Source organism: Devosia sp. P2_G7 (assembly GCF_056403495.1).
In genome coordinates, this window is the sequence record NZ_JBFUFI010000002.1 from 168,258 (window position 1) to 277,729 (window position 109,472).

Annotated in this window: 114 protein-coding genes (2 of these 114 cut by a window edge); 63 read left to right on the forward strand and 51 right to left on the reverse strand. The window is 65.1% G+C overall.

Annotation, left to right across the window (positions count from 1 at the left end; translation table 11 throughout):
- Positions 1–374: the 5' portion of a hypothetical protein gene (locus tag AC1DWU_RS03940; RefSeq protein ID WP_477148664.1), read on the reverse strand. Its footprint begins 244 nt before the window's first position; the window shows 374 of its 618 coding nt (coding positions 1–374); the start codon lies at positions 372–374; its stop codon lies off the left edge, out of view.
- Between the two features lie 85 nt (positions 375–459).
- Between AC1DWU_RS03940 and AC1DWU_RS03945 the strand changes: the two genes are divergently transcribed.
- From AC1DWU_RS03945 to AC1DWU_RS03960, 4 genes are read left to right on the forward strand one after another with little or no spacing between them, the layout of a single operon-like run.
- Positions 460–906 carry a hypothetical protein gene (locus tag AC1DWU_RS03945; protein ID WP_477148665.1) on the forward strand — a complete coding sequence of 149 codons (447 nt, stop codon included), beginning with the start codon at positions 460–462 and terminating at the stop codon, positions 904–906.
- Positions 907–962: 56 nt separating this feature from the next.
- Complete coding sequence (locus tag AC1DWU_RS03950; RefSeq protein WP_477148666.1) at positions 963–1,580, forward strand: trimeric intracellular cation channel family protein; 618 nt, start codon at positions 963–965, stop codon at positions 1,578–1,580.
- 53 nt (positions 1,581–1,633) lie between these two features.
- On the forward strand, positions 1,634–1,975 hold the full coding sequence (locus AC1DWU_RS03955) for a DUF4326 domain-containing protein (RefSeq protein ID WP_477148667.1): 342 nt from the start codon (positions 1,634–1,636) through the stop codon (positions 1,973–1,975).
- A 5-nt stretch (positions 1,976–1,980) separates the two neighbouring features.
- The gene (locus AC1DWU_RS03960; RefSeq protein ID WP_477148668.1) at positions 1,981–3,108 is read left to right on the forward strand and encodes an iron-containing alcohol dehydrogenase; all 1,128 of its coding nucleotides are present in this window, start codon (positions 1,981–1,983) and stop codon (positions 3,106–3,108) included.
- A gap of 3 nt (positions 3,109–3,111) precedes the next feature.
- On the opposite strand, the gene AC1DWU_RS03965 is transcribed toward AC1DWU_RS03960, so the two are convergent.
- Positions 3,112–3,816: a GntR family transcriptional regulator gene (locus tag AC1DWU_RS03965; RefSeq protein WP_477148669.1), complete on the reverse strand. Its 705-nt coding sequence runs from the start codon at positions 3,814–3,816 to the stop codon at positions 3,112–3,114.
- Positions 3,817–3,882: 66 nt separating this feature from the next.
- Here AC1DWU_RS03965 and uxuA point away from each other — a divergent pair, with 66 nt between their 5' ends.
- Both uxuA and AC1DWU_RS03975 read left to right on the forward strand, forming a co-directional pair.
- Positions 3,883–5,100, forward strand: a complete 1,218-nt coding sequence (uxuA, locus tag AC1DWU_RS03970; protein WP_477148670.1) for a mannonate dehydratase — start codon at positions 3,883–3,885, stop codon at positions 5,098–5,100.
- Entirely contained in the window at positions 5,100–6,173 is a 1,074-nt protein-coding gene (locus tag AC1DWU_RS03975; RefSeq protein WP_477148671.1) for a Gfo/Idh/MocA family protein, read from the forward strand. Before uxuA ends, AC1DWU_RS03975 begins: the two co-directional genes overlap by 1 nt.
- Here the strand turns inward: AC1DWU_RS03975 and AC1DWU_RS03980 are convergent.
- From AC1DWU_RS03980 to AC1DWU_RS04005, 6 genes are all read right to left on the reverse strand, one after another.
- Complete coding sequence (locus AC1DWU_RS03980) at positions 6,170–6,682, reverse strand: hypothetical protein (protein WP_477148672.1); 513 nt, start codon at positions 6,680–6,682, stop codon at positions 6,170–6,172. The two genes, AC1DWU_RS03975 and AC1DWU_RS03980, sit on opposite strands and share 4 nt — an antisense overlap.
- 15 nt (positions 6,683–6,697) lie before the next feature.
- Positions 6,698–7,840: a succinylglutamate desuccinylase/aspartoacylase family protein gene (locus AC1DWU_RS03985; RefSeq protein WP_477148673.1), complete on the reverse strand. Its 1,143-nt coding sequence runs from the start codon at positions 7,838–7,840 to the stop codon at positions 6,698–6,700.
- 4 nt (positions 7,841–7,844) lie between these two features.
- Positions 7,845–8,597, reverse strand: a complete 753-nt coding sequence (locus AC1DWU_RS03990) for an ABC transporter permease subunit (RefSeq protein ID WP_477148674.1) — start codon at positions 8,595–8,597, stop codon at positions 7,845–7,847.
- Positions 8,594–9,403 (reverse strand): ABC transporter permease subunit, encoded by an 810-nt coding sequence (locus tag AC1DWU_RS03995; protein WP_477148675.1) that lies wholly within the window; start codon positions 9,401–9,403, stop codon positions 8,594–8,596. The genes AC1DWU_RS03990 and AC1DWU_RS03995 overlap by 4 nt, the downstream gene beginning before the upstream one ends.
- A gap of 50 nt (positions 9,404–9,453) precedes the next feature.
- Positions 9,454–10,209 (reverse strand): transporter substrate-binding domain-containing protein, encoded by a 756-nt coding sequence (locus AC1DWU_RS04000; RefSeq protein ID WP_477148676.1) that lies wholly within the window; start codon positions 10,207–10,209, stop codon positions 9,454–9,456.
- Positions 10,210–10,379: 170 nt separating this feature from the next.
- Positions 10,380–11,162: an ABC transporter ATP-binding protein gene (locus AC1DWU_RS04005; RefSeq protein ID WP_477148677.1), complete on the reverse strand. Its 783-nt coding sequence runs from the start codon at positions 11,160–11,162 to the stop codon at positions 10,380–10,382.
- A gap of 134 nt (positions 11,163–11,296) precedes the next feature.
- On the opposite strand from AC1DWU_RS04005, the gene AC1DWU_RS04010 reads away from it, so the two are divergent.
- Positions 11,297–11,497, forward strand: a complete 201-nt coding sequence (locus AC1DWU_RS04010; RefSeq protein ID WP_477148678.1) for a CsbD family protein — start codon at positions 11,297–11,299, stop codon at positions 11,495–11,497.
- Between the two features lie 174 nt (positions 11,498–11,671).
- On the opposite strand, the gene AC1DWU_RS04015 is transcribed toward AC1DWU_RS04010, so the two are convergent.
- Both AC1DWU_RS04015 and AC1DWU_RS04020 read right to left on the reverse strand, forming a co-directional pair.
- Positions 11,672–11,839, reverse strand: a complete 168-nt coding sequence (locus AC1DWU_RS04015; RefSeq protein WP_477148679.1) for a DUF1328 domain-containing protein — start codon at positions 11,837–11,839, stop codon at positions 11,672–11,674.
- 111 nt (positions 11,840–11,950) lie between these two features.
- The gene (locus AC1DWU_RS04020; RefSeq protein WP_477148680.1) at positions 11,951–12,745 is read right to left on the reverse strand and encodes a response regulator; all 795 of its coding nucleotides are present in this window, start codon (positions 12,743–12,745) and stop codon (positions 11,951–11,953) included.
- Positions 12,746–12,938: 193 nt separating this feature from the next.
- On the opposite strand from AC1DWU_RS04020, the gene AC1DWU_RS04025 reads away from it, so the two are divergent.
- Together AC1DWU_RS04025 and AC1DWU_RS04030 are read left to right on the forward strand one after the other, a co-directional pair.
- Entirely contained in the window at positions 12,939–13,112 is a 174-nt protein-coding gene (locus AC1DWU_RS04025) for a NepR family anti-sigma factor (protein ID WP_477148681.1), read from the forward strand.
- 3 nt (positions 13,113–13,115) lie between these two features.
- The gene (locus tag AC1DWU_RS04030) at positions 13,116–13,670 is read left to right on the forward strand and encodes an RNA polymerase sigma factor (RefSeq protein WP_477148682.1); all 555 of its coding nucleotides are present in this window, start codon (positions 13,116–13,118) and stop codon (positions 13,668–13,670) included.
- Here AC1DWU_RS04030 and AC1DWU_RS04035 read toward each other — a convergent pair.
- The gene (locus AC1DWU_RS04035; RefSeq protein ID WP_477148683.1) at positions 13,663–14,025 is read right to left on the reverse strand and encodes a hypothetical protein; all 363 of its coding nucleotides are present in this window, start codon (positions 14,023–14,025) and stop codon (positions 13,663–13,665) included. The two genes, AC1DWU_RS04030 and AC1DWU_RS04035, sit on opposite strands and share 8 nt — an antisense overlap.
- Before the next feature lie 158 nt (positions 14,026–14,183).
- Here AC1DWU_RS04035 and AC1DWU_RS04040 point away from each other — a divergent pair, with 158 nt between their 5' ends.
- From AC1DWU_RS04040 to AC1DWU_RS04050, 3 genes are all read left to right on the forward strand, one after another.
- Positions 14,184–14,939: a Crp/Fnr family transcriptional regulator gene (locus AC1DWU_RS04040; RefSeq protein ID WP_477149054.1), complete on the forward strand. Its 756-nt coding sequence runs from the start codon at positions 14,184–14,186 to the stop codon at positions 14,937–14,939.
- Positions 14,940–15,056: 117 nt separating this feature from the next.
- Positions 15,057–16,451 carry a sensor histidine kinase gene (locus tag AC1DWU_RS04045; RefSeq protein ID WP_477148684.1) on the forward strand — a complete coding sequence of 465 codons (1,395 nt, stop codon included), beginning with the start codon at positions 15,057–15,059 and terminating at the stop codon, positions 16,449–16,451.
- A gap of 46 nt (positions 16,452–16,497) precedes the next feature.
- Positions 16,498–17,439 carry a diacylglycerol/lipid kinase family protein gene (locus AC1DWU_RS04050; protein ID WP_477148685.1) on the forward strand — a complete coding sequence of 314 codons (942 nt, stop codon included), beginning with the start codon at positions 16,498–16,500 and terminating at the stop codon, positions 17,437–17,439.
- A 60-nt stretch (positions 17,440–17,499) separates the two neighbouring features.
- On the opposite strand, the gene AC1DWU_RS04055 is transcribed toward AC1DWU_RS04050, so the two are convergent.
- The 8 genes from AC1DWU_RS04055 to AC1DWU_RS04090 form a co-directional block, all read right to left on the reverse strand.
- Positions 17,500–17,733, reverse strand: coding sequence for a hypothetical protein (locus tag AC1DWU_RS04055; RefSeq protein ID WP_477148686.1), 234 nt, complete (start codon positions 17,731–17,733; stop codon positions 17,500–17,502).
- Positions 17,734–17,842: 109 nt separating this feature from the next.
- Entirely contained in the window at positions 17,843–18,313 is a 471-nt protein-coding gene (locus AC1DWU_RS04060) for a hypothetical protein (RefSeq protein ID WP_477148687.1), read from the reverse strand.
- Positions 18,314–18,317: 4 nt separating this feature from the next.
- Positions 18,318–18,701 carry an ElaB/YgaM/YqjD family protein gene (locus AC1DWU_RS04065; RefSeq protein WP_477148688.1) on the reverse strand — a complete coding sequence of 128 codons (384 nt, stop codon included), beginning with the start codon at positions 18,699–18,701 and terminating at the stop codon, positions 18,318–18,320.
- 169 nt (positions 18,702–18,870) lie between these two features.
- Positions 18,871–19,029 carry a DUF3309 family protein gene (locus AC1DWU_RS04070; RefSeq protein WP_299643463.1) on the reverse strand — a complete coding sequence of 53 codons (159 nt, stop codon included), beginning with the start codon at positions 19,027–19,029 and terminating at the stop codon, positions 18,871–18,873.
- Between the two features lie 9 nt (positions 19,030–19,038).
- Positions 19,039–19,206, reverse strand: coding sequence for a hypothetical protein (locus AC1DWU_RS04075; RefSeq protein WP_477148689.1), 168 nt, complete (start codon positions 19,204–19,206; stop codon positions 19,039–19,041).
- A 123-nt stretch (positions 19,207–19,329) separates the two neighbouring features.
- Complete coding sequence (locus AC1DWU_RS04080; protein ID WP_477148690.1) at positions 19,330–20,208, reverse strand: transglutaminase family protein; 879 nt, start codon at positions 20,206–20,208, stop codon at positions 19,330–19,332.
- An 11-nt stretch (positions 20,209–20,219) separates the two neighbouring features.
- Positions 20,220–22,628, reverse strand: a complete 2,409-nt coding sequence (locus AC1DWU_RS04085; protein ID WP_477148691.1) for a circularly permuted type 2 ATP-grasp protein — start codon at positions 22,626–22,628, stop codon at positions 20,220–20,222.
- Positions 22,629–22,728: 100 nt separating this feature from the next.
- A complete protein-coding gene (locus AC1DWU_RS04090) occupies positions 22,729–26,070 on the reverse strand; it encodes a transglutaminase family protein (protein WP_477148692.1) in 3,342 nt (1,113 codons plus the stop codon).
- A 96-nt stretch (positions 26,071–26,166) separates the two neighbouring features.
- Between AC1DWU_RS04090 and AC1DWU_RS04095 the strand changes: the two genes are divergently transcribed.
- On the forward strand, positions 26,167–26,697 hold the full coding sequence (locus AC1DWU_RS04095) for a hypothetical protein (protein ID WP_477148693.1): 531 nt from the start codon (positions 26,167–26,169) through the stop codon (positions 26,695–26,697).
- Here the strand turns inward: AC1DWU_RS04095 and AC1DWU_RS04100 are convergent.
- A complete protein-coding gene (locus AC1DWU_RS04100; protein ID WP_477148694.1) occupies positions 26,694–26,963 on the reverse strand; it encodes a hypothetical protein in 270 nt (89 codons plus the stop codon). The two genes, AC1DWU_RS04095 and AC1DWU_RS04100, sit on opposite strands and share 4 nt — an antisense overlap.
- A gap of 107 nt (positions 26,964–27,070) precedes the next feature.
- On the opposite strand from AC1DWU_RS04100, the gene AC1DWU_RS04105 reads away from it, so the two are divergent.
- From AC1DWU_RS04105 to AC1DWU_RS04130, 6 genes are all read left to right on the forward strand, one after another.
- A complete protein-coding gene (locus AC1DWU_RS04105) occupies positions 27,071–27,994 on the forward strand; it encodes a LysR family transcriptional regulator (RefSeq protein WP_477148695.1) in 924 nt (307 codons plus the stop codon).
- A gap of 198 nt (positions 27,995–28,192) precedes the next feature.
- A complete protein-coding gene (locus tag AC1DWU_RS04110; protein WP_477148696.1) occupies positions 28,193–29,350 on the forward strand; it encodes an ABC transporter substrate-binding protein in 1,158 nt (385 codons plus the stop codon).
- Between the two features lie 156 nt (positions 29,351–29,506).
- Complete coding sequence (locus tag AC1DWU_RS04115) at positions 29,507–30,508, forward strand: ABC transporter ATP-binding protein (RefSeq protein ID WP_477148697.1); 1,002 nt, start codon at positions 29,507–29,509, stop codon at positions 30,506–30,508.
- Complete coding sequence (locus AC1DWU_RS04120) at positions 30,505–31,464, forward strand: ABC transporter permease (protein ID WP_477148698.1); 960 nt, start codon at positions 30,505–30,507, stop codon at positions 31,462–31,464. The genes AC1DWU_RS04115 and AC1DWU_RS04120 overlap by 4 nt, the downstream gene beginning before the upstream one ends.
- Positions 31,454–32,269 carry an ABC transporter permease gene (locus tag AC1DWU_RS04125; protein ID WP_477148699.1) on the forward strand — a complete coding sequence of 272 codons (816 nt, stop codon included), beginning with the start codon at positions 31,454–31,456 and terminating at the stop codon, positions 32,267–32,269. Before AC1DWU_RS04120 ends, AC1DWU_RS04125 begins: the two co-directional genes overlap by 11 nt.
- Positions 32,270–32,294: 25 nt before the next feature.
- On the forward strand, positions 32,295–33,722 hold the full coding sequence (locus AC1DWU_RS04130) for a gamma-aminobutyraldehyde dehydrogenase (protein WP_477148700.1): 1,428 nt from the start codon (positions 32,295–32,297) through the stop codon (positions 33,720–33,722).
- Between the two features lie 11 nt (positions 33,723–33,733).
- Here the strand turns inward: AC1DWU_RS04130 and AC1DWU_RS04135 are convergent, their stop codons facing one another.
- On the reverse strand, positions 33,734–34,510 hold the full coding sequence (locus tag AC1DWU_RS04135; RefSeq protein WP_477148701.1) for a FadR/GntR family transcriptional regulator: 777 nt from the start codon (positions 34,508–34,510) through the stop codon (positions 33,734–33,736).
- 392 nt (positions 34,511–34,902) lie between these two features.
- On the opposite strand from AC1DWU_RS04135, the gene chvE reads away from it, so the two are divergent.
- The 5 genes from chvE (at position 34,903) to AC1DWU_RS04160 (ending at position 39,897) form a co-directional block, all read left to right on the forward strand.
- Positions 34,903–35,952: a multiple monosaccharide ABC transporter substrate-binding protein gene (gene chvE, locus AC1DWU_RS04140; RefSeq protein ID WP_477149055.1), complete on the forward strand. Its 1,050-nt coding sequence runs from the start codon at positions 34,903–34,905 to the stop codon at positions 35,950–35,952.
- Positions 35,953–36,074: 122 nt separating this feature from the next.
- The gene (gene mmsA, locus AC1DWU_RS04145) at positions 36,075–37,610 is read left to right on the forward strand and encodes a multiple monosaccharide ABC transporter ATP-binding protein (protein ID WP_477148702.1); all 1,536 of its coding nucleotides are present in this window, start codon (positions 36,075–36,077) and stop codon (positions 37,608–37,610) included.
- Complete coding sequence (gene mmsB, locus AC1DWU_RS04150) at positions 37,607–38,887, forward strand: multiple monosaccharide ABC transporter permease (protein WP_477148703.1); 1,281 nt, start codon at positions 37,607–37,609, stop codon at positions 38,885–38,887. Before mmsA ends, mmsB begins: the two co-directional genes overlap by 4 nt.
- A 229-nt stretch (positions 38,888–39,116) precedes the next feature.
- Positions 39,117–39,368: a GlsB/YeaQ/YmgE family stress response membrane protein gene (locus AC1DWU_RS04155; RefSeq protein ID WP_477148704.1), complete on the forward strand. Its 252-nt coding sequence runs from the start codon at positions 39,117–39,119 to the stop codon at positions 39,366–39,368.
- Positions 39,369–39,372: 4 nt separating this feature from the next.
- Positions 39,373–39,897 (forward strand): GNAT family N-acetyltransferase, encoded by a 525-nt coding sequence (locus AC1DWU_RS04160; RefSeq protein WP_477148705.1) that lies wholly within the window; start codon positions 39,373–39,375, stop codon positions 39,895–39,897.
- A gap of 43 nt (positions 39,898–39,940) precedes the next feature.
- Here the strand turns inward: AC1DWU_RS04160 and AC1DWU_RS04165 are convergent, their stop codons facing one another.
- Positions 39,941–41,734, reverse strand: a complete 1,794-nt coding sequence (locus AC1DWU_RS04165; protein ID WP_477148706.1) for a bifunctional metallophosphatase/5'-nucleotidase — start codon at positions 41,732–41,734, stop codon at positions 39,941–39,943.
- 227 nt (positions 41,735–41,961) lie between these two features.
- Between AC1DWU_RS04165 and AC1DWU_RS04170 the strand changes: the two genes are divergently transcribed.
- Positions 41,962–42,615: a ThuA domain-containing protein gene (locus tag AC1DWU_RS04170; protein ID WP_477148707.1), complete on the forward strand. Its 654-nt coding sequence runs from the start codon at positions 41,962–41,964 to the stop codon at positions 42,613–42,615.
- A 3-nt stretch (positions 42,616–42,618) separates the two neighbouring features.
- Here the strand turns inward: AC1DWU_RS04170 and AC1DWU_RS04175 are convergent, their stop codons facing one another.
- Positions 42,619–43,257, reverse strand: coding sequence for an NrsF family protein (locus AC1DWU_RS04175; protein ID WP_477148708.1), 639 nt, complete (start codon positions 43,255–43,257; stop codon positions 42,619–42,621).
- Positions 43,250–43,807 (reverse strand): sigma-70 family RNA polymerase sigma factor, encoded by a 558-nt coding sequence (locus AC1DWU_RS04180; protein ID WP_477148709.1) that lies wholly within the window; start codon positions 43,805–43,807, stop codon positions 43,250–43,252. The genes AC1DWU_RS04175 and AC1DWU_RS04180 overlap by 8 nt, the downstream gene beginning before the upstream one ends.
- Before the next feature lie 152 nt (positions 43,808–43,959).
- On the opposite strand from AC1DWU_RS04180, the gene AC1DWU_RS04185 reads away from it, so the two are divergent.
- The 4 genes from AC1DWU_RS04185 (at position 43,960) to AC1DWU_RS04200 (ending at position 48,095) form a co-directional block, all read left to right on the forward strand.
- Entirely contained in the window at positions 43,960–44,301 is a 342-nt protein-coding gene (locus AC1DWU_RS04185; RefSeq protein ID WP_477148710.1) for a pentapeptide MXKDX repeat protein, read from the forward strand.
- Positions 44,302–44,390: 89 nt separating this feature from the next.
- A complete protein-coding gene (locus AC1DWU_RS04190; RefSeq protein WP_477148711.1) occupies positions 44,391–45,272 on the forward strand; it encodes a cytochrome b/b6 domain-containing protein in 882 nt (293 codons plus the stop codon).
- Positions 45,265–46,062 (forward strand): molybdopterin-dependent oxidoreductase, encoded by a 798-nt coding sequence (locus tag AC1DWU_RS04195; RefSeq protein WP_477148712.1) that lies wholly within the window; start codon positions 45,265–45,267, stop codon positions 46,060–46,062. The genes AC1DWU_RS04190 and AC1DWU_RS04195 overlap by 8 nt, the downstream gene beginning before the upstream one ends.
- A gap of 497 nt (positions 46,063–46,559) precedes the next feature.
- Positions 46,560–48,095 carry a DEAD/DEAH box helicase gene (locus AC1DWU_RS04200; protein ID WP_477148713.1) on the forward strand — a complete coding sequence of 512 codons (1,536 nt, stop codon included), beginning with the start codon at positions 46,560–46,562 and terminating at the stop codon, positions 48,093–48,095.
- 56 nt (positions 48,096–48,151) lie between these two features.
- Here AC1DWU_RS04200 and AC1DWU_RS04205 read toward each other — a convergent pair whose 3' ends face one another.
- Complete coding sequence (locus tag AC1DWU_RS04205; protein WP_477148714.1) at positions 48,152–49,018, reverse strand: intradiol ring-cleavage dioxygenase; 867 nt, start codon at positions 49,016–49,018, stop codon at positions 48,152–48,154.
- A gap of 344 nt (positions 49,019–49,362) precedes the next feature.
- On the opposite strand from AC1DWU_RS04205, the gene AC1DWU_RS04210 reads away from it, so the two are divergent.
- Positions 49,363–49,497, forward strand: a complete 135-nt coding sequence (locus tag AC1DWU_RS04210) for a hypothetical protein (protein ID WP_477148715.1) — start codon at positions 49,363–49,365, stop codon at positions 49,495–49,497.
- Positions 49,498–49,520: 23 nt separating this feature from the next.
- On the opposite strand, the gene AC1DWU_RS04215 is transcribed toward AC1DWU_RS04210, so the two are convergent.
- The 5 genes from AC1DWU_RS04215 to AC1DWU_RS04235 all read right to left on the reverse strand — a co-directional run bounded on the left by AC1DWU_RS04215 (position 49,521) and on the right by AC1DWU_RS04235 (position 52,893).
- Positions 49,521–50,144, reverse strand: a complete 624-nt coding sequence (locus AC1DWU_RS04215; protein WP_477148716.1) for a nucleoside deaminase — start codon at positions 50,142–50,144, stop codon at positions 49,521–49,523.
- Between the two features lie 54 nt (positions 50,145–50,198).
- Positions 50,199–50,966 carry an META domain-containing protein gene (locus tag AC1DWU_RS04220; protein ID WP_477148717.1) on the reverse strand — a complete coding sequence of 256 codons (768 nt, stop codon included), beginning with the start codon at positions 50,964–50,966 and terminating at the stop codon, positions 50,199–50,201.
- Positions 50,967–51,055: 89 nt separating this feature from the next.
- Entirely contained in the window at positions 51,056–51,559 is a 504-nt protein-coding gene (locus AC1DWU_RS04225) for an ureidoglycolate lyase (RefSeq protein ID WP_477148718.1), read from the reverse strand.
- 61 nt (positions 51,560–51,620) lie between these two features.
- A complete protein-coding gene (locus tag AC1DWU_RS04230) occupies positions 51,621–52,052 on the reverse strand; it encodes a cupin domain-containing protein (protein ID WP_477148719.1) in 432 nt (143 codons plus the stop codon).
- Positions 52,053–52,071: 19 nt separating this feature from the next.
- Positions 52,072–52,893 (reverse strand): bifunctional allantoicase/(S)-ureidoglycine aminohydrolase, encoded by an 822-nt coding sequence (locus AC1DWU_RS04235; protein ID WP_477148720.1) that lies wholly within the window; start codon positions 52,891–52,893, stop codon positions 52,072–52,074.
- Positions 52,894–53,034: 141 nt separating this feature from the next.
- Between AC1DWU_RS04235 and AC1DWU_RS04240 the strand changes: the two genes are divergently transcribed.
- The 3 genes from AC1DWU_RS04240 (at position 53,035) to AC1DWU_RS04250 (ending at position 53,700) form a co-directional block, all read left to right on the forward strand.
- Positions 53,035–53,181, forward strand: coding sequence for a hypothetical protein (locus AC1DWU_RS04240; RefSeq protein ID WP_477148721.1), 147 nt, complete (start codon positions 53,035–53,037; stop codon positions 53,179–53,181).
- Between the two features lie 81 nt (positions 53,182–53,262).
- Entirely contained in the window at positions 53,263–53,457 is a 195-nt protein-coding gene (locus AC1DWU_RS04245; RefSeq protein WP_477148722.1) for a hypothetical protein, read from the forward strand.
- Positions 53,458–53,460: 3 nt separating this feature from the next.
- Positions 53,461–53,700 (forward strand): hypothetical protein, encoded by a 240-nt coding sequence (locus AC1DWU_RS04250; protein ID WP_477148723.1) that lies wholly within the window; start codon positions 53,461–53,463, stop codon positions 53,698–53,700.
- Between the two features lie 20 nt (positions 53,701–53,720).
- Here AC1DWU_RS04250 and AC1DWU_RS04255 read toward each other — a convergent pair whose 3' ends face one another.
- The 6 genes from AC1DWU_RS04255 to puuE all read right to left on the reverse strand — a co-directional run bounded on the left by AC1DWU_RS04255 (position 53,721) and on the right by puuE (position 59,331).
- Positions 53,721–54,440 (reverse strand): DNA alkylation repair protein, encoded by a 720-nt coding sequence (locus AC1DWU_RS04255; protein ID WP_477148724.1) that lies wholly within the window; start codon positions 54,438–54,440, stop codon positions 53,721–53,723.
- 7 nt (positions 54,441–54,447) lie between these two features.
- Positions 54,448–56,211 (reverse strand): serine hydrolase, encoded by a 1,764-nt coding sequence (locus tag AC1DWU_RS04260; protein ID WP_477148725.1) that lies wholly within the window; start codon positions 56,209–56,211, stop codon positions 54,448–54,450.
- Between the two features lie 55 nt (positions 56,212–56,266).
- On the reverse strand, positions 56,267–56,725 hold the full coding sequence (locus tag AC1DWU_RS04265) for a VOC family protein (protein ID WP_477148726.1): 459 nt from the start codon (positions 56,723–56,725) through the stop codon (positions 56,267–56,269).
- A 100-nt stretch (positions 56,726–56,825) separates the two neighbouring features.
- Positions 56,826–57,308, reverse strand: a complete 483-nt coding sequence (locus AC1DWU_RS04270) for an SRPBCC family protein (protein ID WP_477148727.1) — start codon at positions 57,306–57,308, stop codon at positions 56,826–56,828.
- Positions 57,309–57,328: 20 nt separating this feature from the next.
- Entirely contained in the window at positions 57,329–57,685 is a 357-nt protein-coding gene (locus AC1DWU_RS04275) for an ArsR/SmtB family transcription factor (protein WP_477148728.1), read from the reverse strand.
- 227 nt (positions 57,686–57,912) lie between these two features.
- The gene (gene puuE, locus AC1DWU_RS04280; protein ID WP_477148729.1) at positions 57,913–59,331 is read right to left on the reverse strand and encodes an allantoinase PuuE; all 1,419 of its coding nucleotides are present in this window, start codon (positions 59,329–59,331) and stop codon (positions 57,913–57,915) included.
- Positions 59,332–59,540: 209 nt separating this feature from the next.
- On the opposite strand from puuE, the gene uraH reads away from it, so the two are divergent.
- The 13 genes from uraH to AC1DWU_RS04345 all read left to right on the forward strand — a co-directional run bounded on the left by uraH (position 59,541) and on the right by AC1DWU_RS04345 (position 75,104).
- A complete protein-coding gene (gene uraH / locus AC1DWU_RS04285; RefSeq protein ID WP_477148730.1) occupies positions 59,541–59,897 on the forward strand; it encodes a hydroxyisourate hydrolase in 357 nt (118 codons plus the stop codon).
- Positions 59,898–61,361, forward strand: coding sequence for a xanthine dehydrogenase small subunit (xdhA, locus tag AC1DWU_RS04290; RefSeq protein WP_477148731.1), 1,464 nt, complete (start codon positions 59,898–59,900; stop codon positions 61,359–61,361). It begins immediately after the preceding gene.
- Positions 61,358–63,685 (forward strand): xanthine dehydrogenase molybdopterin binding subunit, encoded by a 2,328-nt coding sequence (gene xdhB, locus AC1DWU_RS04295; protein ID WP_477148732.1) that lies wholly within the window; start codon positions 61,358–61,360, stop codon positions 63,683–63,685. Before xdhA ends, xdhB begins: the two co-directional genes overlap by 4 nt.
- Positions 63,682–64,563, forward strand: a complete 882-nt coding sequence (xdhC, locus tag AC1DWU_RS04300; RefSeq protein ID WP_477148733.1) for a xanthine dehydrogenase accessory protein XdhC — start codon at positions 63,682–63,684, stop codon at positions 64,561–64,563. The genes xdhB and xdhC overlap by 4 nt, the downstream gene beginning before the upstream one ends.
- Positions 64,553–66,121, forward strand: a complete 1,569-nt coding sequence (locus AC1DWU_RS04305; RefSeq protein ID WP_477148734.1) for an ABC transporter ATP-binding protein — start codon at positions 64,553–64,555, stop codon at positions 66,119–66,121. The genes xdhC and AC1DWU_RS04305 overlap by 11 nt, the downstream gene beginning before the upstream one ends.
- On the forward strand, positions 66,111–67,205 hold the full coding sequence (locus AC1DWU_RS04310) for an ABC transporter permease (protein WP_477148735.1): 1,095 nt from the start codon (positions 66,111–66,113) through the stop codon (positions 67,203–67,205). Before AC1DWU_RS04305 ends, AC1DWU_RS04310 begins: the two co-directional genes overlap by 11 nt.
- A gap of 8 nt (positions 67,206–67,213) precedes the next feature.
- On the forward strand, positions 67,214–68,131 hold the full coding sequence (locus tag AC1DWU_RS04315; RefSeq protein ID WP_477149056.1) for an ABC transporter permease: 918 nt from the start codon (positions 67,214–67,216) through the stop codon (positions 68,129–68,131).
- 29 nt (positions 68,132–68,160) lie between these two features.
- Positions 68,161–69,246 carry a BMP family ABC transporter substrate-binding protein gene (locus tag AC1DWU_RS04320; protein WP_477148736.1) on the forward strand — a complete coding sequence of 362 codons (1,086 nt, stop codon included), beginning with the start codon at positions 68,161–68,163 and terminating at the stop codon, positions 69,244–69,246.
- A gap of 193 nt (positions 69,247–69,439) precedes the next feature.
- Complete coding sequence (locus tag AC1DWU_RS04325) at positions 69,440–70,660, forward strand: urate hydroxylase PuuD (RefSeq protein WP_477148737.1); 1,221 nt, start codon at positions 69,440–69,442, stop codon at positions 70,658–70,660.
- Positions 70,657–71,964, forward strand: coding sequence for a guanine deaminase (guaD, locus tag AC1DWU_RS04330; RefSeq protein ID WP_477148738.1), 1,308 nt, complete (start codon positions 70,657–70,659; stop codon positions 71,962–71,964). The genes AC1DWU_RS04325 and guaD overlap by 4 nt, the downstream gene beginning before the upstream one ends.
- Positions 71,965–72,099: 135 nt before the next feature.
- Positions 72,100–74,253 carry a malate synthase G gene (locus AC1DWU_RS04335; protein WP_477148739.1) on the forward strand — a complete coding sequence of 718 codons (2,154 nt, stop codon included), beginning with the start codon at positions 72,100–72,102 and terminating at the stop codon, positions 74,251–74,253.
- A 108-nt stretch (positions 74,254–74,361) separates the two neighbouring features.
- A complete protein-coding gene (locus AC1DWU_RS04340) occupies positions 74,362–74,682 on the forward strand; it encodes a hypothetical protein (protein WP_477148740.1) in 321 nt (106 codons plus the stop codon).
- Positions 74,683–74,792: 110 nt separating this feature from the next.
- Positions 74,793–75,104, forward strand: coding sequence for a hypothetical protein (locus AC1DWU_RS04345; protein ID WP_477148741.1), 312 nt, complete (start codon positions 74,793–74,795; stop codon positions 75,102–75,104).
- Here the strand turns inward: AC1DWU_RS04345 and AC1DWU_RS04350 are convergent.
- Positions 75,101–76,744, reverse strand: coding sequence for a CocE/NonD family hydrolase (locus AC1DWU_RS04350; RefSeq protein ID WP_477148742.1), 1,644 nt, complete (start codon positions 76,742–76,744; stop codon positions 75,101–75,103). The two genes, AC1DWU_RS04345 and AC1DWU_RS04350, sit on opposite strands and share 4 nt — an antisense overlap.
- Positions 76,741–78,453, reverse strand: a complete 1,713-nt coding sequence (gene ade / locus AC1DWU_RS04355; RefSeq protein ID WP_477148743.1) for an adenine deaminase — start codon at positions 78,451–78,453, stop codon at positions 76,741–76,743. Before ade ends, AC1DWU_RS04350 begins: the two co-directional genes overlap by 4 nt.
- 120 nt (positions 78,454–78,573) lie before the next feature.
- Here ade and AC1DWU_RS04360 point away from each other — a divergent pair, with 120 nt between their 5' ends.
- Positions 78,574–78,747 carry a hypothetical protein gene (locus tag AC1DWU_RS04360; protein ID WP_477148744.1) on the forward strand — a complete coding sequence of 58 codons (174 nt, stop codon included), beginning with the start codon at positions 78,574–78,576 and terminating at the stop codon, positions 78,745–78,747.
- A gap of 5 nt (positions 78,748–78,752) precedes the next feature.
- On the forward strand, positions 78,753–79,751 hold the full coding sequence (locus AC1DWU_RS04365) for a DNA topoisomerase IB (protein ID WP_477148745.1): 999 nt from the start codon (positions 78,753–78,755) through the stop codon (positions 79,749–79,751).
- Between the two features lie 2 nt (positions 79,752–79,753).
- Here AC1DWU_RS04365 and AC1DWU_RS04370 read toward each other — a convergent pair whose 3' ends face one another.
- Together AC1DWU_RS04370 and AC1DWU_RS04375 are read right to left on the reverse strand one after the other, a co-directional pair.
- Entirely contained in the window at positions 79,754–81,877 is a 2,124-nt protein-coding gene (locus AC1DWU_RS04370) for a bifunctional diguanylate cyclase/phosphodiesterase (RefSeq protein ID WP_477148746.1), read from the reverse strand.
- Positions 81,878–82,016: 139 nt separating this feature from the next.
- On the reverse strand, positions 82,017–83,228 hold the full coding sequence (locus AC1DWU_RS04375; RefSeq protein WP_477148747.1) for an ROK family protein: 1,212 nt from the start codon (positions 83,226–83,228) through the stop codon (positions 82,017–82,019).
- Positions 83,229–83,596: 368 nt separating this feature from the next.
- Between AC1DWU_RS04375 and AC1DWU_RS04380 the strand changes: the two genes are divergently transcribed.
- The 5 genes from AC1DWU_RS04380 to AC1DWU_RS04400 all read left to right on the forward strand — a co-directional run bounded on the left by AC1DWU_RS04380 (position 83,597) and on the right by AC1DWU_RS04400 (position 88,494).
- Positions 83,597–84,601 (forward strand): substrate-binding domain-containing protein, encoded by a 1,005-nt coding sequence (locus tag AC1DWU_RS04380; RefSeq protein ID WP_477149057.1) that lies wholly within the window; start codon positions 83,597–83,599, stop codon positions 84,599–84,601.
- Positions 84,602–84,685: 84 nt separating this feature from the next.
- Complete coding sequence (locus tag AC1DWU_RS04385) at positions 84,686–85,801, forward strand: ABC transporter permease (RefSeq protein WP_477148748.1); 1,116 nt, start codon at positions 84,686–84,688, stop codon at positions 85,799–85,801.
- Complete coding sequence (locus AC1DWU_RS04390) at positions 85,798–86,664, forward strand: ATP-binding cassette domain-containing protein (protein WP_477148749.1); 867 nt, start codon at positions 85,798–85,800, stop codon at positions 86,662–86,664. The genes AC1DWU_RS04385 and AC1DWU_RS04390 overlap by 4 nt, the downstream gene beginning before the upstream one ends.
- Positions 86,661–87,710, forward strand: coding sequence for an NAD(P)-dependent alcohol dehydrogenase (locus tag AC1DWU_RS04395; protein ID WP_477148750.1), 1,050 nt, complete (start codon positions 86,661–86,663; stop codon positions 87,708–87,710). Before AC1DWU_RS04390 ends, AC1DWU_RS04395 begins: the two co-directional genes overlap by 4 nt.
- A 1-nt stretch (position 87,711) precedes the next feature.
- Positions 87,712–88,494: an SDR family NAD(P)-dependent oxidoreductase gene (locus tag AC1DWU_RS04400; RefSeq protein WP_477148751.1), complete on the forward strand. Its 783-nt coding sequence runs from the start codon at positions 87,712–87,714 to the stop codon at positions 88,492–88,494.
- 37 nt (positions 88,495–88,531) lie between these two features.
- On the opposite strand, the gene AC1DWU_RS04405 is transcribed toward AC1DWU_RS04400, so the two are convergent.
- A complete protein-coding gene (locus AC1DWU_RS04405) occupies positions 88,532–88,792 on the reverse strand; it encodes a GlsB/YeaQ/YmgE family stress response membrane protein (protein ID WP_477148752.1) in 261 nt (86 codons plus the stop codon).
- Between the two features lie 287 nt (positions 88,793–89,079).
- Entirely contained in the window at positions 89,080–90,510 is a 1,431-nt protein-coding gene (locus AC1DWU_RS04410; RefSeq protein WP_477148753.1) for an MFS transporter, read from the reverse strand.
- An 85-nt stretch (positions 90,511–90,595) separates the two neighbouring features.
- Between AC1DWU_RS04410 and soxR the strand changes: the two genes are divergently transcribed.
- Both soxR and AC1DWU_RS04420 read left to right on the forward strand, forming a co-directional pair.
- Positions 90,596–91,054 carry a redox-sensitive transcriptional activator SoxR gene (gene soxR, locus AC1DWU_RS04415; protein ID WP_477148754.1) on the forward strand — a complete coding sequence of 153 codons (459 nt, stop codon included), beginning with the start codon at positions 90,596–90,598 and terminating at the stop codon, positions 91,052–91,054.
- 74 nt (positions 91,055–91,128) lie between these two features.
- Complete coding sequence (locus AC1DWU_RS04420) at positions 91,129–91,323, forward strand: DUF3008 family protein (RefSeq protein ID WP_477148755.1); 195 nt, start codon at positions 91,129–91,131, stop codon at positions 91,321–91,323.
- On the opposite strand, the gene AC1DWU_RS04425 is transcribed toward AC1DWU_RS04420, so the two are convergent.
- Together AC1DWU_RS04425 and AC1DWU_RS04430 are read right to left on the reverse strand one after the other, a co-directional pair.
- Positions 91,324–91,812, reverse strand: coding sequence for a hypothetical protein (locus AC1DWU_RS04425; protein WP_477148756.1), 489 nt, complete (start codon positions 91,810–91,812; stop codon positions 91,324–91,326).
- Between the two features lie 450 nt (positions 91,813–92,262).
- The gene (locus AC1DWU_RS04430; RefSeq protein ID WP_477148757.1) at positions 92,263–92,709 is read right to left on the reverse strand and encodes a hypothetical protein; all 447 of its coding nucleotides are present in this window, start codon (positions 92,707–92,709) and stop codon (positions 92,263–92,265) included.
- Positions 92,710–92,976: 267 nt separating this feature from the next.
- On the opposite strand from AC1DWU_RS04430, the gene AC1DWU_RS04435 reads away from it, so the two are divergent.
- Both AC1DWU_RS04435 and AC1DWU_RS04440 read left to right on the forward strand, forming a co-directional pair.
- Positions 92,977–94,725 carry a tetratricopeptide repeat protein gene (locus AC1DWU_RS04435; protein ID WP_477148758.1) on the forward strand — a complete coding sequence of 583 codons (1,749 nt, stop codon included), beginning with the start codon at positions 92,977–92,979 and terminating at the stop codon, positions 94,723–94,725.
- A gap of 31 nt (positions 94,726–94,756) precedes the next feature.
- Positions 94,757–95,758 (forward strand): acrylyl-CoA reductase family protein, encoded by a 1,002-nt coding sequence (locus AC1DWU_RS04440; protein ID WP_477148759.1) that lies wholly within the window; start codon positions 94,757–94,759, stop codon positions 95,756–95,758.
- Positions 95,759–95,761: 3 nt separating this feature from the next.
- On the opposite strand, the gene AC1DWU_RS04445 is transcribed toward AC1DWU_RS04440, so the two are convergent.
- Genes AC1DWU_RS04445 through AC1DWU_RS04460 form a run of 4 tightly spaced genes read right to left on the reverse strand, consistent with a single transcriptional unit; the run spans position 95,762 to position 99,780 of the window.
- A complete protein-coding gene (locus AC1DWU_RS04445; RefSeq protein WP_477148760.1) occupies positions 95,762–96,094 on the reverse strand; it encodes an SMR family transporter in 333 nt (110 codons plus the stop codon).
- On the reverse strand, positions 96,091–97,410 hold the full coding sequence (locus AC1DWU_RS04450) for a Mur ligase family protein (RefSeq protein ID WP_477148761.1): 1,320 nt from the start codon (positions 97,408–97,410) through the stop codon (positions 96,091–96,093). Before AC1DWU_RS04450 ends, AC1DWU_RS04445 begins: the two co-directional genes overlap by 4 nt.
- On the reverse strand, positions 97,400–98,728 hold the full coding sequence (locus AC1DWU_RS04455) for a MurL-like N-terminal domain-containing (RefSeq protein ID WP_477148762.1): 1,329 nt from the start codon (positions 98,726–98,728) through the stop codon (positions 97,400–97,402). Before AC1DWU_RS04455 ends, AC1DWU_RS04450 begins: the two co-directional genes overlap by 11 nt.
- A gap of 2 nt (positions 98,729–98,730) precedes the next feature.
- Entirely contained in the window at positions 98,731–99,780 is a 1,050-nt protein-coding gene (locus AC1DWU_RS04460; protein WP_477148763.1) for a metallophosphoesterase family protein, read from the reverse strand.
- Between AC1DWU_RS04460 and AC1DWU_RS04465 the strand changes: the two genes are divergently transcribed.
- Positions 99,710–100,183: an NUDIX domain-containing protein gene (locus AC1DWU_RS04465; RefSeq protein ID WP_477148764.1), complete on the forward strand. Its 474-nt coding sequence runs from the start codon at positions 99,710–99,712 to the stop codon at positions 100,181–100,183. The genes AC1DWU_RS04460 and AC1DWU_RS04465 overlap by 71 nt on opposite strands.
- A gap of 102 nt (positions 100,184–100,285) precedes the next feature.
- On the opposite strand, the gene AC1DWU_RS04470 is transcribed toward AC1DWU_RS04465, so the two are convergent.
- A complete protein-coding gene (locus tag AC1DWU_RS04470) occupies positions 100,286–100,825 on the reverse strand; it encodes a c-type cytochrome (protein WP_477148765.1) in 540 nt (179 codons plus the stop codon).
- A 16-nt stretch (positions 100,826–100,841) separates the two neighbouring features.
- Positions 100,842–101,918, reverse strand: coding sequence for a hypothetical protein (locus AC1DWU_RS04475; protein WP_477148766.1), 1,077 nt, complete (start codon positions 101,916–101,918; stop codon positions 100,842–100,844).
- Between the two features lie 382 nt (positions 101,919–102,300).
- Between AC1DWU_RS04475 and AC1DWU_RS04480 the strand changes: the two genes are divergently transcribed.
- The 3 genes from AC1DWU_RS04480 (at position 102,301) to AC1DWU_RS04490 (ending at position 104,601) form a co-directional block, all read left to right on the forward strand.
- Positions 102,301–103,074, forward strand: coding sequence for an amino acid ABC transporter substrate-binding protein (locus AC1DWU_RS04480; RefSeq protein ID WP_477148767.1), 774 nt, complete (start codon positions 102,301–102,303; stop codon positions 103,072–103,074).
- A 79-nt stretch (positions 103,075–103,153) separates the two neighbouring features.
- Positions 103,154–103,834, forward strand: a complete 681-nt coding sequence (locus AC1DWU_RS04485) for an amino acid ABC transporter permease (protein ID WP_477148768.1) — start codon at positions 103,154–103,156, stop codon at positions 103,832–103,834.
- Entirely contained in the window at positions 103,831–104,601 is a 771-nt protein-coding gene (locus AC1DWU_RS04490; RefSeq protein ID WP_477148769.1) for an amino acid ABC transporter ATP-binding protein, read from the forward strand. The genes AC1DWU_RS04485 and AC1DWU_RS04490 overlap by 4 nt, the downstream gene beginning before the upstream one ends.
- 9 nt (positions 104,602–104,610) lie before the next feature.
- Here the strand turns inward: AC1DWU_RS04490 and AC1DWU_RS04495 are convergent, their stop codons facing one another.
- On the reverse strand, positions 104,611–106,278 hold the full coding sequence (locus tag AC1DWU_RS04495; protein ID WP_477148770.1) for a tetratricopeptide repeat protein: 1,668 nt from the start codon (positions 106,276–106,278) through the stop codon (positions 104,611–104,613).
- 230 nt (positions 106,279–106,508) lie between these two features.
- Here AC1DWU_RS04495 and AC1DWU_RS04500 point away from each other — a divergent pair, with 230 nt between their 5' ends.
- Together AC1DWU_RS04500 and AC1DWU_RS04505 are read left to right on the forward strand one after the other, a co-directional pair.
- The gene (locus tag AC1DWU_RS04500; RefSeq protein ID WP_477148771.1) at positions 106,509–108,425 is read left to right on the forward strand and encodes an autotransporter outer membrane beta-barrel domain-containing protein; all 1,917 of its coding nucleotides are present in this window, start codon (positions 106,509–106,511) and stop codon (positions 108,423–108,425) included.
- 1 nt (position 108,426) lies between these two features.
- Positions 108,427–109,472, forward strand: the beginning of a protein-coding gene (locus tag AC1DWU_RS04505) for an autotransporter outer membrane beta-barrel domain-containing protein (protein ID WP_477148772.1). Its footprint extends 1,654 nt past the window's final position; 1,046 of the gene's 2,700 nt are visible here — the first part of the coding sequence; it begins with the start codon at positions 108,427–108,429; its stop codon lies beyond the right edge, outside the window.

The window sequence follows — 109,472 nt, forward strand, 5'->3', positions numbered from 1 at the left end:
ATCAGCGCATGGACGATGACGCAGGCCGTCGCGCCAATGCCGCCCTGCGCGTCGCGCCGGTCCCAGATGTGCCCGCCGAAATTGGTCTCGTTCCGCCCGCAATTGAGGTTGTGCTCGTTGCCGAAGCGGTTGACCTCCACCGAGCGAAAGGCGGACCGGATCGAGATCCGCCCGAAGCGTGCCATCAGCGGCTCGAGGCATTCCTCGCAAAGCCGCCTTCCGGCTTCGATGGCGAGATCGGGATCGTCGGGAATGTTCGGGATGCCGTAGAAGCTGGCAATCTCGGAGTGAAGGAAGTCGCGCATGAAGAAGTTCCGGCTCAGCCGCACGCGGCCGAGCTCTTCAAGCCCCTTCATCGATTGTGGTCTGCGCATCTCGGCCAGTCTCCACCTGTTCCCGTCACATACTGTGCGCTATCAATGGCTTGGCGGACCACCCGTTTCCAACAGGAGTTGCAGCATGCTGAGATTGATCGCAAGCATCGCCCTGGTGCTTTGCCTCGGGGCGGCGCCGGCGCTGGCCCAAAGTGACGCAGATACCGACGCTACCGTCGACAACGTCCTCGGCGATCACAACGCCTATCGCGCGGCGTTCGATGCGATACAGCAGGCTGTCGGAGACGGTGATGCCGCCGGCTTTGCCAAGTGGGTCAGCTATCCGATCAAGGTCGTGGCCGACGGCGAAGACATGCAGCTCAGCGACGAGGAACAGTTCACCGAGCACTACGACAACATCCTGACCGACGAGATTCGCCAGGCGATCCTCGACCAGGCCTGGGCGTCCGTGCTCGTCAATGCGGACGGCATCATGTTCGGCAACGGGCAGGTCTGGATGAACGGCATCTGCAAGAACGACAGCTGCTCCGAATTCGACGTGAAGATCGTCACCATCCAATCGGCCAACTAGCCTTGGGGTGGCTGGTTCTGCTCTAGTCTCCCGAGGGGAGCACCCCGGGGGACGCCATGCTGCTGCAAATCATCTTCTATGTCGCCATCACCGCCGAGGCGATGACCGCGGCGCTCGCTGCCGGTCGGCGGAAGATGGATTGGTTCGGCGTCTGCGTCCTGGCCTGCGTCACGGCGCTGGGCGGCGGCACGGCGCGCGACCTGGTGCTCGGGCACTACCCGCTGATTTGGGTCGAGAACCCGTACCTGCTGATCATCTGTTGCGCCGCGGCGTTCGTCACCATCGCTCTCGCCCGCTACATGGCCGCGCTGCGCTGGCCTTTCCTGCTGCTCGACGCGCTTGGGCTCGCCGCCTTCACCATCATCGGCTGCAATGTGGCGCTGGAGATGGGGCAGCAGCCGATCATCGTGGTGGTCGCCGGCATGATGACCGGCATCGTCGGCGGCATCATGCGCGATATCCTCTGCACCGAAGTGCCGCTGGTGTTCTCGTCCGAGCTTTACGCCACGGTCGCCATCGTCTCGGGCACGCTCTACTACTTGGGCAGGTACTTCGATGTGCCGCATGATCTGCTCGTGCTGGGCACCATCGCCATCGGCTTCGCCCTGCGCGTCGCTGCCATCGTCTGGAAGCTCGAAATGCCGAAGTTCGTCTACGACAAGGAGCTCCGCTGATGTCCAGGCCGTCACACGTGCCCGGGCCGTCACACGTGCCCCGGCCACAACGCATGCAGCTGTCGCGCAAGGCCGGCTTCAACCTGCAGGCAGCGTCGCTGGCGCTGAACGGGCTGCCAGCAAAGTTGATCACGCGGCCCGGCAGGTGGGGCAACCCATTCACCATCGATGACACCGCCCGGCGCTATGGGCTCGACCACGCTGCCGCCCAGGAAAAGGCCGTCGCCCTCTGCGGCCAGTGGCTGCGCGGCACCATCGAGCCGGCCCTGTCGCCGGGCCCGCCGCCATCGCGCGAAGTTATCCGCAGCGAACTGGCGGGGCATAATCTCGCCTGCTGGTGCAAGGCAGGCACGCCTTGCCACGCGGATGTATTGATCGAACTGGCAAACGGATAAGGCACATGGCGCGGATCAATTACCTGACGAGCATCGAGTTTGGCGCGGGCGCCCTTGGAACGCTTGCAAGCACGGTCGAGGAGTTCCGGCTCAATCGGCCGCTGCTGGTCGCCGATCGCGGCGTAATGGCCGCCGGTCTCGCCGCCGAGGCGCTGGCGCATCTGCCCGCCGAAACACCGGTATTCCTCGATACGCCGCCCAATCCCACCGAGGGTGCGGTGATCGCCGCGCTCGAGCAATATCGCGCCGAAGGGTGCGATGGCATCATCGCCATTGGCGGCGGCTCGCCGATCGACCTCGCCAAGGGCGTGGCGCTGCTCGCGACTCATCCGGGGCCGCTCGAGCAGTACGCGGTGATCTATGGCGGCGTCGACCGTATCGGTGCCTCCGTGGCGCCGCTGATCGCCATCCCCACCACTGCCGGCACCGGCGCCGAGGTCGGTCGGGCGGCGTTGCTCACGCTTGAAGACGGTCGCAAGCTCGGCTTCATCTCGCCTCACCTGATCCCGAAGCGAGCGATCTGCGACCCCGAGCTGACGTACGGGCTGCCGGCGGGTCTCACCGCCGCTACCGGCCTCGATGCGCTCAGCCACTGTATCGAGACGCTGTGCTCGCCGCGGGTCAATCCGCCGGCCGAGGCGATTGCGCTCGACGGGGCAGGGCGCATCTGGCGCCAGATCGAGAATGCCTGCCGCGATGGACGCAACGCGGCTGCACGCTCGGAGATGATGATGGGCGCCGTGATGGGTGGGCTCGCCTTCCAGAAGGGGCTCGGCGCCGTGCACGCACTCAGCCACGCCCTTGGCGGGCTCAAGGACGTCTCGCTGCATCACGGCACGCTCAATGCCATCCTGATGCCGCCGGTACTTCGCTTCAATGCGCCTGAGATCGCCGACAAGCTCGGCCGCCTGAAGGCCGCCATGGGCTTTCCGCCCGCCGCCGACCTGTCGCTCGAACTCGATGCGCTGAACCGCCGCCTGGGCGTTCCCGCTGGCCTGCGGGTGCTGGGGGTGCGAGAGGACCACTTCGCCTGGGTGATCGAGCGGGCCCTGGCCGATCACAGCCACGCCACGAACCCGCGGCTCGCCACCGCCGAGGACTATCGCGGGTTGCTCGAAGCAGCGATGGACTAACCGTCAGTCGGCAAACAGGTCCGGATGCGTTTCCGCCATGTGAGGCAGCGACGGCATGATCTCGTTGAGATGCTTGCACATCATGGCGGACGCCGCCTCGCCGTCGCCCTGCTCGAGAGCGTCGACGATCTTGGCGTGTTGGGCGACCACCATCGGCCGGGGCGTCACATCGGGGAAGCCGAGGAATCGCACCCGGTCGAGCTGAGCCTTCAGCGCCTCGATGTGCCGCCACGCGTGCTCGCAATCGGCATGGCCGGCAATCGCGCTGTGGAAAATGTCATCGAGCCGCATGAATTCGCCTAGCCCGCCGGACAGCGCTGCCTCCTGGGCCCGGACGATATCGCGCAGGTCGGCAATGCCCGCCGCACCGATGCTTGCGGCGGCCTTGCGGACCACTGCCAGCTCGATGGCCTCGCGGATGAAGCGCGAGTTTGTCACTTCGCGGATCGAGATCAGCTTCACGAATGTGCCGCGCTGCGGCCGTACGTCGACAAGCCCGGCCTCGGCCAACTTGATGAACGCCTCGCGCACCGGCTGCCGGGAGACGCCCAACTGGCGCGCCAGCTCCGCCTCCGACAGCAGGTAGCCCGGTCGCAGCTGCAACTGCACGATGGCCCCGCGCACCGCATCGTAGACGCGTAGCCCCATCGTCGCCTGCCGTGGTCCGGCTGGTCCCGGGTGGTTTGCCAGCTCCAAATCAATGGTCATGTTGACTTCCCTCAAGCTGCCATACTAGCACCGGTCAGCGCGGTTGGAAGCGCTTGGAGAAGCCAAATGAGGCAGACGTGGCGCTGGTTCGGTCCGGCCGACCTCGCAAGCATCGATGACATCGTACAGGCTGGTGCCCAAGGCGTGGTGACCGCGCTGCACCACGTGCCGAACGGGGTGATATGGACCGCCGAGGAAATCGGCAAGCGCCAGCAGCAAATCCGCGTCAAGAAGGACGGCTCGCCCTCCGGCATCGAGTGGGATGTCATCGAAAGCCTGCCAGTTTCCGAGGATATCAAGAAGCAGAAGGGCGATTGGCGCGAGCAGATCGCCAACTACAAGCAGAGCCTCCGACACGTCGCCGCGGCGGGCCTCCGCACGGTCTGCTACAACTTCATGCCGGTGCTCGACTGGACGCGCACTGACCTGCGCTACCAGGTTGCCCATGGCGGCACCTGCATGCGTTTCGACATCAACGACTTCGCCGCTTTCGACATCCACATCCTGAAGCGCCCGGGCGCCTCCGAGGACTTCTCTCCCGAGATCGTCGCTGAGGCCGCCCGGCGAATCGCCAGTCTCGATGCCGCGGCGCAGAAACAGCTGGCCCGCAACGTCACCATGGGCCTGCCGGGCTCGACCGAGAGCATGACGCTCGACGACGTCCATGCCCATCTCAGCGAGTACGGCCACATCTCGGTCGATCAGCTGCGCCGGCATTTCATCGATTTCCTCAGCGAGGTTGTGCCGGTGGCCGAGGAGGTCGGCGTCCGCCTCTGCTGCCACCCTGACGATCCGCCGTTCTCGCTGCTGGGCCTGCCGCGCATCATGTCGACGGCCGCGGACTACAAGCAGATCCTCGACGCCGTCGACAGCCCCGCCAATGGCATGACCCTCTGCTCCGGCTCGTTCGGCGCCAGGCCGGACAACGACCTGCCGCAGATCATGGAGGACTTTGGCCCCAAGGTGCACTTCCTCCACCTGCGCAACGTCAAGCGTGACGGCACCGCCATCGCCGGCTCGTTCTACGAGGCCGAGCACCTGGGCGGGGACACCGACATGGTGGCGCTCATCGCCGCCATCCTCAAGGAAGAGGCTCGCCGCAAGCGCGAGGGCCGCGAGGATGCGCAAATCCCGATGCGCCCCGACCACGGCCAGGACATCCTCGACGACCTCGGCCGCCGCGCCCAGCCGGGCTATCCGACCATCGGCCGGCTCAAGGGCCTTGCCGAGCTGCGCGGCGTGATGACCGCGCTGGGCCATCGCGAGTACGGGCTCCACGCCTGATGACGCCCATCCGCTTCGGCATGATCGGCGGCGGCTGGCGCGCCGAGTTCTTCACTCGCATCGCCCGCGAGCTGCCGGACCGGTTCCAACTGGTCGGCGTGGTCCAGCGCGACCAGGCCAAGGCAGCGGCGTTCGGCGCGAAATGGGGTGCTCCGGCGTTCGCCAGCTACGCCGAACTCGCGGCCGCCGAGCCCGATTTCGTCGTTCTCTCGGTGAAGCCCGATGCGCACCTGCCGATCCTCACCGAGCTCCACAGCCTCGGCCTAGCTGTGCTGTGCGAGACCCCGGCGGCGCTGGATGTCGAAACCATGGTCGCAATCTGGCGGCTGGTGGAGCAGGGGCTGCGGCTCCACATCGCGGAGCAGTACCTGTTCCAGCCGCTGCATGCCTCGCGGCTGCAGCTGATCGGCAACGGCGCGCTCGGCAGCGTCAGCTTCGCTCGGGTCTCGGCGGCGCACGGCTACCACGGCGTCAGCCTGATGCGGCATTTCCTCGGCATCGGCTTCGAAGACGCGACCATCCGCGGCAAGATCTTTGAGAGCCGTGCCCTAGAAGGTCCGAGCCGCTACAACTGGCCCGCATCCGAGCAGTTCGCCCCCACCACCCAGACGCTTGGCGAGTTCGATTTCGGCGACCGGCTCGGGCTGTTCGATTTCACCGACGTGCAGTACCGCTCGCCGGTCCATTCGCATCGGGTCGTGATCCGTGGTGATCGCGGCGAGATTGCCGACCTCGAGGCTCGGGTGATGCCCGTCTACGGCCACCCCCTGACCCGCACCTTCACCCGCGTTGAATCCGGCCGCTACGGTAACCTGTTCGGCTACGCCCTCGAAGCCATGCTCTGTGGCGATGAGACCGTGTGGACCATGCCCTATCCCAATGCCCGGCTGATGGACGACGAGATCGCCATCGCGGTGGCGATGCAGCGGATGGGCGAGCTGGCGCGGGGCCAGGGCGCGGGGCCGTATTCCTATGCCGAGGGTGCGCAGGACCAGTACCTGTCGCTGCTGATGCATCAGGCCGCGAAAACCGGCGAGACGCTCCGCAGCACCCGCCAGCCCTGGGCTGGCTAGTCCGGCAGGCCCGTCTCGGTGCGGAGGAACGCCGCGACCTTGTGCAGGTCCTGGCCCTGGTCCTTCTCGGAGTACTGTCGGGACTGCATCGCCAGCTTGACCTTCCGTCCATCGGCCAGCTGCAGCGACAGCACGTTGTTCCGTGGCCGCTCGGGGTTATCTTCGGTCACCTTCAGCGCCACCACGTCGTCAAAGCCCACTTCGACGACGACGTCGCTACCGCGGTCCAGCTTCTGCGTCGAGTGGATGTGGCGCGCGGCGATGTCGAACGAGGTGATGATGTTTGTCGCCTGCGGCCTCAGGTACAGCACCATCGCCGCGACTATCGGCCCCGCGATGCAGATGGCCGCCGAGACCAGCCGGATCGTCGGATCGGCGATCTGCTGCTGGAGGTAGAAATACAGCGCCGCTGCCGCCACCACCGAGCCGACGATCCACATCGCCCGCGGTGGCTGTTCGTGCGATGCATAAAGGGTCAGCGCGCCGTCCCGGCGTCTCAGCTCGATCATTCCGTTCCTCGATCGCTAGTCTTCGAGCAGGTACGCGCCCTTGCGGCCGCTCAGCGTCGTCTTGCCGACGATCTTCATGATACCAGCCCCGCGCGGCGCATATTTCGCCGAAACCCGCGACAGCACCAGCCCATCCGTCCCGGCAAGGATCGGGGTACGGCCCATGAACGCCTCCGGCCCGTCGAGCGCGATCAGGTCCGCCACCGGCTGGCCCTTGGTCACCCGCTCGCCGAGTTCGACGCGATAAGCAACCAGTCCCGGTCGATCGACCTTCACGATCTCGGTTGCCTCGAACGGGGTCGCCTCGGAGAGCGGTGCCGGGCGCCCGCCCGGATCCGCATCGACCAGGTTCCGCTCGCAGAGGAACCCCCAGAGCCGTCGCGCGTCGTCAGCGCCAAAATGATCGAACACGTCGGCCTGGCCGCGATATTCCAGCGTCGCGGTAGCGCTGGCCATCGGCACGGGCTTGCCGGGATTGGCGAGGGCCACCTTGCGATAGAGCTGCGGCAGCACCTCGTCGAACGAGCCGCCACCGCTGTCAGCCGCAGTCAGCGTTGCCGCGGCGCCCATCCAGTCGGCGAGGTCCTGCAACTCCGGCATCAGCTCGGGCGAGGTGAAGATATGGATCAGCGAGTCGTCGTCGCAGTGGAGGTCGAACACGAACTCGGCGTCATGCGCTTCCTTCAGCACCAACAGGCGAAGCTGCTCGTTGGCGTTGCGCGGCTGCTGGGCGTCGATCCAGTTCGACACGGCTTTGCGGATCAGGTTGACGTTGAAGCGCTCGTCATCCGAGAGCCGGCCATTGAGCTGAGAGCGGATCGCCGCGAACAGGTCGGGCCAGCGGCGGTTGAAGTTGATGCCGGTGTTGGCGTCGTAGCGGCCGATATGCCGGCGCAGCGAGAACGTCGCCATGCCCAGTGGGTTGACCAGCGGCATCACCGTGAAGCGAGCGCGGAGCAGCGCTTGGTCGTCGGCCTGGCGCAGCATCGGCAGCAGGTGGTGCAGCACCATGGTGCCTGGGTGCTCGTCGGCATGCAGCGCCGCCTGCAGGTGGACCTTTTCCGGCGCGTCCTTGGGGCCGATCACGTAGTAGGTGAAGTCGGTGGTCGCGCCGGGGGTATCGCCACGCAGCGCTACGGTTTTTCGTTCAAAGCTCAAGAGCTTACCTCGTCAGGCGGATGAGCCCGAAGCGGGCGGGAGGCGGCGCGCCGGGCATGTGCTGCGTCAGACGGCGGTATACGAGTCCGAAGACGAAGAAAACCGCGAGCGAGATGGCGAGAAAATACCCCGCCGCGACTGAGAAGTGCAGCACGGCGTTGTAGTCGCGCTCGAACAGGTCTTCCGCCTGGCTCATCAGGTCGCGCTGGCCGTCGATCACCGGCAGCGTGAAATAGACCAGGGCGGTGGCGTGGAACAGGAACACCACCTCGTTGGTGTAGGCCGGCCAGGCAAGTCGGATAAGGTGCGGCCAGGTCACTCGCCGGAACTGCTCGAGGCGGGTCATGCCATAGGCCCGAGCGGCTTCGAGTTCACCCCTGGGAACGGCCCGCAGCGCACCGTAGAAGATCTCTGCCGTATAGGCCGTGGTGTTCATGGCGAGGATCAGCGGGCCCAGGAACAGCGGGTTGAGTACAAACCAGTCGACGCCCCACGGCTTCCACACCGTGACATTCAATGCCAGCGCCAGCGAATAGAACATGAAGAGCTGGATGAAGAAGGGCGAGCCGCGGAAGGCATAGATGTAGCCGCCGCAAAGCTGGGCGAGCAGCTTGTTCGAAGACGCGCGTCCGAGGGCCAGCAGGATCGCCAGCACGAAGCCGATCGGGATGGATGCAAACGCGAAATAGAGGTTGAACAGCGTGGCGCGCGCCAGCACCGTCACGTCGTTCCAGATCGGCGCGAGCATCTCCATCATGTCGTCGATCCCGCCACCGCCATGCCGCGCGAAGCCCAGCGGGTCAGGGCCGCGAAGCCCTTCTCGGAGATGTACGTCACGATGATGTAGAACAGCAGCAGCGCCAGGTAGTAGCCCCAGCGCCAGTCGCCGTGGATCACGCCGGCGCTGCGGCTGAAGTTCGGCGCGCCGAGCAGGCTGGCGCCGCGCACGATGTCCGAGATCTGCAGCAGCGACAGCAGCGACGTTGCCTTGATGAGCAGCAGCCAGCAATTGGAGAGGCCCGGCAGCGCGTAGACCCACATCTGCCGGATATGAACGCGCCAGAGCACCTGCCAGCGCGACATGCCGAACGCCCGCGCCGCCTCGAGTTGGCCTTGCGGCACGCTCTTCAGCGCGCCGAAGATCACGTTGGCGGTGAACGCGCCGTAGACAATGCCCAGCGATACCGATGCGAGCAGCAAATACTCCCCGGTGCCGAGATACCAGTTGGCAGCGGGGCAGGGCGGCCAGATGCCGGCCGTTCCCTCGCCCGGCGGGCAGACCCCCTGCGCGATGAACAGTTCGACCAGTTGCTCGAAGGCGAGCGGGAAGAAGATGAAGAACAGCACGTCCGGCACGCCGCGGACCATGTTGATGTAGATGCTGCCAATCACCTGTAACGGGCGGGCGGTCGAATTGCGCAGCCCGGCGCCCGCGACGCCAAACAGCAACGCAAAAGCGCCGCCCAGGAGGGCGGCGATGACGGTATACTGGAAACTGGCGTACCAGTTCAGGTGCCTGCCATTGGTCAGGTAGGAGGCCCAGAACTCAAAGGATTCGGTCATCGCGCTCCCGCGCAGCAGAGGGCGGCGGACCGAGGCCCGCCGCCCTTGGATCAGTTGGCGTAGAACGGGCCCTTGCGCTGCGGGAAGTGCTTGGTGATCAGCGCGTCGATGGTGCCGTCGGCCTTGGCCGCGGCCAGCGCTTCATCCAGTTTCGCCAGCAGTTCGGTGTCGGCCTTGCGGACGCCCGCGCCGACGCCGCCACCGATCGCCACGGTGATGTCGCTGGTCTTGAGCGCATTGGCCGAATTGGCGACGGCTTCGTCGATATAGGAGCTGTCGGCAAGGATGACGTCGATGTTGCCCGCCATCAGGTCGGCCAGCGCGTCGGCCGCCGTATCAAACGTCAGCAGCGTGTTGCCGGTGGCAAGGTTCGCAGCCGCGTAGTCGGCCTGGATCGTCCCGGTCTGGGTGCCGATCTTGACGCCGGTCAGCTTGGCGGGATCGACGGTGCTGCTCGCCAGCATCATGTAGCCCGAGGGATCGGGCGGGGAATAGTCGGCGGTGAAGTTGATCGACTGCTTGCGCTCGTCGGTGATCGACATGCCTGCAGCGATCACGTCGTAGTTGCCGGCATTGAGGTTCGGGATGATCGTATCCCAGGCCGTCTGCACGAAAGTGCATTCGAGGGCAGCCCGCTTGCACAGCTCGTTCATGACGTCGATGTCGAGACCGGCGAGATTGCCGCTGGCGTCGACGTAGTTCCAGGGCTCGTATGCCCCCTCGGTACCGATGCGAATGGCCTGGGCATTGGCTGCAGTCGCGAGCATGGCGATAGCCGCCGCTGCCGCGATGACAAACTTCTTCATTGTCTCTCCTGTCGCCGGGCTGATGCCGGCTTTTCTTTGCCGGTCCAACCCCCGGCTGATTGGTCGCGCCGCCTTGCGGAGGCGGGCATTGCGACAACGCTATCGGTTTTTACCGGTTGGTCAATCATTAGAAGATTGTTGCACAGGCTCGATCCGCGGCAGAGGCCGGATCACCCGTGACCGGCCGCGCTGAGGAATTGCTTGAGCCGGGTCGACTTGGTGGCGCCGAACACCTCGGCCACCGTGCCCTCTTCCTCGATCTTGCCCTGGTGCAGGAAGATCACCCGGTCGGCGATGGTCTTGGCGAACTGCATGTCGTGGGTAACGAGGATCATCGTCCGCCCTTCGTCAGCCAGCAGCTTGATCACCCGCAATACTTCGACCTCGAGTTCGGGGTCGAGCGCCGAGGTTGGCTCGTCGAACAGCATCACCTTGGGGTTGATGCACAGGGCCCGAGCAATCGCGGCGCGCTGCTGCTGGCCGCCGGAGAGCTGGCTGGGATAGTTCTCTGCCTTGTCGCGAATGCCGACCTTGGCCAGCATTTCCAGCGCCTCGGCATGCACCTCGGCACGATCGCGCTTCTGCACCCGGACCGGTGCCTCCATGACGTTGCCGAGCACCGACATGTGGCTCCACAGGTTGAACGACTGGAAGACCATGCCCAGCTCGGAGCGGATGCGGCGGATCTGCTGCTCGTCGGCGGGCTTGCGATGCGGCGGCTTGCCGGTCAGGGCAATCTCCTCGCCGCCGACCCGTACCGTGCCGCTCTCGGGCACTTCGAGCATGTTGATGCAGCGCAGCAGCGTCGATTTGCCGGAACCGGAGGAGCCGATCAGAGCCACCACCTCCCCCTGGCGGGCGGTCATCGACACGCCTTTGAGCACCTCGAGCGGGCCGTAGGACTTGTGAAGATCGGCGATCTCGACGACGGGTGGGGCGAGCGGGTTCTGCATCGCTCGCACAAAACCCAAAGCAACGCCGGCTGGCAAGGCTTTTGCGGAACCGACACCCTCGCGAGGCGTTCTTTTTCCAGGAGCCCACCGAGACGGCGGCTCCTTTCCTCAACACTGAGAAAGGGAGATTAGCGATGAATTGGAACCAGATGGAAGGCAACTGGGAGCAGTTCAAGGGTAAGGTCCAGACCCAGTGGGGCAAGCTGACCGACAGTGACCTCGACATCATCAAAGGCAGCCGCAAGCAACTCGCCGGCAAAATCCAGGAGCGCTACGGCAAGGTGCAGGAAGAAGCCGAGCGCGAGGTGGATGACTGGTTCAACCGCCTGCACTGAAAACGAGTTGCCTCACTTGGCCCCGCTTCGGCGGGGCCTTTTTTGCGCCCCCTTGGCCCGCTTCGGGGGCCGTTCTTGTGCCCCATGGAGCTAGCGGCTCCATCCACTCGGATGGAGCCGCCGCCACCTCGAACCGCGGACCCGGCTGGGACGGCCCGAGTTCTGCGTCTGGTATTACGAAGCGCGCCGGAACAGGCCGATGATCAGCGAGACCACCAGGAAGGCGAGGAACAGGAAGAACAGGATCTGTGCGATGCCCGAGGCGGTCCCAGCGATTCCACCAAAGCCGAGCACGCCGGCGACGATCGCGATGACCAGAAAAAGCAGAGCGTATTGCAACATTCTCGTGGCTCCGTTGATCAAGGAGTAACGGCGGGCGGCGTCGTGGGTTCCGGGCAAAAAAAGAAGCCGGGCAGGAGCCCGGCTTATCTCCGGAGGGGCGTCCGGATTTCGTCAGGCCGCAGCCCGCGAGCCTTCGTCGAAGAACAGCGCCTGGCTGATCAGCGCCCGCACCATGTCGGGGTTGAACGGCTTGGTGACGAGGAATGTCGGCTCCGGCCGCTCGCCGGTCAGCAGGCGCTCGGGGAACGCCGTGATGAAGATCACCGGGATCGGATGGGCGTGGAGGATGTCGTTGACCGCATCGATGCCCGAGGATCCGTCGGCGAGCTGGATGTCGGCGAGGATCATCCGCGGCTTGGTCTTATGGTACAGCGCCACCGCTTCCTTGTGGGTGCGGGCAATACCGACGACCCGGTGGCCGAGGCCCTCCACCATCTGCTCGATATCCATCGCAATCAGCGGCTCGTCCTCGATAATGAGGATATCGGTCGCCACCTGGCGCGAGATGTCGGCGGAGGCCTGCGAGAGCAGGTCAGCGAACTCGTCGGTGGAAACGTCGAGGATTTCCGCGGCTTCGGCGTGGGTGAAGCCTTCCACTGCGACGAGCAGGAACGCCTGGCGCGGTCGTGGGGCGAGATTGGCGAGATTGGCCGCCGCGCGTGATTCCCAGGGGAAGGTCGAACTCGGTTCCGGTACGCGGATGGCCGAGCTGGAGAACAGGGCCGAATACAGCCGGTAGAGCGCGATACGATCATTGCTCGCTTGGGGGAAGATCGTCAGATCGGCAATCAAAGCCTCGAGCGTTGCCGCTACATAGGCGTCGCCCGAAGTCTGCGAGCCGGTGACGGCGCGCGAAAACCTGCGCAAATAAGGAAGATGCGGTGCGATCCGCGTAGATAGGGACATCGATATGCTACTCCCGTGACGCTATTAGAGCTTACCATCATCGAGAACGGTATGCTGAAAACTTGGTTCCCGTTCGCGTGGAACTTTTTTTGCTGCGGCGCATTTAGGTAGCCGCAGCTGGAGTATGGGGCGTCAGATCCTGCTGTGGGGCTAAGGGTTTATGCGAGACAAAACAACAATGAATGATTTGGGTATGATGCGGCCGCGCCGCCGCGACGATGGGCTGGGGCCAAACTCGGACATCGGCAATAAGCTGCGCGCGCTTTACGGCGCAGTACAGGGCGAGCAGATCCCTTCCAAGCTCATCGACCTGCTGGAACAGCTCGATGCCGTCGAGAAGCAGACCAAGCCCTCGAAGGGTGAGTAGTTCATGGAAGCCGAGAAACCGAGCTTCAAGCGTGAGCTGCTCTCGACCCTGCCGAGTCTCCGGGCTTTCGCAGTGTCGCTCTCCGGCCGCCACGACAAGGCCGACGACCTCGTTCAGGATACAGTGATGAAGGCCTGGGCGAAGCAGGACAGCTTCGAGATGGGCACCAACATGAAGGCGTGGCTGTTCACGATCCTTCGCAACGAATTCTACAGCCAGATGCGCAAGCGCGGCCGTGAGGTGCAGGATAGCGACGGCGCGTTCACCGAGCGCTTGGCGGTGCACCCGGCGCAGTACGGCATATTGGACCTAGGCGATTTCCGGAAGGCGCTCGACAAGCTGCCGGACGACCAGCGCGAAGCGATCATCCTGATCGGCGCGTCGGGCTTTTCCTACGAGGAAGCGGCCGAGATCTGCAAATGCGCGGTCGGCACGATGAAGAGCCGCGTCAGCCGCGCGCGTACCAAGCTGCAGGAACTGCTGAAGATCACCGGCGAGTCCGACTACGGGCCGGATGCGGTGTCGGCGCAGGTCACCACGACGCCCCGTTTCACGTAAGCGAGCTGGGGAAACGAAGGGTCGCGGCGGCGTCGCAGGCCGCCAGCAGGGCAGTGGAGTCGAAAGGCTTCTGCAGGGGGATTGCACCGGTGAAGAGCGACTGTACCGCGCGGTCGGCAGAGGTCACGACGACCCCGATTCCGGCGGTTCGAAGCGCGTTGCTGAGTGCCAGTGCGGCGGGGCTGCCGAACTTCGCTTCGATCACCGCGAAATCGAAGGCGGAGAGGTCGAGGGCTCGCGCTTCCTCGGCGTCCCGCTTGATTGTTACCTCGGCACCTGCAGTTCGCAGCGTCTCCTCGACGTCGGCAGCAACGAGATATTCTTCCTCGACGACGAGGACGCGCAGTCCGTGCATTGGGTTGTGACCATGACGCGATGGAAATGGCCCGCACCATCGGTGGTTCGGCAAGATCGGTCATTTAACAATGACATGCCTGGTGGGTGCGCCCGGCACAGTTACCAGTTGCGTTCGCCGGCCCATCCGACATGCTGCGCAGAGCCCGAACTGTGAGCATGACCCTGGCCAACGCCGCAACCGCTCGACGCATCCCATGCGAGGCCTGCCCGCTTCGCGACAACGAGCACTTTCGGAATTTCACGCCGGAGGAGCTCAAGTTCGTCAGCGCCTTCAAGCGCGGCGAACTCGTGAGCGAGCCCGGCTCGACGATCCTCGCCGAAGGAGCGCATAGCGCCCAGCTGTTCACCCTGCTTTCGGGCTGGGCATTCCGCTTCAAGACGCTCGAGGATGGCCGCCGGCAGATCCTCAACTACCTGCTGCCAGGCGACCTGGTCGGCCTGCAGGGGTCGGTGATCGGTGAGATGGAACACTCGGTGGAGTCGCTGTCTGCAGTGGTGCTGTGCGTGTTCCAGCGCGACAACCTCCCGACGCTTTTCGAGAACCATCCCGGCCTTGCCTTCGATGTCACCTGGCTGGCGTCGCGCGAGGAGCGCATGCTCGACGAGAACCTGCTGAGCCTGGGGCGCCGCAGCGCCATGGAGCGGGCTGCCTACCTGATTGCCTTCCTGCATCAGCGCTCCGAACAGGTCGGGCAGTCCCGGGCCTCCAAGCACATGATCCCGATTACCCAGCAGCACGTCGCCGATACGCTGGGGTTGTCGATCGTTCATACCAACAAGACGTTGCGCAAACTCGCCGAGCGGAAGCTTATTCGCTGGCACGATCGCGCGTGTGAAGTGCTCGATCCGGAGGCGCTGGCCGGGCTCGCCGGCTGGGATGGGCTCGGCGAGGGGAAACGGCCCCTGATATGAACGAGCCGCATTCTTGCCACCCGGTCGGCCTAAGCATCCTCCAGTTCTTTCGATCGTTTGATCCCGCAAGCAAAGCCGGGTCGTCCAGCACCATCCCGGCCGAGGAACGGCGCCTTGATGCTTGATGTCAGCACGCAGTCGATCGATTACGCTGCGCCGCGGCGAGGGGTGCGGCGCATCGCCATCATTGCCTCGATGACGCTGGTGCTCGTCGCGGTGGCGGCTTCGCTCTATCTGGTGCGCACCGTCGACAGCCAGCTCGCCGATATCGCCAAGACCTACGAGATCCGGCGCCAGGCGCGCGAGTTGATGCTGGCGATCGTCAATGCCGAGACCGGGCAGCGCGGCTACCTGATCACCCGCGACGAGACCTATCTGGATCCCTACAACGCTGCAGTCGGCAATCTGAGCCAGACTTACCAGCACCTCCTGGCGCTGCTCAGCGACAACCCCACGCAGCGCGCCCGGATCGAGGGCCTGGTGCCCGATCTCGACGCCAAGCGCGCCGAGATGGCGCGCACTATCGAACTGATGTCGGCCGGGCAGAGTGCCGAGGCACTGGCCCTGCTGCGTTCCGACACCGGACTCGAACTGATGGAGCGGATCAGCACATCGCTCCGCCTGGTGATCGGCGATGAAGACGGGAAACTCGTCGAGCGCAACGGTCGGATGGAGATGTACCGGCAGCTGCTGGTGTTCACTATTCTCGCTGCCTTGGGTGCCGCCGCCATCCTTGCCTACGCTCTGCTCTCCAGGACCCAGAGAAAGGTCGCGAGGCTATCGGAGGAGCAGAGCCTCCTCCGCAGCCAGAACGTCGAGCTGGAGGAACATGTGCGGATACGAACTGCGGAGGTCGAGGAGGCGCGAGGCCGTGCCGAGCGCGAGCAGGCCCGGCTCGAAACGCTGTTGCAAGACACCAACCACCGCATCGGCAACTCGCTGGCGACCGTATCATCGCTGCTCGGCCTGCAGTTGGCGCGCACGTCCTCCGACGAAGTGCGCAACGCCCTCGAGGCGGCACAGCTGCGTGTGCAGGCGATCGCCTCCGGTCACCGCCGGCTGCGGCTGGGCGCTGACCTCGAAACCACCGATGCGGCCGAGTTCCTGTCAGATGTCATAGACGATCTCGCGACGACCGTGCCACCAAGCAAGCCGGTGAGGTTCGAGAAGCAGCTTCAGGCAATGGTCATCCCGGCGCGCGATGCAACGAGCTTGGGGATCGTGCTCAGCGAGTTGGTGACTAACGCGGTCAAGCACGCCTTCGATGAGGGCCAGGTCGGCACGATCTGGGTGCGCTTCGATCGACCGGACGGAGGCGTGACCCAGCTCACGGTCGAGGACAGCGGCAAAGGCATGGCCACTACTGACGGTGAAGACGGACTCGGCGCGCTGATCGTCAAGCAGCTGGCGCGGCAGTTCGGCGGGGCCGAGCCGGAGTATCGCACACGGGCCGGCGGTGGTACTTCCGTGACTGTGCAATTGCCGCGACTGGATGTTTCGCCGGCGGCCTAAGGAACAAAGCGGTCTCGTCGAGGCGAGGCGGGCAACGGAGGCGGGCATGCACTTCATCGGCGTCTTCAACAAGGACGGCGGCACGTTCCGCACCATGGACATGTCGGCGTTCGTTGCCATGGCCGAGAAGATCTTCACCGAACAGGGCCACGTGCTCGAATGCCGGGTGGTCGATGGCAACGAACTACTTGCCGAGCTGGAGCGGGCTGCCGGAGACCCGGCATCCGACGTCGTGCTGGCCGGCGGCGGGGACGGAACGATCTCGGCAGCGGCCGGGATCTGCTTTGCTCACAAGATGGCGCTCGCAGTGCTTCCCGCCGGTACGATGAACTTGTTCGCCCGGTCGCTGGGCGTGCCGTTGCAGCTCGAGGCGGCGCTGGAGGCCATTGCGCGGGGCGAGGTGGCCGCTGTCGACATTGCGACTGCCAATGGCCGTCCGTTCGTCCACCAGTTCTCGGTGGGGCTACACTCGCGGCTGGTTCGGATCCGCAACGAACTCACCTATCACAGCCGCTGGGGCAAGATCCTGGCGAGCCTCAGGGCAGTCGGGCTGGCGCTGTCGCGACCGCTGGTGTTCGACGCGGAGATCAGCACCCGGCAGGGCACCGAGCGGCGCAAGGCGACGGCCATTGCCGTTTCCAACAACGTCCTCGGCGAGGGGCACGTACCCTACGCCGAGGTCGTCGATCGGGGCGTCCTCGGAATCTATGTCGTCAAGCCGATGCCGCCGGCTGAGCTGGCGCGGCTCGCCCTGTCGCTCGTCTTCGGCAACTGGAAGGCGCATCCGCTGGTATCGGAGCGCGAGGTGACCCAGGTGAGCCTCTATTTCCCCAGGCGCAAGGCTTCGGCCCTGGCGGTCATCGATGGCGAGTTGATCCCGCTTGAACGTTTGACGGACCTCAGGATCCACGCCCAGGGCCTGCGTGTCGTGCGGCCGGCCACCGACAAACCGGCCGAGGCCGCCAATCCCGCCATCGAGGCGGCCTGACAAAGCGACGCCCCGCCGCGGGTGTCGGGGCGGGGCGCTCCTACTCAGTCTGCGTTTCCGTCAAAGGCTGGCGGCGCCGCCTTCCACCGGTTGCTGGCCCAGCTTTCGCAGGGCGTTTTCGATGGCCTTAAGGTCTTCGCCGTCGTCGCCGTCGACCGGGGTCATACCCTCGGTGGCGCTGCGCTCCTTGGAGAGCGAGTCCGCCTCGAGCTGACGCAGGATGGTGATCTTCTCAGCATCCGCGATGTGGTCGTCGGTCAGAATGGTCACGATCTTCCGCTTGATGTGGGTCATAGCTCACACTCCTGGAATTCTTCCTTGACCTGCACAACTCAACCGCAACTGCAGGTGATGCAGATAACGTGGGGGGCCGAGCGAGGTTCCCTGAAATGTGGCGAAGTGATCAGTCCGGATCGTGGCCGTTGCCGTGCCGCTCGCCATGCGAGCCGCCACCTGGCTTGGCCAGCAGGTAGGCTGCAGCCAGTGCCCCGCCGATCGGAATGCCGACCTTCTTCATGATGTCGGACTTCAGCACCAAAGGCAGCGCCGTCAGGGCCGCCGTGGTGACGAGCGCGGTCTTTTCGGCCGCGTTACGCCGCTGCGCCGCACGGCGTTTGGCGATACTGTCGGTTATGGCGATAGCCGCATAGATTCCCAGCGCCACGACGATCGCACCGGCGCCGATGACCAGCGGAGCCACGATGGGCCCCCACATCAAGGCGAACCAGGCGTGGAGCGCGACCAGCAGGAACGCGAGCCCGATCAACGCGAAAAGCGCCACGGCCGACCAGGCCATGGCGTTGTTCTTGAAGTGTTCGAGCAACTCGTCGACCTCGATCCCGAGGACCGAAGCCGCCAGCGCCAAGAGGTGCATGGAGCTACCTCGAAACGACGGCGAGTACGAAGCCGAGCGCGATGGCGCCGGCGACGGCAGTCAGCGGCTTCTCGCGGATGGTATCCTTGATCTGCTTTTCCAGCTGGCCGAACTCGTCTTGGATGTCTTCCACGGCGTGCTGGCCATTCTTGGCAAGGTTCTTTACCTCGCGCTTGGCCAGCCGCTGGGCGTCGCTGACCTTGTCCTCGGCGAGATTTGCCAGAGTCGCAGCGATCGACTTCAGGTCGGTCTGTAACTGGTGCACCTGAGCGGATAGCTCGTCCTCGCGGCTCTGGCGCGCTGCAGCGCGACGCGGGCCGTTCGCAGCTCGGCGGGCCGGGGCTTTGGCGGCGGTGCGGTTGGGTGCCATATCGGTAGTGGATGCCATGGTGGTCGCTCCTCTGTGGTTACTGTTCAACGCACAAGCAGTTCAACGGGTTCCGGTGCGGGCGGGCACGACTACTTGCGTGCGCAAAAAGAGCGCACCCCGGTTCGGGGGCGAACCGGGGTGCTATGGCGAGCCGTAAGGGGGGCGACCTTGGCTCGCAGAGGGCCCGTCAGAATACGCGCATCAACACAAGGATGATGACAATGACGAGCACGACGCCAAGAATACCGGAGGGGTAAGCTCCCCAGGAGCGGGAGTAGGGCCAGGCCGGTATGGCGCCGATGAGAAGCAAGACCAGCAGGATGATGATGATCGTGCTTAAAGTCATGGGACGCTCCTAAAGAATAGAGAGCAGCAAAGTCGCGGCCACGGCGAGGATACCGACCGCTGGGACTATTGCAGCCAGCACCGCGCTGTAGTGCACCCGACCATCGTATCCTTCGGGCATCCAGGCGGTAGCGGAGTGGGCGGCGTGTTCGAGGTTGGCGATCTCAAGTTTGGTCATCGCTCTCGTTCCTTCTCACTACCGGTGGAGGACCGGCAGACACGCAGCCTCAATGGTGCGTCTGACCCAACAACGGGTACCGCCACAATTGGTTGCAGGGGGATGCTGAAAAGTAGGCGACGGCTATTCGACGCGGACGACGTCGACCGATTGCTTGGCCGTGTGGCCGCCGCTGGTGCGCAGGACGCCGACGATCGGGGAAACGTCGGAATAGTCGCGGCCGTGGCCGATGGTGATGTGGTCGGGGCCGGCGAGCATGGCGTTGGTGGGGTCGAACTCGAGCCAGCCAGCGTGCTGGCCGCACCAGACGCGGACCCAGGCGTGCATGGCGTCGGCGCCCTCGAGCCGCGGCTTACCCTTTGGCGGGATTGTACGAAGGAATCCAGAGACATAGCCGGCGGGGATGCCGAGGCCGCGGAGGCCGGCGATCATCACGTGGGCGAAGTCCTGGCAGACGCCGCGCTTCAGCGCGAAGGCCTCGGCGGGGCCGGTATCGACCTTGGTGGCGTGCTTGTCGTAGCGGAAATCGCGGTGGATCTTCATGCAAAGGTCCATTGCTGCCGCGTAGATGGACTGGCTCTCGCCCACGGAAGTTCGTGCGTAGTCCGTTATTGCGGCATCGAGCGGGATGCGCGGCGAGGCGCTGAGGAAGTGCTGCGGCGAATCCGGCGCCAGCGACCAGAGCGTGGCGAGTTCCTCCTTCAACCCATCGAGGGTAGGGGAGAGGTCGACCGGGCTATGCAGGTCCTCGACCTGCACGCGGGCGGTCAGCCGCACGTCGAGGTGATCGTGGCGCCCCGAATAGGCGATGGTGGTGACGAGGTTGCCGAAATAGTCGGCGAAGGTCGTCTCCTGCTCGGGCCGCGGCTCGAACGACAGTGACGAGGCAATGACGCGCTGGACGTTCGGGATAGAGATCGGCGCGACACGCACCAGGTGCCGGTCGCCATGCACGGAGGCCTTGTAGTCGTAGTGCAGTTCGAGCCGAACGTCGTAGAGCACGGCCCGCCTCCTCAGACGAAGTAGGCGTCGGCAATGAGCCCGGCGAGGTTGCCGATCTCGATGCCCAGCCGGTTGAGTTTTGCCGTCGACATGTCCTCAGGCTCGGTGACGCGCAGCTCGGTATCGAGCGACAGCGCCGCTTTGGCAGCGGTGGACAGGTGCCCATCCTCAAGGCCGCCGGGCAGTTGCTCGAGCTGCTGATGCAGTTCAGCGATCTGGAAGCGCACAGAGCGCGGGTTCAGCGGATCGAGCACCAAGAGGTCGACATAGGAGTTGACCCCGGCGCTCACTGCATAGCGGCGGCGGTGGGTCATCACGCTGTCGCCAACTTCGAGCAGCAGGTCGAGCGCCCCTTCGGGCGCGCCCTTGCGGGTGCACCAGGCGACGCTGCCGGCGATCTGGATGCCGCGCTCGAGCCGGCGGCCGATCTCGAGGAAGCGCCAGCCGGCGAAGCGATACATGTTCTCGTGCACGAGGCCGGAGAAGCCGGCGAGCTTGCGCAGCAGCACGGTCATCGCGCGGGTCGCGTCGTCGCCCGACTGCACGCGCTGGGCGAAGCTGCGGGCGGTCTTCCGCAGATCCGTCAGCGCCAGCCAGCCGTCGGGCGAGAAGCGGTCGCGGATCTGGCTCGCGCTATGCACAGCGCTATCGATGGCGGCGAGCAGGCCGGGCGGCAGCGGCACCGAGGCATCGACGCCGATGCCGTCGAGATAGGCGCGGGTGTCCTTGAGGATAGCCTGGTCGGGGTTCGAGACTTCGGCGAGCCGCGCGTTGTAAGCGCGGAGGATCCGGACCATGGCTTCGCAGCGCTCGGCGTAGCGGCCCAGCCAGATCAGGTTGTCGGCAGCGCGGCTCGGCAGGCTTCCGGCCGACATGCGCACCAGCTTTTCGCCTTCGGTGGGGAGCAGCGTGACGCGCTCCACCGGCTTGGGGCTGACCACCCACACGTCCGCCGCCTGGCCGCCGCGCTGCATGGCGATGGCCGTCGAATCCTGAGTCGAGCCGACGCGGGCGAAGCCCCCCGGCATAACAGTCCAGCCGTCGCGGGTGCGGGCGGCGTAGACGCGCAGCGTCATCGGCCGCGGCTCAAGCTTGCCGCCGACATAGACCGGGGCGGTGGAGAGCTGCACCTGCTCCTGGCCGACAAAGGCGCCACCCTCGGCTTCGAGCCGGGCCAGCATGGCCTGCCGCTCAGCCGCTGGCAGCATGCCGCCGACGATGGTGCCGCGCGGATCCTCGATAGCGAGGCCGGTGGCGAAGGCCGAGCCGACCATCATGGTGTCGAAGTGATCGATGACGTGCTGCCGTTCGGCCGCGCCGCCGCACCACCATGTGGCGATCGATGGCAGCTCCAGGTCGCGGTCGGTTAGCGCGCGGCAGAGATTGGGCATGAACGCCGAGAAGGCGCGAGTCTCGAGGATGCCGGTCCCCAGCGCATTGACCATCGAGATGCTGCCCTGTCGCAACGCCTCGGCGAGGCCGGGCGTGCCGATGCGGCTGTCGTAGCGCAGCTCCAGCGGGTCGGCGAAGCTGGCATCCATGCGGCGCCACAAGACGCTGATTGGCTTGAGGCCGGAGACGGTGCGCACCATCACCTGGCCATTGTCCACCACCAGGTCCTCGCCCTCGAGCAGGGTGAAGCCGAGATAGCGCGCGATATAGGCGTGCTCGAAATAGGTCTCGTTGTGCTGGCCCGGCGTCAGGATGCCGACGCGACCATCACCGGAGCGCGCCAGGCCGTTCAGCGCATCGCGAAAGCCGCGGAAGAAACCGGCCAGCCGATGCACATGCATCTTGCCATAGATGTCGGACAGGGCACGCGTCGTCGCCACCCGGTTCTCGACGGCGAAACCGGCGCCCGACGGTGCCTGGGTGCGATCACCCAGAACCCACCAGCCGCCATCCGGACCGCGGCCGAGTTCGAAGGCGCAGAAATGGAGGAAGTGCCCGCTCGCCGGCTTGATACCGACCATCGGCCGCAGGAACTCGTCGTTGCGGGCGATCAGCTCGGGCGGCAGCAGCCCGCGCTGTACCAGCTCGTTGTTGCCGTAGATGTCGGCCACGATGGTTTCGAGCAGTTCGGCGCGCTGGGTCAGCCCGCGCGTGATGGTGAGCCACTCGCTCTCATCAAGGATCAGCGGGACATGGGCCAGCGGCCAGGCACGCTCCTTGCCCTCGGCGCCGTCGTACTTGCGATAGTAGACGCCGGCGTCGCGCAGATACTGGTCGGCGCGCTCGAAGCGGCCGGCAAGCTCGTCGTGCCCAAGCTCGTCGAGAGCGGAAATCAGTGTGGTCCAGCCGGGGCGGATGCTGCCACCGGGATCGATCATCTCGTCCGGAACGCCCGGCAACAGCTTGTAGTCGGCGATAAGGCTTGGTGCCCCGCGCTTTCTCACCTGCCGTTGATTCCGCTTATCCATGAGGAGATAGCGCTAGCGGAAGCGGATGGAATGGCAAGTGGGAATTGAACTGGATGGTCAAAATCCGGGTGTCATTTCGTCATACGGGAACGGGGCCGAGCTAGGCCGGCACCCGCAGATCCAGCGTCAGCGGGAACTCCGCCGAGCGCTCCTCGGTGGGCGGCACGAAGGCTCCCGGGGTGTGGCCGCGCGGTTCGAAGCGGGACAGGCGGCGGGCTTCTGCCTCGTTGCCGTTGACCGGGAAGGTCTCGTAGTTGCGGCCCGCAGGGTGAGCGGTGTGGTAGGTGCAGCCGCCAATCGAGCGGCCCGACCAGGTGTCATAGATGTCGAAATGCAGCGGCGAGTTGACCGGCAGGTTGGGGTGCATGCCCGACGCCGGCTGCCAGGCCTTGAAGCGGACTCCAGCCACCGCGACGCCCACCTCACCGGTGCCGGTCAGCGGCACGGCGCGGCCGTTGGCGGTGACCTGATAACGGCCGGGGTTGAGACCCTCAAGTTTCACTTGAAGTCGTTCAACCGATGAATCAACGAAGCGCACGGTGCCGCCGATGGCCCCTTGCTCGCCCATCACATGCCAGGGCTCGAGCGCCTGGTTGAGGGTCAGCTTCATGCCCTCGATCTCCACCTCGCCGCAGAACGGGAAGCGGAACTCGAGCTGCGCCGCGAACCACTCGGGGTCGAGGTCAAAGCCGTTGTCCTTGAGATCACGCAGTACGTCGAGGAAATCGGCCCAGACGAACTGCGGCAGCATGAAGCGATCATGCAGGGTGGTGCCCCAGCGGGTGAACTTGCCCTCTTTGGGCGCCTTCCAGAACCGCGCAATCAGGGCGCGGACCAGCAGTTGCTGCGCGAGGTTCATCCGCGCATTGGGCGGCATTTCGAAGCCACGGAACTCCACCAGCCCAAGCCGGCCAGTCGGGCCGTCGGGCGAGTAGAGCTTGTCGATGCAGATTTCGGAGCGGTGGGTGTTGCCGGTGACGTCGACCAGCAGGTTGCGGAACAGCCGGTCGACCAGCCACGGCCGCGGCGGGATACCTTCGCCCGGCAGCGGCACCTGCTTCATCGCGATTTCGAGTTCGTAGAGGCTGTCGTGGCGGGCCTCATCGAAGCGCGGCGCCTGCGAGGTGGGCCCGATGAACAGGCCAGAGAACAGGTAGCTCAGCGACGGATGCTGCTGCCAATGGAGGATCAGGCTCTTCAGCAGGTCGGGCCGGCGCAGGAACGGCGAGTCCCCCGGGGTCGAGCCGCCGACCACCACGTGGTTGCCGCCACCGGTACCGGTATGCTTGCCGTCGATCATGAACTTGTCGGCGCCGAGCCGGGCCTGCCGCGCTTCCTCATAGACCGCAGTGGTGGTGGCGACGCACTCTTCCCAGCTCGAGGCCGGGTGGATGTTCACTTCGATAACGCCCGGATCGGGCGCCACGCGGATGACGTTGAGCCGTGGATCGTAGGGCGGGGCATAGCCCTCGACATGGATGGGGAGGCCGAGTGTCTTGGCCGCCTCCTCGGATGCGGCGATCAGTTCGAGGTAGTCCTCCACCGTCGACACCGGGGGCAGGAAAACGCAGAGGCGGCCCTCGCGCAGCTCGACCGTCACCGCGGTGCGGACGACGGAATCGATCTCGTCGAGCACCTGCTCGGTGACGTCCTGGTTGATGGTCGGATCGGCGGTGAAGGTCGATGGTTGGGCGTGGTGGCCGACGCGCACCTCGACCGGCTGCTGCAGCAGTTCCTCGACTTCGGGCAGGTCGAGCACAGCGATCAGCGGGTCGCGCGGGACGACGTGCGGGTAGGCGGTCGGTTCAACGTGCTTCAGCGAACTCAGCGGCAGGCGGTAGCCGACCGGCGAGTCACCGGCGGCGAGGAACAGCTTGCCGCGGCGCGTGCGCCATTTCTCGGTGATCCAGCGGTTGGTGCGGTCGGGCAGGGCGTTCCAGCGCTGCACCGGGAGCACGTAGCCGGTCGGGTTGTTGAGGCCGTTGTCGAATACCCGCGCCATGCGGGCCCGGGCTTCGGGGTCGGCGAGCTCGGAATTGGCCGGATCGACATTGGGCGGCAGGCGGGCTTCCTTCACCAGCCAGTCGCCGGGATCCTCATAGGCGGCGTCGATGGTTTCGGTGCCGACGCCGAGATTGTTGGCGATCTCGGTGAGGAGGCGTTGGTCGTCGCCGGGCTTCGCCGCCGTCGGCACGCCTTCGTGGGCGAACAGCTTGTCGTCGCGCCACACCGGTTTGTTGTCGCGGCGCCAGTAGAGCGAGAAGGTCCAGCGCGGCAGCGTTTCGCCGGGATACCACTTGCCCTGGCCGTAGTGTAGTAGGCCGCCGGGTGCGAAGCGTTCGCGGAGGCGCCGGATCAGCGCATCGGCCTTGGCGCGCTTGGTCGGCCCGACCGCATCGGCGTTCCACTCGCCGGCCTCGAAATCGTCGATGGAGACGAAAGTCGGCTCACCACCCATAGTGAGGCGGACGTCGTTGGCGACCAACTCCTCGTCGACCTTCTTGCCGAGCACGTTGAGCCGGTTCCAGCTCTCGTCGGAGAACGGCATAGTGATGCGCGGGTGCTCGGCGACGCGGCTCACCTTCATGTCGAAGGCGAACTCGACATTGGCGAAGCTGGTGAAGCCCGAGATCGGCGCGGCGTTGCGATAGTGCGGGGTGGCGGCGAGCGGCACATGGCTTTCGCCAGCGAGCAGGCCGGAGGTGGGGTCGAGCCCGACCCAGCCAGCGCCCGGGAGGTAGACCTCGCACCAGGCGTGGAGATCGGTGAAGTCGTGGTCGGTGCCGGCGGGACCGTCGAGCGAGACGAGGTCCGGCTTCAGCTGGATCAGGTATCCGGAGACGAACCGGGCGGCGAAGCCGAGGTGGCGCAGCGCCTGCACCAGCAGCCAGCTTGAATCGCGGCACGAACCCTGGGCGCGGGTCAGCGTCTCGTCGGGTTCCAGCACGCCGGTTTCGAGGCGAACGATATAGCCGATCTCGCGCTGCACCCGGGCATTGAGCGCGGTGATGAAGTTCACCGTGTTCATCGGGGTGCGGTCGACCTGGCGCAGGAACTCCATCAGCAGCGGGCCAGCCGGCTGCGGCTTCATGTAGATCGAGAGATCGTCGCGCAGTTCCTCGGGATACTCGAAGGGCCAGGTCTCGGCCCGCTCCTCGACGAAGAAATCGAACGGGTTGTAGACGGTCATGTCGGCGACGAGATCGACCTCGATCTTCAGTTCCATCACCGGCTCGGGGAAGACGTGGCGGCTGAGGTAGTTGCCGTAGGGGTCCTGTTGGACGTTGACGAAATGGTTCGATGGCGAGACCCGCAGCGAGTGGCTCAGCACCTTGGTCTTGCTCTGCGGCGCTGGCTGGAGCCGGATGATCTGGGGTTGGAGGACTACCGGACGATCGTACTTGTAGTGCGTCAGGTGATAGATCGCGGCTTTAATCGACATGCGGTCGGATGCTCGCTACTGAGGCACAGAAACTTCCCACGCCGACGATAGCATAGAAGATCGGCGCGGCTAGCCTTCGCGAGAGACAGAGCAAACATGACAGACGAGCAGGCGATCCCGGCGTGGCGGCGCGTCATCCGCGGCATCGGGCGGGCGGTGGTGACCATCGCGGTGGTGATCTACACCGTGCTCGACGAGCTGCTGTTCCCGCTGTTCCGGCCGTTGATCCGGCGGCTGGGCGAGTTGCAGCTGTTCCAGCGACTCGGGGCGCTGATCGGGCGGCTACCGCCCTATGTGGCGCTGGCGCTGTTGGCGGTGCCGTTCGTGATCATCGAGCCGGCGAAGCTGTTCGCCGTGTACTGGGGCGCGACAGGGCATGTGGTGCAGGGGACCATCCTGCTGCTCATTGCGCAGGTGCTGTCGCTGTTGATCTGCGAGCGGATCTTCCACGCGGCCTATGAGCCGCTGATGCGGATCGGCTGGCTCAAGGCGCTGCTGGGCTGGCTGTTCGGGCTGCGCGACCGGGCGATCCGCTGGGCGAAGTCGACGGCGGCGTGGCAGGCGGCGGTCGGCTGGGTGCGCGGCGCGCGCGAGTGGCTGCGCGGGCTGCTGGCGTCGCTGCGCTAGCGCTTCTTCTTGCCCTTGATCTCCTCGCGCATCGCAGTGCGCGATTCCATCAGGAACTCCTCGATTTCCTCGAGACTGGCGGAGAAGTCGTAGCCGGCATTGCCGAAGACGATCTCGAAGGTGTCGTCGTCGCGCAGCATGTAGCCGCCATGGGCTTCGATCTTGGGGTTGCGCTTCTCGGCAATAAGCAGGCTGACCCCGAACGGGCGGCCGATGCGACGGACGCGGCGCTCGATGGCGGCGAGGGTGTTGGCGCGGCTGCCCATGGCTTATCCCCCTGGATTGCGTTCCATGTTCAAATAGCGTGCTGATCGGCGTGGGCAAGAGGCAATCGGCCGATTGAGCGCCGGATGGGGCAATGGTTTAGTGGGACATGGCTTTCACGCTCCGGCAACTGCAGTATTTCATCTCGGTCGCCGAGGAGGGGACGGTGTCGGGGGCAGCGCAGAGCCTCTCGATCAGCCAGTCGGCGGTGACCGATGCGATCAAGGAGCTGGAATCGGACCTCGGGGTGACGCTGTTCGAGCGGCACCGGCGCGGGCTGACGATCACGCATACGGGGCATCAGTTCTACCGGCACGCGGCCCGGATCCTTGCCAGCGTTTCGGACGCACGGCGGAGTTTTGGCGAGGCGGAAGCGCCGGTGGCGGGCTCGCTGCAGCTGGGCGTGACTTCGCTGGTGGCGGGCTACGTGCTGTCGGACCTTCTGGCGCGGTATCGGCGGGCCTATCCCAACGTCAATGTCTCGGCGATCGAGGACAATGGCGACTACCTCGAGCACCTGCTGATCGGCGGCGAGCTGGATGTGGCAGTGATGGTGATCTCCAACCTCCGCGACCGCGTGGCGCTGCAGGCGGAGATATTCGAGACTTCGCCGTATCGGCTATGGCTGCCGCTGGGGCACCGCTTGGCCGGGGCGGACATCATTTCGGTTTCGGACATCGTGCCGGAGCCGCTGATCATGCTGACGGTGGACGAGACCGAAGAGAATACCGGCAAGCTCCTTGCCGCTTTCAGCGCGCGGCCGAACGTGGCGTTTCGGACGCGATCGGTGGAGGCGGTCCGCAGCCTGGTTGCCACCGGCGCCGGCATCGCGCTGCTGCCCGACCTGGTCTATCGGCCGTGGTCGCTCGAAGGCGACCGGATCGAGAGCCGGGACATTTCGGGAGCGTTGCCGGTGGTGCAGGTGGGGATGGTGTGGCGGCGCGGCAGCCAGCTGACGCAGGCGGCGCGGGATTTCATCGGGCTGGCGCAGCAGCAGCATTCGCCACGGGGCAGGGCGGCACAGGAGCGCTGATTCACCGTTCAGACTGCCATCAGAGGCCGTTCATCTTTCTACAGATGGGCGATTGAGGAACGTCAGCTACGCTGTCATATCGGTTTTTCCGATATCTCCCCCCGGCCGAATGCATTTGCGAATAGCAAGGCGCCCGATAAGCTTCCAATCAAGGGCATGCTGCGCATTTGGGAGCGCTGCCCGAGCAGGGAGAAATCGATGAAATCCATCCTCAAGACATGTACGGCCTTGACCATGGTTGCGACCTTCACCGGCCAGGTGGCTGCGCAGGAGATGCTGCAGTCGCTCGGCGCGGGCGAGGGCGAAGTCTCGATCGTCGCCTGGGCCGGCTACATCGAACGCGGTGAGACCGACCCCAACTATGACTGGGTCACCAAGTTCGAAGCCGATACCGGCTGCAAGGTGAGCGTGAAGACCGCCAATACCTCGGACGAAATGGTGGCGCTGATGAACGAAGGCGGCTTCGACCTCGTCACCGCCTCGGGCGACGCCTCGTTGCGGCTGATCGCCGGCAAGCGCGTGCAACCGATCAACACGGCGCTGATCCCGTCGTGGTCAACGATCGACGAGCGGCTGCAGAACGCCGCGTGGCACACCGTCGACGGCACACATTACGGCACGCCCTATGTCTGGGGCGCCAACGTGCTGATGTACAATACCGACGTGTTCAAGGACGGGCCGCCGACCAGCTGGAACGTGGTGTTCGAGGAGATGAACCTGCCCGATGGCAAGTCCAACACGGGCCGGGTGCAGGCCTATGACGGGCCGATCTACATCGCCGACGCCGCGCTTTACCTGATGGCGCACAAGCCCGAACTCGGCATCAAGGACCCGTACGCGCTGAACGAAGACCAGTACAAGGCGGCGCTCGACCTGCTGCGCGTGCAGCGGACACTGGTCGGCCGCTATTGGCACGACGCCTACATCCAGATGGACGATTTCAAGAACGAAGGCGTTGTCGCGTCGTCGTCCTGGCCGTTCATGGTCAACGTGCTGGTGGCCGAAGGCGCCAAGGTGGCCTCGACCTTCCCCGAGGAAGGGATCACCGGCTGGGCCGATACCACGATGCTCCACTCCGAAGCCGCGCATCCGAACTGCGCCTACATGTGGATGGAGCACTCGCTCGCGCCCAAGGTGCAGGGCGATGTCTCGGCTTGGTTCGGCACGGTGCCGTCGGTGCCCGCTGCCTGCAAGGGCAATGAGCTCCTCACCGACGAGGGCTGCACGATGAACGGCTACGAGAACTTCGACAAGATCCGCTTCTGGCGGACCCCGACCGCGAAGTGTGAGGCGGGCGAGTGCGTGCCGTACTACCGCTGGGTCAGCGACTATGTCGGGGTCATCGGCGGCCGATAAGCGGCCCGAGGGAAGCGGGGCGCTGCTCCGCCTCCTCCACCCCGCAACTGTCACTCCCGTGGCGGACGCGATCCTATGCGATCTCGCGTCCACAGCGAGTTGGGTCTCCGCCGTTGCGGGGGTGACACCTGATACGACGCGAAAGTTGCCACACGCATGACATCGGCCGTTTCCCTCCAGACCGTCTCTCGCCATTTCGGGGCGGTCAAAGCACTCGACGAGGTCGATCTCGAGGTCGGGGAAGGGGAGTTCTTTGCGATGCTCGGCCCTTCTGGATCGGGCAAGACCACCTGCCTCAGGCTGATTGCCGGCTTCGAGCAGCCGACATTGGGCCAGGTCCGTATCTTCGGCGATGCGGTGGAAGGCGTGCCGCCCTACAGGCGCAACGTCAACACAGTGTTCCAGGACTACGCGCTGTTCCCGCACATGAACGTGCGGGAGAACGTCGAATTCTCGCTGATGCTGCGCAAGGTCGACAAGGCAACGCGGGCCCGGGAGGCCGAGGCGGCACTGGAACTGGTGAAGCTCGGCGGCTATGGCGACCGGCGGCCGGGGCAATTGTCCGGCGGGCAGCGACAACGCGTGGCGCTGGCCCGGGCCATCGTCAACAAGCCCAAGGTGTTGCTGCTGGACGAGCCGCTTGGGGCGCTCGACCTGAAGCTGCGCGAGCAGATGCAGGAAGAGTTGAAAGCGCTGCAGAAGACGCTCGGCATCACCTTCATCTTCGTCACCCATGACCAGGGTGAGGCGCTGTCGATGGCCGACCGGGTGGCAGTGTTCAATTTCGGCAAGCTGATCCAGGTGGGGACGCCCGAGGAGATCTATCGACAACCGAACTCGCGCTTCGTGGCCGATTTCGTCGGTTCGTCGAATGTGCTCGGGCCCGAGTTCGTGCAGGCCATCGCCGGCGAGCGGCGCTGGGCGTCGCTGCGACCGGAGGCGATCCATGTCATCCGGGCCGATGGCGGCCAGAATGCGCTGACCGGCACGGTCACGGCGCGATCGTATCTCGGTGCGACCACCCGGCTTGCGGTCGATCTCAACGGCACGCTGCTGCATGCGGTCGTTCCGTCCACCGACGATCTGCCGATTGAGGGGGAACGGGTCACCATCGGCTTCGCCAAGGATGCGCTGCACCTGATGGAGAACGCCGGATGAGTGTGGTCGCCGCCACCGCTTCGGGTGCCATCCTCAGCAACCAGCGGGGCTGGCTCGGCTCGCTCAGCGACCGGTTCTGGCGCCAGCCGAAGCTGTTCGTGTTTCTGCTGCTGTTGCCGGCGCTGCTCTGGCTCGGCATCGTATATATCGGCTCGCTGTTCGCGCTGCTGCTGCAGAGCTTCTTCTCGATCGACGAGTTCTCGGGGCTGATCAACTACGAGTTCACGCTCAAGACCTATGCCGAGCTGCTCAAGCCCCAGAACCTCGACGTGATCCTCCGCACGGTGATCATGGCCTCCGCCGTCACCGTCGCCTCGGCGCTGATCGCCTTTCCCATTGCTTACATGGCGGCGCGCTATGCACGGGGGAAATGGAAGGCGCTGTTCTATCTCGGCATCATGTTGCCGCTATGGGCCAGCTACCTGGTGAAGGTCTATGCGTGGAAACTGATCCTCGCGAAGGAAGGCATCCTCAACTGGGTGTTCGCGCAGTTGCACCTGACCTGGCTGCTGGATGCCTGGCTTTCGCTGCCGGTGATCGGCGGCAATTCACTCTCGATCAGCTACACCGGCACCTTCATCGTCTTCCTCTATGTGTGGATGCCCTACATGATCCTGCCGATCCAGGCGGCGATCGAACGGGTGCCAACCAATCTCCTCGATGCCTCGTCCGATCTCGGCGCGACGCCGATGCAGACGTTCTGGAAGGTGATCTTCCCGCTGGCGCTGCCCGGCATCGTCGCCGGCTCGATCTTCACCTTCTCGCTGACGCTGGGCGACTACATCATCCCGCAGATCATCGGCACGTCGGCCTTCTTCATCGGCCAGGCGGTGTACGCGCACCAGGGCACGGCGGGGAACATTCCGCTGGCCGCCGCCTTCACGGTGGTGCCGATCGCCATCATGGGGCTGTATCTGTGGATGGCCAAGCGCATGGGGGCGTTCGATGCGCTCTGATGTGGCTCGCGCACCGTGGGGCCTGAAGCTCGCCGCTGCGGCAGGGCTGTTCTTCATGCTGGCGCCGATTGCGTTGATCTTCCTTTATGCCTTCTCGTCGGAGGAGCGGACCTACCAGTGGCCGCCGCCGGGGCTGACGCTCAAGTGGTTCGAGGTGACGTGGAACCGGCCAGACGTCTGGCAGGCGTTGACGCTGTCGGTGCAGGTGGCATCGATCTCGACGCTGATCGCGCTGGTGCTGGGAACGCTCTGTGCCGCGGCGGTGTCGGGCACCCGGTTCTTCGGACGAGAGACGATCTCGCTGCTGGTAATCCTGCCCATCGCGCTGCCCGGCATCATCACCGGTATCTCTCTGCGGTCGGCGTTCAGCCTGATGGAGATTCCGTTCTCGTTCTGGACGATCGTCCTCGGCCACGCGACCTTCTGCATCGTCGTGGTCTACAACAACGCCGTCGCCCGGTTCCGGCGGACATCGGGCTCGATGATCGAGGCGGCGATGGATCTCGGCGCGGACAAGTTCCAGACCTTCCGCCACATCATCCTGCCCAATATCGGCACGGCGCTGCTGGCGGGCGGCATGCTGGCCTTTGCGCTCAGCTTCGACGAGGTGATCGTCACCACCTTCACCGCCGGCCAGCAGCAGACGCTGCCGATCTGGATGCTCGAGGAACTGGTACGACCCCGGCAGCGCCCGGTGACCAACGTGGTCGCCATGGTGGTGGTGATCGTGACGCTGCTGCCGATCCTGCTCGCGTTCTACTTCAGCCGTGGCGGCGACCAGACCGTCGCCGGTATGGGCAAATGACCCAATTCGTTCGGGAGAGAGACTAATGAATACCGAGATGCTGATCGGCTCGCGCTTCGAGGCGGGGACGGAAACCGAGGAGCAGGTGCTCAATCCCAGGACCGGGGAACTGATCCGGGGCATACCTGAGGCCTCGCAGGACCAGATCGACGCGGCCGTCGCGGCGGCGGAGAAAGCGTTCGCCACGTGGTCACGGACGACGCCCGGGCAGCGCTCGAACTACCTGCTGCGGATCGCGCAGGCGATCGAGGACGATGCCGATGGCTTCGCGGCGCTCGAGGCGCTGAACTGCGGCAAGCCGATCAATGCGGTGAAGAACGACGAGATCCCGGCGATCGTCGATTGCTGGCGGTTCTTCGCCGGCGCGGTGCGCAACATGCAGGGCTCGATCGCCGGGGAATATCTGCCGGGCCACACCTCGATGGTACGGCGCGATCCGATCGGCATCGTCGGCTCGATCGCGCCGTGGAACTACCCGCTGATGATGATGGCGTGGAAGCTGGCGCCGGCGATCGCAGGCGGCAACACGGTGGTCTACAAGCCATCCGAGCAGACGCCGCTGACGGCGCTGAAGCTGGCGAAGGTGTTCGCCGACGTGCTGCCGGAAGGCGTGGTCAATGTCATCCTCGGGCGCGGCGAGAGCGTCGGCAACGCGCTGATCAACCACCCCAAGATCAACATGATCTCGATCACCGGCGACGTCGCGACCGGCAAGAAGGTGCTGCAGGCGGCGGCCAAGTCGGTCAAGCGCACGCATCTCGAGCTCGGCGGCAAGGCGCCGGTGATCGTCTACGACGACGCGGACATCGAGGCGGTGGTGAGCGGGCTCAAGGCCTTCGGCTACTACAATGCCGGGCAGGACTGCACGGCGGCGTGCCGGATCTACGCCGGGCCGAAGATCCATGACAAGCTGGTGGCGGACCTCAGTTCGGCGGTGAACTCGATCAAGTACAACCAGCAGGACGATACGCTCAACGAGATCGGGCCGCTGATTTCGAAGCGGCAGCGCGATCGTGTGGCGAGCTTTGTCGAGCGGGCGTCGGAGCTGCCGCATATCAAGATCACCGCCGGCGGCCATGTCTCCGGCGACCGGGGGTTCTTCTACGAGCCGACAGTGATTGCCGGGGCGTTGCAGCAGGACGAGATCGTGCGGCGCGAAGTGTTCGGGCCGGTAGTGTCGATCACCCGCTTCACCGACCCCGAGGATGCCATCGCCTGGGCCAACGACAGCGACTACGGCCTCGCCTCATCGGTGTGGACCAAGGATATCTCGAAGGCGATGCAGACGGCGGCGCGGCTGCAGTATGGCTGCACCTGGATCAACACCCACTTCATGCTGGTCAACGAGATGCCGCATGGTGGGCTGAAACAGTCGGGCTACGGGAAAGACATGTCGGTCTACGCGCTGGAGGACTACACGGCCGTCCGGCACGTGATGATCAACCACGGCTGACGGCCGGCGCCCTAAAGCGCGGGCGCCGTGGCGTTGCCGCTGGCGAGATGCGAGCGGATATCGAGTTCCGTGCTCTTGAGATGGCCCCGCATGGCTTCGACGGCGCCGCGCTGGTTGCCGGCGCGGATGGCGTCGAGGATTCCCTGGTGGGCGTTCAGCGTTTCCTCGCGGCCGGCGTAGCGGAGGGTCTGGCCACGACGGCTCATGACGAAGCTCTCCCGCAGTGGTTGCGCCATGGCCTCGAAGATGAAGGCGATGACCCGGTTGCCGCTGGCGGTGGCGATGGCCTCGTGGAACTGCAGGTCCCATTCGTGGAATCGCGCTTCCCCCTCGGCATTTGCGCCGTTGGCCGCGTCGGCGGCGGCGAGGCGCATGCCTAGCATGGCGCCCTCGATGGCCTGGACCCCGGCGCGGCTGACGCGCTTGGCGGCGAGGCCGGCGGCAAGGGTCTCCATGGCCATGCGCAGCTCGATGAGATCGAACAGGCCCTTCGGGTCGTTGCGGACGATCGACACCAGCAGCCCGGCAAAGACCGAGCTGTCCGGCTCGCGCACCACGGCGCGGCGGCCGCGGCCGATATCCAGCAGTCCCCGGCCGACCAACATCTTGACGGCTTCGCGGATCGTCAGCCGGCTCACCGCAAAGCGGGCGGCGAGGTCTGCTTCGCTTGGAATGCTGGCGCCGGGGGCGAAATCCTGAAGCACGATATCGGCCAGGGCATTGGCGACGTTCTCCGCCGCCGTCGATGCATGTTCCTCTCGGCCGACGTTGCCGTCACTGCTTGCCATGCCCCTAGACCTATCTGATATGTTTTCATCAGCGACGCGAATGTTCTCTTCGCTGCCGCCGTGCTCCTCGGGGCGAAGATGTAGCGTCAACGGGAGGTGTGGAGCAAGGTCCGGCGCGCAACTAGTATGTCAGTTCGGCGGCGCTCGCCGGACATCTTTACACTGGTATCTGATTACTCTAGGTTCCGGCCGCGCGTTGGAGGACGTGCGAACGCCTTGGCAGCAGGGCGTTTGGGAGGCTTCGACAGGTCGGGCGAGACGGTGTTGCCGTGCGTAGCTCAAGACCCGATGAATGACCTCCATCCAAATCCTCCCCACGCCGGCTGGTCCGGCAGTGGCTCCAACACAACGGTTTACCCGGGAGGAAACCAGTGAAAGCCTTGAAACTTCTTATGACCGCCGTGACGGTTGGCGCGATCGCGCTCACCGGTTCGGTGTTTGCCCAGGACAAGGGCGCCATCGGCATCGCGATGCCGACCCAGTCGTCGCTGCGCTGGATTTCAGACGGCAACGAGCTGAAGGCCGCGCTCGAGGCGAAGGGCTACAGCGTCGACCTGCAGTATGCCGAGGACGACATCCCGAATCAGCTCGCCCAGATCGAGAACATGGTGACCAAGGGCGTGAAGGCCCTCGTCATTGCATCGATCGACGGCACGACGCTCTCGGCCGTGCTGCAGCAGGCTGCCGATGCCGGCATCAAGGTCGTCGCCTATGACCGCCTGATCCGCGACAGCGGCAACGTCGACTACTACACCACCTTCGACAACTTCCAGGTCGGCGTCCTCCAGGCCAATTCCCTCGTGAAGGGCCTCAAGGAGCGCTTCCCGGACGTGAAGCCGTGGAACGTCGAGCTGTTCGGCGGTTCGCCGGACGACAACAACGCCTTCTTCTTCTATGACGGCGCGATGTCGGTGCTGCAGCCGCTGATCGACGACGGCTCGATCGTGATCAAGTCCGGCCAGACTGGCATGGACAAGGTCGGTACGCTCCGTTGGGACGGCGCCGTGGCGCAGGCCCGCATGGACAACATCCTGTCGGCCAACTACTCGGACGGCACCGTGGTGCACGGCGTTCTCGCCCCGTATGACGGGCTGAGCCGCGGTATCATCTCGTCGCTGCGCGGCGTTGGCTATGGTTCTGCCGATCAGCCGTGGCCGATCGTCACCGGCCAGGACGCCGAGACCCCGTCGGTCAAGGCGATCATCGCCGGCGAGCAGTACTCGACCGTGTTCAAGGACACCCGCGAACTGGCCAAGACCACTGCCGGCCTCGTCGACACCGTCCTCACCGGCGGTACCCCGGAAGGCCTCGACACCAAGACCTATGACAATGGCGTCAAGGTCGTGCCGTCAATCCTGCTGGTTCCGCATGACGTGGACGTCACCAACTACGAGGCTCTCGTTGTTGGTTCGGGCTACATCAAGGCCGAAGACCTGAAGTAATCCAGGTATTCCGGAGGGGCCTCGCGGCAGCGCGAGGCCCTTTCGCCATTCTACTCACATGAAGTAAATATCCAGGGGTCTGCGGCGCCACCCGAGCGACCGGACCCAGCTGAAGGACTGCTATGACCGACACCATCCTGGAGATGCGGAACATCACCAAGACCTTCCCCGGTGTGAAGGCGCTCCAGAACGTCAATCTCGATGTCAGGGCCGGTGAGATCCACGCCATCGTGGGCGAAAACGGCGCCGGCAAGTCGACGCTGATGAAGGTGCTCTCCGGCGTCTATCCGCATGGCAGCTACGAAGGCCAGATCATCTATGAAGGCCACGAATGCCAGTTCAAATCGATCCGCGACAGCGAGCACAAGCGCATCGTGATCATTCACCAGGAGCTGGCCCTGGTGCCGCTTCTGTCGATCGCGGAAAACATCTATCTCGGTAATGAGCAATCCAATGCGGGCGTGATCGACTGGGATGAAACCCGCGAGGGCGCTCGCAAGCTGCTGCGCAAGGTCGGCCTCAATGAGGATCCAGACACGCTGATCACCAATATCGGCGTCGGCAAGCAGCAGCTGGTCGAGATCGCCAAGGCCTTGTCGAAGGAGGTGAAGCTCCTGATCCTCGACGAGCCGACGGCGAGCCTTTCCGAGAAGGACAGCGAGGCGCTGCTCAACCTGCTGCTCGAGTTCAAGAACCAGGGCATTTCCTGCATCCTCATCTCGCACAAGCTCAACGAGGTCTCGAAGGTCTCGGACCGGATCACGGTGATCCGCGACGGCCACAGCATCGAGACGCTGAACAAAGACCAGATCACCGAGGACCGCATCATCACGCTGATGGTCGGCCGCTCGCTCGAGGACCGCTATCCCCCCCGTGCGCCACACGTTGGCGATGTGGTGCTCGAGGTGAAGAACTGGTCAGTCTATCATCCGCAGCACCGCGACCGGCAGGTGATCAAGAACATCGACCTCAACATCCGCAAGGGGGAGGTCGTCGGGATCGCCGGGCTGATGGGCTCGGGCCGCACCGAGTTCGCGATGAGCCTGTTCGGCAAGTCGTACGGCCAGAAGATCACCGGCGAGGTGTTCCTCAACGGCAAGAAGATCGACACCTCGACGGTCGAGAAGGCCGTGGCGCACGGCATCGCCTATGCCACCGAGGACCGCAAGACCTTCGGGCTCAACCTGATCGACCACATCAAGCACAACACGACGATCGCCAACCTGGTCGGCGTGTCGCGCTGGGGCGTCATCGATGACCTGGCCGAGCTCGACGTGGCCAACGACTATCGCAAGAAGACCAACATCCGGTCCTCCAGCGTCTACCAGGTGACGGGGAACCTCTCCGGCGGCAACCAGCAGAAGGTTGTGCTGTCGAAGTGGCTGTTCGCCAACCCGGACGTACTGATCCTCGACGAGCCGACCCGCGGCATTGACGTCGGGGCCAAGTACGAAATCTACACCATCATCAATCAACTGGCCGCGCAGGGTAAGGCAATCCTCGTCATCTCGTCGGAGATGCCGGAACTGCTAGGCATCACGGACCGCGTCTACGTGATGAACGAAGGGCGGATGGTCGGCGAGATGCCGACCAGTGAAGCCAGCCAGGAAAAGATCATGCGCGCCATCGTTCGCGCCGAAGGAAAAGCAGCATCATGACCACAGAAACCGCATCGCAGGCGGCGGCAGCGCCGACCGAGGCCGGCAAGACCCAGGAACTCACGATCTGGGGGGCGCTGCAGGCTAATATCCGTGATTACGGCCTGCTGCTGGTGCTCATCCTCATCATGCTGTTCTTCCAGTGGACGACGGACGGCACGCTGTTCAAGCCGGTGAACCTCACCAACATCGTGCTGCAGAACAGCTACATCATCGTGATGGCGCTGGGCATGCTGCTGGTGATCGTCGCCGGCCACATCGACCTGTCGGTCGGCTCGGTATCGGGCTTCATCGGCGCGCTCGCCGCGATGCTGATGATCGGCTGGAAGTTCCCGCCGGAGTTGGCTTTCCTCGCCAATCCGATCGTCGCTGGCATCATCTGCATGGTGATCGGCGCGGCCATCGGGGCAGTACAGGGCTGGCTGATCGCCTATTACCGCATCCCGAGCTTCATCGTGACCCTCGCGGGCATGCTGATCTTCAAGGGCCTGTCGCTCGCCATTCTGGCCGGCAAATCGGTGGGTCCGTTCCCGGCCGAGTTCCAGCTGCTGTCGGCAGGGTTCATTCCGGACTTCATCGGCAAGATCACCCTCGTTCCCGCCAGCGAAGGCGTGCAGCCGCTGGCGCTGCACGGCGCGACCCTGGTGCTGGGCATCATTGGCGTCGTCGCCATGGTGCTGCTGTCGCTGCGCGGGCGAGCCCGCCGCAAGGCACGCGGCTACGAGTCGGAGCCGTTCGCGCTGTTCGTGATCAAGAACGTGGTGATCGCCGCGCTCGTGCTGTTCTTCACCTACATGCTCGCGTCCTACAAAGGCCTGCCGAACGTGCTGGTGGTGATGGCCCTCCTGATCGGGCTGTTCGTCTTCATCACCAAGCGGCTGACCTTCGGTCGTCGCATCTATGCCATCGGCGGTAACCTCAAGGCGGCGGCCCTGTCGGGTATCAAGACCGAGCGGCTGACCTTCTACGTGTTCGCCATCATGGGGGCGCTGGCGGCGCTCGCCGGCATGATCTATGCGGCGCGCCTCAACTCGGCGACGCCGAAGGCAGGGCAGGGGCTCGAACTCGACGTGATCGCGGCCGTGTTCATCGGCGGTGCGTCGGCGCTGGGCGGCGTTGGCCAGGTGGCGGGAGCCGTCATCGGTGCCTTCATCATGGGCGTGATGAACAACGGCATGTCGATCCTGGGCGTCAACATCGACTGGCAGCAGATGATCAAGGGCATCGTGCTGCTCGCTGCGGTGTTCTTCGACCTCTACAACAAGAACAAGGCCTGACCACCAGGCCTATCGATCGTCGCGAAGGCAGAAGCCCGGGTCCCACGGAGGTGGTGTCCGGGCTTTCTCTTGCCTGCTCCAAAGCCCGTGTCGGTCAGTGCGGCGGAGGACTATACTGACGCTCGCTCGATTTCTTCCGGCAGCTCGGCTGGATCTGAAAGCTCCAGCGTCGCCATTGCAACCCAACCGCCTCGGGTCCATTTATGAAACCGAGGAATCGGAGGGGCTTATGGGCATTCTGGGCGCCATCATTATCGGGTTTGTTACCGGCGTCATCGCCAAGCTGATTACGCCGGGAGACCCGAAGCCGCGTGGCTTCATCCTGACCACGGTGCTCGGCATCGTCGGCGCCTTGCTCGCGACGTATCTGGGACAGGCGATCGGCTGGTACCGGGCCGGTGAAGCAGCGGGCTTCTTCGGCGCGATCCTCGGCTCGATCATCGTGCTGCTGATCTGGCGCCAGCTGGCGCGGCCGCGCTAACGCCATGGACATCCCAACCATCGAGACCGAGCGCTTGATCCTGCGCGGCTATACGCCGGCGGATTTCGACGCCTTCGCCGCCATGTGGGCGGATCCCGACGTGGTGCATTTCATCGGCGGACGGACGTTTACGCGCGAGCAATCGTGGCAACGCTTCCTGACGCGGGCCGGCGGGTGGCAGCATCTGGGCTTCGGGTTCTTCGCAACGTTCGAGAAGGAATCCGGGCAGCTGGTAGGTGAGGCCGGCTTTCACGAGGCGCGCCGCATCATCGAGCCACCGCTCGAGGGCACACTCGAAGCCGGCTGGGCGCTGATGCCGTCGGCGCAGGGCTGGGGCTACGCCACCGAGGCGATGCAGGCGGCCATCGGCTGGGCCGAAGCAACATTCCCGGGCCGGCGGATGACCTGCCTGATCAATGTCGACAACCTTGCTTCGATGCGGGTGGCCGGACGGCTCGGCTTCAAGGAGTTCGCGCGGACGATCTACGCCGATGACAAGGTCGTGCTGTTCGAGCGCCAGGTGAAATGAAAAGGGCGCCCCGAGAGGCGCCCTTTCACAATCAGTGGCGAGCTTACTGCGCCGCGGGAGCTGCCGGCGCCGGAGTGGTCGCCGGGGCTTCCATTGCAGGAGCTTCCATCGCAGGCGCCTCGGCGGGAGCGGCAGGAGCCGCTGCCGGAGCTTCCGTCGCAGCGGGGGCCGCAGGGGCCTCGGCCGGAGCGGGCTCGGCCGCCGGAGCGGGCTCGGGCGCCGGGGCCGGCGAGGCATCGGTGATGCGGCCGTCGGTGTAGGGCGTGTAGGCGCCGCCGAGCTTGGCGATGTAGTCGGCCACAACCTTCTCGAGCGGCGGTCCGAAGTCGTAGGCGTTGATGGCGTTCTTGCCGAACAGCTCGTAGCCGTCACCACCGCCGCGCACGTAGTTATTGGTCACGATGCCGTAGGTCTTGGCGGGGTCGATCGGCACCCAGTTGTCGCCGTCCTTGACCAGCACGTCGGAGATACGCGAGCCGGCGGGCTTGGACTTGTCGAAGGTGTACTTGAGACCCGCGACCTGCGGGAAGCGGCCAGCGACTTCCTCGATCTGGCTGGCACCATTCTCCAGCGAGGCGACGAGGTCGGCGCCAGTGAGCTGGAAGGTCGCGAGCGTGTTCGAGAACGGCAGCACCGTGAGCACTTCGCCCATGGTGATCTCGCCGGCGTCGATGGAAGCGCGGAGGCCGCCCGAGTTGGCAATCGAGATGGTGATGCCCTGGTCGGCGACCCGATCGAGCTGTGCGTCGGCGACAAGGTTGCCCATTGAGCATTCGGAGACGCGGCAGACGTCGCGGTTGCCTTCGATTGGGGCAGTGGCGGTGCCGATGACTTCGGCCTTCAGGGCCTCGAGCGGCTTGCCGAGTTCGGCGACGCGGTCGAGGAAGCCCTGGTCAGGCTTCACCGAGGCATCGAGAAGAATCGGGGCGCCGGTGGCGGAGACAACCTTGCCGGCATCGTCCCAGGTAACCTTGAGTTCGCCCAGCACCTTGCCGTACTGGCCGGCCTGGACGATCGGAACGTCGACGCCATCGGGGTTCTTGACGAGGGTGGGGTAGGGGCCCGCCTCACCTTTGCCGGTGCCGAGGAAAGTGTGGCTGTGGCCGCCCACGATCACGTCGACGCCGGAGACGGCCGCGGCCAGATCCTGGTCGACCTTGTAGCCGATGTGGCTGACCACCACGATCTTGTTGATCCCGGCGGCTTCCAGTGCGCCGACGGCGCCCTTGACGTACTCGGTGACGCTTTCGAAGGCGACGTTGGTGCCGGGGGAGGAGATATCGGGCGTATCAACAGTGGTGGCGCCAATCACGCCGACCTTCTCGCCGCCGATGTTGAGGACGATCACGCCCTTGGGCAGGCCCTTCAGGTCAGGGTCCTTGGTGGTGTCGAAGTTGCCGCCGATGATCGGGAACTTGGCCGAGGCGATGAACTTGGCGAACTCGGCCGGGCCGTCGTCGAACTCGTGGTTGCCGGTGGCCACCACGTCGAAGCCCATGTCGTTCATGAAGTTGGCGACGATCTCGGACTTGTACTGGGTGTAGAACAGCGAGCCCTGGAACTCGTCACCGGCGGAGAGCAGCACGACGTTCTCGCCGGCCGCCTTGGCCTCGTCGCGCTTGGCGTCGATCTCGGTCTTCAGGCGGGCAATACCGCCGAAGCACTCGCCCTTGGTCTCGCCCTCGGCGTTGCAGGTCGAGTCCGTCCCGGTGATCGATTCGAAGCGGGAGTGGAAATCGTTGATGTGGAGGATGGTGAGGGAGAAATCGGCAAAGGCCGCACCGGAAAAACCGGCAGTGAGTGCCAGCGCCGAGGCGCCGAACAATAGCTTCTTCATATCCCTGTCCTTTCGTGGCGGTCCGATTGGCCCGGACCCTTTTCCCACCGCTTTGCAACGCCGGTGTAACAGCGCAGGCGCCCCTTCCTTGTGCCACCTGCAACTCCAGTGGAGCCGGGAGTTAACAACAGATCATCGGACAGCGGAAGGGCGTGGCGCGGCGCTTTTGGGCTTCCATGAACGGCCGGTTCGGTTACTCTCCGCCCGCTTTATGCGGGGAGTCGACTATGCGTAGTGCCTTGATCGTCTGGGGTGGGTGGAACGGGCATGACCCAGAGGAATGCGCCGCAATCTACCGGCGCTGGCTGCATGAGGACGGCTACTCGGTGCGGGTCGAAACCGACCTCGCGGTATTCGCCGATCCGGCGATCCATGAGCTGAGCCTGATCATCCCGATCTACACCATGAGCAAGATCGAGAAGGAGCCGCTCAGCAATCTCGTCAAAGCCATCGAAGGTGGCGTCGGGCTCGCCGGGCACCATGGCGGGATGAGCGATGCGTTCCGCGATGCGGTCGACTACCAGTTCGTGGTCGGCGGACAGTGGGTGGCGCACCCGGGCAATATCATCGACTACACTGTGGACGTGACCAAGCCCGATGACCCGATCATGCAGGGCATCCCGGCCTCGTTCCCCTACACGTCCGAGCAGTACTACATGCACATGGACCCCTCGGTCGAAGTGCTGGCAACGACAACCTTCTCGGGCCAGCACGCCGCCTGGACCAAAGGCGTGGTGATGCCGGTGGTGTGGAAGCGGCAGTACGGCGCCGGCAAGGTGTTCCACTCGACGCTGGGGCACCAGGCCAAGGAGTTCGAGAACCCGCAGATGGCGACGATCCTGCGTCGCGGCATCAACTGGGCGGCACGCGACGAGGGCTGAGCCCTACCAGCGCAGCGCGAACCGGCCGATCGCTGCGCCGAGGAAGGCGGCGGCGAGGATGCCGGTGGTGTACCAGATGGTGATGAAGGGCAGGCCGCTTTCGCCGCAGTGGAAGGCGTAGACCCAGGTGGCGGCGGCGCCCGCCATCAGGCCTGCCGCGAAGCCGGCGAGGGTCAGGTTGGTGGGCGCGAAGCGGCGCATCACCAGGACAGTCACCGCGTAGATGGGCACTGATAGCGCGACGATGTAGACCGGACAGATCAGCGCCGTGCCGCCCATCACCAGCGGTCTCATCATTTCGGGCCCGCTCATCATCATCTGGACGATACCGGCAATGCCGGTCAGCGCGACGAGCGCGAAGATGCCGAGCAGCGGCAGGCGCAAGCTGCCGCCAGGGCGGGACAGGCGTTCGGCGGCCCAGAAGGCAAGCAGCGCGAAGATCAGCGTGAAGGCGAACTTGGCCCAGAAGGTCGGGTTGGCGTAGGCGGTGGCGATGTCCGGGCGGAGCCCGAGCCACGGCACCATCACCGCGGCGGCGACGATGGCGCCGATGACGCCGGCTAAGGCGAGCCGGCGCTTCAGGGCATTGCGCGGCACCGGCGTGGTGTCGGCGACCAGCCGATCGATCAGGTCGTCACTCATCGGCGCGCCCTCCGAACCGTGCGGCCAGCGACTTCAGGCCGCGATGGATCGAGACCTTCACCGCGGACTCCGACATGCCGGTGCGCGCCGCCGCTTCGGCGATGGAGGCGCCTTCAAGCCGCACCTGGCGGATCAGTTCGGCCGGACGCGCGGGGATAGTTGAGAGCGCCGCTTCGACATCCATGCGGGCGGTGACGTCGCCGGTCTCATCGTTCGCGAAGATCGCGGCGTCGTCCTCGAGCGGCACAGTGGCGCGCAGCTTGTTGCGGCGGAAATGGTCGATCAGCTTGTAGCGCGCGATGGCGTGCACCCAGGCCGTCAGCGGCTGGTTGCGATCATAGGTCAGCCGTCGCGTGTGGATGGCCATCAGGGTTTCCTGCACCAGGTCGTCGCCATTGGCGGCGAGCGCGGGGTTGAGCCGGCGTGCGAAGTAGGAACGCAAGGTCCGGCGCAGTTCTTCGAGCAGCACCCGGTAGGCGTTCGCGTCGCCGTCGAGCGCCTTGAGCATCAGCGCGCGGAGCCGCGCTTCCATGTTCGAGGTGACGCTCATTGAACCCTGAATTCGGTGGATACGGAGGAAAGGTTACACCGCGTCGCGAAGTCTGTCGCGTGGTCACGAACGCGTGATGGCGTAACCTCCTCTAGCAGTGCCGCGAATTGCTCCCTGTAACCGCCGCATGAGCGGCCAACGGGAGACTTCGTATGAAAACCATCCTTTCCGCCCTCGCCCTTGCGGCCGCTCTGGGCTTTGCGGGCAATGTCGCCGCCGAGGACGCCATGGCGACGCCGATGGCAAGCGACGCGATGGCCGCCGAACCGATGGCGGGTGACGCCATGGCCGCCGATCCCATGGCGATGACCCCCGCCGAGATGCTGAAGGCCTGCCTCGAGAAGGCCAGCATGGAAGCCGACGCGATGAAGAAGGACGAGGCCACCAAGGCCTGCAACGTCGCCCCGATGGCAGGCGACGCCATGGCTCCCGCACCGGGCGACGCGATGGCTGCCGAACCGATGGCGGACGGGGCGATGGCTCCGGCGCAATAAACTATCCGTGATAGGCTGCAATCGCTCCCCGAACTGCCGTTCCTACGTGGGCAGGCGGGGAGCGACGCCGCGACACCATCGGGGGAATCATGACCGACCAGGCAATCGACAGAGTTGAGGTCGAGCGAGAAGCGAAGCCGAAGGGCCCGCTGATCTACCGGCAGGCGATCCTGACGCGCGTTACCCACTGGGTGTGGGCGATCGCGATGTTCTTCCTGCTGCTCAGTGGGCTGCAGATATGGAACGCCCATCCTGCGCTCTATATCGGGCAGCAGTCGGGCTTCGAGTTCGATAACGCCATCCTGAAGATCGGCGCAGAGAACACCGATGCCGGACCACGCGGCTTCACCACCGTGTTCGGCCAGAAGTTCGATACCACCGGGGTGCTCGGGATGAGCGGCACCGAGGCACAGCCGAACTTCATCGGCTTTCCCGAATGGGCCACGATCCCGTCGTTCCGCGACCTCGCGACCGGGCGCGTGGTGCATTTCTTCTTCGTCTGGGTGTTCCTCGGCGCGATCGGCATCTGGCTGATCTCGAGCCTCTTCAACGGACATCTGTGGCGCGACATCATCCTGAAGCCGCGCGATTTTCGCGAGTTGCCCAGGGATATCTGGCAGCACGTCACGTTCAAGTTTCACCACGGGCGCAGCTACACGCCGCTGCAGAAGGTCGCCTATTTCGGGGTGTTCCTCGTGCTGTTCCCGCTGATCATCCTCACCGGACTGTCGATGTCGCCGACGATGAATGCTGGCTGGCCCTGGCTGGTCGAGTTGTTCGGCGGGCGGCAGACGGCGCGGACCATCCACTTCATCGTGATGGTTTTGCTCGTACTGTTCTTCGTCGTCCACATCGTCATGGTGGTGCTGGCGGGACCGATCAACGAGTTGCGCTCGATGATCACGGGGTACTATCGCACCAGCCCGGGCACCGAACCCGACAAGCAGAAGGGCAACAAGTCCAATGGCTAACCTAATCCTCAACCGCCGCCGGCTGATCGGACTCGGCGCGGCCTCCGGCGCTTCGCTGGTGCTTGCCGGCTGCGACCAGTTCGATTTTCTCGGGCAGCGCAACGATCCGGTGCGCGACTTCCTCGAGCGGGCGAACCAGCTGACCTATGGCGCGCAGCGCGCGCTGGTGGGCGACCAGGCGTTGGCCAAGGAGTTCTCGGAGAGCGAGATCCGGCAGGGGCAGCGGCCGAACGGCTCAACCGATCCGCGCTCCGGTATCGAGGAGTACCGCAACCTCGAGGCGACCGGCTTTGCCGCCTACAAGCTGAAGATCACCGGCCTGGTGGAGACGCCGAAGGAGTATTCGCTGGCCGAACTGCAGAACATGCCGTCGCGCACGCAGATTACCCGGCACGACTGCGTCGAGGGCTGGAGCTGCATCGCCAAGTGGACCGGCGTGCCGCTGAGCCGGCTGCTCGACGAGGCCAGGGTGAAGCCGGGCGCCAAGTTCATCGTCTACCACTGCTACGACCAGATGGGCGGCGGCCTATCCAAGCCCGAGGCCTACTACGAGAGCTCCGACCTGATCGACGCGTTCCATCCGCAGACGATCGCGGCGTATGGGCTGAATGGCGGGACGTTGCCGGTCGCCAACGGCGCGCCGCTTCGCATCCGGATCGAGCGGGCGCTGGGCTACAAGCAGCCGAAATACGTGCACACGATCGAACTGGTGGACGGGTTCTCGCAGTACGGCCTGGGGCAGGGCGGGTACTGGGAGGATCATGGGTATGACTGGTACGGGGGGATTTAGGTCTCGCTGACTGAAGCGCTGAACCGAGGCGCACCCCAACCCTCATTCCCCCCCACAAGGGGGAGGAGCCTATCGAGTTCGCAGGCCCATCAGTCGTCTCCCTCCCCTCGATGGGGAGGGATCAAGGGTGGAGTGGGCCACTCGCGCCGCCCTGAATCGGTCGCTTCGCATAGCTCCCCTGCGTGCCCGATTCCCGTTTTCCCTTGCCAATCCGCGCTTTATCCCCCATATGCGCACCATTCGCCCCGCCCAGTTGTCCCCGTGAAAGGGATTTGGCGCGATGATGGCGATGGACTTCTCTTCTTACTGGCCAAAACGGTGAGCGGCGAAGTGCCCCGGAAATGTCCCCCGCAACGACAGCGGGAACACCGGGAGACAGCGCAACCGTGCGGCAATCCCGTCGCCATTGCATCTATCGATCACGCCGAGCCCGAAACGGGTCTCCGGCGACCCTCGCGCACCGATTGGCCCGGAGCGCGCCAATGAAAGTTTGACCATTGACCAATTCATTCGCAGAACTCGGCCTTTCGGCGCAGCTCGTCAGCGCGCTAACGGCAGCCGGGTTCACCACGCCGACGCCGATCCAGGCGAAAGCCATTCCGCCGCAGCTCGAGCGCCGTGACATCATGGGCATCGCCCAGACCGGTTCGGGCAAGACTGCGGCGTTCGGGCTGCCGATCCTTGCGGGCCTCGCCGAACTCGGCGGCCGCGCCAACCCGATGACCACTCGCGCGCTGATCCTCGCACCGACCCGCGAACTGGCGGTGCAGATCGACGAAGTGCTGCACAAGCTGGCGGGCTCGAAGCTCTCCACCGTGCTCGTGCTCGGCGGCGCCTCGCGCGGCGGGCAGATCCAGAAGATCGCCCGCGGCGTCGACGTCGTGATCGCCACGCCCGGCCGTCTCAAGGACCTGGTCGACGACCGTAAGCTGAAGCTCAACGAGACCCGTTGGCTGGTGCTGGACGAAGCAGACCGCATGCTCGACATGGGCTTCATCAACGCCGTCAAGGAAATCGCACGGGCCATCGGCCCGCGTCGCCAGACCGCGATGTTCTCGGCCACCATGGCGCCTGAGATCGCCGAGCTGGCCAAGGGGCTGTTGAACGATCCGGTGCGTGTTGAAGCCAACCCGGCGGCGCAGACCGTCGGCACCATCGACCAGCGGGTGATCCTCGCCGGCTCGAAGGAAAAGCGCATGGTGCTCAACGACCTGTTGAAGGACGAGAGCCTCAGCCGCGTCATCATCTTCTCGCGCACCAAGCATGGCGCCGATCGTGTCACCAAGAACCTCGAGATCGACGGCCATCAGGCCGCTGCGATCCACGGCAACAAGTCGAACAATGCCCGCCAGGCCGCCCTCAAGGGCTTTGCCACCGGCAATGTGCGCATTCTCGTCGCCACCGACATCGCGGCCCGCGGCATCGACGTGCAGAACATCTCGCACGTGATCAACTACGAGTTGCCCGATGACCCGGAGAACTACGTGCACCGCATCGGCCGCACGGCGCGTAACGGCGCTTCGGGCTTTGCGATTACGCTCTGCGACGGCACGGAGCGCGGTAAACTGCGCGATGTCGAGCGGCTGATCCGCAAGACTTTGCCGACCACCGGCGAGCTCAAGGGCAATGGCGGCGAAGTTATCGACGCGGCCAAGGTTCGTGCCCAGCGCCAGGCCCCGCGTCCGCAGGCCCCGCGTCCGGATGGCCAGCGCAAGCAGGCCAATGCGGGCCGGCATTTCTCCGGCGCCAAGAAGGCGGCGATCGTCGATGGCCGCAAGCGTACCAATGGCGAGGGGCATGCTCACGCCCCCAGCGCCAGCCACGCTGCCTCCGGTGGCAACGCACAGCAGGTGCGCGGTGGTGCCGGCACCGGCAGCAATGTCTCGCGCAATGGCGGCGCCGCGCCGACCGCGCCCGGTTGGTGGGAAAAGCCGACGGGGCAGGGCACGCCCGCTCCCAAGCAGCGCTGGAACAAGAAGCAGAAGGACGCCGGCAAGCAGCGCCGCACCGAAGGCGAACGCGCAGCGGGCTAAGTCCCCGGCGGATTGCTGAAAGTATCAGGGGCGGTCCAGTGGGCCGCCCCTTTGCTTTATCGGATGCCGGTCACGCCCGGTACGAGGCTGACGCTGGTTTCGGTCGACGGTGCGCTCATCGCTCCGTCGGCCGGCGCGCCATCGGGCGGCGGGCCGCTCGGAGGTTCGCCACCTGCGCCGCCCGGCGCGCCGCCGAAGCCGGTCGAGGACTCGGCCGTGGGGTCGACGCCGACGATCATGGCGACGAGGTAGCGCTCCTCCAGTTCCTTCACATAGGCGAAGGAGGCGCGGGTGGCCTGGCTGGCGATGTTGTCGTTGGCGTTGAGCGTGTCGCGATCGTGACCGTGCGAGGTGTAGGGCTCGACGTTCTGGTAGAGGAACTGGCTCAGGGCATCGGGGAAGAACAGCTGGCCAGTGAGCACGGTCTTGTCGTCGAGGAAAACTTTGAAGTGGATGTGGGTGGTGCGGCCGGCGTACCAGCCCGGGTAGATAGTCTGGAACTCGACGATGCCGCTGGCGCTGGCGAATTGGGTGCCGCGCAGGAACGTCTGGCCCGTGGTGTCGACACCGCCGGTCTGGTTGGCATAGCCCGAGTAGAGCCCCTCGGCATTGCAGTGCCAGATATCGACGCGGGCGCCTTCGATGGGCTTGCAGCTGCCGTCGACGACCTGCAGGCGCACGGTCGTGGCGACCCCCTTCTGCGTGCCCTCGGTGATATCGGCGCGCTCTAGCGACGGGTCGAAATAATAGGGCCCTTCGGTCACTTCCGGCGTCAGCACGCAGACATCGGCGCCGGGCATCAGGCCGGTGGTGGTTTCGGCGCTGGCTTCCTGGGCAAAGGCCTTCTGGCTCATCAGCGCCCCACCGGCGGCGGTGACGGCGACGAGGCGCAGGGCATCACGGCGGTTCAATGGAGTGGGCATCGATCGTCTCCGTTTGGGTACGAACCCGATGTAGGAGGGGGCCGGGCGATCCCTGCGTTACAAGTTGGAGAGCTGCATTAAGTCTTCGAAATGTGGCGGAAGCGGTCATTTCTGAACGCCAGCTAAATGCCCAATTCCGGGAACGTTCAACCGCACCGCCGCATTATTGCCCTCAAGATGAACCGCTGGCCGAGAGGCCGCATCGCCCCAGGGGGCCCAAATGCTGAAGCTCACTCTCGTTGCAATGTTCGTGATGTCGATGGCGACGCTCACCATCGCCGCCTCCGCACTGCCGGTCGAAGTGGCCCCGGTCACCCAGCTCGCGGATCTCGGCTGAGGTCGAGATGACCACCGATCGGGAGCACGGCCGTACCCGGCGGGCCACCATGAACAGCACCACCCAGATCCTGCTGCTTGTCCTGTTCGCCACGGCGCTCGCCGTGCTGGCTTTCGCCGCTGCGAGCGTTGTGCTGGTCTGAGCTCTAGCTCAGCACACTGAGCCTTAGCTCAGCGGGATGCCCTTGTTTCCCTTGTCCCTCTGATAGACGGCCGAGAGGTCGTTGTAGGCGGCGTTGAGATCATCGACGCGCGCCACCAGCCGCTCCTTCGATGAACGGTCGAGGCCGGCGATCATCTGCTGGATGTCGTGGCTCTGAAAGAACGCGTTCTTGCGATTGTAGAGCGGGCGGTCCTCGGGGACGTAGTCGCGGTCCGGGTCCGGCACGGCGTAGACTTCCCTTAGAATGCGGATGTCGTGCGGGATGCCGAAACTGTCGCGCGTATCCTCGTAGCTGAACAGATAATAGAAATTGTCGAAGCCGGACCAGGTAATGCCCGAGAGGCAGAGCGAGCAGGGCTCGTGCGTGGCGAGGAACAGGCAGTCCTGTGGCGCGGGGCGCTGGTCGGCTGGCAGCTCGTAGAAGCGCTTGATGGCGTGCATTTCGCCGTGCCAGAGCGGGTTCTCGGTCTCGTTATTGGTCTCGCCGACGACCAGCGACAGGTCGGATTTCCTGAGGATCGCCGCGCCGAACAGCTTGTTGCCGCCGCCGACGCCGCGCTTGGTCAGCGGCAGCAGGTCGAGCTCGATGACGTCGAGCAGGCGGGAAATCAGGTCGGGCGTATGCATGCGGGTCTCCGGTTCGATGCCTCGAACCTGTCGAGAGCGGCGCGGAACGTCAACCTAGAAGCGTGACTTGGCGAGGCTCGCGAGTTCGATCCCTGCACCGTCGATCAGCACCAGGTGGTCCTTGTCTAGCCGCCAGAAGCGGGTGTCGGCGAGGGCGGCGAAGAAGCTGTCTTCCTGCTTGGTGGCGTCTTCGGACTGGCAAGCCATGCGGGTGGCTGCGACGGCGCTGAAGATCAGCCGCTCGGCATTCACTTCGGCCTGGGCGAACCACGAGTTGCAGCCCCCGCGGCCGCCGGCACGCATGTCCGAAGCGATGGACAGCGAGGAGACGACGCCGCGGGCTACGGGTGCGCCATTGATGGTTTCGGCCTGCCAGGTGATGTCGAGGATTGGCGGCGGGGGCGGAGCGACCTCGGGCTCGACGACAGCCTCGTCGGCGGGCACCATGTTGACGATGATGAGGATCGGGGCGGCCGGCGCCAGCGGGTCGATGGCGTAGGGCTCAGCGTTGCGGAACCACACCGTGTCCTCGCCGGAAATCTCGGCGACCAGCGCGTAGTTGTGCCCGGCGACGATGACGTTCTCGTCGAAGTTCAGGGTGAAAGTCAGCGGTACCTGGCCGGGGCTCGCAATCGGCGCTTTGGCCGAAACGCGGGGCTCGTCGGGCGTGGCGAGGTCGATCAGCGAGACCATCAGCGTGCCACCGGGCGGCAGCGCGATCCGCTCGCGGTAGGTCACGTCGCCCTTGAGGGTCACCTTGGCGGCGAGCGCAGGGCTCGCGAACGCCAGCAGCAGCGCCGCGATGGCCAGAACGATACGCATGGAAATGCCTCCACCCTCAGTCTGTTGGGTTAGATTATGGAGCAATTGCAACGTAGTTGCGACGGGGAACGGACGTCTCGGTAAAGAATTCAGCCGCGTTGCGCTACCAAGTACGGCTCGTCGAAGAAGTATTCCTCGAGGTTGTTGCCTTCGCCGCCGCGGTCGATGATCAGGAAATCAGAGGTCTCGCCGAGCGGCGTCAGCACGCCGTGCCAGGTATTCATCGCCATGTTGATGCCCTGTCCGGGCGCTGCGAGAAAGGCGCGCGGAGTGCCGGGCACGCCGCCCTCATCGGGCGCAACGATGGAGAGGAACGGCCGCTGCGACAGCGGATAGAACGCCTGGCTGCCGAGCGGGTGGCGTTCCACCATCTTCAGCGTTAGCGGCAGGGGGTAGTGTTGCCCCCGGGCGATCGACACCAGTGGGCGCGGATGCACGCCGCCGAGCTCGACCTTGGCGAGATCGTGGTAGCGCTCGGTAATGCCTCCATTGATCGGGTAGTGGTGTGCGCCTTCGGTCTCGATCACCTGGCCGAACGGCGCGTAGGCCTCGCGGGTCAGCGGTTCGATGAAAATGGTGCGGCCGGCTGTCATCGCGACTCTCTCGTGGTGCGCCAAACTTAGCCGATGTGCCGCGTGGCGAAAGCCCGGCCGCTCACGGGGCGATCTTGATTGTGTTGGCCTTGCTGCCGCCACCCATGTAGACGGCGACAAGCTTCATCGGCACCGTGCCGGTATTGGTGCCGTTGTGCGGCCAGCCGACGGCTTCGAGCAACGCGTCGCCGGCGCGGTAGGTCTTCTTGCCCTTGTCGCCGTAGTCGACCGTCAGTTCGCCCTCAAGAATGTAGGCGAACAGCGGCACCTCGTGCTCGTGCAACCCGGTCTCGCCGCCGGGCGGGATGGTGACGATGGCGGCGGTGACGTTGGGCGTGCCTTCGGGGTAGGCGAGGGGCGCACCCAGCACGTCATTGCCGCTTTGCAGCAGCGGCGTGAGGAGGTTCTGGTAGGTCTGCGGCGTCAGATCCTCGGCCTGCGAGGTGGAGCCGAACGCCAGAACGAGCACGGCGGCATAGGCTAGGCGTTTCATCGGTTCCCCCCAGGAGCGGCTAGAGCGTGAGCTTCATATGCCGGTTGACGTCCTTGTAGAGCAGGTAGCGGAAGCGACCCGGGCCGGCGTAGCAGGCCTGCGGGCAGAAGGCGCGCAGCCACATGAAATCGCCGGCCTCGACCTCGACCCAGTCGCGATTGAGACGGTAGACCGCCTTGCCTTCTAGCACGTACAGGCCGTGCTCCATGACGTGGGTCTCCTCGAATGGGATCACCGCGCCGGGCTCGAGCGTCACGATGTTGACGTGCATGTCGTGGCGGACGTCGGTGGGATCGACGAAGCGGGTGGTGCCCCAGCGGCTATCGGTGCCCGGCATCCAGATGATCGGCTCGTCCTGCTCGTTGGCGACGAACGCGGCGGGCGTATCGATGCCCTCGACGGCCTCGTATCGCTTGCGCACCCAGTGGAAGCGGACCGGCGCAGTCGACTTGTTGGTCAGGGCCCAGCGCGTGCCGGGCGGCAGAAAGGCATAGCCGCCGGCCTTCAACAGGTGGGTCTTGCCTTCGAGGGTCAGCGTGGCCTGCCCATCGACGACGAACAGCACACCCTCGGCGCCCGCATCAGGCTCCGGCTTGTCGCTGCCGCCACCGGGGAACACTTCGACGATGTACTGTGAGAAGGTCTCGGAGAAGCCCGTCATCGGGCGGGCGATGATCCAGGCGCGGGTGTCCTTCCAGTGCGGCAGGTAGCTGGTGACGATGTCCCGCATGACCCCATGCGGAATCACGGCATAGGCCTCTGTGAAAACGGCGCGACCGGTGTGCAGCGCGGTCTGATCGGGCAGGCCGGCCATCGGGCTGGCGTAGGTATTGGGGGCCATGGGACGCAATGGTTGTGGAAGACGAGTCGTCTTAGCACGGACGCCGCAGGGTCATCTCCCCCCTTGCGGGGGAGAAAGCGATTTCTTGGGCTTAGCGTTTGCTAAGCCTTAGAAATCGCAAGAGAGGGAACCCGTACGCTGGTGACGATCACCGAGGAGGGTTGGAAGGAATCGCAGAAGGCGTTGGAGGCCTGCATCGGCAATACCGAAGGCTGGACCGGGATGCTGTGCGCTATGAAGGTCTATCTCGAGCACGGCTTCAACCTGCGCGAGGGGTTCTACAAGTAGCGCCGCGGCCGTTAACGGGCGTGGGCCAAGACGAAGCGCCACTGTCAGGAAAAGTTTAGGAATCGGGCGCAGACTCCGTACATGGCTACGCAACCGCACCATGACCCACATCGCCCGCTGCTCGATCCGATCCAGCTCGAGGAGGCTGGACGTGCACTGAGACAGTGGATCGACCGCCTGCTCGGCCATGCCGAGCCGCAGGTCAACACCGACATCGACTGGGAAGACGGCGAACCCAGGGACGATCGGCGCGATGGGTTGTCTCCGGGGCACTGACCGATGGATTGGCTCCGCGACTTTCAGCAGTCGTTCCGGGAGCCGGTCTACGGATTTCTCACCACGTTCTGGCCTGTGCTGGCAGTCATCGCGCTGGTGGCTCTCGGCTGGCTGTTCGGCAGCATGGTCCAAAGAGCCCGTCGTGGCGGCGGGGGAGATAGCGGCGGCGGAGGGGACGGAGATTTCTCGTTCGGCGACTCCGATGGGGATGGCGGCGGTGATGGCGGTGGCGGCGGCGACTGAGGTTCAGTAGCGCTCGCAGGTCATTTCGCCTTGCCCATCGCCAGGTAGCGGGCGCGCTCTTCCGGGGAATAGTGCTCGAGTGCGTTCCGAAGCATGACGCGCGGCATGCGGGCGGCGTGCTTGTCGAGGAAGGCGTTCAGCGCCGGGCGATTGGTGTCGGTGGTGCGCAGCATCCAGCCGACCGCCTTGTGGATTAGGTCCTCGCGGTCGTCGATCAGTAGTTCGGCGATGGCGAAAGCGTCGTCGAGCTGGCCGCGCCGGATAAACGAGAAGGTCGCGAGGATGGCGGTGCGGCGCTCCCATATGCTGCCGGATTTTGCCAGCCGGTGGAGGATGTCGCGCGGGCGATCGACGAGGTGCGGGCCGATCACGTAGTAGGCGGCGAGGTCGACCAGATCCCAGTTGTTGATGCGATCGTGCCGGCGGAGGTAGAGGTCGAACAGCTCCTGCCTGCGCTCGGGCGCGGTCTTCTTCGCCGCGTACTGCTTGGCCATGATGCTCATGGCGGCAGCGCGGGCCTCGTGGATGTCCGACTCCATGAGCTTTTCGATCTCGGCCGGCGGGGTCAGTATGAATTCCTTGGCGAGGGCGAAGACGTGGCCCATGCGGACGCCGATGAAGGTGTCGCCATGGGCGTACTCGCCCTCGCCGAACTTGAAATAGCGCTGGTACTTCTTCAGCTCCTCGCCCGACTGCAACTCGTGCAGCCGCGCGAGGACGGCGTCGGCGGTGAGATCCATCTGCCCCTCAGAAGGTCTGGCCCATCTGATCCATTACCATCTCCAGCCCCTGTTGCGAGCCGTCCATCAGTGCCTGTGTCGTGGTGGTGTGCTCGGTGATGGTGACGACCGTTTTCTCGCCCTCGGGAACGAGCGTCACCACGGTCCCGACGTTGCGCGGGAATTCGGCGGGCATGCCGATGCTGGTCGGCTCGATCAGGTTGCCGTCTTTGTCGGAGAGGTTCTGAGTGTATTCGATCCGCTCGTTGGGCACGACCTTGCTGTAGTCCCAGCGCATCCAGATCTCAAGACCCTCAGGCGAGCGCATACAGACGATCGAGGCGCTGCCTTCCCGAACGTCCATCCGCGCTTCCGGGCACGTCCAGGGCTTGGGCCCCCACCACTTCATCACCTGGGGATCTTCGGCCCAGGCGGCCCACACCCGCGTGGGCGAGGCATTGAAGGTACGGGTGACGGCGACGTCATGGGTGATCAGCGCGGGCACGGCAGCAACTCCCTCGGTAGCGGCGCCGATGGCGGTGTAAGCGCCGCGCCAGAAGTCGTGGAATTCGGCAGAGGCGACATAGTATTGCACCGACTGGGTGAACATCAGGCCTATGAGGCCGGTGTTCGGGTCGTTGATCCAACTGGTGCCGTAGCCGCCGTTCCAGCCGTGGCGGCCGGGTATGGGGGAGATGTCGTCGGGCGCATCGTAGGTCAGCACACCATAGCCCCAGCCCTTGTTGTCGAAGAAGCCCGGCACGAAACCCGCGCCCTGCTTCTGCTCGGGCGTGAGCTGGTTGTGGGTCATCTCGGCGACGGATGCCTCGCTTAGCAGGCGCGCTCCGTTGTGCACGCCCTTATTCAGCAGCATGCGGGCAAAGGCCAGGTAGTCGTCGAGCGTCGAGACGAGACCGCCGGCGGCGGACGGGAAGCTCGGCGGCCGGCTCCAGATGCCGTCGATCGGATCCTCCATGAACTGCTCATTGCTGGCGAAGTTCACCGAATAGGCGGGCTGGAAGCGATCGAGCTTGTCGGGCGGCACGAAGAAGCCGGTATCGACCATGCCGAGCGGCTGGAAGATACGGGTCAAGAGGAACTGCTCGAGCGGCATGCTGGAGGCGCGGGCGATCAGCACGCCGAGCAGGAGCGAGCCGGTGTTGTACATCCAGGTCTCGCCCGGCTGATGCATTAGCGGCAGCTCGGCGAACTTCGCCATCCACTCGTCCGGCGTCCACGGGGTCGGGGGCACCGGCTGTCCGTTGACCAGCCGACGTTCGTCGATCGCCTGCTGGATCGGCAGGGTGGGGTCGAACAGTATGCCGAAACCGAGCGTGAAGTTCATCAGGTCCCGGACGAGAATCGGGCGCGCCGCCGGAACGGTGTCGGTGATCGGGCCCTTGATGTCCCTCAGCACCTGCCGGTTGGGGAGTTCGGGGAGCAGGCGATCGACGGGCTCGTCGAGCGTGAGCTTGCCATCCTCGATCAGCATCATCACGGCCGCGGTGCCAATGGCTTTGCCGACCGAGGCGATGCGGAAGATGGTGTCGCGGCGCATTGGTACGCCGCCCTCGTAGGCGGTGTTGCCGGCAGTATCGACGATCACCTCGTCGCCCTTGGCGAGCAACCAGACGGCGCCGGGCATCTGGCCGGCGGCGATCGAGCCTTCGATCTTTTTCCGCAACTCGCTGAGCGCCATTCCGTCGAAGGCGGAGCTCTGGGCAAGGACGGGGCGGGTGGCGGCGGCCAAAGCGATAGCGCTCGCCGCCAGAAGGAACTGGCGTCTCTGCATTTTCCGGTACTCTTTTGGGGTTGGAGGGGGGAGCATTGCTTCCCCGAGCGGCGGCTTACTTGCCGGCGTAGGCTTTCTCGAGGTCGGCCACCACGATCTTCTTCATCTGCAGCATAGCCTGCATGGCGCGGGCGGCACCCGCGCGGTCGCTACCGCCGAGGAGCTCGCCGAGCTGCTTGGGGACGATCTGCCAGCTGAGGCCATATTTGTCCTTCAGCCAGGAGCACTCGCTCTCTTCGCCGCCATCGGCGGTGAGCGCGTCCCAATAGTAGTCGACTTCCTTCTGGCCCTCGCAATCGACGGTGAAGGAGATCGCCTCGGTGAACTTGAACATCGGGCCACCGTTCAGTGCCACGAATTCCTGGTCCTTCAGGCGGAAAGTCATGGTGATGATGCGACCATCGGGATAGCGGTCCACCTTGTGGATTTCGCCGTCCTTGAAGGTCTTGATGTAGAAGTTGACCATGTCTTCGATGCGATCGTCGATCCACAGGCAGGGCATGATCTTGGGCATTTGACGTCTCCTCGTTGGGGTTGAGTTCTCCCGTTCACTGCACGGGTAACGTGCAGCGGCGGGAATGGTCGTAGTGGTCGTCGGTTAATGGGGCGCTGGGCTAAGCGGTCAGCCGCTCCGCCAGCAATTCGTCGAGGCGCTTGAAACCCATCTCCATGCCCTCGGCCATCGGGGTGGCCTTGGCGCCGTCGCGGGCTTCCTTGCTGGCGTAGAGCACCGTCAGGACGGAGAGCGTCTTGCCGCCCTCCTCGGTGAAGGCGTTGGTGTTGATGGTCTCGCCGCCGGTCCAGTCGATATCGAAGCGCTCGGTCGACTTGATCCATTCGGGACGAGTGATCTCTTGAATGACGCCGCCATGCGCCATCTCATAGCCCCCGGGACCGACAGCGACGAAGCGCCATTTGCCGCCCACGCGAGCATCGAATTCGCAGGTCTGGAGTACCCATTCGGCAGGGCCGAGCCAGCGCTTGATCAGGGCCGGGATGGTCCAGCAATCGAAGACGAGGTCGCGTGGGGCGTTGAATTCACGCGTCACGGCGATCTCGCGGTCGGAGGGCAGTGTGATGGACAGGGGCTTGAACATGGGCGGCTCCTCCGCTTGCTTCAGTTCTTCTTGTCGCCCTTGGGGGCGAAGCGCTGCAACTCGTCGAGCAGGTTGTCGAGGCGCTGGTAGCTCTGCTCCCAGAACTTGCGGTAGTTCTCGAGCCAGCCCACCGCATCGGCCAGCGGCAACGCCTCGATGTGCACCGGGCGGCGCTGCGCGTCCTTGCCACGGGATACCAGCCCGGCAGCTTCCAGTACCTTGATATGCTTGGAAATGGCCGGCTGGCTCATGTTGAAGGGCTCGACCAGTTCGTTCACCGACGCGTCGCCCTCGGCCAGACGCGCAAGGATGGCGCGCCGCGTCGGGTCCGCAAGGGCGGCGAAGGTGAGATCGAGCTGGGTTTGGGTCGCGGGCATTTCATAACCTGTTCGCTATATAACGATATGGTTATGATTGATGTCGGAGAGGATGTCAAGCGGGTGGTGCGGGATTTCGTCCGGGCAAGCGGAAGCGGACGGCCGCCTCCCGGCCTCCCCCATGAAGGGGAGGTGAAGAAGGGCCGGTGCTCAGGCTTGATGGTGCCAAGAACTGGATGAGACACCTCCCCTTGTGGGGGAGGATGGGAGGGGCCGTCTGCCTCGGCTTACGCGCCCAGAATCTGCCGGATCCGCAGTTCCGCGATCCGCTCGACCTGCCGGCAGGCCGTGGCGAACTCCACGTCCCGATCATTGGCCAGCCGCTTCTCGAAGGCCTGCATGATCTGCGCCTTGGTGTTGTCCCGCACCGCGATGATGAAGGGGAAGCCGAACTTCTCCACATAGGCGTGGTTCATGTCGCCAAACGCCGTGCGTTCCGCGTCAGTGAGCGCATCGAGGCCGGCCGAGGCCTGCTCGGCTTCGGACTCCGAGGTGAGCCGCTTGGCGGCCGCCAGCTTGCCGGCCAGATCCGGGTGGGCATTGAGCACGCCGAGCCGCTCCTCGTCGGTGGCCGAGCGGAACACCTGGCACATCAGCGCATGGAGACCGGTGGCCGTGTCGTGCGCCGGTCCCATCTCACGCTTATGGGCGCGGGCGGCAACCCACTCCGAGTGCTCGAAGACGTTGCCGAACAGCTGGGTGAAATCGTCCAGCGCCAGTTCGGACGGGACAATCTCCTGCTCTACATAGGGGTGCGTCTTCAGCCAATGCTCGGCGATATCGATACGCTTGGCGATCCAGACCTTCTCCTTGGTCATGATGTAGTCGACGAAGCGCTTCAGCCCGGCGAAGCGGCCGGGCATGCCGACGAGGCGGCAGTGGAGCCCGAGCGACATCATCTTGGGCGAGCCGGCCTGGCCCTCCTCGTAGAGAACGTCGAAACTGTCCTTGAGCAGCTGGAAATATTCGTCGCCATTGGCGAAGCCGGACGGCGTGGTGAAGCGCATGTCGTTGGTGGCGAGCGAGTAGGGGATGATCAACTGCGGCGCGCCGAAGTGTTCGCGGTAGTAGGGCAGGTCATCATCGTAGGTGTCGGAGACATAGGCGAAGCCGCCTTCCTCGCTGGCGAGATCGACGGTGTTCACCGATGTGCGACCGCAATACCAGCCGGTGGGGCGGCTGCCGACGACCTCGGTGTGGAGCTTGATCGCGGCGTGCAGGTCCTCGCGCTCGTGCTCGATGTCGTAGTCCTTGTAGTCGATCCACTTCAGCCCATGGCTGGCGATCTCCCAGTCGGCGTCGAGCATGGCCTTCACCTGCTCGGGCGAGCGCTGCAAGGCGGTAGCGACGCCATAAACGGTGACCGGCAGGTTGAGGCCGGTAAACAGCCGGTGCAGGCGCCAGAAGCCGGCACGAGCGCCATATTCGTACATCGACTCGACGTTCCAGTGGCGCTTGCCCGGCCAGGGAGCGGCGCCGATCACGTCGACGAGGAACGCTTCCGACGCGGCATCGCCGTGGAGGATGTTGTTCTCGCCGCCTTCCTCGTAGTTGAGGACGAACTGCACCGCGATGTGCGCACCGCCCGGCCATTGTGCGTCCGGCGGATTGGGACCGTAGCCCTGCAGGTTGCGGGGATAGCGCATGGGTACACCTCGTAGTTCGTCAGGAATTTATGGCCCGGGGCAGCGGCCCGCCGCAAGGCCGGCAAAAGTGGACCAGTTGGTAAAATTCCGGTCGTGACCCCCTTGGAACGGAGCCGAATATGCTCAATAGTCGGGCAATCTTGAACGAGTGCCTCAACGGCAAGCGGCGGCCGTTCGGGCGGCCCAACGAGGGGCGAAGGAAGTTACATATGGCGGGTTCAGCACGCCTGACGACGCACGTACTCGACACCACGCACGGCAAGCCGGCCGCCGGAATGCGACTCGACCTGCTCATGGTACATGGTGATCACACGCACCATATATGGTCCGGACACACCAATGCCGACGGGCGGGTGGACCAACCGCTGCTGGAAGGCGACCGCTTCCATCTGGGCAGCTACGAGCTGATCTTCCATGTGGGGCAGTATTTCGAGCGGCTAGGCGTCGATCTCGCCGCCCCGTTCCTCGACACGGTGCCGGTCCGTTTCGTTTTGAGCGAGATGGCGCATTACCACGTGCCGCTGCTCGTTTCGCCCTATGGGTACTCGACCTATCGGGGGAGCTGAATGACCGAGATACGCAACCAGCTGCGATTCATCCTCAACGACCAGGACGTCGTGCTGGAAAGCATTTCGGCGACGCGCACGCTACTGGATTTCCTGCGCCTCGACAGGCGGATGACCGGCTCGAAAGAGGGCTGCGCCGACGGCGATTGCGGGGCCTGCACGGTGCTGGTCGGGCGGTTGAGCGGCGATGAGCTGGTCTACGAATCCGTCAACGCCTGCATATGCTTCGTCGGATCTATTGATGCGACGCATGTAGTGACCGTGGAGCATCTTTCGGCCGCTAACGGGCCGCTGCATCCGGTGCAGCAGGCGATGGTCGACAATCACGGCAGCCAGTGTGGCTTTTGCACGCCGGGCATCGTGATGTCACTCTATGGGCTGTGGATGCAGGACACCAACCCCTCCACCAACGCCATCGAGACGGCACTGCAGGGGAACCTCTGCCGCTGCACCGGCTATGCGCCGATCATCAAGGCAGGCAAGGCGATATCGAGCTACGGGGCGCTGGCGGCTGATCCGCTGGAGACCGAGCGTCAGTCGATCAAGGCGCGGTTGCAGGCTATGCGCGACGGCAGGCGGGTGGAGATTGGTGAGGGCAAGGACCGGCTGATCGTGCCGGCTTCAGCCGACGATCTGGCCGAGGTGTATGCGGCCAACCCGACCGGCACGCTGGTGTCGGGCGCTACGGACGTTGGCCTCTGGGTCACCAAATTCATGCGCGACATTGGACCGATGATCTTCATCGGCGAGGTGCCGCAATTGCACCGGATCGAAGAGACGGATGGCGCGCTGAAGCTCGGGGCAGGGGTAACCTACACCGAAGCGACGGGCGCGATTACACGACGCTTCCCGCAGCTCGAGGAGCTGTGGATGCGGATTGGCGGCGCGCAGGTGCGCAACATGGGTACCATCGGCGCCAACATCGCCAATGGTTCGCCGATCGGCGATACGCCGCCGCCGCTGATGGCGCTGGGCGCCTCGATCACGCTGCGGAAGGGCGATGTACGCCGCGAGGTGAGGCTCGAGGACTTCTTCATCGCCTATGGCAAGCAGGACCGGCAGCCTGGCGAGTTCGTCGAGAGCGTCACCATCCCGTCGCTGCCCGAGGGCGAACTGTTCGCCTGCTACAAGATCACCAAGCGCAAGGATGAGGACATCTCGGCGCTGTGCGGCGCGTTCCGGCTGAAGCTCCATGGCGACAAGGTCGCGGCGATCACCATCGCCTATGGCGGGATGGCGGCGACGCCGAAGCGGGCCAAGGCAGTGGAAGCGGCGCTGCTGGGCAGGGCGTGGAACGTCGCGACGGTCGAAGCCGCAATCCCGGCGTTTGCCGAGGACTACCAGCCGCTGACGGACATGCGCGCTTCGGCCGAGTACCGGCTGCTGGCCGCGCAGAACCTGCTGCGCCGATTCTTCCTCGAGACAACTGGCGAGGGCCAGCGGCTGACGAGGGAGGTGGCATGAACAAGCAATCTCCGATCACCACCTCGCCGCTGCATGTTTCCGCGCCACACGACTCCGCAATCAAGCAGGTGGCCGGGCGAGCCGATTACATCGACGACCTGGTCGAGCCCGAGGGCACGCTGCACGCCTATCTCGGCATTTCGACCAAAGCACACGCCGAAATCGCCTCGATGAACCTCGATGCGGTCCGCAAGGCGCCCGGAGTCATCGGCGTCCTGACCGCCGAGGACATCCCGGCCGAGAACGACATCAGCTCGGTGCACAAGCACGACGAGCCAGTGTTTGCGTCGACCCATGTCGTCACCTGGGGCCAGCCGCTGTTCGCGGTGATCGGCAAGACCCGTGAAGCGGCGCGGCGGGCGGCAAAGCTGGTGAAGATCGAGTATCGCGACCTGCCGCATGTCACCGATGTGGATGCGGCGGTAGCGGCGGGCGGCAAGCTCGTCACCGAGCCGCTGAAGCTCGAGCGCGGCGATGTCGATGTGGGGCTCACGGGGTCGCAGCATCGGGCCAAGGGTCGGGTGCGGATCGGCGGGCAGGAGCATTTCTACCTCGAAAGCCAGGCGGCGCTCGCCATTCCGGGCGAGGATGACGAAGTCACGCTCCAGGTTTCGAGCCAGCACCCGACCGAAATCCAGGTGATGGTGGCGCAGGTGCTGGGCGTGCCGCATGCTGCCGTGACAGTGAACATGCGCCGCATGGGCGGCGGCTTCGGCGGCAAGGAAACGCAGGGGAACCTGTTCGCGGTGGTCGCTGCGGTGGCGGCGAAGAAGTTCAACAAGGCGGTGAAGATCCGCCCCGACCGCGACGATGATTTCCAGATCACCGGCAAGCGCCACGATTTCGTCGTCGACTACGATGTCGGCTACAATTCGGACGGCAGGATCCAGGCGGTGACGGCGACCTACGCGGCGCGCTCTGGCTATTCGGCCGACCTCTCCGGTCCGGTGACTGACCGGGCGCTGTTCCATGCCGACAATGCCTACTGGTATCCGGCGGTGCGAGTGAACTCGCTGCCGCTGCTCACCAACACTGTGTCGAACACCGCCTTCCGCGGCTTTGGCGGGCCGCAGGGGATCATCGCGGCGGAGCGCTGGATCGAGGATATCGCCTACGCCCTGGGCAAGGATCCGCTGGAGATCCGCAAGGCCAATTTCTACGGCACTGACATCAACAACGTGACGCCCTACCACCAGGTGGTGGAGGACAATGTCATCCACCGGGTGATCGACGACCTCGAGCAGACCTCGGACTACCAGGCCCGCCGCGCCGCGATCCTTGCGTTCAACAAGACCAGCAAGGTGCTGAAGAAGGGCATCGCGATGGTGCCGGTGAAGTTCGGCATCTCGTTCACCGCCACCTGGCACAATCAGGCCGGCGCGCTGGTGCATGTCTATCGCGACGGCTCGATCCATCTCAGCCACGGCGGCACCGAGATGGGGCAGGGGCTCCACATCAAGGTGATGCAGGTGGTCGCCGATGCCTTCGGCGTGCCGGTGGAGCGGGTGCAGATCACGGCGAGCAATACCGGCAAGGTGCCCAACACCTCAGCTACGGCTGCTTCGTCGGGCACCGATCTCAACGGCATGGCGGCGCTGGACGCGGCCAACCAGATCAAGGCGCGGATGGCCGCGCATGCGGCGTTCATCTACGAGGTCGAGCCCTCGGAAGTGCAGTGGGAGTTCGGGGGTATTCGCGCCGGCCAGCAGTTCGTGCCGTTCGATGAACTGGCGACCTCGTGTTGGATGAACCGGGTGCAGCTTTCGGCCGCCGGGTTCTACAAGACGCCGAAGATCCATTGGGATCGCGCCACCGGCCGTGGCCACCCGTTCTACTACTTCGCCTATGGCGCCGCGGCGTCTGAGGTGACCATAGATACGTTGACCGGTGAGTACCAGATCGACCGCTGCGATGTGCTCGAGGATGTCGGCCGCTCGCTCAACCCGGCGATCGATATCGGACAGGTGGAAGGCGGCTTTATCCAGGGCGTCGGCTGGCTGACCACCGAGGAATTGTGGTGGGACGACAAGGGGCAACTGCGCACCCACGCGCCCTCGACTTACAAGATACCCGTCGCCTCCGATGTGCCGCGCATCTTCAATGTGAAGCTCGCGGATTGGAGCATTAACAAGGAGCCGGCGATCGGCCGGAGCAAGGCCGTCGGCGAGCCGCCGCTGGTGCTCGGCTATTCAGTGGTCGAGGCGCTCTCGATGGCTGTGGCGTCCGTCGCCGACTACAAGATCGCGCCGCAGCTCGACATGCCGGCGACGCCGGAGCGCGTGCTGATGGGCGTCGAGCGGATGCGGAAAGGGCGCGCAGCGTGAGCATCTCCCCGCAGGAGATACGCACCTTTCTCGCCGCCAACCCAGCGGCCATTGTCGCCGAACTCACTGCCGTTCGTGGCTCGTCGCCGCGTGAGGCGGGGACGTTCATGCTGGTTTCGTCCGAGGCGCAAACCGGCACCATCGGCGGTGGCGCGCTCGAATACATGGTGATCGACCGCGCGCGGCAGGTGCTGCGTAGCGGCGAGCACGAAGACAGCCTCGATATCCCGCTCGGCCCCGAGATCGGCCAATGCTGCGGTGGTCGGGTGGATGTGTCGCTGAAGCGGCTGACTCCGGCGATTGCGAAGGCGCTGGTCGCGCGGCTAGAGGTCGAGCTCGCGACGCGCCCGCATGTCTACCTGTTCGGTTCCGGTCATGTCGGCCATGCGCTAGCTCGCGCACTGTCGGCGCTGCCGCTACGGGTGCACGTGGTGGATACCCGACCGGACGAGTTGGTGAACCTCCCCGACAACGTCGAAACCCACGCGGTGGCAATGCCCGAGGCGGTGGTGCGTTCTGCCCCAGCCGGCAGCGCCTACGTCATCCTCACCCACGATCACGCGCTGGATTTCCTGATCGCCGCGGAAGCCTTGCAGCGGGCCGACGCGCCGTACATCGGCATGGTCGGTTCCAAGACCAAGAAGGCCCGGTTTCGCAGCTGGTATCTCGACGAGGACTACCCCGCAGCGCCCCTCGACCGGCTGGTGCTGCCAATCGGCGGCAAGGCGTTCCCCGAGGGGCTTGGGGACAAGCGGCCGGAAGTCATCGCGGCGCTGGCGGCGGCGGAAATTCTGGTCCACATTGGCCGGCGGGAAGTCGAAGATATCAAGGCGCGGCCGGCCAGTGTAACGAAGTCGGGAGCCGCTGTTGGACAGTAGCATCGCGCCGCGTCTGCAATTGACGGGTATCACCAAGCGCTTTCCCGGCGTCCTTGCCAACGACAGCGTTTCGTTTTCCGTCCTGCCCGGCGAGATCCACGCGCTGCTTGGTGAGAACGGGGCTGGCAAGTCCACGCTGGTCAAGATGATCTACGGGATCATGCAGCCTGACGCCGGCGAAATCCGCTGGAACGGCCACCCGATCACCGTCAGCAATCCCAAGGCCGCCCGCAAGCTCGGCATCGGCATGGTGTTCCAGCACTTCTCGCTGTTCGAGGCGATGACGGTGCTGGAGAACATCGCGCTGGGCATGGATTCGAAGATCCACGCCCGCGATCTCGAAAAGAAGATCGCCGAGGTGATGACGCAGTACGGGCTGAAGCTCGACCCGCATCGCACGGTCTCGACGCTGTCGGTCGGCGAACGCCAGCGGATCGAGATCGTGCGCGCGCTGCTGCTCAACCCGTCGCTGCTGATCATGGACGAGCCCACCTCGGTGCTCACCCCGCAGGAGGTGGAGCAACTGTTCGTGGTGCTGCGCCAGCTGGCGAGCGAGGGCTGCTCGATCCTCTACATCTCCCACAAGCTGCACGAGATTAAAGCGCTGTGTGAGACCGCGACGATCCTCCGCGGCGGCAAACTCGTCGATACGCTTGATCCCAGGGTCGAGACCTCGCGCTCGATGGCGGAGAAGATGATCGGCGCGGGCCTCAAGGAGATCAGCAAGCCGGCCGGGCGCTCGCTCGGCAAGGAGAAGCTGGTGGTCAACCGGCTGACCATCCCGGGAGCAGGGCCGTTCGGCATTCCGCTGCGCAACATCAGCTTCACGGTGCGGGCCGGAGAAATCTTCGGCATCGCGGGTGTTGCTGGCAACGGCCAGAATGCGCTGCTGCTGGCGCTTTCGGGCGAAGTGCTGTCGGGCGACGCCGAGGCGATCACCATCGACGGCGCGCCGGTCGGCCAGCTGCCGGCCAAGTCGCGGCGGCTCAAGGGCCTCGCCAGCGTGCCGGAAGAGCGGAACGGCCACGCCGCGGTGCCCGAGTTCAGCCTCGCGGACAACACCATTCTCACCGCCCGCGACCGGCTCGGCATGGTCAGCGCCGGGCTGATCAAGGCGGGGGCCGCCAAGACCTATGCCGGCGAGGTGATTACCGCCTTTGCGGTAAAGGCGCTGGGGCCCGGTGCGACAGCCGGTTCGCTGTCGGGCGGGAACCTGCAGAAGTACATCATGGGCCGCGAAATCCTGCAGAAGCCCAGCGTGCTGGTGGTCAGCCAGCCGACCTGGGGCGTCGACGCAGGGGCTGCGGCGGCGATCCACCAGGCTATCGTCGACCTCGCCGCCGCTGGTTCGGCGGTGGTGGTGATCAGCCAGGATCTCGATGAGCTGCTATCGCTCTGCGACACGCTGGCGGTGATCAACGAGGGCCGGTTGTCACGGCCGATGCAGGTCGCGGGCGCCGATATCGAGGAGATCGGCCTGTTGATGGGCGGCATTCACGGCGAAGCGCCGACGACGCCGACTGCTGACGCGGAGCTGGAGTTGGCCCATGCGCATTAAGCTCGAGAAGCGCCAGGAGCCGAGCAAGCTGATGCAGGTGGTGACGCCGATCGCCTCGGTATTGCTCACCATGCTGGTCGGCGTCGTGGTGTTCGACCTGCTCGGCATCGATGGCCAGCGGGCGGTGATCGACATCTTCGTTACGCCGCTGCTCGCGTCGTACAAATGGCAGGATGTGGCGGTGAAAGCCGCGCCGCTCATCATCATCGCGCTCGGCCTTTCCATCGGCAACCGCGCCAATGTCTGGAACATCGGCGCCGAGGGGCAGTACATTATCGGAGCCCTGTGTGCCGCCGGCATCGGCCTTGCCGCGGGCACGGCGGGCGGGCCGATCATTGTCGTCACCATGATCCTCGCCGGCATCGTCGGCGGCAGCGCCTGGGCCATGGTCCCGGCGGCGCTGAAGACCCGCTTCGGGGTAAATGAAATCCTCTCCAGCCTGATGCTCACGTATGTGGCGCTGCAGGTGCTGAGCTATCTGGTTGGCGGCCCGTGGAAGGACCCCAACGGCCGCAACTTCCCGGCCACCGCGCCGCTGCAGCCGGACCAGACGCTGCCGATCCTGTTCCCAGGCAGCACCGTCCATCTCGGCGTCGCCATTGCCGTGGTGCTGCCGTTCGTGTTCTGGCTGCTGATGTCGCGTTCGGTGTTCGGCTACCAGATCCGCGTCGTCGGTTCGGCGCCCAATGCGGCGCGGCATGGTGGCTTCGACGGCAACCAGACGGTATGGCTTGCCATGCTTATCGGCGGCGGCATGGCGGGCCTCGCCGGGGCGCTGGAGTTTGCCGGTGCGCTGAAGGCGATCAATCTCGGCTTCCCGTCCGGCTACGGCTTTACCGCCATCATCGTGTCATTCCTCGGCCGGCTGCATCCGATCGGGTGTCTGATCGCCGGCATTGTGCTGGCTGTCACCTATGTCGGCGGGCAGGTGGCGCAGACCACGGTGCATATTCCCAACGCCACGGCCGGCATCTTCCAGGCGATGATGCTGTTCTTCATCCTCGCGAGCGACATCTTGGTCCGCTACCGCGTGCGAGTGGTTCCGTCGGTCAAAGCTGCTCCGCAGCCGGCAGCGGGGGAATAGCGATGAGCATGGATTTCATCATCGCAGCCATCATCACCATCGTCGGTATCTCGACACCGATCCTGCTTGCGGGGCTCGGTGAACTGGTGGTGGAGAAATCTGGCGTCCTCAACCTCGGCGTCGAAGGCATGATGCTGGTCGGCGCAATCGCCGGGTTCGCGGCGACGGTCTTGACCGGCAACCCGTGGCTCGGAGTGCTCGGCGCCGGAGTTGCGGGAGCGCTCGCCGCGTCACTGTTCGGCTTCTTCGTCCTGACGCTGAATTCCAACCAGGTGGCGACCGGGCTGGCGCTGACCATTTTCGGCACGGGTCTCTCGTCGCTGATCGGCCTCAGCTTCGTCGGCCGGATCATCCCGCAGTTCGGCTCGATCTTCCCGCCCGAGCTGGCGCGTGATCCGCTGCTCAAGGTCTTCTTCGGCTACTCGCCGATCGTCTATTTCGCGCTGATCATGGTGTTCGCGGTCGGCTGGTTCCTCAAATCCACCCGCTCGGGCCTGATCCTGCGCGCCGTCGGCGAGAACGACCTTTCGGCGCACTCGATCGGCTACTCAGTGGTCGGCGTGCGCTACGCAGCGGTCGCCTTCGGCGGGGCCATGGCAGGCATCGGCGGGGCGTACTTCTCCATGGTGATCACCCCGATGTGGGCCGAGCGGATGACCGCGGGCCGTGGCTGGATCGCGCTGGCGCTGGTGGTGTTCGCCGGCTGGCGCGCTGGGCGCCTGCTTGCCGGGGCGTACTTCTTCGGCATCCTGATGGCGCTCGAGCTCTACGCAAAGGCGGCGGGGTTCTCGATCCTGCCGTCGCAGTTCTGGGCAGCGATGCCCTACCTCATGACCGTTGTGGTCCTGACGCTGATCTCCATGCGGGATCGGGTCGGCCTCAACGCGCCTGCTTGCCTCGGCAAGCCCTTTCTTCCCGCAACGTAGAAACGCCAATAACGTAACAGGAGACGTCCATGGCAAATCTCAATCGCCGCCACTTCATCGCTGCCGCAGGTGCGGCCGCCGCGGCCCTGCCGCTGGTCGGCGGTACTGCCTTCGCGCAGGAAAAGATCAAGATCGGCTTCATCTTCCTCGGCCCGATCGGCGACTACGGCTGGACCTGGGCCCACAACAAGGGCCGCGAAGCGGTGAACGCCGCGCTCGGCGACAAGGTCGAGACGATCTATGTCGAGAACGTCGCTGAAGACGCCTCGGCCATCCCGGTGATCCGCGACCTGGCCCAGCAGGGTTGCAAGCTGATCTTCACCACCTCCTACGGCTACATGGATCAGACCATCGAAGTCGCCAAGGAATTCCCGGACGTGAAGTTCGAGCACGCCACGGGCTTCAAGCGCGCCGACAACGTCTCGACCTACAACTCCAAGTTCCACGAAGGCCGCGCCGTGCTCGGCACGATCTCGGGGATGATGGGCAAGTCCGGGACGCTCGGCTATCTCGGCTCGTACAAGGTGCCCGAAGTGGTGCTGGGCGTGAACTCGTTCGCGCTCTCGGCGCAGCGGAAGAACCCCGACGCCAAGGTCAAGCTGGTGATGATCGACAGCTGGTTCGACCCGCCGAAGGAGGCCGCGGCCACCGAGACGCTGATCAACCTCGGCTGCGATATCGTCACCACCCATACCGACAGCCCGGCCGCGTTGCAGATCCTCGAGCAGAAGGGCCTCCATGGCTTCGGCCAGGGCGCCGACATGTCGAGCTTCGCGCCGAATGCCCACCTCACCGCCATCGAGGACATCTGGGGCCCGTACTACATCGAGCGCGCCCAGGCGATCGTCGACGGCACCTGGACTTCGACCGACACCTGGGATGGCTTCAAGGAAGGCACCGTGGTGATCTCGCCCTACAACAAGGCGGTCCCGGCGGACGTCGTCGCCGAGGCGGACAAGATCCAGGCCGGCTACAAGGACGGCACGTTCAACATCTTCACCGGCCCGATCTACGACCAGGACGGCAACCTGAAGGTGAAGGAAGGCGAAGTGATCTCCGACGCCGACCTCGCGGTGATGGACTGGTTCGTCAAGGGCGTCGAAAGCGCTGCCTGATTTCGCTATGAACTGAGAGGAGGCGGGCGCGAGTCCGCCTCTTTTCACGGGTGGTGTCCATCACCAGCGTCATTCCGCGAAGGCGAGAACGTAGTGCGGACTAGCCTCCGCACCAGTGCATTTAGGACGATCCCACTGGGTTCCCGCCTTGGCGGGAAAGACCTCGGTGGGGTTGGCAGGGACCAGGGAACCGATGACCGACTACGCAATCTTCTGGGAGTGGTTGAGCTTCGCCGTGCGCTGGACGCACGTGATAACGGCCATCGCCTGGATCGGCTCGAGCTTCTATTTCATCGCGCTGGACCTGGGATTGCGGAAGACGCCGAGCCTGCCGCCGCTGGCGCATGGCGAGGAGTGGCAGGTCCACGGGGGCGGCTTCTACCACATCCAGAAATATCTGGTGGCGCCGGATTTCCTCCCCGAGCACCTGACCTGGTTCAAGTGGGAGAGCTACTTCACCTGGATTTCCGGGTTCATGCTGCTGGTCGTCGTCTACTATTTCGGCGCCGACCTGTTCCTCATCGACCGGCACGTGCTCGACATCGCGAACTGGCAGGCGATCCTCATCTCGCTCGGTTCGATCGTTTTCGGCTGGTACGCCTACGACTTGCTCTGCAAGTCGCGGATCGGCAACTCGACCGGTGGGCTGATGGTGGTGCTGTTCGCCATCCTCACGGCGATGAGCTGGGCATACACGCAGGTGTTCACCGGCCGGGCCGCGATGCTGCACATGGGTGCGTTCACCGCGACGATCATGGCGGCGAACGTCGCGATGATCATCATCCCCAACCAGAAGATCGTGGTGGCGGACCTGAAGGCGGGGCGGGTGCCGGATGCCAAGTACGGCAAGATCGCCAAGCAGCGGAGCCTGCACAACAACTACCTCACCCTACCGGTGATCTTCTTCATGCTCTCGAGCCACTACCCGCTGGCCTTCGCCACGCAGTGGAACTGGCTGATCGCCTCGCTGATCTTCCTCGAGGGCGTGCTGATCCGGCACTTCTTCAACACTCGCCATGCGCGTAAGGGCAACCCGACCTGGACCTGGCCGCTGGTGATCGTGATCTTCATCCTCTGCGCCTGGCTATCGAGCGGCCCGAAGCTGCCGACCGGGGCGGAAACGGTTGCTTCGCCCCAGGCGACGCTGCTGATGCAGTCGCCGCATTTCCGCGCTGCTTCCGATGTGGTGCAGACCCGCTGCACGATGTGCCATACCGCCGAGCCGGCGTGGGAGGGCATCGCCGAGGCACCCAAGAACGTGATCCTCGACAACGACATTGCCGTCGCCAACCACGCCGAGCAGGTGGCGATGCAGGCCGGCTATTCGCACGCCATGCCGCCCGGCAACGTCACCGACATGACGGACGAGGAGCGCGCGCTGATCGTCGCCTGGTTCCGCGAGGGCTCGCAGTGAAGATCACCATTCTTCGCGGGCGCGTGCTGACCTTCGTCGAGGAGCCGCGGAGGCGGGACGACCACGCCTCGTATCGCTACATCGAGGACGGCGCCGTGGTGATCGGCGACGGCAAGATCGTCATGGTGGGCGAGTGGAACGAGCGCGCTGCGTCACATCACGATGCGGCCGAGATCATCGACCACCGACCGCACCTGATCATGCCGGGGTTCATCGACCCGCATATCCATTTCCCGCAGATGCAGGTGATCGGTGCCTATGCGGCGGCGCTGCTCGAGTGGCTCAACACCTACACCTTCGTCGAGGAGCAGCGGTTCGGCGACGAGGCTCATGCGACGCGCATCGCCTCGCGCTTTTTCGATGAGCTGATCCGGCACGGGACTACCACGGCGGCGGCCTATTGCTCGGTGCACCCGCAATCGGTTGATGCGTTCTTCGGCGAAGCCGAGAAGCGCGACATGCTGATGGTTGGCGGCAAGGTGATGATGGACCGCAACGCGCCGCCCGGGCTGCTGGATACGCCGCAGTCGGGCTACGACGACACCAAGGCCGGCATTGCCAAGTGGCACGGGCGGGGCAGGGCGCATTACGCGATCACGCCGCGCTTCGCCATCACCTCGACCCACGAGCAGATGGCGATGGCCGAGGCGCTGGCGCGGGAGTTTCCGGACCTCCACATCCAGACCCACGTCAGCGAGAACCTCGCCGAGATCGCCTATGCCAACGAGTTGTTCCCGAACTACGGGGACTATGTCGGGATTTACGAGAAGTTCCACCTGCTCGGACCCAAGACGCTGCTCGGGCACTGCATCCACCTCAGTCACCGCGAGACCGAGGTGATTTCGGAGACGCGGTCGGTGGCGGTGTTCTGCCCGACCTCGAACCTGTTCATCGGCTCGGGCCTGTTCGACTACGAACGGCAGCATGAGCGCGGGGTGCGGATCGCCACCGCGACCGATGTGGGTGGCGGCAGTTCGTACTCGATGCTGCGCACCATGGACGAGGGCTACAAGGTGATGCAGCTACGCGGCCAGCGGCTGACGCCGTTCCGCTCGTTCTTCCACATGACGCTAGGCAACGCCCGGGCGATGAGCCTCGACGGGCGCATCGGCACGCTCGAGGCGGGCAAGGAGGCCGACATCGTGGTGCTGAACTCGGGCGCGACGCCGCAGATGGCGCTGCGGATGGAGACCTGCAAGTCGCTGGAGCAGGAGCTGTTCCTGCTGCAGACCTGCGGCGACGACCGCGCGGTGGTCGAGACCTACGTGATGGGCAAGCCGATGAAGTCGGCGCTTGCGGCCTGACGGCCCAACCGGCTCATTCCCGCGAAGGCGGGAACCTAGTGCGGGGTCGCCACCGCCACAGCTGTTGGATATATCCCACTGGGTTCCCGCCTTCGCGGGAATGACGCCGGTGGTGGACTTGGAGCAGACGGAACCATGAGCAACTACATCGAGAAATCCAGCCTCAAGGTTGATCGACTGCTCGTCGATTTCATCGAGAAGGAAGCCATTCCGGGGACCGCGGTAAGTGCCGAGCAGTTCTGGAGCGGGCTTGCCGGGCTGGTGCGGGATTTTGCGCCGAGGAACCGCGAGCTGCTGGCGATCCGCGACCGGATCCAGACTCAGGTCGACGATTGGCACAAAGCCAACGGCCCGGTGAGCGCCGACCCCGCGAAGTACCAGTCGTTTCTCAAGGAGATCGGTTACCTCGTTGCCGAGCCTGCGGATTTCACCATCGAGACGACAGGGCTGGATCCGGAAATCTCCTCGATCTGCGGCCCGCAACTGGTGGTGCCGGTGTCGAACGCGCGCTACGCGCTGAACGCCGCCAACGCCCGCTGGGGCAGCCTTTACGATGCGCTATACGGCACCGACGCGATCTCGCGAGAGGGTGACCAGGCACCGGGCAAGGGCTACAACCCGGCCCGTGGTGCGGCCGTGTTCGCGTTCGTTGCCGAGTTCCTCGACCAGTCCTTTCCGCTCTCGCTGGGTAGCCATCGCGAGGCGACGGGCTACGCCGTCTCTGACGAGGGGACGCTGGTAGTCGAGACGCTGGACGGCACAGTGGGGCTAGCGGACCCGAGCCAGCTCGTTGGCTACTCCGACGCGATCGGACATTGGCAGCTTCTGCTCAAGCACAATGGACTGCACGTCGAGCTGGTGGTCGATGCCTCTACGCCGGTGGGCAAGGATCATCCCGCGCACCTCGCGGATGTGATCCTCGAGTCCGCCCTAACCACCATCCAGGACTGCGAGGACTCGGTTGCGGCGGTGGATGCCGAGGACAAGGTTGGCGTCTATCGCAATTGGCTCGGGCTAATGAACGGCACGCTGAGCGAGACATTCGAGAAGGGCGGCAAGCCGCTCACCCGCAAGCTAAACGCCGACCGGCAGTACAAGGACATAAACGGCCAGCCGCTGACCCTCAAAGGCAGGGCGCTGCTGCTCGTCCGCAATGTCGGCCACCTGATGACCACCAAGGCAGTGCTCGATCCGGCCGGCCAGCCGATCGGCGAAGGATTGATGGATGCCGCGGTGACGGCGCTCTGCGCGCTCTCCGACAAGGTCAACTCCACCACAGGTGCGATCTATGTGGTGAAGCCGAAGATGCACGGGCCGGACGAGGTCCAGTTTGCCTGCGATATCTTCGGCGCGGTCGAGGAAATGCTCGGCCTCAAGCCCGAAGCAATCAAGATCGGCATCATGGACGAGGAGCGACGCACCTCTGCCAACCTCAAGGCTGCTATCTACGCGGCGCGGCGCCGGGTGTTCTTCATCAACACCGGTTTCCTCGATCGCACCGGCGACGAGATCCACACCTCGATGCTGGCCGGTCCGGTGTTGCGCAAGGACGACGTGAAGGCCGAAAAGTGGATCCAGTCCTACGAGGACCGGAACGTCTTGATCGGGCTCGCTGCCGGGTTCTCCGGCAAGGCGCAGATCGGCAAGGGCATGTGGGCTCGGCCGGACGATATGGCGGCGATGCTGGCGAGCAAGGCGGCGCATCCCAATGCTGGCGCCAATACCGCCTGGGTGCCATCGCCGACGGCGGCGACGCTGCATGCGCTCCACTACCACCAGATCAACGTGTTCGAGGCGCAGAAGCGCCGCCACAACCAGGCGACGCCGGGGTTAGGCGAGTTGTTCTCGATGCCGGTGCTCGATGCCTCGACGCTGACGAAGGCCGAGATCATCCGCGAGCTCGACAACAATGCCCAGGGCATTCTCGGCTACGTCGTGCGCTGGGTCGATCAGGGCGTCGGTTGCTCCAAGGTGCCCGACATCAACAATGTGGGGCTGATGGAAGACCGCGCCACCTGCCGCATCTCTTCGCAGGCGGTCGCAAACTGGCTGAAGCACGGGCTGGTTAGCGAGGCCGAGGTCAAGGGCTCGTTCGAGAAAATGGCGGCGGTGGTCGACGGGCAGAACGCCAGTGATCCGCTGTATCTGCCAATGGCCGGGCACTTCGATACGTCGATCGCCTACCAGGCGGCGCTGGCGTTGGCGCTCGAAGGCGCATCGCAGCCATCGGGCTATACAGAGCCAATTCTCCACGCGGCGCGCGAAAAGATCAAATTGGCGAGCGTGTAGGTTCCCTGGTCACAAATGTTTGCAATGGGCAACCATGCCCAACCTCTGCCGTTCTCGGGGCAGGCCACTCCCTGGGCCTCAAAAGAAAAGAACGGTAGGAGACTTTCAATGACTCGTTCCTTTATTTCCGCCATGGCCCTGACTGGTGCGATGTTGTTCTCCGGCGCTGCGATTGCGCAGACGGTGGTGGGCGGCGTTACTGTGTCGGCAGAGGATTTACCCAAGGTTCAGGCGGCGTGCGACACGCTGGCTGCCAAGGCGCAGGCGGATAGCGGTGCTACCAGCACCGACACCGCCGCTAGTGCCGAGACGAGCACCGACGCTACCTCGGGTGAAACCGATGCCGGTATCGATGCCACGACCACGAAGAGCATCGATCTGGCCCTGCTGACCTACGAGTCCTGCAAGGATGCCGGCCTCGTGAAGTGACGGCCAACTAAGACTGACACACAAGGCGCGGTGCAGACACCGCGCCTTTTTCATATGTTGGCAATGAACTTCGCCAGCGGCGCGGTTATGGTTCGTGCAGGAGAATGAAGATGAAGCAGATTCTGCTGATCGCCGTGCTTGCCGGGCTGGCCACTCCCGCCATGGCGCAGAGCGCCATCAAGGGCATCGAGCTTTCGCCGACGGATGCTGCCCGGGTGGATCGCCAGTGCGACGCGCTGCGGTTCCGGCAGGCGGACTCGTTGGCGTCCAATACGCCGGAAGAGCCGCCAGCTGGGGTGATCGTGGCTGATCCCTCGAGCTACTGGGCGGAGCATGCCGACGGCATGGACGCGGCGCTCGCCAAAATCAACCTCGATACGATCTCGATCCGGGACTGTCGCGAGGCAGGCTTCTACAACTAAGCCCGATCGAGTTCCACGACCGGCAGGTGGATGGCGCTTGGGCGCGCCGGATCGTGGAAGATCTCGATATCCGCCGTTGCGAGGTGCGATGCCTCGCCCAGCGGTTCATCGGTCCCGGTGTTGCGAGCGTAGCGCGGGTGGGCGCCGCTGGCGACGATGACGCGCAGCCTGTGGTTTCGATTGAAGCGGTGCGCCGTGGCGTGCATGCGGAAGTTGAGCTTCCAGATGTCGTCCGTCACCGCCGGATCGGCCGAGGTCTTGCGGATGATCCCGTCGCAGATGTTGGTCGAGATGCCTTTCTCGTCCACATCGCAGAGCCGCACGAAGAAATCGGTATTGGTCAGCGTCGAACGCGCATGCAGCGCAACGCGGACCTGGCCGAGGATGGTGATCGGGTTGAACAGCGGCTCCGAGGTATAGACCAGCACGTCGTCGCGCTTCTCCAGCGGCGCGTTGTCGACCGGGCCGGCGCCGTTGAAGGCAAACATGGCTCCGCCGACGGCAGGCGTCGGATGGGCGGGGTCATAGGTATAGGTATCGGGCGGCGAGGCGCGGACCGGGCGTTGCGATAGCACCTTGTCGGGGTGGATATGCCAGATCTGGTTGTCCGGCTGCACCGGCGGATAGCTGTCGAAATCACGCCACTCGTCGAGCCCGGAGACGTAGAGCCGCACAGGCTTGGAGCGCAACCCACTGGCGTCGCCGAGGAGCTTGGCGTTCATCCACTCGAGCGTCTGCTTGACGCTCTCCATCTGCAGGTCCGAGCTGACGTGGAACCATGGGCCGATGGTCAACTGCGGCGTGTGGCCGGCATCGACCAGCGTTGCGTAGTCGCGCAGCAACTGGTCGAGCATGAAATCGTACCAGCCCGAGGTGAAGCTCACCGGCGGGGTGCGGCTACCGATGCGATGGGTATGGTCAAGTGGCTGCCAGAACGCGTCGTTGCCGATCGCCTCGTCCATCCAGCGGCGCCAGAACGGCACTTCGCGCCCGGTAACGCGCTTGTCGGCATCGCGCAGTGGCAACTTCATGGTCGCGCGGAGGGTGGCGCGCTCGATGCCGCCGGTGAACATGCGCTGAGCGGTCCGCAGCGGGTTGCCGCGCAAGCCTTCGACGGTCTGGATCCAGCTGAGCCACAGGCCCACGGCGAGGCCGCCGCCGGGAAAGACGATGGAGCGGAACTCGGCGCTGGTCACCTTGATGGCCATCGCGGACTGCTTGGGGAGCGCATCGCAGATCGCCCACTGGGCATAGCCGAGGTAGCTCGGGCCGGACGTGCCGAGGCGGCCATCGAACCAGGGCTGCGCCTTGATCCAGTCGATGGTCGCGAGCCCATCGTCGCGTTCATGCCCGAACGGGTCGAACTCACCCTCCGACTTGTCGGTGCCGCGGCAGGCTTGCAGCACCACATGAAAGCCCCGCTCGGCATAGACCTCGCCGATGGTGGCGAAGCCCGACAGACCATAGGGCTCGCGCATCAGGATGGTCGGGTGCTTGCCCGGCAGTTTGGGTGCGAAGTGCTCGGTCGCCAGCGCGATGCCGTCATACATGGGCACGCGGATATTGCGGGTGCGGACGATGCCGCATTTGCGCTTGGGCAGCTTGTAGAGGTCGGCGACGAAGCGGCTCGCAAAGCTCATTTGACGAAGTCGAACTTGTCCACGTCGAACAGCCCCCGGTCGGTCATCTTCAGATGCGGGATCACCGGCAAGGCGAGGAACGCCACCTGCAGGAACGGCTCGGGCAGGGTGCAACCGAGCGCGAATGCCGCCTGGCGCAGGTGGTGGAGTTTGTCGGCGACGGTCTCGAAGCTGAGGAGGCTCATCAACCCGGCGATCGGCAGCGCCAGCTCAGCGGTCACCCGGCCGCCATCGGCCACGGCGAAGCCGCCACCCAGTTCGATTAGGCGGTTCACCGCCAGGGCCATGTCCTCGTCGTCGGCGCCGACCACCGTGATGTTGTGGCTGTCGTGGCCGACCGACGACGCAATGGCGCCGCGCTTCAACCCGAACCCCTTGGTGAAGCTCAGCGCCACGTTGCCGTTGATGCCGTGCCGCTCGATGACCGCGATCTTGATCACGTCGTTCTCGATGTCGGGCAGGGTGCCCTTGTCCGAGACTTCGAGGGTAGCGCTTTCGCGATAGGTGAGGATCAGCCCCGGTCGTACAGCGATCACCGGCGTTTCGTTCTGGCGCGGGTTTGGCGGCACGATGAACGTCGATGGGCCGACCCGTTGCGCCTTCATCGAGGCGAGCCCAACCGGTGGCACCGGCTGTCGCGCCTCGAACAACTCCGGGCGGACCAGGCGGCCGCCGGAGATCACCTCGGCGACTCGACAGCCTTCGAGGTCATCGAGCAGGGCGATGTCGGCGCGGTAGCCGGGGGCAACGAGGCCGCGGTCCTTCAGCCCAAAAATGCGCGCGGCCGAGTGGGAGGCGGCCCGGTACACATGGTGCAGCGGCCTGCCACGGCCAATGAGGCGCCGGATCGAGCTGTCGAGATGGCCCTCCTCCAGCGTGTCGAGCGGGTTGCGGTCATCCGTGCACAGAGCCACGTAAGCCGAGGTATTGGCATCGAGAATCTCGGCCAGGGCCTCGAGATCCTTGGACACCGAGCCCTCGCGGATCAGGATGGCCATGCCCTTGCTCAGCTTCTCGCGCGCCTCCACGGCGGTGGTCGACTCGTGGTCGGTGCGGATGCCGGCGGCCAGATAGCCATTCAGCGCCAGATCGGTGACCAGCGGCGCGTGGCCGTCGATGTGCCCGCCCTGGAAGGCGACCAGTTTCGCGATGATGCCGGGATCGCCTGACAGCACTCCGGGGTAGTTCATGACTTCGGCGAGGCCGATGACCTGCCGGTGATGCCGGAACTTCTCGAGGTCGGCGATTTCGAGCCGAGCTCCCGAGGTTTCGAAGGGCGTCGCCGGCACGCAGGAACTGAGGTTGACCCGGATGTCCATCACGGTGCGCTCAGCGCACTCGAGAAAGTACCGGATGCCGTCCGCGCCAAGCACGTTGGCGATCTCATGAGGATCGCAGATCACCGTGGTGACGCCGTGGGGCAGGACGCAGCGGTCGAACTCGAACGGCGTCACCAGCGAGGACTCGATGTGCAGGTGCGTATCAATGAAGCCGGGGACGGCGAAACGGTTGTCGCCTTCGATCAGCCGGGCGCCGTTGTAGTAGCCGTAGGTACCGACGATGCGATCGGCGACGATGGCGATATCGGTGTGGGTGATCGATCCGGAGATCACGTCCAGCAGGCGGACGTTCTTGATCACCACGTCGGCCGGAACCTCGCCGGCGCCCGCCTTGATCATGCGGGTGAGAAGCTCGGGGGAAATGGTCATGACGCGGCCGTGATCAGCATGTCCCAAAGTCTGCGTTCAGGTCGTCACGGTCAAGTGGGGACGGAACCGCGGGTCGGTGGGAACGTTGATTTTCACATTCATCTGCAAGCGAGTAGCGCCATGCGAACGTTTGATGCTCAAAAGTCTACGACGGAAGTTCGCCAGGGCAGCCGGCGGCTGATGAACTTCCGCGTGCTGATCTGGTCTTTCATCGGCATCGTCCTCGCCTTCGGGCTGATCTACCTGGTGTTTTTCCTGATGGCGCCGCCGCCCAACACCACTACGGGCGTGTAGGGCGAGTGACGCGACTGAAGCGCGTCGGACGCGATGATCTGACTATCCGCCGCCGAAAACACGGACGCACTTTCGGGTTTACCGACGCTGAAGGCGAGTTGATCCGCGACCCGGAGATCAGAGAGCGGGCGCGCGGGCTTGGCATCCCTCCAGCCTGGACCGACGTGCGCATCGCCGCCAACCCGCGGGCTCACATCCAGGCGTTCGGCACCGACGCCGCCGGGCGCCTCCAGTACATCTACCACCCCGATTGGGAGGCGCGTCGTGCCCGGCACAAGCAGCAGCAACTGACGCTGTTGACCGCAGCTCTGCCGCGGCTCAGGCGGCGTGTCCGAGAGGGGCTGCAGGCAGAGGCCGGCAGCAAGGAGTTGGCCCTTGCCATCGGCGTGGCCCTCATCGACCGGACGGCCATGCGGGTTGGGCGCGAGCGCTATCTCGACGCTCACGGGACGCGCGGCGCCGGTACGCTCTATAGCCGCGATGTCACCGTGCATGGCGACGAGGTTCATGTCGGCTTTCCGGCAAAGAGCGGCAAGAAGGCCACCTACGGTTTCACCGATCCGAGGCTGGCCGCGGCAATACTCGCGGTGAAGTCCATCCCCGGCCGCCGTCTGCTGATGTATCGCGACGATGATGGCAAGGCCCGCGCCATCCGCACCGAGGACCTCAACCGCTACCTGCGCGAGATCGCCGGCGTGGCCGTGACCGCGAAGGACTTCCGGACGCTGCATGCAAGCGCGCTGGCGGGCGAAGCACTGGCAAAACTCGAGCCCGCAGAGTCGGTCACGGCGCGGAAGCGGCAGATGGCGGCAGTGACCAAACAGGTGGCGGCGTTCCTCCAGAATACGCCGGCCATCTCCCGCAACAGCTATGTCGCCCCTTGTCTTTATGCGCTGTTCGAAAACGGTCGCCTGGCAGCGCTGTGGGCCGCTGGGGGAGACGGGGCGAATGGCGTGAGGCAGCGCGAGGTACGGCTGGCGGCGGTGCTCGAGGCGGCCGGCTAGGCTCAGGCGGCGAGCGGTCCGGCAAAGCGGGCGTCGATGTCGCCAACCGCGAGCGGGGTCGAGAACAGGAAACCCTGGAAGGTGTTGCAGCCCATCGCTACTAGGACGCGGAACTGCTCGTCGGTCTCCACCCCCTCGGCGGTGACCTCGATGCCGAGGGCGTGGGCCAATGTTACCATGGCCTGGACGATGGCGTTGGATGCATTGGCCGTCGACAACTGCGCGACGAATGAGCGGTCGATCTTGATGCGATCAACCGGATAGCGCTTGAGGTAGTTGAGCGAGGAATAGCCGGTACCGAAATCGTCGAGGGCGATCCGGATGCCGGCCTCGCGGAAGCTCTGAATGGTGTTCGCGGCGGTCAACTCGTCGTCGAGCAGGATGCCTTCGGTGATCTCGAATTCCAGGTCGGCGGGCCGCATGCCGGTGTCGGCGAGCAAGCTGAAGACGCGACCGACGAAGGTCGGGTTGCGCAACTGCGCCGGCGAGATGTTGACGGCAATGGTGCGGCCGGGCCAGCGGGCGCCGAATTCGGCGGCACGACGCAGCACGAACTCGCCCAGTTGCTCGATCAGGCCGGTGCTCTCGGCGATGGCAATGAAGCGCGATGGCGCGATTACTCCGAGTTTCGGGTTGGTCCAGCGCAGCAGCGCCTCGGCACCGACGATCGCCTCGTTGCTGTCGCAGAGCGGCTGGAAAGCGACCCAGAGCTGGCCGGGACTGCGCAACGCTTCGCGCAGCTCTGCCTCGATGATGTGCCGGTTCTGCACCTGCTCATCCATCGTCTCCTCGTAGACCGCGGCGCGATTGCGGCCGGCCGACTTGGCTTCGTAGAGCGCGATATCGGCCTTGCGGCTGAGGTCGCGGCTGTCACGTTGGTTGCCGCTGGCGACGACGATGCCGATCGAGACACCGACGAAGGCGTCGCTACCCTGGATGCGGAATGGCTTGGCGATGCTCTCGACGATGCGATGGGCGAGACCGGAGACTTCGTTGGTGCCGCCGTGACAGGAATGGAGGATGGCGAACTCGTCGCCCCCCAGCCGCGCCAGCACGTCCGTCGGACCGACGACATCGCGCAGCCGGTCTCCGACAGCCCGTATCAGGTCGTCGCCGGCATGGTGGCCGAGGGTGTCGTTGACCTGCTTGAAGCGGTCGAGATCGAGCATCAGCAGCGCCAGCGGCGGATCGCGCAGCTTGGCGGCCGCGAGCCGACCCTCGAACTGGCGGTCGAAGCTTAGGCGGTTGGGCAGCCCCGTCAGCGAATCCTCGGTGGCGCGGCGCTCGGCCTCAGCGCTCTTGGTCTCGAGGGCGCTGGAGGAGCGCCAGAGCCCGAGCAGCAGCAGCGCCACGACGACGCTGATGACCAGGAAGCCGGCAGCGAGCGCTGGGGCAGTACGCTGCAGCAGCGTTTCGCCCGGCCGGTACGGCTCCCACTCGTAGAAGGTGACGATCCGGCCGGCCCGGTTGGTCACCGGAAACGCGTCGAATGCGGAGCTGCCCGGGGTCGAGGTAAACCTGCCGACTTCCACCAGGTACTTTTCGATGAGCCGCATCTCGTAGTCGAGATCGAGCATGGCGATGCTGGCAAGGATGGGCTCGGTTCCGGGCGCGAGCTGGATGTTGCCGGTATCGGAGACGATCGGGGTGACGCTGACAATCGCCGGCTTGCCGTCGATGAGGGCGAAATCGCTCACCGATGGTGGCTTGTCGGCATAGCCGGCACGCGCCAGATCGCGAACCTCGGTGACAAAGGGGAGCACTTGTTCGGCCCGTGACGCGAAGGCGCTGGGCTCGCGTCGTTTGCCGTCGACCGAGGCGTAGGCGGGTTCGTCGTCCTGGAGCAGGATGTAGCTCTCGTCGTGGCCGAAATACTCGTAGGTCCAGCCGCCGATATTGTTGTCGAGCCAGGCGTAGTCGTGCCGTTCGACCGCCTCGATCGTGTCGTCCCAGATGGTCACGCTCTGCTGGTCGTAGGGGACGGTCTCGAGCTGGTCGCGGACCGAATGCGCCACCCGCATGCTTTGCCGGTTAAGCGCGTCTGCGTCGACTTCGCCGGCGGTCCAGAGCACGAAGGCACCGAGCAGCGCCACGGTAACGGCAAAGACGATCAGCACTGAAGTCATCACGACTAGTGGGAAGGATCGTCCTGGCTTGGCACGTTCTGTGTCTGACATGGTGGCCGTAGTCGTGGTGCCCAGACACTGACACCGGAAGCTTTGGAAGTCGTTACTGCGTGGCGCGCTTCCCCGCTACGCCTGGAAACTAAGCATTATCCTTGAAGAGGACTTCGCGGTCCTGCGTGAAGTTGGCCAGCAATGGCAGCGAAGCGCCGCCCATGGCGCGAGCGGCATTGCCGATGCTGCCCGGCAGCAGCTTGAATTGCGATAGCCCCTGCCGGTTGAGCCGGGCGATCGCCGCGTCGGTGCGCTCGATGATGCGGCTGCGCACATGGCTGGGGAAGGCGCCATCGATCAGCACGGTCTCGACGTCGATCACCGCGATGGCCGCAACGATCGAGTAGGCGAGGCTTTCGGCCACCTCGTCGATCCATCGCTCGAGCACGTCGCCCAGGTCGTCGCCCCAGTCATCGGGCGATTGCCAGAGAATCTCCGGGTTGCGTCCGCTGGCCAGCAGTTCGCGCTCCAGCACGTAGATAGAGGCGACATTCATCAGCTGTGGGCTGCGGCCAGCGGGCACGACATGTCCAGGATCGCGCGCCGGCATCGAGCCGAGCGCCGCGGCGTTCTGCGTGCGGCCAGGGAACAGGTGACCATTGAGCACCAGCCCGCCGCCGATGAACGAACCGATGAAAACGTAGAGATAGTCGATGTGGTCGGCGCCCGAACCGAACATCAGCTCGGCGGCGCATGCGGCGGTGATGTCGTTGGCGAAATACACCGGCCAGGGGCAGATCGCAGCCATCATCTTGCGCACATCGACCTGCCGCCAGGCGTCGATCTCGGCCTTGGGCGCACCGATCTCCTCGTGCCAGGTCCACATCTCGTAGGGCGCCGCGATGCCGAGCCCGGCGATGCGCGCCACCAGTGGCGCCGGCATACCTTCGAGCAGTTCGTCGATGCCGGCACGGGCGAACTCACGGATGCCGTCGGGCGTGGGGTAGGGGTAGGTCTTGTGCAGGAGCTTCAGGATCTCACCGGTGAAATTGATGAGATAGAGATCGACGCTGCGCCGCCCGATCTTCAGCCCGAAGCTCAGTGCCCCCTCGGGGTTGAGCGAATAGGGCACCAGCGGCTGGCCCACCTTGCCGCGCAACGGCTTGCCCCGCAGCAGCAGCCCGTCGGCCTCCAGCGCGTTGGTGATGATCGAGATCGTCTGCGGCGACAGGCCGGTCATCCGGGCGATGTCGGCCTTGGGCAGGTCGCCGTGCCGGCGGATCAGGGACAGCACCAGTCGCTCGTTGTAGAGGCGCACGCCGGTCTGGTTGGTGCCGCGGCTGGCAGCTCCCGGCTTCAATCCGGCCTCTCTGGTGCTGGGCCCGCTAACCACTGCTCCCGACCTCTCTTCGACTGCATTTGTTGACAATTCGTCCGTTCTCCTACGTGCGCAGTGAAGCCACGTCGGAGACGAAACTGCAATCGATTACATGGGGTTCGCACCCCCTCCCGAACGAAAGGATTATCCGTCCGGTCTCGTGTGTCAATTAATAAATCAACTGGATTAATTTATTGACAGCCCGCAAAGGTTGCGCTGAATATCGCACCAGATCGAGCAGGGCGAGACCGCGCAAGGCGGTGCCGTGTCCTCGATCGACCGGTTCAGAGGAGCGGCGAACGCCGGTGGACCGGATCAACCCTTGGGAGGATTACATGGGACTTAGTTATCTGAAGATGGCGCTTGCCAGCGCTGTCATTGCCGGCGGCCTGATGACGGGCGCGGCGGTGGCCCAGGACGTCACGGTCGGTCTCATTACCAAGACCGAAACCAACCCGTTCTTCGTGAAGATGCGCGAAGGCGCCGAGGCGAAAGCCAAGGAACTCGGGGTGAAGCTTATCGCCTGCGCCGGCAAGTTCGACGGCGACAATGATGGGCAGGTTGCCTGCATCGAGAACCAGATCTCGGCAGGCTCCAAGGGCTTCGCCATCGTCCCCTCGGATTCGAAGGCCATCGTGCCGACGATCCAGAAGGCGCGTGATGCCGGTCTCAAGGTGATCGTGCTCGATACCCCGCTCGATCCGATGGACGCGGCCGATGCGACCTTCGCCACCGACAACCGCAAGGCCGGTATGCTGATCGGGCAGTGGGCCGCGGGCACGCTGGGCGATAAGGCCAAGGACGCAGTCATCGTCGCGCTCGACCTCGCGACCAACCAGCCGACCGTCGACTACCTGCGCGACCAGGGCTTCATGGCCGGCTTCGGCATCGACGTGAAGGATCCCAACAAGTACGGCGACGAGGACGACGCGCGCATCTGCACGCACGAAATCAGCCAGGGCGACCAGGAAAAGGGCCGCACGGCGATGGAGAACGCGCTGCAGAAGTGCCCGAACGTCAACGTGGTCTACACCATCAACGAACCGGCAGCGGCGGGCGCCTACGAAGCGCTTAAGGCAGTTGGCAAGGATGATGGCTCGGTGCTGATCGTCTCGGTCGACGGCGGCTGCCCAGGCGTCGCCAACGTCAAGTCGGGCGTGATCGGTGCCACCAGCCAGCAGTACCCGTTGAAGATGGCCTCGATGGCTCTCGACGCGATCGTTAGCGGCACCATTCCGCCAATCGATCCGGCGATGGGCTTCCTCGACACGGGTGCAACGCTTGTCACCGACAAGCCGGTCGCCGGGGTGGAGTCTATCGACACCACCAAGGGTGCCGAGCTCTGCTGGGGCTGATCGTCTAGCCTGACACCATCCGGCTCCCGCGTTCCACGCGGGGGCCGACTTCTGGTAGACATGTCCTAGGGGAGAGGGGACACGATGAGTGACGACGCCACCGGCTCGGCAACGGCTGAAACTGGCTTGAAGGGCGCCGCAACGGAGGTTGCGAGCTTCGAGGAAGACCGCAAGGGGATCATCCGGACCATCCAGGGGATATTGCACGAGTACCCCACGATGATTCCGCTGATCGTGCTCGTGGTCAGCAGCGTGATCTTCGCCATCGCGGCTCCCGGCAAATTCCTGTCGCCCCTGAACCTCTCGGTGGTGCTGCAGCAGGTGACCATCGTCGCCATCCTGGGCATGGCCCAGACGCTGGTGATCCTCACCGCCGGCATCGACCTGAGCGTCGGTCTTATCATGATCCTCTGTTCGGTGGTCATGGGCCGTACGGCCGTGGTGTTCGGTGTGCCGGTCTGGCTCGCCTTCCCGCTGGGCCTGCTCGCTGGCCTCGCCTGCGGCTACCTCAATGGCCTGTTGGTCACCATGCTACGGCTGCCGCCGTTCATCGTGACGCTGGGCACGTGGAGCATTTTCGGCGCGCTCAACACCTTCTATTCCAACAGCGAGACCATCCGGTCGCAGGACATGGAGGCGGCTGCGCCGTTCCTCCTGTGGCTCGGTAAGCTGTTCAAGCTCTACGATATCGGGCTGTTCTTCGGCCTCGACCTGCCCTGGCTGCGCGGCTGGGTGGTGACCTATGGCTCGATCCTGATGATCGTCGTGGCGATCATTCTCAGCTACATTCTGGGGCGCACCGCCTTTGGCCGGCATGTCTATGCGACCGGCGACGACCCTGATGCGGCGCGGCTGTCGGGTATCAATACCAACCGTGTGCTGCTGGCGGTCTATGCGCTCGCTGGACTCATCTGCTCCATCGCAGCGTGGGTCCTGATCGGCCGCATCGGCGGTGTCAGTCCACAGGCCGGGCAGACGGCCAACCTTGACTCGATCACCGCCGTGGTGATCGGCGGCACGAGTCTTTTCGGCGGGCGCGGCTCGATCGTGGGCACCCTGTTCGGTGCATTGATCGTGGGCGTGTTCCGCAACGGGCTGGCCCTCTCAGGCCTTGCCCTCCTATGGCAGGACTTCGCGGTCGGCGTGCTGATCATCGTCGCCGTTACCATCGACCAGTGGATCAGGAAGATTTCGGCATGAGCGACACGATCAGTATGGGTGGCGTGCCGTCCGGCAACGCTGGGGACATTGTTCTCGAGGGCAGGGGCCTCAACAAGCGCTATGGCCGCGTCGTGGCGCTCGACAACGCGGACTTCAACCTCCGCCGCAACGAGATCCTCGCGGTGATCGGCGACAACGGCGCGGGCAAGTCGACGCTGATCAAGGCGCTCTGCGGTGCCGTGATCCCCGACAGCGGCGAGATCCTGCTCGATGGCCAGCCGGTGCATTTCAAGTCGCCGATGGACGCGCGCAATGCCGGCATCGAGACGGTGTACCAGAACCTCGCGCTTTCGCCGGCTTTGTCGATCGCCGACAACATGTTCCTCGGGCGCGAGTTGCGGAAGCCTGGCTGGAGCGGGCAGTGGTTCCGGCGGCTTGATCGGTCTGGCATGGCCAAGATCGCGCGCGACAAGCTGAGCGAACTGGGTCTGCTCACCATTCAGAACATCCACCAGTCGGTCGAAACGCTGTCCGGCGGTCAACGCCAGGGCGTCGCGGTGGCGCGCGCCGCGGCGTTCGGCTCGCGCGTGGTGATTATGGACGAGCCCACGGCGGCGCTGGGCGTCAAGGAGAGCCGGCGGGTGCTGGAATTGATGCTCGATGTCAAACGCCGCGGCTTGCCGATCGTGCTTATCTCGCACAACATGCCGCATGTGTTCGAGGTGGCCGACCGGATCCATATTCACCGGCTCGGCAAGCGCATCGCGATCATCAACCCCAAGGAATTTTCGATGTCGGATGCCGTGGCGATCATGACCGGGGCGATGAAGCCGCCGGTCGAAGGCGCCACAGGTCCGACGCATCACTACAAAGTCGGCGAGGAAGTCTCTCAGGTCCAATGACTAAAATGCGCGCGCTCGTGCTCGAGAAGCAGCACGAACTGAAACTCCGTGACATCGATCTTCCGACCGACGTCGGCCCCGGGCAGGTGAAGATCAAGCTCCATACTGTGGGCGTCTGCGGCTCCGATGTGCACTACTACACCCACGGCAGGATCGGGCCGTTCGTAGTCAACGCACCGATGGTGCTCGGGCACGAGGCAGCGGGAACCATCGTCGAGGTCGGCGAACGGGTCACCAACCTCAAGGTCGGTGATCGCGTCTGCATGGAGCCGGGCGTTCCGGATCCTAACAGCAAGGCCTCGCGCCTGGGCATGTACAACATCGATCCGGCCGTGACCTTCTGGGCCACGCCGCCGATCCACGGTGTGCTGACGCCTTACGTGGTGCATCCGGCCAACTACACCTTCAAGCTGCCGGATAATGTGAGCTTTGCCGAAGGCGCGATGGTCGAGCCGTTTGCGGTGGGCATGCAGGCGGCGACCAAAGCCAAGATCACTCCCGGCGACACGGCGATCGTCATGGGCGCCGGCCCCATCGGCACCATGGTGGCGCTGGCGGCGCTGGCCGGCGGCTGCTCGCGGGTGATCATCACCGACCTGGCACAGCCCAAGCTCGATATCGCCGCCCAGTACCAGGGCATCATCCCGGTCAACGTCAGGGACCAGAACCTCCTCGCCGAGGTGAACCGCCTCACCGAGAACTGGGGCGCTGACGTGGTGTTCGAGTGCTCCGGCAGCCCGCGCGCCTGGCAGGGCATTGTCGACGTGGTCCGCCCGGGTGGCACTATCGTGGTGGTCGGCCTGCCGGTCGATCCAGTGAACTTCGACATCGCCTCGCTGTCGGTGAAGGAAATCACCATCGCCTCGGTGTTCCGCTACGCCCACCAATACGACCGCGCCATTGCGCTGATGGCCTCGGGCCGCGTGGACCTGAAGCCGCTGATCTCCGAGACGTTCAGCTTCGAGGACTCGATCAAGGCGTTCGACCGCGCGGTCGAGGGGCGGCCGACGGATGTGAAGCTGCAGATATTGATGGAAGACGCCTGACATGGATTTGGGGCTGACGGGCAGGCTTGCCGTCATCACCGGCGGTAGCGTCGGCATAGGCCTCGCCGTAGCGGAAGGCTTCGCCGCCGAGGGCGCCAACGTGCTGATCACGGCGCGTGGGTCGGAGCGGCTACACGCGGAGGCTTCACGGATCGGGATGAAGTACCGCGTCGAGGCACACGGCGTGGCCGCCGACGTGGCGACGGCCGAGGGCTGCGCCAAGGTGGTGACCGCTGCCGCGCAGCTCGGCGGCGCCGATATCCTCGTCAACAATGCCGGAACGGGCTCGAACGAAACCATCGCCGAAGCCGACGACGCCAAGTGGCAGTACTACTGGGATTTGCACGTCATGGCAGCGGTGCGGCTCGGCCGTGGGCTAGTGCCCCAGATGAAGGCCCAGGGCGGTGGCGCCATCCTCCATAACGCTTCAATCTGCGCGGTGCAGCCGCTGTGGTACGAGCCGATCTACAACACCACCAAAGCGGCGCTGATGATGTTTTCGAAGACCCTCGCCAACGAGGTGGTTGGCGACAATATCCGGGTGAACACCGTGAACCCCGGCCTGGTGCGGACCCCCGACTGGGTGAAAACCGCCAAGCAGCTCGCGGGCGAAGACGGGTTCGAGGCCCATTTGCAGAGCGTTGCGGACGAAGCGGGGGGCATGAAGCGCTTCGCTACCCCCGAGGAGATGGCGAACTTTTTCGTCTTCCTGTGCTCGAACAAGGCCAGCTACTCGACCGGCTCGACCTATTTCGTCGATGGCGGCTGGCTGAAGACGGTTTGAGCGCGAGGGGCGCCAATCGGCGCCCCTCGCGGAGATATTAGACCGTGCGCCGGCCGCGGAACGCGCGGACAATGGCGATGAGCAGGCAGGCGCCCACTACCGCGACGATCAACTGACCAATGATGCCGCCCATGGTGGCGCCGAAGATCAACATCAGGATGAAGTTACCGACGATTGCACCCACGATACCGAGGACGATGTTCATCAGCAGTCCCTGGTTCGTCTTCATGATCTTTTCGGCGATCCAACCGGCCAAAGCACCGATGACGATGCTGAGAATCCAACCAAGTCCTTCCATTCGAGCCTCCAAGAGATGCGATCCCGTCAGGGACCAGTCCCTATCGAACGTCATGGACGCCGCCAGGTTCCAAAAGGCTTTGAGTTACAAGAAGATGTGACCCGCCATGCAGGCTCCGCGGGTGGTGGAGCAATTGGTTTTCGCGGTGCCGGTCGATCACGCCCAGCGCGATGATCGCCGGCACCGCGAGTCCGACCGGAGGAGCAGGCAGCATCGCTCCGCCGGTCAGGATGGATGCCGCCGAGGAGGCGCCGGGCGCCAGTCGGCAGCAAATTCCGTCAGTCCGGCTATTCCGCCGGTTGTGGCACGGCCGCGATCCGCGCCTCCGTCCTCGCGATACTGAAGCCGATCGGCACCGCCGCAATCGCGACGATGATGAATAGGCCGTAGAGCCAGTTGGCCGCCGCGACGGGTGTCGGGCTCGCGCCGGCGAGGCCGGCGAGGTTGACGATCAAGCCGCCCAAGGCTGCGCCAAGGCCCGAGGCGAAGAGCTGGATGGTGCTCAGCGCCGCAGAGGTGACATCGTGCTCGCCATCCGGCGCGGCCTGCATCACGCGCGGCGTGAGCTGGGTCCAGGCGGTGCCGATGCCGACGCCCATGACCAGCAGCGACAGGCCGATCGGAACGATAGAGGCGAGGCTTCCCGACGGGTTCGCGTGACCAACGGACAGCGCCAGGCCAACCGCTGCGACAAGCACCAGCAATGGCCCGCCGGAGATCACGAGGCGCGCCCGGCCTTCCGTCCAGCCGGCGGTGAGCATCGAGCTCGAGCTCCAGCCAACCGCGACCAGCGCCACCATGTAGCCGGCAGCGAGCGGGCCCATGCCGTGTAGCGTCTGCAGGAACAGCGGAATGAAAATGTCGCTGGTGATCGCCATCTGCAGCAGCACCATGACGCCGAACAGCGAGGCGAGCAGCGTGCCGAAGCGGAAGGTCCCGGTCGGCAGAAGCTTCTGCGTGGCGCTCCGCTCGATCATCGCGAGCGCAATCAGCGCGAGGATCGCGACCACTGTCAGGCCGGCGGCCAGCATCACGTCGCCGGACACCGCGCCAGCGGTCGACAGTAGCAGCACCGCGACCACCATGAGGCCGATCTGGCGAACCGGCAGGCTGCTCATGCCCGCCTCGCTGCTCCTCGCCGGCACCACCTTGACCGCCAGCAGGCCGACCAGCCCCGCAAAGGGGACTAGGATGAAGAAGGCCCAACGCCAGATGCCGAGCTCGGCAAAGATCCCGCCAATGGACGGGCCGACCAGCGTGGAGATGCCCCAGATGGCGGAAGCCAGCGCGAAGGCCCGGGCCCACAGGTGCTGCGGGAACACCAGCCGGACCATCATGAAGGTGAGTGCCGCCAGCAGGCCGCCGCCAAAGCCCTGCAGCGCCCTGCCGAGCAGCAGCACCGGCATGGATGGCGCCAGTCCGCAGATCAGGCTGCCCAGGGCGAACATGCCCGTGGCGATCAGGTAGTTCTGCCTCGGGCCGAGCCCGAACGGCCGCACCGCGGCAAAGATCGAGGCGATGATCGAGGCGACGATGAACACCGTCGTCACCCAGGCGAACAGGTCGAGCCCGCCGATCTCGGCCACCACCGATGGCATCAGGGTCGAGCCGATATAGACTTCGATTGCGTTCATGCCGACGCCGCCGATAAACACGGTCACGGCGAGGGCCCGGCCATCCGCGAACAGGTCGCGCCAGCCGTTTTGAGTGGTCGTCATGATGTCGAATCCTGCTGGGCTGTTCAAATTGTCGGTGAGGCTTTACAACGTCAAGTTTAGTTGAGGTAAAGAGGTATTCTGCAGAATGTCGCGTGAACTAACGGTCGGCCAGGTGGCCGAGCGCAGCGGCCTTGCGGTGTCGGCGCTGCATTTCTACGAGAAGAAGGGGCTGATCCGCAGCCACCGCACCTCGGGTAACCAGCGGCGCTACGACCGCGACGTACTGCGGCGGCTGGCCATCATCCGCATGGGCACGGAGCTCGGCATTCCACTCAGCGAAGTGGCAGAGGCGCTGCAGCATGTGCCGGTGGGCCACATCCCTACGGCGGATGATTGGCGAGCCATGTCAGAGGTCTGGCACGAAAAGCTCGATAGGAGAATCGTGCTGATGACGCGCATGCGCGACGAGCTCAACGGCTGCATTGGCTGCGGGTGCCTGTCCACGATCAGTTGCCCGCTGATGAACCACGAGGACTATCTGAGCAAGGAAGGTACCGGACCGCGGCGCCTGATGCGCAAGGGCAGGGACACCTACGTGAGCTGACGGTACCGGCGCCCCACTAAGGAACGGAGCCTGCGAAGGATCGTTGATTCCTCATCCAACCGTAGGAGGAAACGATGCCCTCAACATCCAAGGCGCAACAGAAGGCGGCCGGCGCCGCCCTGTCGGCCAAGCGCGGCGACACCAAGGTGGGCGAACTCAAGGGCGCCTCGAAGTCGATGTACAAATCGATGAGCGAGAAGCAGCTAGAGGAGTTCGCCGAGACCAAGCGCAAGGGTCTGCCCGAACACAAGAAGGAAACCAGGCACTAGCTATTCGATAGCGGTAGGGGGCGCCGGCAGCTGCGGATCGGCGCCCTCGCCGAAGATCTGCTGGCCCTCATTGTCCCAGATGCGGACCACTTCGCAGCTCATGAGAAAATCCTTGGCGCACTCGGCCTTCACGATCGCCTCCAGGCTCGCCTGATCCTGCTGGTCGCAGACGAACTTGTGCCAGTGCGGGCCTTCATTGTGCTGCATGAAGATATCGGCGACCCAGCCGTGCGGATAGCACCAGAGGTTGGGGGCGCAGTCCTCTGGCCCCAGGCCGCTCTGCTGAACGCATTGGGCGACGGCGCAATCCATCGCGTCGGTGGCGAATGGACCGAAGCAGACGCCAAGCCCGGCTTCCGGCGCCTGCGACACGGCGATGCCGTTGAAGGCGGGCAGCACGAAGTTGTCCACGGCTTCCTCGTCCTGCGCAACCACAGGGGTGGCAAGCAGCCCGATCACGGCGGCCGCGAACATCGACATCTTGAGCATGAGGGCCTCCTGCAGGGGAGGCGGGACAGTGCGGTGATCCGCCCTTGGCGGTCAAGCGCGCGCTGGTCAGGCGAAGCGCGGTTGCGGTGGGAGAAGTGTCCGCAACCGCGCCTCTGCCTGCTGGCCCCAGAGGCCCGCCGCAACTGGGGTACACACCGAACGGGAAGGCGGGGCAGCGTCAGGAGGGGCGCGCCCCGTCTTTCCGTCGTATGGCGGCCGCCGCGTGAGGGAACGCGACGAGCCGCCGGTTGGGCCGGAGCTTGGGGTCTCCGGCCCGGAACCGCCCAGTTCGCCGCAGGGATATCGGCGGCCGGACGGTAGCTCAGTCATGGGACCCGTCGGGTCCCACCAGTCAGGATAGACGGGGAGCACATTTGGGAATGCAATCGGCAGTGGCCTGCCTCAATGCAACGCGCTCCCCGTCCGGCACGTAACCTGTGGACGCAGTGATTACGTGCCAACCGCATCGAGGTGCTGATTGCGCACCCAGAAACTGACGATGGCCGCCGCTTCGCGACGGTAGGAATTGACATCGGCGTGCCGCTCGAACACGGCGTCGGCGCCGGCAGAAAGGAGAGCCTCTCGCGGCTCGCGGTCGAGCGTCGGGGCAATGGCTGCAATCAGCAGCGAGCGCCCGTCGCGCATGCCGCGGAGCTTGGCGATAAAGTCCTGGGTGGCATTGGACGAGGCTTTGAGATCGACAATGACGAGACCCGGGATAACCGCCCGATCATCCTCGAGCAGTCGGTGGATCTCAGCGGCCGCCAAGGGTTCGCCGTTCAGCCAGCTCACGGAGGGCGCGCCATGGGCGAGCAGCATCCGGATCATCAGCCGGGCGGAATGTGAGTCGTCGTCGACCAGTGCCATGAAGGGCTGGCCGGTACCAAGAGCGTCCATGATGGTTCCTTGTTGCCGCGTTGCCGTGGCAATGGCCGAAAACTCGAAACGAAGACGGTATTTCGTCGCCGGCCCTGGAAGCGCTGGGGGGAGCCACGCTGCTTCCCCTCACCACCTCGAAACCACTCGAGGCTGACTGCACTGTGCTGCGACAAGCGGCGATATGATGGTTCGATGACACTCGCGATAGGCAAAGGCATGTAACAACGCCGTAACCCACCTTGCGATTAACATGTAAATCGCAGAGGTTACGGCAGGAGGTGCCGCGTGGGGGAACCATCGTCACAGACGATGCCGCCCAGAGCGGAGATCGAGGCGGCCCTGGAGCGGATCCAGGAGTGGCCTGGGCTGGCTCGTTCGCCGCAACTTGCTAGGTTTCTCAACTACATAGTGACCGCGCGGCTCGACGGGAACGAGGCCGGAATCAAGGCCTATTCCATCGCCGTGGACGTGCTGGGGCGGCCGCAGAGCTTCGATCCGCAGAGCGATCCGATCGTGCGCGTACAGGCGCGCCGTCTACGGGCGACGTTGGAAGAATATTATGCCGGCGACGGGGCGGCGGAGACCGTCAGATTTTACCTCCCCGTAGGACGTTACATCCCCGAATTCAGGCCGCCGGAAGACGAAGCAGCAAGGGCGCCGCGTGACTCGGTAGCGCCCGTTGGTCCTTCCGGGACAACCGTCCGAACGCGGGAACGGTCGTGGCTGGCGCGCCTCGACGACATCGTGTTGCTGGTCGTGCTGGTGTTCGTGGCGCTGGGTATCGCGGTAGTGATGACCCAGGTTTTGTTGCCTCGGCCAGTGCGAGTGGTCGTGCCGCAACCGCCTAGAGTGTCGGTCAGCGAGTTCACGTCTGTGGCAGCGGGTCAGGACCCAAGCGCGAGTGTCGCTGGCCTCGCGGTAGAACTGACGACGGACCTGGGCCTGTTCCCCTTCATCGATGCGGTATACCTGCAACGCACCGAAGAGACGGGCCAACAGGTGGACGGAGCCACCTTTGAGCTCTCGGGGATAGCTCGGACGGAAGGCAGCGAGATGCAGATCACCGCCAGCCTGAAGCGGGCTGGTTCGGATGCTGCGGTGTGGAGCATGACCCAGAAGATCCCGGCCGCCGAGTTCCCCACCAGCATCGATCGGCTGTCCCAGGCCTTTGCGGATCAACTCGGCGCGACGGATGGGCCGTTGCATGCCGATGCGATCCAATGGCTCGCCACCAATACCGAGTTGGCTGGTAACGAGACCGAGTACCTGTGTGGCCTGCTGTTCACGCGCTATCGCGAGAGCGGTCGGGCCGACGATGGGGAACGGGCTCGGCTCTGCGTGACCGGCCTGCTGCGCGCGCAGCCGAAATCCGCGGTAGCACTCGTGATGAACGGCACGCTGCTGTTCGACAGGGCCCTCAGGACGCAGCCTCCCAGCGGACAGGACCCCGAACCGATTGCCGAAGCAGGGCGGCAGATCGGCGAGGCGCTGAAGCTGGCGCCGACGTCGAGCCCGGTTTGGCGGGAGTACGCGTTCTTTCTCGAGGCGGTTGGCCGGCTTGGGGAGGCCGAGGCCGCCTATATTTCGGCGCTGCAGCTCAATCCGTCCAACCTCGATGCCTATGCCGGATACGCGCGGCTGCTGTCGTTGCGCGGCAAGTCGCAGAAGGGTGAAGCGATGGCAGCCGAAGCGCTGCGTCGCGCGCTGGTGCCGCCCTATTGGTATCACGAGGCCCCGGCGGTCAACGCGCTGCGCAACGGCGACAATGCCGAAGCGCTGCTGCAGTCGGAGGTACTGGCGGTAGGGGACGCCGAACTGGCTTCGGCCATCGCGGCGGTCGCTGCCTATCGGCTGGGCTCGGAGGATGTGCTCAACCGCTATATTGCGCAGTTGCTGGAAGTGACGCGGTTCCGTCGTTTCGGTATCCTGCCGGTGCTTCGCCAGCGGCTGGGCGATGCCGATCTGCGCGCCGAGATCGGCAATGCACTTGCCGCAGCGGGAATTGATCCGACTGCCCTTAACGGGCCTTATTGAACCGGCCAGATTTTGTAGTCTCGGAGTTCTCATGACTTTCCGCGCCCTTGTCACCGAACGGCTCCCCGACGGTGAATTGCGCAACAGCATCAATACACTGCCGGAAGAACAGCTGCCCCCAGGCGAGGTGCTGGTGGCGGTGGAATGGGCCGGACTGAACTACAAGGATGCGCTGTGCCTCACGGGACAGGCGGGGCTCGTGCGGAGCTATCCGCATGTTGCCGGCATCGACTTTGCCGGGCGAGTGATCGAGAGCAGCGACGTGCGCTATCACCCGGGGCAGGCGGTGATCCTCACCGGCTGGCGCGTCGGTGAACTGCACTGGGGCGGCTACGCGCAGCGGGCCCGGGTCAGCGCCGACTGGCTGGTGCCGTTGCCGAAGCGGTTTTCCACCCGCACCGCGATGATGATCGGCACCGCCGGCCTCGCAGCGATGCTGGCGATCAACCGACTGCAGGCCGAGGGGATCAGAGCCGGTGAGGGCGAGGTGCTGGTCACCGGGGCCGGCGGGGGGGTCGGCAGCATCTCGGTGCTGCTGCTCAGCCGGCTGGGCTATGATGTTGCGGCGCTCACAGGGCGGGCCGAGCTGGCCGAGCGGCTGACGCGGCTGGGCGCGACGCGGATCGTGTCGCGCGACGAGGTGCTGAAGCCGACCGGCAAAGTGCTCGACAAGGAAGCCTGGTCGGGGGCCGTCGATACCGTCGGCGGTCCGCTGCTTGGCGAACTGCTGAAGAAGGTGCGCTACGGTGGCACCGTGGCGGCGATCGGCAATGCCGGCGGGCGCAATTGGGATGCCAGCGTCATCCCTTTCATCCTACGCAACATTTCGCTCTGCGGAATCGATACGGTGATGCAACCGTTCGAGGCGCGGCGCTCGGCCTGGGACCGGCTGACGACGCTGTTCGTGCCAGCGGCGTTCGAGCCGATGCTCACCGAGGCGCGGCTCGAGGACCTGCCGGCACTGGCCGACCAGATGCTGAAGGGCGAGATCGCCGGACGGGTGATCGTCAATCCCCGCGACCCGCCGACCTGAGGGTCAGTGCACGGTCGACTTCGAGAACAGGTTGATGACGACGACGCCGGCCATGATCAGGCCCATGCCGACGATCGCCGGCAGATCCAACAACTGCTTGTAGATCAGCCACCCGGCGAGCGAGATCAGCACGATGCCGACGCCGGACCAGATGGCGTAGGCCACGCCGACTGGCATGGTTTTGAGCGTCAACGACAGGAAGTAGAACGCCACGACGTAGCCGGCGATCGAGATCACCGACGGCCAGAGCTGGGTAAAGCCGTCGGACGCCCGCAACGCGGTGGTGGCGATGACCTCAGCGACAATGGCGACGCCCAGGTAGAGGTAGGCGATCACGCCGCTGCCCCGAAATACTTGCCGGCGAGGCGGACGAAGGCGGCGCCGCGTTCCTCGAAATTCTTGAACACCTTGCCGGCGGTTTCGAGCTGGCCGTAGCTCGGGGCGCCGGGGGAGAGGATCACCGTCTCGAACTTGGCCTGCCGCCCTGCGAGAGCCTTAACCGCGTCTTCGAGCGTCCCGGCCTCAATGACCTCGATCTCGGGCGCGGCGGCATAGGTGAGCGTCGCCAGCCGGTCGCCTGTCACAGGCAGGCAGACCAGCACCGTGACTCCACGCGGACCCAGAAGCTGTGACAGCTCGGAGTAATCCTGGTGGCGCTCGTGGCCGCCGGCGATCAGCGCGATGCGGGTGCCCTCATAGGCGGCGAGGGCGGCCTTGGTGGCTTCCGGCGTCGTCGAGATCGAGTCGTTGACGAAGGTGGTGTCACCGACCCGATGCTCTTCGAGCCGGTGCGGCAGGGGCTCGAACTTGGCGATGCCGCGCACCACGCCCTCGAGATCGGCGCCGGCCTTCATGGCAATGGCAGCCGCCAGCAGCGCGTTGTTCAGATTGTGCTCGCCCTTGAGGCGGGAACGCGTCGCTGCCGAGGCTATGCGATCGTGGATGAACGGCGCGAGCGGCGGGATCAGCCGCTTGGGGTCGCGCAGCGCCTCCATCACCAGCGGATGCCCAAGGGCGCCGACGCCCAGTGCTACCGGGAACGGCGCGTCGCGGTCGATCAGGTTGAGCTTGTCCTGGTAGTAGCGCTCGACGCTGCGGTGCCAGTCAGTGTGCTCGGGCGAAAGGTTTGTAATTGCTGCGATATCCGGCGTGAACGCCATGTCGGCCGTCTGGTAGCTGGAGAGCTCGAACACCACGATCTGGTGCTTGTCGGCGATCTCCAATGGCGCCAGCCCGACATTGCCCGCAAGTCCTGCATCGAGGCCGGACTCGGTCAGCATCAGGTGCACCAGGGTGGCAGTCGTCGATTTACCCTTAGTGCCTGAAATTGCTATGACTTTCCGACCCTCGCGATAGGCCTCGCCCCACAGGTTGAGGTTCGAGGTGACGGCGATCCCGGCTTCACGCGCCATAGCGAAAACCGGCCGGTAACGCGATACGCCGGGGCTTTTGACGATGGTCGAAAACAGCCGGGATTCAATGGCTTGCGTCAGATCGGCCGGGGCAATGAAGGTCGCGTCGTCGATGTCGGCCTCGCCGCTGTCGACCGTCACGTACACCTTTGCTTGCGGGGACCTGGCCTTGATGAAAGCACGGGTGGAGCGGGCCTCGCGGCCGGCGCCGTAGAGCAGGACGGGTTCGTCAAAGCGCATGCGGGGCGACTCGCTCGAAGATGTCCTTCGGGATGAGGTGTTCTGGGCTATCGATCAGCAGTTCGGCAAGAGCATCTTCGAGCCGCTGGCTGCCATACTGAGTCAGCAGGTCCGGCTTGAGCATTGAAACGATTGGCTCATTTGCCCATTCCGGTAGCTTGGTGAGGGCCCAGAGGCAGGCCGCTGCTTCCTCGATTTCGCCAACGCACTCCCACGGTTTCTGCCCGGCGAGACCGGTGAGTTCGCGGAACGAGCGCTCGTGCGAGGGCTGGCTGAGGAGGTTCTGGCCAAAGATGCCGATGAGCCGCTGCTTGTCCATCACCGGGGCGAAGATCAGGAAGACGAAGTGGCACTTGGGGCATCTGCCGCACCAGAGCGGGCCGGTGTGGTCGGCCAGCTTGAAGTTCTCGTTGCAGCTCGAGAACACGTGGTCGAAGCGTTGGACTCGGCTGAAAAGTGCAGCGATCCGTGCCTCGGAGTACGGGCGAAGCAGGGAGAAGTAGCTCAAACTTCCGCCCGTAGCGTGCTCCAGCACCTTTGCGATGAGGTTTTCGAAGTCGAGCGACTTGGAATGCTGGTGGTTGGCCTCGCGGCCGTCGAACTCGACATTGCCTTCGCTCGCAGAGCGCTCGTTGGAGAGCACGATGCGATTGTAGGAAAAGAGCAGGGCGGTGAGCGCCGCGATCATCGAGTTGATGGCGGTCGAGGGAACGTGCCCGTTGTAGTAGCCGGGCTCCTTGCCGAGCCGGATCATCTCGGGATCGAGCGTCCTCGTGACGTAGAGGGGTGGGCGGCCGATCTTGTCCACCGAGCCGATGATCGGGCCCTTGGGGTTGACGGCGAACGGGGTGAAATCGACATTCGCGGCCTCCAGCAGCTGCAGGCTGACCAGCGAATCCTTGCCGCCACCGATCGGCAGCAGGGCGCGATCGTCGAGCACCGGCGGCACGAAGTCCGCGCGGGTGTCTTCTTCCGCCTCGATATGGATCAGGCCGAAGCGCTTGAGGTCGTTGCGCGCGTAGAACTCGCCGAGGCCGTTCTCGTAGACATCCAGCGCGAAGCCTCGCTCGCGCGTGGTGAGCGGAAAGGCGACGCGAATGAGGTAGGGGGCGCGCAGCTTGTAGTAGCTGACACCCAGCACGAGGGCGGCGAGGTCGAGGAGCTTGCCGAACGAGGAGGTTTCGGCCGCCGTCGGGTCGCTGATGGCGGGGAACCTCAAGATTTCGGTAAAGGCCAGGTCGCCAACGGCATAGCCGAAGGTGGCGACGCCCGTCGTCGCGTCGAAGGCGGGGCGATCGATGGTGAAGGCTTCGGTCACGATCAGTAGATCCTGAGGCTCAATCTCAGCACAATATCGGTCGAGAGGCGCTGAAAGCCAAATTCGCGCAAGGTGCACTGCCAGGCGGTGCCGAGGCGCTGGATCGAGAACAGGTTGTAGCGGGCGGGGTCGTGCCCGCCGGTTTCCCCCTGGGCCGCGCCGGCCGCTGCTACCCCGACCACCGGGACGTCGCCGTGCGGGCCAGGGATGGCAAAGATCGAGGACTGATGGGTGTGGCCATGCAATACCAGTTCGGCGCCCTGTTCGGCGATGACGCGGCGGAACGCCTTGGCGCCATAGAGCCCGAGACGCGGGTGGGCCTGTTCCTGGTTGGGCGGATGGTGGATCAGGATGACGCGGAAATAGCCGCCGTCGCCGAGCAGCTTGAGGCAGCGGGCCAGGCGTGCCGCCTGGTCCTCCTCGAAGCGGCCCGACGCCATCCAGGGAGCGGTGGGCACGGCGCTGTTGCAGGAGACGACGGCAACGTCGCCGACGCGGCGGACGAACGGGAAGGCATTGTCGTCGACGGTCTCGCCCATGACGTACCCGTCCCAGCGATCGATCGCCTTCTGCAACTGGCCCTTGAGGTAGGCGTCGTGGTTGCCGGGAGAGACGCAGACCTGCTCGGGCGGGCCGACTGTCTCTAGCCAGTTGTAGGCAGTGTTGATCTCGGCATCGAGCGCCAGGTTGACCAGATCGCCGGTGACGGCGGTGAAATCCGGGTTCTGCTCCCGCATGTGGCGGACGAGCTTGGTCAGATTGTCGCCGGAGAGCGTATGCTCGCGCTTGATCTTCCAGTTGAGGAAGCCGGTGATCCGCTTGTTCATGAGGTCGCGCGCCCGGACGGGCGGGAGCGGGGCCAGGTGAACGTCGGATAGGTGGGCAAGAGTAATCATTGCCGGGCGTAATGCCATGCGGCGCGCGGCAAGAAAATGCCCTAAATGGCGCCGTGGCCAATTGAAGGTTAGCGGGAGGACCACCATGAAGATGAGCCGCTGGCAGCGGGTACGGACGTCCGCGCACCTATTTGTGGTCGGCGTGCGAAGGCGCATGGTGCTCGGCGCCCGCGCCGCATTGTTGGATGGCGACAGGGTGCTGCTGCTGCGGCACACCTACATGCCGGGCTGGCACTTCCCCGGGGGCGGGGTTGAGCCGGGCGAGACTGCGGAGGAAGCGGCGCGCCGCGAGGCCGAGGAAGAAACCGGGCTTCGGGTCGAAGGGCCGATGACGCTGCTGGGCCTGTACCTGCAGAAGCACGAGGCGACCAATCGCGATCATGTGGCGGTGTATGTGGGCCGGGCGTTTCGGCAGGTGAAGCCGTTCAGTCCCAACGGTGAGATAGCCGAGATCGGCTGGTTCGCCTTCGACGCGCTGCCTGAGGAGACGCAGCCGGGAACGGCGCGCCGCGTTGCGGAGATCGCGGCCGGAACGAAGGATGTGCCCGCACTTTGGTGAGCGCGAGTTCGTGCAGGCTCGAGTCGCTACAGTGGGTCTGGTCCGGCGCTGGCACTCCGGTCGCGCGATGTCGCGCATCGCGCCACCGGAGCCGCTTGTGCGCTACTGCGTCGGCGGAAGTGGAGCGGGCACCTTGTTGTTGATCGGCGGGACCTGCCGGAGATAGGCGAAGATCGCCTTGAGGTCGTCATCGTTCAGGTGGCCGAAGGGCGGCCAGGGCATTGGCGGCAGGATGGCCCGTCCCTGTCCCTGCTTGCGACCCGTGCGCATCATCTGGATGAACTGGGCTTCGGTGTAATCGCGCAGGACACCGGTTTCCGGGTCGGAGGTCAGGTTGGCCGTGAAGCTTACGCCCCATGGTCCGGAGTGGGCGGTGTTCGTTGCCGAACTCGCCCCCATCCAGGGATCGGACAAGGCCGCAGGGGCGCTTATCACGATGTCCTGCGGGTGGCCGGAGAGGGCCCTGGTCATATCGGGTTCCGGGCCGTTCGGCCCCATCTTGAACGGCGTGTGGCAATCGTGACACCCCATGGCGTTCACGAGATACTCGCCACGCTTCACGAGGTCCGGGTTGGCGGCGTCCTGGGCGACAGCCGCTCCCATCATAGGCAACAGGATTACAAGTCCGAACAAGCACTTCATCGTTGGTCCTCCCTGGTTATCGGCCGTCATCGGCCCCAAGCTCCATGATCCATTTTCTCACCACCGCCACCGCTTCATCGTCGACCAGCGCAGTGCCCAGTGGCGGCATCTGCAGCGCCGGGTAGCGAGACGACACGCGCTCGAACAGCGCGCTGCGTTCCGGGTGACCGGGATCGATGCGCAAGAGCGCATCGGCCGATTGGCCCGGCGCGCTTTTCTTGACCGGCTGCCGCACCGTGGTTTCGACGGCGGCCTGCTTCCCGACCAGCAGCTCCTGGCGCAGGAACAGGCCCAGGTTGGCGAGTTGTGCCCGGCTGTTGTGGCAATGGCCGCAATTGCCGTGGAGGTAGCCCAGCACCAACCGCTCGGTTTCGGTAGCCGCCTTGATGACCGGAGCGCGTGAGGGCCAGCGCTCGTAGCCGTCGATCAGCCGGTTGCCGATGAGGTAATCGAGGGTTACGCCTGGCACGCTGCTGGTCCCGGCGTGCAGGGCGTGCGGATCGCGGGCCGGCGACAGCTGCAAGGTGCTGAACCCGAGCACCTCGGCTGGTCCGCCCTGGTGGCATACCTTGCAATCGGTGGTGCCCGGAATGGCGTGAAAGCGGCCGTGGCCGAGGGCGAAGGCGTTGCGATAGCCCCTCTCGTCGGCGAGCACCGCCTCACGCCCGTCGGGCGTCCATTCATAGGCCGCGTAGAGCCACTGGCCAGTGGGCAGCAGCTCCATGTAGCGGGTTTCGATCCGGCGGCCACCGAAGGAGAATTCCTTCCAGAATCGCGTGCCCGCCGCGAACTTCCAGGCGTCAGGGTCGGATCCGTCGATCGTGGTGCCCGGCGGCAGCCGGACCCATCGGTTCTTGGTCGCGCCATCAGTCCATAGCGGGTACTGGGGCGAGAAGGGCAGGTTGCGCGGATCGACGACCAGATCGCTCGCGTCGGCGTAAAGCCCGGTCTCGGACAGCAGTCGCGGCGGAACGCCGGGGGGCGTATTCGACGACGCCTCTGCTCCAACGAACAAGACGGCACAAATTACGGCGACGGTCGCCAGAATTCGGCGACGAGAGAAAGCAGGTGCACTGGAGATGTGCCTCGCCATTCTGTTGTTCCGCTCCAAACCGGTGCGAACTGGGCTGGCCGGGCCCACATTTACTGGACGATCTGCTCGTCACAAGGGGCAAAGGTAGCAGGTATGAACTGAGGGCGCCACGCGATGGGCGCGATTGTGATCGATGCCAGCCGGCGCGGGGCCTGGCTCATCTCCGACGATCGACGGAATGGATCGTATCCATCCCGACCGGCGTTCCTGCAATTGTCGTCTACTGCGGGGGAGAGGTGGAGTTGTCCGTATCGCGGCGACACCGGGCTAGTAAAAGATTCTACCAGCTAGTTGATGCGCTCAGGCGGAAGGGGCAGTTTTCGCGGCCCGAACGCCGGTTTGCTGCTCCTACCGCACAAGCTGGCCAACAAGGAGAACAAGAATGAAGATCTCAAAGTGGCTGGCCGCGATCGGCCTCGTGCAGCTGGCGCTGGCAACACCGGTGCTCGCGCAGTCGGCGCTCGACCAGATCAAGCAGGCCGGTGCGCTCCGGATCGGCACCGAGGGCACCTATGCACCCTTCACCTTCCATGACAGCACCGGCGCGCTGGTCGGCTTCGACGTCGAGATCGGACAGCAGATCGCCGAGCGTCTCGGGGTGAAGGCCGAGTTCGTCGAGGGGCCATGGGACGGGCTGATCGCCGGGATCGACGCGAACCGCTACGACGTGGTGATCAACCAGGTCGGCATCAACGACGAGCGCAAGGCGAAATACGATTTCTCCGAGCCGTACATCGCCTCCAAGGCTGCTCTCCTCGTCAAGGGCGACAATACGGACATCAAGGCCTTCGAGGACCTCTCCGGCAAGCGCGCCGCGCAGACCCTGACCAGCAATTTCGGCAAGCTCGCGCAGAAGTACGGCGCCGAGATCGTGCCCACCGAAGGCTTCGACCAGTCGATCACCCTCGTGCTGCAGGGCCGGGCCGATGCGACGATCAATGACAGCCTGTCGTTCTTCGATTTCAAGAAGCAGAAGCCGGACGCCGACGTGAAGATCGCCGCCACCCAGCCCGAGGCCGATTTCTCCGGCGTGCTGCTCGCCAAAGGCAAGCCGGAGCTGCTCGCTGCGATCAACGAGGCGCTCAAGGCGATCAAGGACGACGGCACCTACGCCGAGATCTCGCAGAAGTACTTCGGCGCCGACGTTTCGCAGTAACGCCGCCTCACTGGACTAACCGCGTGGATCGGCCGAAGCTTCGGCCGATCCTTTTTCATGGCCGACGGAACCCCGCCCCATGCCGCACTGGCTTTCTCTGATGATCGAGTCTCTGCCCTCGCTGTTATGGGCGTGCGTGCTGTTCACGGTGCCGCTGACGGTGCTTTCCTTCGCGCTCGGCCTGGGGCTCGGATTTGTCGCGGCTCTCGCGCGGCTGTTCGCTCCCGCTCCCCTCGCCATGCTGGTGCGGTTCTACGTCTGGATCATCCGCGGTACACCGCTGCTGGTGCAACTCTTCCTGATCTTTTACGGGCTGCCCAGCGTCGGCATCGTGCTCGACGCATTCCCGGCGGCGCTCATCGGCTTCACCCTCAATGTCGGCGCCTACACCTCCGAGATCATTCGAGCGGTGCTCTCGTCGGTGCAGAAGGGGCAATGGGAGGCCGCATACTCGATCGGCATGACCTGGGCGCAGGCGATGCGCCGCATCATCCTGCCGCAGGCCGGCCGCGTGGCCGTGCCGCCGCTCTCCAACACCTTCATTTCGCTGGTCAAGGACACCTCGCTCGCCGCGGCCATCACGGTGCCCGAGCTGTTCAGGGCAGGGCAGCGGATCGTCGCCACCACCTATGAACCGCTGATCCTCTACGTGCAGGTGGCGCTGATCTACCTGGTCGTCAGCTCCGTGCTCTCCGCCCTCCAGACGCGGGTCGAGAAGCGGCTTTCCCGCTACGGCGGGTACATCGAGGCCGCGTCATGATCGCGCTCGAGAACATCGAGAAGAGCTTCGATGCGCTGCAGGTCCTCAAGCGCGTGAGCGTCAAGGTTCCCGAGGGCAATGTCACCGCGCTGATCGGTCCATCGGGCAGCGGCAAGAGCACGCTGCTGCGCTGCGTCAACCTGCTGGAGCGACCGCAATCGGGCCGGGTGGAGATCGACGATGCAGTGATCGAGTTCTCGGCTGCGGCAAAGCCGACCCGCCACGCGGTACTGAAGTTGCGCCGCAAGACCGGCATGGTGTTCCAGAACTTCCAGCTCTTTCCGCACCTGACGGCGCTGGAGAACGTGATGGAGAGCCTCGTCACCGTGCTGAAATGGCCGCGGGGCAGGGCCGAGGAGCGGGCGAGGGAACTGCTGGACAAGGTGGGAATGTCGGCCAAGGCCGACGCCTGGCCCGCCAACCTCTCCGGCGGGCAACAGCAGCGCGTCGCCATTGCCCGCGCGCTGGCGCCGGCTCCAAAGGTCCTGCTGTGCGATGAGCCGACTTCGGCACTCGATCCTGAGCTCGCGACGGAAGTCGTCGAGGTGCTGGCCAAGCTGGCGTCCGAAGGCACGACGATGCTGATGGCAACCCATGACCTGCGGCTGGCATCGACGATCGCCACCGACGTGGTGTTCCTCGATCACGGCGAGGTGGTCGAAGCCGGCCCGGCGCGGCAGGTGTTCGGTTCTCCCTCGCGGGAGCGCACCAAGCGCTTCGTCTCGAACCTTTCGGGCAACGGCGCCCATTCGATGCCGGGCGTCTAGCAGCGCCGGTCAGCGCGCCGGCAGGCCGGCGTCGACCATGGCCTGGACGATCTGGTTGTTCCGCGCGACGTAGACCGGGCTGGCGTTGCGGTCCGGTGACCTTATGTTGACGGCGTTCGATCCCGGACGCAGGTCCAGCGCCTTGGCGAGTGCGGCCTTTGCCTCGTCGTGCCGGCCCAATTGCTGGTAGGCCGCGGCCAGGAGGAGGTGGCTGCGCCCCGAAGCCGGCGTTATGGCGATCGACCGCTGCAGCCAGGGGACCGCCGCCTCGTACCGGCCAAGCAGCTCGTTCGCCCAGGCGGCGCCGAGCAGCCAGGTCCAGCGCGAGACCTGCGGCGTATCGAACTGATCCGCCTGCTCGAAGGTCGTCAGCGCCTCTTCGAAGCGTCCCAGATGAAGTTGACCGAGCCCGGTGAGGTAGAGGGCCGAGCCGTTCCATGGATCGAAGCTCAAGGCATTGGCACAGGCCACGAGGCTGCCGACGAAGTCGTTGGTGGCAGAGAGCAGCCGGCAATAGGCTTCGAGGACCGGGATGTAGCGGGGCTTTACCTTGAGCGCCTGCTCCAGCAGCGACCGCGCGCGGGTTTCGGCCGCGGCGCGCTCTGCCTCGCTGTACCAGGTCATCTGGATGCCGCGGAGCTGCAGGCCGGCGAGCGCGACTTGCACATCGACGTTGTCCGGGCGGGCGGCGAGCGCACCCTCGAGCATCGTCTGCGCTGTGGCAAATCGCTCGCGCGTGGTGTGGTTGATCGAGGCCAGGGCCTGCTCGACGACCACGTCGATCTTGTTGTCGACCGAGACGAGCCGGTCCTCGCCAGCCTCGAGCACCGCGTTGAGCTGGCGCGCCAGCGGGTCGCCGGTTCCGGCGGCGAGCCGCGAGCGCTGCAGTTGCACATCCGGCAGGGCGGCCTCGACCGAGACGGTTGCGACGGACTGGACTTCGCCGGTGGCGGTCTTGAGCAGGCGGGTTTCGAGCGTCCAGGATTGCGGCCCCTTCTGCAGCTCGCCCTGTACCACGTAGTCCGAGGGCGTTGCGGCTGCGGCTTCGGCGGGCCGGGGTGCCACGACGCTGATATTGTCGATCCTCGCCAGTCCGTCGACCAGGCGGGCGGTTATGCCGGCGGCCATCGCGCCGCCCCCGGGGACGCCGCTCGCATCGACGATGGGCACGACGGCGACTATTCGCGGTGTTCGCTGCAGCGTCTGGCCGGGCGCGAAGACTGAGGCCGCGACCGCGAGGCCGATGATCGCCAGGGTGCCGGCAATGGCCGCGATGGTAACCGGTTTGCGCAAACCGAACAGGGAGGCGGACCGCCTGGGGGCGGGCGAGCTGCCGCCTTTCGACATGAGGTCCGCTGGGCCGGCGTCGGCGGTCGACACCTCCGCGGCGAACAGGTAACCGCGGCCGGAGACCAGCTTGATCATCTGGCGCTGTTCGTCGCCGAGCGCGGTGCGGATCTCGCGGATGCACTGGAACAGCCCGTCCTCGCCGACATGGATGTTCGGCCAGACCGCTTCCATCAGCTCCTGCTTGCTCAGCACGCGGCCGGGATTGGCGGCGAACAGGCGGAGCATCTCGAAGGTCTTGGGGCGCAGCCGGATAGGCGTGCCATCGCGACCGCACAGTTCGGCGCGCTCTTCGTCCAGCTCAAATCCGGCAAACCGGAACACCGTCATGCCCCTGGGCCCCCCGGCGTTCTCGATGCCCCGGCGCCCTACGGAATTCAAGCGCCCCGAGCGAAAGACACGAATTTCAGAAAAATTTCAGAACGCCACCCCGGCGCTTTCAGGACTTGGCTCGTGGGCAATGAGATGAAGCTGTGACGCCGGTGCTTCGCCGCCGCAGCCGCGACGCGGCGGGGCGGCAGGCATCGGCAAGGCTGACGATGGGTTCTGGGGGTGATGTCGTGACTGTTGATGGGATGGGGCTGCCGATTGGCAGCCGAGGATTGTCACTGGCTGGTCTCGGGGCTCTTGCGCTTGTGCTGGTGGTCGGCCTGGCACTGCAGCCTGGCACAGCCGTGGCGCAGAGCTTCACCGTCGTCGACGGCCAGACGACCGGCCAGCAGGTAATGCTCAATGTCGGCGACAGCGGTGTGATCGAACTGGGCGGGACCGTAAGCCCGGCGGCAGGCCAGACTGGCGTCATCATGGGCGCCGTCGACCAGATGCTCGACAACGCCGGCAGCATCGCGACCACCGGCGCTTTCGGCTACGGCGTTTACTCCCAAAACGCCGATGCCACGATCGACAACTCCGGCAGCATCGCGACGACGGGAGCGTTCGGCTACGGCATCTACTCCCTCGGCGTCGACGCCACGATCGACAATTCCGGCAGCATCACAACTGCCGATGCCTTCGGCTACGGCATCTTCTCCGCTGGCGCCGGTGCCACGATCACCAGCTCCGGCAGTATCGCGACAACGCAGTCTTTCGGTTACGGCATCTTCTCCGCTGGCGCCGATGCCACGATCACCAACTCCGGCGACATCGCAACAACGGGGGCTTTGGGCGACGGCATCTACTCCGCTGGCGCCGACGCAACGATCACCAACTCCGGCAGCATCGCGGCAACGGGGTCGATCAGCACCGGCATCAATGCCGCTGGCGCCGATGCCACGGTTATCAACTCGGGCGGCATCATCGCCTACGAGGCGATCCGATTTAGCCAGGGCAACGCTATGCTCAAGCTGCTGAGCGGAAGCGCGATACAGGGCTCGTTGTTCTTCTCCGGCACCGGCAACACGGTGAGTTTCGGCCCCGGCCTCAATGCGGTGATGACCTTTACCGGCGCCGGGATCCCCGGAACCATCGAGACCAGCGGCAACCCGTTCGCCATAGACGGCAACACCATCGCCGTGCTCGACCGGACCGGCTTCGCCCTCAAGGAGGACATGGCGCTGTCGCTGGCCGGCGATATCGCCGGCGCCGTTGGTCGCGGCACCAGCACCTGCCTCGCGGCGGACGGCACGCCATCCGGCGAGGCCGAGGACTGCTCGACAACGGCCTGGCTCGCTGGTTTCGGCGGCTTTGGTGGACGGGACGGCAACGAGAGCTCGGTCGCGTCCGCATACGGGCACGGTGGGGCGCTGGCCGGGGTGGAGTTCTCGCCGGGCGACGGCTTCACCGGCGGCCTGTTCATCGGTGGCGCCGCGGCGCGCGGCAGCGCCGGCACGGCAGATGAGACGGCGCTCTCCGGTGGGGTGGCCGGCGGCCATGCAGGCTTCGCGCGAGATGGCTATTTTGTCGATTTCTATGCCGCGATGGGCCTACTCGACACCGACAGCGAACGGACGGTCGCCAACAATTCGATCGATTTCGGGGTGTCTACGGCGAGCGGCACCGAGGGTGGCAGCTTCTTCAACCCCGCCGTCACCATCGGCGCCGACCTCGACACGGCGAACGGCATCCTGACGCCTAGCCTCAGGCTGCGCTACACCGCGCTGAAGCTCGACGGCTATGCCGAAACCGGCTCCTCGGACGAGCTCGTGGTCGACGCCCGCACGGTGCACGAGTTGGAGATCAGGGCACAGGCGGCGCTGGCGTTGACCCCCGTGGCGAGGGAAGCCGGCGAAGCTTCCTGGACGCTCAGGGCCGGTGCCGACGCCATTGATCGCCGCGGCGACGTCAGCGCCGAGTTGCTGGGGCAGGACGTCACATTCACCTCTGCTGCGGCCGGCACCCTCTATCGCGGCTTCGCGGGGGTCGATCTCGGCTACGCGCTTGCCGGGGGCGACAATCTGTTCGGCGATTTCGAAGTGCGGTTGGACGATCAACTCGGCCGATCGGTCGCTGCGCATGTGGGCCTCAGTGGTGCGTTCTGACATGGCTCGCGGGCCCGCACCCGGCCACGCCGGGATGGCGCTCGCTTCGCGGCGTGTTTACGGCTTGCGGGCGCTGCTATTGGCGGCGACGGCGTTGAGCGCGTCACCGGCGAGCGCCGTGGACCCGAGCGCCGTGCGGTGGGGTAATCCCGGCTCGGGCAGCTGGCTGGACCCGGCCAACTGGGACCACGGCAGTATTCCAGCCTCGGACGATACCCCGTACGTCGACAATGGTGGCAGGGCGCAGGTCACGGGCGGCGATGACGCTGTGGGCAACCATGTGATCATAGGCACGGGTGGCGGCAGCGGCGCCGTCGAGGTGAGCGGCCCCGGGTCCACGCTCACGGTCCTGAACAACATCTATCTGGGCGTTTATGGCCTCGGTACGCTTGATATCATCGGCGGCGGCGAGGTGAGCATCGGCGACACCGCCTTTGTCGGCCAGAATTACGACAGCGCCATGGGCGGCACCGGTCTCGTGACGGTGACCGGCCCGGGGTCGGTTCTGAATACCGTATCCCTCGCAGTGGGCTTTAACGGCAAAGGCACGATCGAGGTCACCGACGGGGGCACGCTGAGCGCTGAATGGTCCTATGTCGGTTTCCTGCCTGACGGGGACGGCAAAGTCGTGGTGGACGGCGCCGGGTCGAGCTGGTCCACCGGTGAGCTGACCGTAGGGCGGGAAGGCAAGGGCGCGGTCGAGATCGCTGATGGGGGCGTCGTCAGCAGCACGGCCGCCGTTATTGGACACGTCGCTGGGTCGTCGGGGAGAGTGCTTGTCGATGGGATCGGCTCGAGCTGGACCATCGCCGACACGCTGACGATCGGTGCTCAGGGCAGCGGTGGCCTGACGATCGCCAACGGGGCGGCGGTCAGTGCCGACGCCGTGACCATCGGCGACATGGGCACCCTGGTTACCGGGGCAGCGCCGGAGGAGGAGGCGGTTGCGGCCGGGACGCTTGCCACGGATAGCATCGAGCTGCGCGATGCTGGCGCCCGTCTCATTTTCAATCACATCGATGCCGAGTACATCCTTGATTCCGACAT

What these genes read in the sequence shown, in the direction of transcription:
- AC1DWU_RS03945 (WP_477148665.1), top strand. Translation starts at nt 460, where the DNA reads ATGCTGAGATTGATCGCAAGCATCGCCCTGGTGCTTTGCCTCGGGGCG.
- AC1DWU_RS03950 (WP_477148666.1), top strand. Translation starts at nt 963, where the DNA reads ATGCTGCTGCAAATCATCTTCTATGTCGCCATCACCGCCGAGGCGATG.
- AC1DWU_RS03955 (WP_477148667.1), top strand. Translation starts at nt 1,634, where the DNA reads ATGCAGCTGTCGCGCAAGGCCGGCTTCAACCTGCAGGCAGCGTCGCTG.
- AC1DWU_RS03960 (WP_477148668.1), top strand. Translation starts at nt 1,981, where the DNA reads ATGGCGCGGATCAATTACCTGACGAGCATCGAGTTTGGCGCGGGCGCC.
- AC1DWU_RS03965 (WP_477148669.1), bottom strand. Translation starts at nt 3,816, where the DNA reads ATGACCATTGATTTGGAGCTGGCAAACCACCCGGGACCAGCCGGACCA.
- uxuA (WP_477148670.1), top strand. Translation starts at nt 3,883, where the DNA reads ATGAGGCAGACGTGGCGCTGGTTCGGTCCGGCCGACCTCGCAAGCATC.
- AC1DWU_RS03975 (WP_477148671.1), top strand. Translation starts at nt 5,100, where the DNA reads ATGACGCCCATCCGCTTCGGCATGATCGGCGGCGGCTGGCGCGCCGAG.
- AC1DWU_RS03980 (WP_477148672.1), bottom strand. Translation starts at nt 6,682, where the DNA reads ATGATCGAGCTGAGACGCCGGGACGGCGCGCTGACCCTTTATGCATCG.
- AC1DWU_RS03990 (WP_477148674.1), bottom strand. Translation starts at nt 8,597, where the DNA reads ATGATGGAGATGCTCGCGCCGATCTGGAACGACGTGACGGTGCTGGCG.
- AC1DWU_RS03995 (WP_477148675.1), bottom strand. Translation starts at nt 9,403, where the DNA reads ATGACCGAATCCTTTGAGTTCTGGGCCTCCTACCTGACCAATGGCAGG.
- AC1DWU_RS04000 (WP_477148676.1), bottom strand. Translation starts at nt 10,209, where the DNA reads ATGAAGAAGTTTGTCATCGCGGCAGCGGCGGCTATCGCCATGCTCGCG.
- AC1DWU_RS04005 (WP_477148677.1), bottom strand. Translation starts at nt 11,162, where the DNA reads ATGCAGAACCCGCTCGCCCCACCCGTCGTCGAGATCGCCGATCTTCAC.
- AC1DWU_RS04010 (WP_477148678.1), top strand. Translation starts at nt 11,297, where the DNA reads ATGAATTGGAACCAGATGGAAGGCAACTGGGAGCAGTTCAAGGGTAAG.
- AC1DWU_RS04015 (WP_477148679.1), bottom strand. Translation starts at nt 11,839, where the DNA reads ATGTTGCAATACGCTCTGCTTTTTCTGGTCATCGCGATCGTCGCCGGC.
- AC1DWU_RS04020 (WP_477148680.1), bottom strand. Translation starts at nt 12,745, where the DNA reads ATGTCCCTATCTACGCGGATCGCACCGCATCTTCCTTATTTGCGCAGG.
- AC1DWU_RS04025 (WP_477148681.1), top strand. Translation starts at nt 12,939, where the DNA reads ATGATGCGGCCGCGCCGCCGCGACGATGGGCTGGGGCCAAACTCGGAC.
- AC1DWU_RS04030 (WP_477148682.1), top strand. Translation starts at nt 13,116, where the DNA reads ATGGAAGCCGAGAAACCGAGCTTCAAGCGTGAGCTGCTCTCGACCCTG.
- AC1DWU_RS04035 (WP_477148683.1), bottom strand. Translation starts at nt 14,025, where the DNA reads ATGCACGGACTGCGCGTCCTCGTCGTCGAGGAAGAATATCTCGTTGCT.
- AC1DWU_RS04040 (WP_477149054.1), top strand. Translation starts at nt 14,184, where the DNA reads ATGACCCTGGCCAACGCCGCAACCGCTCGACGCATCCCATGCGAGGCC.
- AC1DWU_RS04045 (WP_477148684.1), top strand. Translation starts at nt 15,057, where the DNA reads ATGCTTGATGTCAGCACGCAGTCGATCGATTACGCTGCGCCGCGGCGA.
- AC1DWU_RS04050 (WP_477148685.1), top strand. Translation starts at nt 16,498, where the DNA reads ATGCACTTCATCGGCGTCTTCAACAAGGACGGCGGCACGTTCCGCACC.
- AC1DWU_RS04055 (WP_477148686.1), bottom strand. Translation starts at nt 17,733, where the DNA reads ATGACCCACATCAAGCGGAAGATCGTGACCATTCTGACCGACGACCAC.
- AC1DWU_RS04060 (WP_477148687.1), bottom strand. Translation starts at nt 18,313, where the DNA reads ATGCACCTCTTGGCGCTGGCGGCTTCGGTCCTCGGGATCGAGGTCGAC.
- AC1DWU_RS04065 (WP_477148688.1), bottom strand. Translation starts at nt 18,701, where the DNA reads ATGGCATCCACTACCGATATGGCACCCAACCGCACCGCCGCCAAAGCC.
- AC1DWU_RS04070 (WP_299643463.1), bottom strand. Translation starts at nt 19,029, where the DNA reads ATGACTTTAAGCACGATCATCATCATCCTGCTGGTCTTGCTTCTCATC.
- AC1DWU_RS04075 (WP_477148689.1), bottom strand. Translation starts at nt 19,206, where the DNA reads ATGACCAAACTTGAGATCGCCAACCTCGAACACGCCGCCCACTCCGCT.
- AC1DWU_RS04085 (WP_477148691.1), bottom strand. Translation starts at nt 22,628, where the DNA reads ATGGATAAGCGGAATCAACGGCAGGTGAGAAAGCGCGGGGCACCAAGC.
- AC1DWU_RS04090 (WP_477148692.1), bottom strand. Translation starts at nt 26,070, where the DNA reads ATGTCGATTAAAGCCGCGATCTATCACCTGACGCACTACAAGTACGAT.
- AC1DWU_RS04095 (WP_477148693.1), top strand. Translation starts at nt 26,167, where the DNA reads ATGACAGACGAGCAGGCGATCCCGGCGTGGCGGCGCGTCATCCGCGGC.
- AC1DWU_RS04100 (WP_477148694.1), bottom strand. Translation starts at nt 26,963, where the DNA reads ATGGGCAGCCGCGCCAACACCCTCGCCGCCATCGAGCGCCGCGTCCGT.
- AC1DWU_RS04105 (WP_477148695.1), top strand. Translation starts at nt 27,071, where the DNA reads ATGGCTTTCACGCTCCGGCAACTGCAGTATTTCATCTCGGTCGCCGAG.
- AC1DWU_RS04110 (WP_477148696.1), top strand. Translation starts at nt 28,193, where the DNA reads ATGAAATCCATCCTCAAGACATGTACGGCCTTGACCATGGTTGCGACC.
- AC1DWU_RS04115 (WP_477148697.1), top strand. Translation starts at nt 29,507, where the DNA reads ATGACATCGGCCGTTTCCCTCCAGACCGTCTCTCGCCATTTCGGGGCG.
- AC1DWU_RS04120 (WP_477148698.1), top strand. Translation starts at nt 30,505, where the DNA reads ATGAGTGTGGTCGCCGCCACCGCTTCGGGTGCCATCCTCAGCAACCAG.
- AC1DWU_RS04125 (WP_477148699.1), top strand. Translation starts at nt 31,454, where the DNA reads ATGCGCTCTGATGTGGCTCGCGCACCGTGGGGCCTGAAGCTCGCCGCT.
- AC1DWU_RS04130 (WP_477148700.1), top strand. Translation starts at nt 32,295, where the DNA reads ATGAATACCGAGATGCTGATCGGCTCGCGCTTCGAGGCGGGGACGGAA.
- AC1DWU_RS04135 (WP_477148701.1), bottom strand. Translation starts at nt 34,510, where the DNA reads ATGGCAAGCAGTGACGGCAACGTCGGCCGAGAGGAACATGCATCGACG.
- chvE (WP_477149055.1), top strand. Translation starts at nt 34,903, where the DNA reads ATGACCGCCGTGACGGTTGGCGCGATCGCGCTCACCGGTTCGGTGTTT.
- mmsA (WP_477148702.1), top strand. Translation starts at nt 36,075, where the DNA reads ATGACCGACACCATCCTGGAGATGCGGAACATCACCAAGACCTTCCCC.
- mmsB (WP_477148703.1), top strand. Translation starts at nt 37,607, where the DNA reads ATGACCACAGAAACCGCATCGCAGGCGGCGGCAGCGCCGACCGAGGCC.
- AC1DWU_RS04155 (WP_477148704.1), top strand. Translation starts at nt 39,117, where the DNA reads ATGGGCATTCTGGGCGCCATCATTATCGGGTTTGTTACCGGCGTCATC.
- AC1DWU_RS04160 (WP_477148705.1), top strand. Translation starts at nt 39,373, where the DNA reads ATGGACATCCCAACCATCGAGACCGAGCGCTTGATCCTGCGCGGCTAT.
- AC1DWU_RS04165 (WP_477148706.1), bottom strand. Translation starts at nt 41,734, where the DNA reads ATGAAGAAGCTATTGTTCGGCGCCTCGGCGCTGGCACTCACTGCCGGT.
- AC1DWU_RS04170 (WP_477148707.1), top strand. Translation starts at nt 41,962, where the DNA reads ATGCGTAGTGCCTTGATCGTCTGGGGTGGGTGGAACGGGCATGACCCA.
- AC1DWU_RS04175 (WP_477148708.1), bottom strand. Translation starts at nt 43,257, where the DNA reads ATGAGTGACGACCTGATCGATCGGCTGGTCGCCGACACCACGCCGGTG.
- AC1DWU_RS04180 (WP_477148709.1), bottom strand. Translation starts at nt 43,807, where the DNA reads ATGAGCGTCACCTCGAACATGGAAGCGCGGCTCCGCGCGCTGATGCTC.
- AC1DWU_RS04185 (WP_477148710.1), top strand. Translation starts at nt 43,960, where the DNA reads ATGAAAACCATCCTTTCCGCCCTCGCCCTTGCGGCCGCTCTGGGCTTT.
- AC1DWU_RS04190 (WP_477148711.1), top strand. Translation starts at nt 44,391, where the DNA reads ATGACCGACCAGGCAATCGACAGAGTTGAGGTCGAGCGAGAAGCGAAG.
- AC1DWU_RS04195 (WP_477148712.1), top strand. Translation starts at nt 45,265, where the DNA reads ATGGCTAACCTAATCCTCAACCGCCGCCGGCTGATCGGACTCGGCGCG.
- AC1DWU_RS04205 (WP_477148714.1), bottom strand. Translation starts at nt 49,018, where the DNA reads ATGCCCACTCCATTGAACCGCCGTGATGCCCTGCGCCTCGTCGCCGTC.
- AC1DWU_RS04210 (WP_477148715.1), top strand. Translation starts at nt 49,363, where the DNA reads ATGACCACCGATCGGGAGCACGGCCGTACCCGGCGGGCCACCATGAAC.
- AC1DWU_RS04215 (WP_477148716.1), bottom strand. Translation starts at nt 50,144, where the DNA reads ATGCATACGCCCGACCTGATTTCCCGCCTGCTCGACGTCATCGAGCTC.
- AC1DWU_RS04220 (WP_477148717.1), bottom strand. Translation starts at nt 50,966, where the DNA reads ATGCGTATCGTTCTGGCCATCGCGGCGCTGCTGCTGGCGTTCGCGAGC.
- AC1DWU_RS04225 (WP_477148718.1), bottom strand. Translation starts at nt 51,559, where the DNA reads ATGACAGCCGGCCGCACCATTTTCATCGAACCGCTGACCCGCGAGGCC.
- AC1DWU_RS04230 (WP_477148719.1), bottom strand. Translation starts at nt 52,052, where the DNA reads ATGAAACGCCTAGCCTATGCCGCCGTGCTCGTTCTGGCGTTCGGCTCC.
- AC1DWU_RS04235 (WP_477148720.1), bottom strand. Translation starts at nt 52,893, where the DNA reads ATGGCCCCCAATACCTACGCCAGCCCGATGGCCGGCCTGCCCGATCAG.
- AC1DWU_RS04245 (WP_477148722.1), top strand. Translation starts at nt 53,263, where the DNA reads ATGGCTACGCAACCGCACCATGACCCACATCGCCCGCTGCTCGATCCG.
- AC1DWU_RS04250 (WP_477148723.1), top strand. Translation starts at nt 53,461, where the DNA reads ATGGATTGGCTCCGCGACTTTCAGCAGTCGTTCCGGGAGCCGGTCTAC.
- AC1DWU_RS04255 (WP_477148724.1), bottom strand. Translation starts at nt 54,440, where the DNA reads ATGGATCTCACCGCCGACGCCGTCCTCGCGCGGCTGCACGAGTTGCAG.
- AC1DWU_RS04260 (WP_477148725.1), bottom strand. Translation starts at nt 56,211, where the DNA reads ATGCAGAGACGCCAGTTCCTTCTGGCGGCGAGCGCTATCGCTTTGGCC.
- AC1DWU_RS04265 (WP_477148726.1), bottom strand. Translation starts at nt 56,725, where the DNA reads ATGCCCAAGATCATGCCCTGCCTGTGGATCGACGATCGCATCGAAGAC.
- AC1DWU_RS04270 (WP_477148727.1), bottom strand. Translation starts at nt 57,308, where the DNA reads ATGTTCAAGCCCCTGTCCATCACACTGCCCTCCGACCGCGAGATCGCC.
- AC1DWU_RS04275 (WP_477148728.1), bottom strand. Translation starts at nt 57,685, where the DNA reads ATGCCCGCGACCCAAACCCAGCTCGATCTCACCTTCGCCGCCCTTGCG.
- puuE (WP_477148729.1), bottom strand. Translation starts at nt 59,331, where the DNA reads ATGCGCTATCCCCGCAACCTGCAGGGCTACGGTCCCAATCCGCCGGAC.
- uraH (WP_477148730.1), top strand. Translation starts at nt 59,541, where the DNA reads ATGGCGGGTTCAGCACGCCTGACGACGCACGTACTCGACACCACGCAC.
- xdhA (WP_477148731.1), top strand. Translation starts at nt 59,898, where the DNA reads ATGACCGAGATACGCAACCAGCTGCGATTCATCCTCAACGACCAGGAC.
- xdhB (WP_477148732.1), top strand. Translation starts at nt 61,358, where the DNA reads ATGAACAAGCAATCTCCGATCACCACCTCGCCGCTGCATGTTTCCGCG.
- AC1DWU_RS04310 (WP_477148735.1), top strand. Translation starts at nt 66,111, where the DNA reads ATGCGCATTAAGCTCGAGAAGCGCCAGGAGCCGAGCAAGCTGATGCAG.
- AC1DWU_RS04315 (WP_477149056.1), top strand. Translation starts at nt 67,214, where the DNA reads ATGGATTTCATCATCGCAGCCATCATCACCATCGTCGGTATCTCGACA.
- AC1DWU_RS04320 (WP_477148736.1), top strand. Translation starts at nt 68,161, where the DNA reads ATGGCAAATCTCAATCGCCGCCACTTCATCGCTGCCGCAGGTGCGGCC.
- AC1DWU_RS04325 (WP_477148737.1), top strand. Translation starts at nt 69,440, where the DNA reads ATGACCGACTACGCAATCTTCTGGGAGTGGTTGAGCTTCGCCGTGCGC.
- AC1DWU_RS04335 (WP_477148739.1), top strand. Translation starts at nt 72,100, where the DNA reads ATGAGCAACTACATCGAGAAATCCAGCCTCAAGGTTGATCGACTGCTC.
- AC1DWU_RS04340 (WP_477148740.1), top strand. Translation starts at nt 74,362, where the DNA reads ATGACTCGTTCCTTTATTTCCGCCATGGCCCTGACTGGTGCGATGTTG.
- AC1DWU_RS04345 (WP_477148741.1), top strand. Translation starts at nt 74,793, where the DNA reads ATGAAGCAGATTCTGCTGATCGCCGTGCTTGCCGGGCTGGCCACTCCC.
- AC1DWU_RS04350 (WP_477148742.1), bottom strand. Translation starts at nt 76,744, where the DNA reads ATGAGCTTTGCGAGCCGCTTCGTCGCCGACCTCTACAAGCTGCCCAAG.
- ade (WP_477148743.1), bottom strand. Translation starts at nt 78,453, where the DNA reads ATGACCATTTCCCCCGAGCTTCTCACCCGCATGATCAAGGCGGGCGCC.
- AC1DWU_RS04360 (WP_477148744.1), top strand. Translation starts at nt 78,574, where the DNA reads ATGCGAACGTTTGATGCTCAAAAGTCTACGACGGAAGTTCGCCAGGGC.
- AC1DWU_RS04370 (WP_477148746.1), bottom strand. Translation starts at nt 81,877, where the DNA reads ATGACTTCAGTGCTGATCGTCTTTGCCGTTACCGTGGCGCTGCTCGGT.
- AC1DWU_RS04385 (WP_477148748.1), top strand. Translation starts at nt 84,686, where the DNA reads ATGAGTGACGACGCCACCGGCTCGGCAACGGCTGAAACTGGCTTGAAG.
- AC1DWU_RS04390 (WP_477148749.1), top strand. Translation starts at nt 85,798, where the DNA reads ATGAGCGACACGATCAGTATGGGTGGCGTGCCGTCCGGCAACGCTGGG.
- AC1DWU_RS04395 (WP_477148750.1), top strand. Translation starts at nt 86,661, where the DNA reads ATGACTAAAATGCGCGCGCTCGTGCTCGAGAAGCAGCACGAACTGAAA.
- AC1DWU_RS04400 (WP_477148751.1), top strand. Translation starts at nt 87,712, where the DNA reads ATGGATTTGGGGCTGACGGGCAGGCTTGCCGTCATCACCGGCGGTAGC.
- AC1DWU_RS04405 (WP_477148752.1), bottom strand. Translation starts at nt 88,792, where the DNA reads ATGGAAGGACTTGGTTGGATTCTCAGCATCGTCATCGGTGCTTTGGCC.
- AC1DWU_RS04410 (WP_477148753.1), bottom strand. Translation starts at nt 90,510, where the DNA reads ATGACGACCACTCAAAACGGCTGGCGCGACCTGTTCGCGGATGGCCGG.
- soxR (WP_477148754.1), top strand. Translation starts at nt 90,596, where the DNA reads ATGTCGCGTGAACTAACGGTCGGCCAGGTGGCCGAGCGCAGCGGCCTT.
- AC1DWU_RS04420 (WP_477148755.1), top strand. Translation starts at nt 91,129, where the DNA reads ATGCCCTCAACATCCAAGGCGCAACAGAAGGCGGCCGGCGCCGCCCTG.
- AC1DWU_RS04425 (WP_477148756.1), bottom strand. Translation starts at nt 91,812, where the DNA reads ATGCTCAAGATGTCGATGTTCGCGGCCGCCGTGATCGGGCTGCTTGCC.
- AC1DWU_RS04430 (WP_477148757.1), bottom strand. Translation starts at nt 92,709, where the DNA reads ATGGACGCTCTTGGTACCGGCCAGCCCTTCATGGCACTGGTCGACGAC.
- AC1DWU_RS04440 (WP_477148759.1), top strand. Translation starts at nt 94,757, where the DNA reads ATGACTTTCCGCGCCCTTGTCACCGAACGGCTCCCCGACGGTGAATTG.
- AC1DWU_RS04450 (WP_477148761.1), bottom strand. Translation starts at nt 97,410, where the DNA reads ATGCGCTTTGACGAACCCGTCCTGCTCTACGGCGCCGGCCGCGAGGCC.
- AC1DWU_RS04465 (WP_477148764.1), top strand. Translation starts at nt 99,710, where the DNA reads ATGAAGATGAGCCGCTGGCAGCGGGTACGGACGTCCGCGCACCTATTT.
- AC1DWU_RS04460 (WP_477148763.1), bottom strand. Translation starts at nt 99,780, where the DNA reads ATGCGCCTTCGCACGCCGACCACAAATAGGTGCGCGGACGTCCGTACC.
- AC1DWU_RS04470 (WP_477148765.1), bottom strand. Translation starts at nt 100,825, where the DNA reads ATGAAGTGCTTGTTCGGACTTGTAATCCTGTTGCCTATGATGGGAGCG.
- AC1DWU_RS04475 (WP_477148766.1), bottom strand. Translation starts at nt 101,918, where the DNA reads ATGGCGAGGCACATCTCCAGTGCACCTGCTTTCTCTCGTCGCCGAATT.
- AC1DWU_RS04480 (WP_477148767.1), top strand. Translation starts at nt 102,301, where the DNA reads ATGAAGATCTCAAAGTGGCTGGCCGCGATCGGCCTCGTGCAGCTGGCG.
- AC1DWU_RS04485 (WP_477148768.1), top strand. Translation starts at nt 103,154, where the DNA reads ATGCCGCACTGGCTTTCTCTGATGATCGAGTCTCTGCCCTCGCTGTTA.
- AC1DWU_RS04490 (WP_477148769.1), top strand. Translation starts at nt 103,831, where the DNA reads ATGATCGCGCTCGAGAACATCGAGAAGAGCTTCGATGCGCTGCAGGTC.
- AC1DWU_RS04495 (WP_477148770.1), bottom strand. Translation starts at nt 106,278, where the DNA reads ATGACGGTGTTCCGGTTTGCCGGATTTGAGCTGGACGAAGAGCGCGCC.